This is a genomic window from Massilia brevitalea, assembly GCF_030711405.1.
Lineage (GTDB): Bacteria > Pseudomonadota > Gammaproteobacteria > Burkholderiales > Burkholderiaceae_D > Telluria > Telluria brevitalea.
In genome coordinates, this window is sequence record NZ_JAULSI010000012.1 from 1 (window position 1) to 112,018 (window position 112,018).

The 112,018-nt window shown below is 66.0% G+C and carries 105 protein-coding genes and 3 pseudogenes (1 of these 108 cut by a window edge); 51 read left to right on the plus strand and 57 right to left on the minus strand.

Features of this window, described 5'->3' with window-relative positions; all coding sequences use genetic code 11:
* Positions 1–1,367: 1,367 nt before the first annotated feature.
* Positions 1,368–2,267, plus strand: a pseudogene (locus QWL29_RS09345) (GNAT family N-acetyltransferase); the annotation flags it as partial.
* Between the two features lie 7 nt (positions 2,268–2,274).
* Here QWL29_RS09345 and QWL29_RS09350 read toward each other — a convergent pair.
* The 12 genes and pseudogenes from QWL29_RS09350 to QWL29_RS09405 form a co-directional block, all read right to left on the minus strand.
* Positions 2,275–2,868: a DUF7010 family protein gene (locus QWL29_RS09350; protein WP_305822620.1), complete on the minus strand. Its 594-nt coding sequence runs from the start codon at positions 2,866–2,868 to the stop codon at positions 2,275–2,277.
* An 86-nt stretch (positions 2,869–2,954) separates the two neighbouring features.
* Positions 2,955–3,095 (minus strand): hypothetical protein, encoded by a 141-nt coding sequence (locus tag QWL29_RS09355; protein WP_305822621.1) that lies wholly within the window; start codon positions 3,093–3,095, stop codon positions 2,955–2,957.
* Positions 3,096–3,220: 125 nt separating this feature from the next.
* Positions 3,221–4,153 (minus strand): ACP S-malonyltransferase, encoded by a 933-nt coding sequence (locus QWL29_RS09360; RefSeq protein WP_305822622.1) that lies wholly within the window; start codon positions 4,151–4,153, stop codon positions 3,221–3,223.
* Between the two features lie 2 nt (positions 4,154–4,155).
* The gene (gene mdcB / locus QWL29_RS09365) at positions 4,156–5,223 is read right to left on the minus strand and encodes a triphosphoribosyl-dephospho-CoA synthase MdcB (protein ID WP_305822623.1); all 1,068 of its coding nucleotides are present in this window, start codon (positions 5,221–5,223) and stop codon (positions 4,156–4,158) included.
* Positions 5,211–5,960 carry a malonate decarboxylase holo-[acyl-carrier-protein] synthase gene (mdcG, locus tag QWL29_RS09370; protein WP_305822624.1) on the minus strand — a complete coding sequence of 250 codons (750 nt, stop codon included), beginning with the start codon at positions 5,958–5,960 and terminating at the stop codon, positions 5,211–5,213. The genes mdcB and mdcG overlap by 13 nt, the downstream gene beginning before the upstream one ends.
* A pseudogene (locus tag QWL29_RS09375) lies at positions 5,944–6,671 on the minus strand (biotin-independent malonate decarboxylase subunit gamma). Before QWL29_RS09375 ends, mdcG begins: the two are co-directional and overlap by 17 nt.
* Positions 6,671–7,579 (minus strand): biotin-independent malonate decarboxylase subunit beta, encoded by a 909-nt coding sequence (locus tag QWL29_RS09380; protein WP_305822625.1) that lies wholly within the window; start codon positions 7,577–7,579, stop codon positions 6,671–6,673. The pseudogene QWL29_RS09375 and the gene QWL29_RS09380 overlap by 1 nt, the downstream one beginning before the upstream one ends.
* The gene (gene mdcC / locus QWL29_RS09385) at positions 7,576–7,890 is read right to left on the minus strand and encodes a malonate decarboxylase acyl carrier protein (protein WP_305822626.1); all 315 of its coding nucleotides are present in this window, start codon (positions 7,888–7,890) and stop codon (positions 7,576–7,578) included. Before mdcC ends, QWL29_RS09380 begins: the two co-directional genes overlap by 4 nt.
* A gap of 21 nt (positions 7,891–7,911) precedes the next feature.
* On the minus strand, positions 7,912–9,579 hold the full coding sequence (gene mdcA / locus QWL29_RS09390; RefSeq protein WP_305822627.1) for a malonate decarboxylase subunit alpha: 1,668 nt from the start codon (positions 9,577–9,579) through the stop codon (positions 7,912–7,914).
* 18 nt (positions 9,580–9,597) lie between these two features.
* Positions 9,598–11,033 (minus strand): annotated as a pseudogene (locus QWL29_RS09395) (SLC13 family permease).
* Between the two features lie 203 nt (positions 11,034–11,236).
* On the minus strand, positions 11,237–12,163 hold the full coding sequence (locus tag QWL29_RS09400; RefSeq protein WP_305822628.1) for a LysR substrate-binding domain-containing protein: 927 nt from the start codon (positions 12,161–12,163) through the stop codon (positions 11,237–11,239).
* 15 nt (positions 12,164–12,178) lie between these two features.
* The gene (locus QWL29_RS09405) at positions 12,179–13,072 is read right to left on the minus strand and encodes a LysR family transcriptional regulator (protein ID WP_305822629.1); all 894 of its coding nucleotides are present in this window, start codon (positions 13,070–13,072) and stop codon (positions 12,179–12,181) included.
* A gap of 290 nt (positions 13,073–13,362) precedes the next feature.
* Between QWL29_RS09405 and QWL29_RS09410 the strand changes: the two genes are divergently transcribed.
* The 10 genes from QWL29_RS09410 to QWL29_RS09455 all read left to right on the plus strand — a co-directional run bounded on the left by QWL29_RS09410 (position 13,363) and on the right by QWL29_RS09455 (position 24,480).
* Positions 13,363–15,651 carry a TonB-dependent receptor gene (locus QWL29_RS09410; protein ID WP_305822630.1) on the plus strand — a complete coding sequence of 763 codons (2,289 nt, stop codon included), beginning with the start codon at positions 13,363–13,365 and terminating at the stop codon, positions 15,649–15,651.
* 106 nt (positions 15,652–15,757) lie between these two features.
* Positions 15,758–16,642 carry an alpha/beta fold hydrolase gene (locus tag QWL29_RS09415; RefSeq protein ID WP_305822631.1) on the plus strand — a complete coding sequence of 295 codons (885 nt, stop codon included), beginning with the start codon at positions 15,758–15,760 and terminating at the stop codon, positions 16,640–16,642.
* A 35-nt stretch (positions 16,643–16,677) separates the two neighbouring features.
* Positions 16,678–17,877 carry a substrate-binding domain-containing protein gene (locus tag QWL29_RS09420; RefSeq protein ID WP_305822632.1) on the plus strand — a complete coding sequence of 400 codons (1,200 nt, stop codon included), beginning with the start codon at positions 16,678–16,680 and terminating at the stop codon, positions 17,875–17,877.
* 1 nt (position 17,878) lies between these two features.
* Positions 17,879–18,670: an ABC transporter ATP-binding protein gene (locus QWL29_RS09425; RefSeq protein WP_305822633.1), complete on the plus strand. Its 792-nt coding sequence runs from the start codon at positions 17,879–17,881 to the stop codon at positions 18,668–18,670.
* Complete coding sequence (locus QWL29_RS09430; protein WP_305822634.1) at positions 18,663–19,388, plus strand: ABC transporter ATP-binding protein; 726 nt, start codon at positions 18,663–18,665, stop codon at positions 19,386–19,388. Before QWL29_RS09425 ends, QWL29_RS09430 begins: the two co-directional genes overlap by 8 nt.
* Positions 19,389–19,397: 9 nt before the next feature.
* Complete coding sequence (locus tag QWL29_RS09435; RefSeq protein ID WP_305822635.1) at positions 19,398–20,450, plus strand: branched-chain amino acid ABC transporter permease; 1,053 nt, start codon at positions 19,398–19,400, stop codon at positions 20,448–20,450.
* A 5-nt stretch (positions 20,451–20,455) separates the two neighbouring features.
* Positions 20,456–21,529 (plus strand): branched-chain amino acid ABC transporter permease, encoded by a 1,074-nt coding sequence (locus QWL29_RS09440; protein ID WP_305822737.1) that lies wholly within the window; start codon positions 20,456–20,458, stop codon positions 21,527–21,529.
* Between the two features lie 386 nt (positions 21,530–21,915).
* Positions 21,916–22,581 carry a choice-of-anchor J family PEP-CTERM protein gene (locus QWL29_RS09445; RefSeq protein WP_305822636.1) on the plus strand — a complete coding sequence of 222 codons (666 nt, stop codon included), beginning with the start codon at positions 21,916–21,918 and terminating at the stop codon, positions 22,579–22,581.
* A 38-nt stretch (positions 22,582–22,619) separates the two neighbouring features.
* On the plus strand, positions 22,620–23,051 hold the full coding sequence (locus QWL29_RS09450; RefSeq protein WP_305822637.1) for a post-PEP-CTERM-1 domain-containing protein: 432 nt from the start codon (positions 22,620–22,622) through the stop codon (positions 23,049–23,051).
* Entirely contained in the window at positions 23,038–24,480 is a 1,443-nt protein-coding gene (locus QWL29_RS09455; RefSeq protein ID WP_305822638.1) for a PA domain-containing protein, read from the plus strand. Before QWL29_RS09450 ends, QWL29_RS09455 begins: the two co-directional genes overlap by 14 nt.
* 138 nt (positions 24,481–24,618) lie before the next feature.
* On the opposite strand, the gene ppa is transcribed toward QWL29_RS09455, so the two are convergent.
* The 5 genes from ppa to hemC all read right to left on the minus strand — a co-directional run bounded on the left by ppa (position 24,619) and on the right by hemC (position 29,626).
* Entirely contained in the window at positions 24,619–25,161 is a 543-nt protein-coding gene (ppa, locus tag QWL29_RS09460; RefSeq protein ID WP_305822639.1) for an inorganic diphosphatase, read from the minus strand.
* A 364-nt stretch (positions 25,162–25,525) separates the two neighbouring features.
* Positions 25,526–26,722 (minus strand): heme biosynthesis protein HemY, encoded by a 1,197-nt coding sequence (locus QWL29_RS09465; protein WP_305822640.1) that lies wholly within the window; start codon positions 26,720–26,722, stop codon positions 25,526–25,528.
* 3 nt (positions 26,723–26,725) lie between these two features.
* Entirely contained in the window at positions 26,726–27,886 is a 1,161-nt protein-coding gene (locus QWL29_RS09470) for a uroporphyrinogen-III C-methyltransferase (RefSeq protein WP_305822641.1), read from the minus strand.
* Complete coding sequence (locus QWL29_RS09475) at positions 27,883–28,662, minus strand: uroporphyrinogen-III synthase (RefSeq protein ID WP_305822642.1); 780 nt, start codon at positions 28,660–28,662, stop codon at positions 27,883–27,885. Before QWL29_RS09475 ends, QWL29_RS09470 begins: the two co-directional genes overlap by 4 nt.
* Complete coding sequence (gene hemC, locus QWL29_RS09480; RefSeq protein ID WP_305822738.1) at positions 28,655–29,626, minus strand: hydroxymethylbilane synthase; 972 nt, start codon at positions 29,624–29,626, stop codon at positions 28,655–28,657. The genes QWL29_RS09475 and hemC overlap by 8 nt, the downstream gene beginning before the upstream one ends.
* Positions 29,627–29,791: 165 nt before the next feature.
* Between hemC and ppc the strand changes: the two genes are divergently transcribed.
* The 3 genes from ppc (at position 29,792) to yddG (ending at position 35,340) form a co-directional block, all read left to right on the plus strand.
* Entirely contained in the window at positions 29,792–32,617 is a 2,826-nt protein-coding gene (ppc, locus tag QWL29_RS09485; RefSeq protein ID WP_305822643.1) for a phosphoenolpyruvate carboxylase, read from the plus strand.
* 228 nt (positions 32,618–32,845) lie between these two features.
* The gene (locus QWL29_RS09490; protein WP_305822644.1) at positions 32,846–34,438 is read left to right on the plus strand and encodes a TonB C-terminal domain-containing protein; all 1,593 of its coding nucleotides are present in this window, start codon (positions 32,846–32,848) and stop codon (positions 34,436–34,438) included.
* 8 nt (positions 34,439–34,446) lie between these two features.
* The gene (gene yddG, locus QWL29_RS09495; RefSeq protein ID WP_305822645.1) at positions 34,447–35,340 is read left to right on the plus strand and encodes an aromatic amino acid DMT transporter YddG; all 894 of its coding nucleotides are present in this window, start codon (positions 34,447–34,449) and stop codon (positions 35,338–35,340) included.
* Positions 35,341–35,387: 47 nt separating this feature from the next.
* Here the strand turns inward: yddG and QWL29_RS09500 are convergent, their stop codons facing one another.
* From QWL29_RS09500 to QWL29_RS09520, 5 genes are all read right to left on the minus strand, one after another.
* On the minus strand, positions 35,388–35,864 hold the full coding sequence (locus QWL29_RS09500; RefSeq protein ID WP_305822646.1) for a hypothetical protein: 477 nt from the start codon (positions 35,862–35,864) through the stop codon (positions 35,388–35,390).
* A 353-nt stretch (positions 35,865–36,217) separates the two neighbouring features.
* Positions 36,218–37,633: a c-type cytochrome gene (locus QWL29_RS09505; protein ID WP_305822647.1), complete on the minus strand. Its 1,416-nt coding sequence runs from the start codon at positions 37,631–37,633 to the stop codon at positions 36,218–36,220.
* Positions 37,634–37,648: 15 nt separating this feature from the next.
* Positions 37,649–39,424 carry a GMC family oxidoreductase gene (locus tag QWL29_RS09510; RefSeq protein WP_305822648.1) on the minus strand — a complete coding sequence of 592 codons (1,776 nt, stop codon included), beginning with the start codon at positions 39,422–39,424 and terminating at the stop codon, positions 37,649–37,651.
* Positions 39,425–39,430: 6 nt separating this feature from the next.
* Complete coding sequence (locus QWL29_RS09515) at positions 39,431–40,156, minus strand: gluconate 2-dehydrogenase subunit 3 family protein (protein WP_305822649.1); 726 nt, start codon at positions 40,154–40,156, stop codon at positions 39,431–39,433.
* A 511-nt stretch (positions 40,157–40,667) separates the two neighbouring features.
* Entirely contained in the window at positions 40,668–42,605 is a 1,938-nt protein-coding gene (locus QWL29_RS09520) for a methyl-accepting chemotaxis protein (protein WP_305822650.1), read from the minus strand.
* Positions 42,606–42,829: 224 nt separating this feature from the next.
* Between QWL29_RS09520 and QWL29_RS09525 the strand changes: the two genes are divergently transcribed.
* Both QWL29_RS09525 and QWL29_RS09530 read left to right on the plus strand, forming a co-directional pair.
* Positions 42,830–45,415 (plus strand): bifunctional diguanylate cyclase/phosphodiesterase, encoded by a 2,586-nt coding sequence (locus QWL29_RS09525; protein WP_305822651.1) that lies wholly within the window; start codon positions 42,830–42,832, stop codon positions 45,413–45,415.
* A gap of 448 nt (positions 45,416–45,863) precedes the next feature.
* Complete coding sequence (locus QWL29_RS09530; RefSeq protein WP_305822652.1) at positions 45,864–46,634, plus strand: hypothetical protein; 771 nt, start codon at positions 45,864–45,866, stop codon at positions 46,632–46,634.
* A gap of 438 nt (positions 46,635–47,072) precedes the next feature.
* On the opposite strand, the gene rpoD is transcribed toward QWL29_RS09530, so the two are convergent.
* A complete protein-coding gene (gene rpoD, locus QWL29_RS09535; RefSeq protein WP_305822653.1) occupies positions 47,073–49,871 on the minus strand; it encodes an RNA polymerase sigma factor RpoD in 2,799 nt (932 codons plus the stop codon).
* Between the two features lie 814 nt (positions 49,872–50,685).
* Here rpoD and QWL29_RS09540 point away from each other — a divergent pair.
* From QWL29_RS09540 to QWL29_RS09570, 7 genes are all read left to right on the plus strand, one after another.
* Entirely contained in the window at positions 50,686–51,063 is a 378-nt protein-coding gene (locus QWL29_RS09540; RefSeq protein WP_305822739.1) for a ProQ/FINO family protein, read from the plus strand.
* A 31-nt stretch (positions 51,064–51,094) separates the two neighbouring features.
* Positions 51,095–51,688, plus strand: a complete 594-nt coding sequence (locus QWL29_RS09545) for a 3'-5' exonuclease (protein ID WP_305822740.1) — start codon at positions 51,095–51,097, stop codon at positions 51,686–51,688.
* A 125-nt stretch (positions 51,689–51,813) separates the two neighbouring features.
* Entirely contained in the window at positions 51,814–52,221 is a 408-nt protein-coding gene (locus tag QWL29_RS09550; protein WP_305822654.1) for a glutaredoxin family protein, read from the plus strand.
* A gap of 118 nt (positions 52,222–52,339) precedes the next feature.
* Positions 52,340–52,495 carry a hypothetical protein gene (locus QWL29_RS09555; RefSeq protein WP_229434841.1) on the plus strand — a complete coding sequence of 52 codons (156 nt, stop codon included), beginning with the start codon at positions 52,340–52,342 and terminating at the stop codon, positions 52,493–52,495.
* A 98-nt stretch (positions 52,496–52,593) separates the two neighbouring features.
* On the plus strand, positions 52,594–52,749 hold the full coding sequence (locus QWL29_RS09560; protein WP_305822655.1) for a hypothetical protein: 156 nt from the start codon (positions 52,594–52,596) through the stop codon (positions 52,747–52,749).
* A 137-nt stretch (positions 52,750–52,886) separates the two neighbouring features.
* On the plus strand, positions 52,887–53,573 hold the full coding sequence (locus QWL29_RS09565; RefSeq protein WP_305822741.1) for a c-type cytochrome: 687 nt from the start codon (positions 52,887–52,889) through the stop codon (positions 53,571–53,573).
* Complete coding sequence (locus QWL29_RS09570) at positions 53,570–54,847, plus strand: c-type cytochrome (RefSeq protein ID WP_305822656.1); 1,278 nt, start codon at positions 53,570–53,572, stop codon at positions 54,845–54,847. Before QWL29_RS09565 ends, QWL29_RS09570 begins: the two co-directional genes overlap by 4 nt.
* A gap of 564 nt (positions 54,848–55,411) precedes the next feature.
* Here the strand turns inward: QWL29_RS09570 and QWL29_RS09575 are convergent.
* Positions 55,412–56,503 carry an acyltransferase family protein gene (locus tag QWL29_RS09575; protein WP_305822657.1) on the minus strand — a complete coding sequence of 364 codons (1,092 nt, stop codon included), beginning with the start codon at positions 56,501–56,503 and terminating at the stop codon, positions 55,412–55,414.
* 388 nt (positions 56,504–56,891) lie between these two features.
* Here QWL29_RS09575 and QWL29_RS09580 point away from each other — a divergent pair, with 388 nt between their 5' ends.
* Positions 56,892–57,398 carry a hypothetical protein gene (locus QWL29_RS09580; protein WP_305822658.1) on the plus strand — a complete coding sequence of 169 codons (507 nt, stop codon included), beginning with the start codon at positions 56,892–56,894 and terminating at the stop codon, positions 57,396–57,398.
* A gap of 3 nt (positions 57,399–57,401) precedes the next feature.
* Here QWL29_RS09580 and QWL29_RS09585 read toward each other — a convergent pair whose 3' ends face one another.
* The 3 genes from QWL29_RS09585 to QWL29_RS09595 form a co-directional block, all read right to left on the minus strand.
* Positions 57,402–58,523 (minus strand): type IV pilus twitching motility protein PilT, encoded by a 1,122-nt coding sequence (locus tag QWL29_RS09585; RefSeq protein ID WP_305822742.1) that lies wholly within the window; start codon positions 58,521–58,523, stop codon positions 57,402–57,404.
* Positions 58,524–58,621: 98 nt separating this feature from the next.
* Entirely contained in the window at positions 58,622–59,095 is a 474-nt protein-coding gene (locus QWL29_RS09590) for a DMT family transporter (protein WP_305822659.1), read from the minus strand.
* Between the two features lie 142 nt (positions 59,096–59,237).
* A complete protein-coding gene (locus QWL29_RS09595) occupies positions 59,238–61,646 on the minus strand; it encodes a trypsin-like serine peptidase (RefSeq protein WP_305822660.1) in 2,409 nt (802 codons plus the stop codon).
* A gap of 227 nt (positions 61,647–61,873) precedes the next feature.
* On the opposite strand from QWL29_RS09595, the gene QWL29_RS09600 reads away from it, so the two are divergent.
* Entirely contained in the window at positions 61,874–62,665 is a 792-nt protein-coding gene (locus QWL29_RS09600; protein ID WP_305822661.1) for a head GIN domain-containing protein, read from the plus strand.
* 274 nt (positions 62,666–62,939) lie between these two features.
* On the opposite strand, the gene QWL29_RS09605 is transcribed toward QWL29_RS09600, so the two are convergent.
* From QWL29_RS09605 to purU, 3 genes are read right to left on the minus strand one after another with little or no spacing between them, the layout of a single operon-like run.
* Positions 62,940–63,404, minus strand: a complete 465-nt coding sequence (locus QWL29_RS09605; protein ID WP_305822662.1) for a copper chaperone PCu(A)C — start codon at positions 63,402–63,404, stop codon at positions 62,940–62,942.
* Between the two features lie 53 nt (positions 63,405–63,457).
* A complete protein-coding gene (locus tag QWL29_RS09610; RefSeq protein ID WP_305822663.1) occupies positions 63,458–64,000 on the minus strand; it encodes a YaeQ family protein in 543 nt (180 codons plus the stop codon).
* 18 nt (positions 64,001–64,018) lie between these two features.
* On the minus strand, positions 64,019–64,888 hold the full coding sequence (gene purU, locus QWL29_RS09615; RefSeq protein WP_305822664.1) for a formyltetrahydrofolate deformylase: 870 nt from the start codon (positions 64,886–64,888) through the stop codon (positions 64,019–64,021).
* A gap of 160 nt (positions 64,889–65,048) precedes the next feature.
* Between purU and QWL29_RS09620 the strand changes: the two genes are divergently transcribed.
* From QWL29_RS09620 to QWL29_RS09635, 4 genes are all read left to right on the plus strand, one after another.
* Positions 65,049–66,074, plus strand: coding sequence for an NADP-dependent oxidoreductase (locus tag QWL29_RS09620; protein WP_305822665.1), 1,026 nt, complete (start codon positions 65,049–65,051; stop codon positions 66,072–66,074).
* 124 nt (positions 66,075–66,198) lie between these two features.
* On the plus strand, positions 66,199–66,606 hold the full coding sequence (locus QWL29_RS09625; protein WP_305822666.1) for a phasin family protein: 408 nt from the start codon (positions 66,199–66,201) through the stop codon (positions 66,604–66,606).
* Between the two features lie 43 nt (positions 66,607–66,649).
* The gene (locus QWL29_RS09630) at positions 66,650–67,201 is read left to right on the plus strand and encodes a hemerythrin domain-containing protein (protein ID WP_305822667.1); all 552 of its coding nucleotides are present in this window, start codon (positions 66,650–66,652) and stop codon (positions 67,199–67,201) included.
* 96 nt (positions 67,202–67,297) lie between these two features.
* Positions 67,298–67,660, plus strand: coding sequence for a KGG domain-containing protein (locus QWL29_RS09635; protein WP_305822668.1), 363 nt, complete (start codon positions 67,298–67,300; stop codon positions 67,658–67,660).
* A gap of 113 nt (positions 67,661–67,773) precedes the next feature.
* On the opposite strand, the gene QWL29_RS09640 is transcribed toward QWL29_RS09635, so the two are convergent.
* Positions 67,774–68,103: a four-helix bundle copper-binding protein gene (locus QWL29_RS09640; protein ID WP_305822669.1), complete on the minus strand. Its 330-nt coding sequence runs from the start codon at positions 68,101–68,103 to the stop codon at positions 67,774–67,776.
* A 132-nt stretch (positions 68,104–68,235) separates the two neighbouring features.
* Here QWL29_RS09640 and QWL29_RS09645 point away from each other — a divergent pair, with 132 nt between their 5' ends.
* Positions 68,236–68,751, plus strand: a complete 516-nt coding sequence (locus tag QWL29_RS09645) for a M48 family metallopeptidase (protein WP_305822670.1) — start codon at positions 68,236–68,238, stop codon at positions 68,749–68,751.
* Positions 68,752–68,802: 51 nt separating this feature from the next.
* Here the strand turns inward: QWL29_RS09645 and QWL29_RS09650 are convergent, their stop codons facing one another.
* Entirely contained in the window at positions 68,803–69,558 is a 756-nt protein-coding gene (locus QWL29_RS09650; RefSeq protein WP_305822671.1) for an SDR family NAD(P)-dependent oxidoreductase, read from the minus strand.
* A gap of 105 nt (positions 69,559–69,663) precedes the next feature.
* Here QWL29_RS09650 and QWL29_RS09655 point away from each other — a divergent pair, with 105 nt between their 5' ends.
* The gene (locus QWL29_RS09655; protein WP_305822672.1) at positions 69,664–70,569 is read left to right on the plus strand and encodes a LysR family transcriptional regulator; all 906 of its coding nucleotides are present in this window, start codon (positions 69,664–69,666) and stop codon (positions 70,567–70,569) included.
* Positions 70,570–70,602: 33 nt separating this feature from the next.
* On the opposite strand, the gene QWL29_RS09660 is transcribed toward QWL29_RS09655, so the two are convergent.
* Positions 70,603–71,985, minus strand: a complete 1,383-nt coding sequence (locus QWL29_RS09660) for an aminotransferase-like domain-containing protein (RefSeq protein WP_502572775.1) — start codon at positions 71,983–71,985, stop codon at positions 70,603–70,605.
* Positions 71,986–72,137: 152 nt separating this feature from the next.
* Between QWL29_RS09660 and QWL29_RS09665 the strand changes: the two genes are divergently transcribed.
* The 4 genes from QWL29_RS09665 to QWL29_RS09680 all read left to right on the plus strand — a co-directional run bounded on the left by QWL29_RS09665 (position 72,138) and on the right by QWL29_RS09680 (position 74,078).
* Entirely contained in the window at positions 72,138–72,374 is a 237-nt protein-coding gene (locus QWL29_RS09665) for a hypothetical protein (protein ID WP_305822673.1), read from the plus strand.
* Between the two features lie 238 nt (positions 72,375–72,612).
* Positions 72,613–73,101 (plus strand): Hcp family type VI secretion system effector, encoded by a 489-nt coding sequence (locus tag QWL29_RS09670; protein WP_305822674.1) that lies wholly within the window; start codon positions 72,613–72,615, stop codon positions 73,099–73,101.
* Between the two features lie 12 nt (positions 73,102–73,113).
* Positions 73,114–73,536, plus strand: a complete 423-nt coding sequence (locus tag QWL29_RS09675) for a hypothetical protein (RefSeq protein WP_305822675.1) — start codon at positions 73,114–73,116, stop codon at positions 73,534–73,536.
* Entirely contained in the window at positions 73,533–74,078 is a 546-nt protein-coding gene (locus QWL29_RS09680; RefSeq protein WP_305822676.1) for a hypothetical protein, read from the plus strand. The genes QWL29_RS09675 and QWL29_RS09680 overlap by 4 nt, the downstream gene beginning before the upstream one ends.
* A gap of 35 nt (positions 74,079–74,113) precedes the next feature.
* Here QWL29_RS09680 and QWL29_RS09685 read toward each other — a convergent pair whose 3' ends face one another.
* From QWL29_RS09685 to QWL29_RS09700, 4 genes are all read right to left on the minus strand, one after another.
* On the minus strand, positions 74,114–77,257 hold the full coding sequence (locus QWL29_RS09685) for an efflux RND transporter permease subunit (protein ID WP_305822677.1): 3,144 nt from the start codon (positions 77,255–77,257) through the stop codon (positions 74,114–74,116).
* 9 nt (positions 77,258–77,266) lie between these two features.
* Positions 77,267–78,502, minus strand: coding sequence for an efflux RND transporter periplasmic adaptor subunit (locus QWL29_RS09690; protein ID WP_305822678.1), 1,236 nt, complete (start codon positions 78,500–78,502; stop codon positions 77,267–77,269).
* Complete coding sequence (locus QWL29_RS09695) at positions 78,499–79,752, minus strand: TolC family protein (RefSeq protein ID WP_305822679.1); 1,254 nt, start codon at positions 79,750–79,752, stop codon at positions 78,499–78,501. Before QWL29_RS09695 ends, QWL29_RS09690 begins: the two co-directional genes overlap by 4 nt.
* Before the next feature lie 78 nt (positions 79,753–79,830).
* The gene (locus QWL29_RS09700; RefSeq protein WP_305822680.1) at positions 79,831–80,166 is read right to left on the minus strand and encodes a hypothetical protein; all 336 of its coding nucleotides are present in this window, start codon (positions 80,164–80,166) and stop codon (positions 79,831–79,833) included.
* A 381-nt stretch (positions 80,167–80,547) separates the two neighbouring features.
* On the opposite strand from QWL29_RS09700, the gene QWL29_RS09705 reads away from it, so the two are divergent.
* From QWL29_RS09705 to QWL29_RS09715, 3 genes are read left to right on the plus strand one after another with little or no spacing between them, the layout of a single operon-like run.
* Positions 80,548–81,816 carry a hypothetical protein gene (locus tag QWL29_RS09705; RefSeq protein WP_305822681.1) on the plus strand — a complete coding sequence of 423 codons (1,269 nt, stop codon included), beginning with the start codon at positions 80,548–80,550 and terminating at the stop codon, positions 81,814–81,816.
* A gap of 7 nt (positions 81,817–81,823) precedes the next feature.
* Entirely contained in the window at positions 81,824–82,255 is a 432-nt protein-coding gene (locus tag QWL29_RS09710; RefSeq protein WP_305822682.1) for a type 2 periplasmic-binding domain-containing protein, read from the plus strand.
* Between the two features lie 8 nt (positions 82,256–82,263).
* Positions 82,264–85,038: a bifunctional diguanylate cyclase/phosphodiesterase gene (locus QWL29_RS09715; protein WP_305822683.1), complete on the plus strand. Its 2,775-nt coding sequence runs from the start codon at positions 82,264–82,266 to the stop codon at positions 85,036–85,038.
* Between the two features lie 245 nt (positions 85,039–85,283).
* On the opposite strand, the gene QWL29_RS09720 is transcribed toward QWL29_RS09715, so the two are convergent.
* From QWL29_RS09720 to QWL29_RS09750, 7 genes are all read right to left on the minus strand, one after another.
* The gene (locus tag QWL29_RS09720) at positions 85,284–85,826 is read right to left on the minus strand and encodes an LOG family protein (RefSeq protein WP_305822684.1); all 543 of its coding nucleotides are present in this window, start codon (positions 85,824–85,826) and stop codon (positions 85,284–85,286) included.
* A 20-nt stretch (positions 85,827–85,846) separates the two neighbouring features.
* Positions 85,847–86,536, minus strand: coding sequence for a TetR/AcrR family transcriptional regulator (locus QWL29_RS09725; RefSeq protein ID WP_305822685.1), 690 nt, complete (start codon positions 86,534–86,536; stop codon positions 85,847–85,849).
* A gap of 104 nt (positions 86,537–86,640) precedes the next feature.
* Entirely contained in the window at positions 86,641–87,117 is a 477-nt protein-coding gene (locus QWL29_RS09730; protein WP_305822686.1) for a phasin family protein, read from the minus strand.
* A gap of 71 nt (positions 87,118–87,188) precedes the next feature.
* A complete protein-coding gene (locus tag QWL29_RS09735; protein WP_305822687.1) occupies positions 87,189–87,920 on the minus strand; it encodes a response regulator in 732 nt (243 codons plus the stop codon).
* A gap of 32 nt (positions 87,921–87,952) precedes the next feature.
* On the minus strand, positions 87,953–88,918 hold the full coding sequence (locus QWL29_RS09740; RefSeq protein WP_305822688.1) for an esterase/lipase family protein: 966 nt from the start codon (positions 88,916–88,918) through the stop codon (positions 87,953–87,955).
* Positions 88,919–88,937: 19 nt separating this feature from the next.
* Positions 88,938–90,572, minus strand: coding sequence for a GMC family oxidoreductase (locus QWL29_RS09745; protein WP_305822689.1), 1,635 nt, complete (start codon positions 90,570–90,572; stop codon positions 88,938–88,940).
* A 10-nt stretch (positions 90,573–90,582) separates the two neighbouring features.
* On the minus strand, positions 90,583–91,104 hold the full coding sequence (locus QWL29_RS09750; protein WP_305822690.1) for a twin-arginine translocation signal domain-containing protein: 522 nt from the start codon (positions 91,102–91,104) through the stop codon (positions 90,583–90,585).
* A gap of 304 nt (positions 91,105–91,408) precedes the next feature.
* Between QWL29_RS09750 and QWL29_RS09755 the strand changes: the two genes are divergently transcribed.
* Together QWL29_RS09755 and QWL29_RS09760 are read left to right on the plus strand one after the other, a co-directional pair.
* Entirely contained in the window at positions 91,409–91,870 is a 462-nt protein-coding gene (locus QWL29_RS09755) for a hypothetical protein (protein ID WP_305822691.1), read from the plus strand.
* A complete protein-coding gene (locus QWL29_RS09760) occupies positions 91,870–92,784 on the plus strand; it encodes a DUF2145 domain-containing protein (RefSeq protein WP_305822692.1) in 915 nt (304 codons plus the stop codon). The genes QWL29_RS09755 and QWL29_RS09760 overlap by 1 nt, the downstream gene beginning before the upstream one ends.
* A 12-nt stretch (positions 92,785–92,796) precedes the next feature.
* Here the strand turns inward: QWL29_RS09760 and QWL29_RS09765 are convergent, their stop codons facing one another.
* Entirely contained in the window at positions 92,797–93,546 is a 750-nt protein-coding gene (locus QWL29_RS09765) for an RNA methyltransferase (RefSeq protein ID WP_305822693.1), read from the minus strand.
* Between the two features lie 175 nt (positions 93,547–93,721).
* Between QWL29_RS09765 and QWL29_RS09770 the strand changes: the two genes are divergently transcribed.
* From QWL29_RS09770 to QWL29_RS09800, 7 genes are all read left to right on the plus strand, one after another.
* Complete coding sequence (locus QWL29_RS09770; protein WP_305822744.1) at positions 93,722–94,501, plus strand: inositol monophosphatase family protein; 780 nt, start codon at positions 93,722–93,724, stop codon at positions 94,499–94,501.
* 213 nt (positions 94,502–94,714) lie between these two features.
* The gene (locus tag QWL29_RS09775) at positions 94,715–96,118 is read left to right on the plus strand and encodes a DEAD/DEAH box helicase (RefSeq protein ID WP_305822694.1); all 1,404 of its coding nucleotides are present in this window, start codon (positions 94,715–94,717) and stop codon (positions 96,116–96,118) included.
* A 418-nt stretch (positions 96,119–96,536) separates the two neighbouring features.
* The gene (gene hyi, locus QWL29_RS09780) at positions 96,537–97,316 is read left to right on the plus strand and encodes a hydroxypyruvate isomerase (RefSeq protein WP_305822695.1); all 780 of its coding nucleotides are present in this window, start codon (positions 96,537–96,539) and stop codon (positions 97,314–97,316) included.
* 105 nt (positions 97,317–97,421) lie between these two features.
* Entirely contained in the window at positions 97,422–97,763 is a 342-nt protein-coding gene (locus QWL29_RS09785) for a VOC family protein (RefSeq protein ID WP_370663685.1), read from the plus strand.
* Between the two features lie 108 nt (positions 97,764–97,871).
* Complete coding sequence (locus QWL29_RS09790) at positions 97,872–98,729, plus strand: hypothetical protein (RefSeq protein ID WP_305822697.1); 858 nt, start codon at positions 97,872–97,874, stop codon at positions 98,727–98,729.
* Between the two features lie 15 nt (positions 98,730–98,744).
* Positions 98,745–99,338: a hypothetical protein gene (locus tag QWL29_RS09795; RefSeq protein ID WP_305822698.1), complete on the plus strand. Its 594-nt coding sequence runs from the start codon at positions 98,745–98,747 to the stop codon at positions 99,336–99,338.
* 202 nt (positions 99,339–99,540) lie between these two features.
* Positions 99,541–99,924: a TraR/DksA family transcriptional regulator gene (locus QWL29_RS09800; RefSeq protein WP_305822699.1), complete on the plus strand. Its 384-nt coding sequence runs from the start codon at positions 99,541–99,543 to the stop codon at positions 99,922–99,924.
* Positions 99,925–99,932: 8 nt separating this feature from the next.
* On the opposite strand, the gene phbB is transcribed toward QWL29_RS09800, so the two are convergent.
* The 5 genes from phbB to QWL29_RS09825 form a co-directional block, all read right to left on the minus strand.
* Positions 99,933–100,679: an acetoacetyl-CoA reductase gene (phbB, locus tag QWL29_RS09805; RefSeq protein ID WP_305822700.1), complete on the minus strand. Its 747-nt coding sequence runs from the start codon at positions 100,677–100,679 to the stop codon at positions 99,933–99,935.
* 179 nt (positions 100,680–100,858) lie between these two features.
* A complete protein-coding gene (locus tag QWL29_RS09810) occupies positions 100,859–101,413 on the minus strand; it encodes a glycine zipper domain-containing protein (protein WP_305822701.1) in 555 nt (184 codons plus the stop codon).
* An 84-nt stretch (positions 101,414–101,497) separates the two neighbouring features.
* A complete protein-coding gene (locus QWL29_RS09815; RefSeq protein ID WP_305822702.1) occupies positions 101,498–102,364 on the minus strand; it encodes a M90 family metallopeptidase in 867 nt (288 codons plus the stop codon).
* 55 nt (positions 102,365–102,419) lie between these two features.
* Complete coding sequence (locus tag QWL29_RS09820; protein WP_305822703.1) at positions 102,420–103,181, minus strand: glutathione peroxidase; 762 nt, start codon at positions 103,179–103,181, stop codon at positions 102,420–102,422.
* Positions 103,182–103,382: 201 nt separating this feature from the next.
* A complete protein-coding gene (locus tag QWL29_RS09825) occupies positions 103,383–103,988 on the minus strand; it encodes a winged helix-turn-helix domain-containing protein (RefSeq protein WP_305822704.1) in 606 nt (201 codons plus the stop codon).
* A 466-nt stretch (positions 103,989–104,454) separates the two neighbouring features.
* Between QWL29_RS09825 and QWL29_RS09830 the strand changes: the two genes are divergently transcribed.
* Complete coding sequence (locus tag QWL29_RS09830) at positions 104,455–105,492, plus strand: OmpA family protein (RefSeq protein ID WP_305822705.1); 1,038 nt, start codon at positions 104,455–104,457, stop codon at positions 105,490–105,492.
* A gap of 128 nt (positions 105,493–105,620) precedes the next feature.
* The gene (locus tag QWL29_RS09835; protein ID WP_305822706.1) at positions 105,621–106,535 is read left to right on the plus strand and encodes a YihY/virulence factor BrkB family protein; all 915 of its coding nucleotides are present in this window, start codon (positions 105,621–105,623) and stop codon (positions 106,533–106,535) included.
* Between the two features lie 253 nt (positions 106,536–106,788).
* On the opposite strand, the gene QWL29_RS09840 is transcribed toward QWL29_RS09835, so the two are convergent.
* The 3 genes from QWL29_RS09840 to QWL29_RS09850 all read right to left on the minus strand — a co-directional run bounded on the left by QWL29_RS09840 (position 106,789) and on the right by QWL29_RS09850 (position 109,106).
* Entirely contained in the window at positions 106,789–108,057 is a 1,269-nt protein-coding gene (locus QWL29_RS09840) for an AI-2E family transporter (protein ID WP_308635202.1), read from the minus strand.
* A 49-nt stretch (positions 108,058–108,106) separates the two neighbouring features.
* A complete protein-coding gene (locus QWL29_RS09845; protein WP_305822707.1) occupies positions 108,107–108,421 on the minus strand; it encodes a BON domain-containing protein in 315 nt (104 codons plus the stop codon).
* 85 nt (positions 108,422–108,506) lie between these two features.
* Complete coding sequence (locus QWL29_RS09850; RefSeq protein WP_305822708.1) at positions 108,507–109,106, minus strand: hypothetical protein; 600 nt, start codon at positions 109,104–109,106, stop codon at positions 108,507–108,509.
* 262 nt (positions 109,107–109,368) lie between these two features.
* Here QWL29_RS09850 and QWL29_RS09855 point away from each other — a divergent pair, with 262 nt between their 5' ends.
* Together QWL29_RS09855 and QWL29_RS09860 are read left to right on the plus strand one after the other, a co-directional pair.
* Complete coding sequence (locus QWL29_RS09855) at positions 109,369–109,833, plus strand: outer membrane lipoprotein (RefSeq protein WP_305822709.1); 465 nt, start codon at positions 109,369–109,371, stop codon at positions 109,831–109,833.
* A gap of 97 nt (positions 109,834–109,930) precedes the next feature.
* Positions 109,931–110,332, plus strand: a complete 402-nt coding sequence (locus tag QWL29_RS09860; RefSeq protein WP_305822710.1) for a hypothetical protein — start codon at positions 109,931–109,933, stop codon at positions 110,330–110,332.
* A gap of 160 nt (positions 110,333–110,492) precedes the next feature.
* Here the strand turns inward: QWL29_RS09860 and QWL29_RS09865 are convergent, their stop codons facing one another.
* The 4 genes in view from QWL29_RS09865 to QWL29_RS09880 are tightly spaced (at most 41 nt apart) and all read right to left on the minus strand, a layout consistent with a single transcriptional unit that may run on beyond the window.
* The gene (locus tag QWL29_RS09865) at positions 110,493–110,885 is read right to left on the minus strand and encodes a hypothetical protein (protein WP_305822711.1); all 393 of its coding nucleotides are present in this window, start codon (positions 110,883–110,885) and stop codon (positions 110,493–110,495) included.
* A 21-nt stretch (positions 110,886–110,906) separates the two neighbouring features.
* A complete protein-coding gene (locus tag QWL29_RS09870) occupies positions 110,907–111,293 on the minus strand; it encodes a phage holin family protein (protein WP_305822712.1) in 387 nt (128 codons plus the stop codon).
* 18 nt (positions 111,294–111,311) lie between these two features.
* Entirely contained in the window at positions 111,312–111,635 is a 324-nt protein-coding gene (locus QWL29_RS09875) for an ElaB/YgaM/YqjD family protein (protein WP_305822713.1), read from the minus strand.
* Positions 111,636–111,676: 41 nt separating this feature from the next.
* On the minus strand, positions 111,677–112,018 hold the 3' portion of the coding sequence (locus QWL29_RS09880; protein WP_305822714.1) for a ferritin-like domain-containing protein. Its footprint extends 198 nt past the window's final position; the window shows 342 of its 540 coding nt (coding positions 199–540); the start codon falls outside the window, past its right edge; the stop codon is at positions 111,677–111,679.

The window sequence follows — 112,018 nt, forward strand, 5'->3', positions numbered from 1 at the left end:
CGGCGGAAGTTAGCGGGGCTTTTTTATGTAGCGAGTCGATTTATACGCTTGAGGTGGAAATCCCAAACTCTAGGGACGATAGTCGACAAAAACGTGATAGGGAACGCAATATACATCTAGCGTCTCTCCTACCTCATCCCACGATTCGCAACGAGAAATAGAATCGCGAATTACTGTTTCTACCTCTTCTTCTGTCCAATAACAGGCGCGAGCAGCGAATCGAAAAGCCACGATATCTTCCGCCGCCTTTTCGAAGTTCAGTTCACATCTAAGGAAGCACTGATTAATTCGATTTTTCGGCCATCAAGCGCGCGTAACCTATTGATTTTTAATGGCGCGAGGATTGCACTTCAGAATTAATCAGCGTCTCCCTAACACGCGGCAAGTCTGCGAAGTTCCTCATTTTGGTCTCTCTTCAGTGGGATAATTGCAGTCTAGCAAGTGAATTTATACGCACCTTTGCCGCCCAGTACCTTTAGGTTGGAGTGGTCCATGCGCAAACCGTCCAAACGGTAATTGCTCAAGGATGTCCAAGAATAGCGATAACTCGTCAGGCTACACACAAGACCACCGGTCTCGGACAACATTGTCCACCCCTCCGGCAACTTGTTGGCGTAGTTTGATGACAAAATACCTAGACATTGATGAACTAGCGACACTCTTGGGGCAGAGCGCGCAAACCATCGCGAAAAAGTTACGCAGATTCCCGCACCAGCTTCCTCCGAAGATGCACATCCCTGGCAGCAAAATGCTCCGATGGCGAAAGCATGAGGTCGAAAACTGGTTGTTTGAAACCGGACGCAGCAAGCTCAGGACCGAGACAGACTCGCCCATTGAATGACGGCGACCGTAACCACGTCAGCCAACAGAGAAATGCTGGCTGGTAGACTCACAAATTTACGTCATGTCGAGTGTTCTTTCGAAGTGCGCCATCGAAAATTTAGGCTGAGCTAAGTACGATAGCTATAGTCAAACAATCCGTTTAGAGAAACTGCAGCTAAAAATTGCTACCACAGCAATATTCATGGACTGGTTGTGACGTGGTGATGCGAGGAAGCCACTCAACCGTCGGCTGCTGCAAGTTCTTAGGAGTGTTTGTCCCCAAATTCAAATGACCGGCAGTTCCCGCTGTGGACAGTCCTGCGGACCGTGTGAACAAGCTATTGACAACGAAAACCCGTTGCCAACAGCTTGTTCACACTCTGACCACAGCAGTCCCGTGAGCACATAGATGTAGAGCGATGAACAATTTAAAATTTTTAAGAAATTTTGCCCACATGGAGCAGGTCCATTCGTCGAAAGCTGCTTTGGGGTGAGCAGTTCGGGCTCTATTCATACAAGTTCTCTGCATTTTCAGGGATACGTCATATGTGTTCGACTGGGCCTGGGCCGATGCCTACGGGCGCCATGGCCTGGAGTACTACCCGAAGCTGCTGTGCGCCATTCCCTTCACGCCGGTGGCCGGCCCGCGCCTGCTGGCGCGCGACATTGAGGCCCGCGCCGCCCTGATCGACGTGCTGCGCGCCACCCAGCAAGCCACCGAAGTCTCGTCGACCCACATCCTGTTCCCTCCCGAGGAGCATGCGCGCCAGTTGCAGGATGCAGGTTTCCTGCTGCGCAGCGGCGTGCAGTTCCATTGGCTGAATGACGGCTACGCCGACTTCGACGCGTTCCTGGCGACGCTGGAACAAAAGAAGCGCAAGAACATCCGCGCCGAGCGGCGCAAGGTGAAGGAAGCCGGCGTGACGCTGCGTCGGGTGCGCGGGGCCGACATCACGGTCGAAGAATGGCGCTTCTTCAACCGCTGCTATCGCCATACCTATGCGGCCCACCACTCCACGCCGTATCTGAACATGGACTTCTTTCGCCGCATCGGCGCCGGCATGCCGGAGAATATCCTGCTCGTGATCGCCGAGCGCGAAGGCCGGCCAATCGCGGCCTCGCTCGTGATCCACACGGCCGACACCCTGTACGGGCGCTACTGGGGCGAGATCGAGCACGTGCCCTGCCTGCACTTCGAGGCGGCCTATTACCAGCCGCTGGAGTTCTGCATCGAGCAAGGCATCAGGGTCTTCGAAGGCGGCGCCCAGGGCGAGCACAAGATGGCGCGTGGCTTCCTGCCGACCCGCACCTTCTCGGCACACTGGCTGGCGCATCCGTCGTTCGCAGATGCGATCGAACGTTTCCTTGAGCGCGAGGCGGGCGGGATCGACGACTACATGGACGAGCTGAACGAGCGCAACCCGTTCCGCAGCGCGGCCGGCTGAAACAGCGTCAGGCCGCGGCGGGTCCCATGCCCGCTTCACGCCGCGCGCCGGCCAGCAGCACCAGGGAAAACACGATCTCGATGAGGGCCCCGGCCGCCGCGCCCAGCACGGGTGGCGCATCCAGGGCGGCCAGGCCATAGCCGGCCAGCCCGAGTACCGCGCCGATGACCCAGTACAGGCGGTTGCCATAGAGCGTGTGGAAACAGAGATAGCGCCCGCCGATCACGAGCAGCATCGCCGGGAAGAACAGCTCGATGCGCCAGAGCGCAATGCCGTAGGCGAGCGGCAGCATCGCAATCATCCAGAAGGTGGTGGCCATGGCCAGCGGCCCAAGTGGATTGCCGGGGCTGTGCCGCCCCGGGGCGCCGAGCAGGCGCGCGCACAGCACGGCGATCGGATGGATGAACATGCCGCCGACAAACAGCGCCCAGATAGCGCGCTGAGGCGACAGCCAGGCGGCGACGCAGGCGGCCACGGCCCAGACGGAACCGGACACCAGCACGCCCGGTGCCCCGCCCAGGTAACCGGCGCGCATGTCGCGCTGGGCGGCAGCCGTGGTGGCGAGATCAGGGTTACTGCCGGCAGTCTGGGCAAGCGTCATGGCGTCTCCAGTGAAGTGGAGATGATCCTGCCATGATTATGTATTTATTACAACTTCAATAAGGCGCCGTTGGGGCGAGCCGGCTGTCAGTTCCAGCCGCCGGCGTTCGAAGCGTAGTGTTCGCGGTAAGGTGCGCGCGCTGCGGCCTGCTTGTGCATGACGATTTCGGCGCGTGCATGGGCCTGGGCCAGCAGGCGGGTGGCGATGGTGTTCAACAGCGTTTTCATTTCACGGTTCCCTGGCGGCGCAACCGCAACGGGGGCGCCTGGATGACAATCCTACCGTTATACGGAGGATGAAACGGAACATCCAATTCCGATTCGCAATGTCAGGTATCCGTGGCGTGAATAGGCTATTCGCTATGTTTTTCCAGCCAGGTGCGCACGCCGTCGAGCGAGCGGAAGTCGGCCACCGAGCGGCAGGCAATGTCCGGGTGCCGTGCCCCCAGCATGCGCGCCAGCGCGGCGTCGGGGCCGAGCTCCAGCGCCACCGTCACGCCCGCTTCGGCCAGGGCGTCCATGCCCTCGCGCCAGCGGATCGGTTCGGCAAGCTGGCGCGACAGGTGCTCGATGGCCTTGTCGGCTGCGTGGATCGGTTCGGCGGCGATGCCCGAGATGACCGGCGCCTGCGGAGCGCGCCAGCCCTGCTCGCGCAGCAGCCTGGCAAATGGTGCGACGGCGTCTGCCATGAAGGGCGTGTGCGAGGCCACTTCCACCGGCAAGGCCGTGGCGCGGCCGCCCGCCGCAGCGACCGCTTGCAGCAGCGCCTCACGTGCGTCGAGCGGGCCGCCGACGACCAGGCTGTCTTCGGCGGTCTCGATGGCGGGGTGGAAGCCGTGCGCGCCGGCGATGGCTGCTGCCGCGCCGGTGGCGATGCCGGAGATTGCCACCAGCGCCTGCCTCGGCGAAGCCTGCAGGCAGCCGTCCATGAGCTCGGCGCGCTGGCGCGCCAGGCGCACGGCGTGCCCCGGCGCCAGCGCGCCGGCCACGGCGTAGCCCGTCAATTCGCCGATGCTGTAGCCGGCAACGATGGCGGGCTGGGCGACGACGCTGCCCAGCGCCGTCCAGCTGGCCAGGCTGGCGGCCACGATCAGCGGCTGCGCCATGCGGTTGGCGAACAGCAGGGCGGAGTCGGCCAGGATCGATTCAAGCGGCTGCTCCAGACCGGCGCCCGCGAGCCAGCTGTCGAGCAGTGCGGCGCTGGCCGCATCGCTGCGCGCCATGTCGAACATGGCCGTGCCTTGCGCGCCCTGGCCCGGGCACAGCAGGGCGAGGCGGCTGCGCATGCTCAGGCGCCCTCGCCGCCGGCTGCGTGTACCAGCGAGGCGCCGTGCTTCCGGTCGGCTTGGCGCACTGTGCCGGCTTCGCTCGCCATGCCAGGGGCCTGCGCTGCGCAGACGGCGTACAGCAGGCAGGCGGCGGCCAGCAAGTCGGCCGCGCCGCCCGGCGACAGGCGCGCCGCGACAAACGCGTGGTGGCAGGCCAGTGCCTGCGCTTCCCAGTCGTCGTTGGCCGTGCCGCCGCGCGCCACGAAGGCTTGCGCGTGGCGCCGCACCGTCAAGGCACCCTCTTTCCCGCCGCGGTGGTACAGGTTGGTGTCGCTGATGTGCGCCATCAGGGCAAACAAGGCATCGACCCGCGCGCGCCGCATGCCGCGCCCGGCCGCCAGCGTGTTGCGCAGCACCGGCAGGGCCAGCTCGAACACCGATGGCAGGCCAAGTGCTGCTTCCTGGCGTGCGCCGCCGACGCCATGGCGCCGCCCCGCCTGCGCGCCGTGCGAGTCCGATGCACCGGGGTCGAGGTGCGCGGCCAGAGCGCCGGCCCAGCGCATCAGCAAGGTAGCGCGGATGGCCCCGGGCCTGAGCGCCACGCCGCGCGCGCGGCAGTTGCCGATGGCGGCGCACAGCAAACCCAGGCAGAACACGGCGCCGCGGTGGGTGTTGATGCCGCCAGTGGCGCGCAGCATCCTGTTCTCGGCGTCGATGCCGAGACGCTGCAGGGTGGCAAACGGCGCGTCTTCCATGCCGGCACGGGTAATGTGGACGAAATAATGGCGCAGGGCGAACAGGCTGCGCATGAAGGTGGCGGCCGTCATGTCGTCGTGGCTGCCGTTGTCGACCAGGGAGACCAGGCCAGGCTTGGGATACAGCGTCAGTTCGGCGTACAGGCTGCGCATGGCGTGACGGGCGATGGCCTGGCAGAAGGCAGCGTGGTCAGGCTCGGTCCGCGCAGTGGCAATGCCGGGGGCTCGGGCAATGGCTTGGCCACAAGCCGGGGCCAATCCCGCGCCGGGTTTCGGATCGGTCTTCGAGCCGATCCCCCGGTCGATCTGTGCGTCCAGGCTCAGCCCAGGCATGTCGCCTCCTGGAGCGTTGCCCGCAGGGCGTCCGCCGCGACCAGCGAAACGCCTTTTATTTCCTTCACCAGCACGCGGGTTCCGGGCGCGCTTCCGAGCGCCGCAGCCCACTCTTTCCATGCCACCGCGCGAGCACCGGGAAAGAGGATCTCGCCGTCGAGCGGCAACGCGTTGGCGTAGGCGCACAGCAGCGCCAGCGCGGCATCCAGCTGTGCCCGGTCGCGCGGCTGCACGAGCAGGTCGATGTCCGATGTGTCGCGCAGGTAAGCCTGGCCGGTCAGCACCTGCAGCGCCGCCGATCCATAGACGCGCAGCGCGATGCCCTGCCCGGCCGCCTCCGCTTCCAGCGCGCCCAGCGCGCCTCGCCAGTGCGGCAGAGTATTGACAAACTGCGCGACAAACTGCACACCACACTGTATGACACACTGCGCGCCACACTGCGCCCCAAGCTGCGCAACGAGCTGCGCCAGCGGCAGCGGCGGTATGGAGCGCCGCACCCCGGACGCGGGCACACGGCAGGGAATGCGCAGCTTGCGTCCATCTGCCCGTCTCGGCGGCAGCGCCAGCCCGAGCGCGACTTCGCCGGGCGCCTGGCCCACGTCGGCCCGGCGCACGACCAGCGGCCGGTCGGCGCGCTGCCAGGCGGCGATCGCAGGAACATGGTCCGCGGCAGCAGCGGCAAGCACCGCGCGCCAGCCCTCCACGCTCAGCCAGGCCAGGTCATGCCGGGCGAACATCGCCGCCCGTCCGCACCGCCTGCGCCACTGCCTGCGCCATGTGCCTGCCGCCGCGTTCCTGGCCGAGCAGCATGCGCCTGTCAACCGCGTCGACGGTTTCCAACGCCTCTACCAGCGCCGCCGCCAGTTCGTATTCCCACAGCGCCTGCAGTCCGCCCATGCGCAGGTAATTCTCGGCGCCGGGCGCGAACACGGATTCTCCCTGGCCAGTTCGGTCAGGCGTTCTTCCGGCACCTTGGTGATGCGCGCCATCGCCGGCAAGCCCATCACGCGGATGGTCGCCTGCGGCAGTGCGAAGCAGGCGTCGGCGATCAGGCCGCTGGTGATGAAACCGCCCGACAGCGCCTGGTCGTACACCAGCCCCAGCACCTTGTGCCCCTGGCGCCGCGCGAAGTCGATGCACTTGCCGAGGTGGGCCATGTAGCTGTTGATGCCCAACATTTCGTCGCGGTGGCGCAGGCGCTGGCCCTGGGTGTCGACCAGGATCAGGATGGGCCGGCCCGGATGCTCGCGCACGGTGCGCAGCACGGCCTGGGCCTGTGCCAGCGCGATCTCGATGCCGATCGGCGCGTGGTCGGTGGTGCCGATCACGGCCACGGTCTGCGCATCGGGGCCTGCACCGGCCCGGCCGCTGCCGGACAGGAAGTTGCCGTTCTCGACGATGTCGTGACCGTCCGGGAACAGGCCGTTTGCGAGGGTCTGCCAATCCATCAGTTCTCTCCTGTGCCAGGGCCGGCGCGGTACTGCGCCGCCATTGCGAGAAATGCGTCGGCCTCGAGCATGGGCACGGCGCCCGGTTCGGGCACGCCGAGCCGGCGCCACACCTCCAGCGGATCGGCCGCGTCGCCGAAGTCGCGGATGCGGCGCTCCAGCATGGTTTGCTCGGCCTGCAGGCCGTCCAGCGTGAGTGCCACCGCGGCTGCGCGGGCGGCGCCAATCGCCTCGATCGCCGCGGCGCGGAAGGCATCGGTATCGTCGGCCACCAGCACCTGGCAATCGCCCAGCAGATAGCGGTGCTTGCCGCCGGTGGTGCGCCAGACCAGCGCCCGGTCCTTCGAATCGAATTCTTCCACGCCGTTCGCGGTTTCGATGACTTCCGGTCCCGACATCGCCAGCCTGCCCTCTTCCGACATGATCACCGTGTTCGCGCAGCGCGCCGCGATGCCCATGCCGCCGAAGCAGCCATTCGCGCCGCCCACCGCCACGATCACCGGGATGCCGGCCGCGCGCGCATCGAGGATGGCGCGCATGACTTCCGACACCGCGATCAGCCCGGCATTCGCCTCGTGCAGGCGCACGCCGCCGGATTCGAGCAGCAGCAGCACGGCATAGGCACCTTCGTCCACTGCGCGCCGCAGCATGCCGACCAGCTTGGCGCCATGGACTTCGCCCACCGCGCCGCCCATGAAGCCGCCCTCCTGCGCCGCGCCGAACACCACCTGGCCATCGAGCAGGCCGCGCCCGACCACCACACCGTCGTCGAACGACACCGGGGCATCGAGCTGGGCCAGGTGCGGGCTGACGACGCGCGCGCCGGGCGCCAGGAATTCCTCGAACGAGCCAGCGTCGAAGATGTGGGGAATGCGCTGGCGCGCGCTGAGTTCGAGATAGCTGCTCACGGCGGGCCTCCCGTCACCGATTCCACGGCCTGGTCCAGGCGCAGGCTGACCACGGCCGGGGTGGCGCCCATGTCGTTGATGCAGATGCGCGTGTCCATCAGCTGCCAGCGCGCGTGGAAATCGCGCATCACGGCTTCCCAGGTGGCGCCGAAGCCATTCGCTGCGGTGCGCACCTCGATCTCGCAGCCACCGTTCAGTGCCGCCGGCTCGATCAGCACCTCGAGGTTGCCGGAGCTGACCACGCCCACCAGTTGCGGCGCGCCGGGCAGCGGCCGGCTGCCGGCGTCGAAACGAAAATGTAGCGTTTCCATCGTCTCCCTTGTCCTTTCGGCTTACCAGTTCCGGAAGCGCTTCGGCGGCTCGTACAGGCCGCCGGATGCGCGCACCAGGCCCTTCATGTTCTTTTCGGCCAGCAGGTCGCGCGTGGCCAGGCGCTTGTCGACGCCCAGGTCTTCGGGGCGCTGGACGATGCCGCGGTCGCGCAGGTTTTCCACCATGCGCTTGTCGCGCGCCATGCCCACCGGCGTATAGCCGGCCACGCCGCGGATCGCCTGCTCGCGCTCTTCCTCGGTGCGGCACAGCAGCAGGTTGGCGATGCCCTCCTCGGTCAGGATGTGGGTCACATCCTCGCCGTAGATCATCACCGGCGGTATCGCCATGTTGGCCTGCTCGGCCAGTTGCCAGGCGTCGAGCCGTTCGACGAACGCCGGCGCCATGTGCTCGCGGAAGGTTTCGACCATCTGCACTACCAGCTTCTGCCCGCGCGGCACCAGGTTGCGGCCTTCGCGCGCCTGGCGCCCCGCCTTCAGCCAGGCCGGGCTGGTGTGACGCCGCCCGCGCGCATCCGACCCCATGTTCGGTGCGCCGCCGAAGCCGGAAATGCGCCCCAGCGTCGCTGTCGAGGAATTGCCCTGCAAATCGATCTGCAGCGTCGAGCCGATGAACATGTCGCAGGCATAGTGCCCGGCCGCCTGCGAGAAGGCGCGGTTGCTGCGCATCGAACCGTCCGGCCCGGTAAAGAAGACATCGGGCCGCGCGCGGATGTAGTTTTCCATGCCGAGTTCCGAGCCGAAGGAATGCACCGATTCGACAAAGCCGGCCTCGATGGCCGGGATCAGGGCCGGGTGCGGATTCAGGGCCCAGTGGCGCGCGATCTTGCCCTTCAAACCAAGGCTGGCCGCATAGGTCGGCAGGATCAGTTCGATGGCGGCGGTGTCGAAGCCGATGCCGTGGTTCAGGCGCTCGACCTGGTATTCCGCGTAGATGCCCTTGATCGCCATCATCGCCATCAGCACCTGGATTTCGGAGATCTGGGCCGGGTCGCGCGTGAACAGCGGCTCGATGTAGTAAGGCTGGGGCGACTGCACCACGAATTCCACCCAGCCGGCCGGGATGTCGACGCGCGGCAGCTTGTCGACGATCTGGTTGACCTGGGCGATGACGATACCGCTTTTGAAGGCCGTGGCTTCGACGATGGCCGGCGTGTCCTCGGTGTTCGGTCCGGTGTAGAGGTTGCCTTCGTGGTCGGCCATCTCGGCCGCCACCAGGGCCACGCGCGGCGTCAGGTCGACGAAGTAGCGCCCGAACAGTTCGAGGTAGGTGTGGATGGCGCCGATATTCAGCTGGCCCGCTGCCGCGAGCTTGGCCAGGCGCCCGGCCTGCGGCCCGGAAAAGGAAAAGTCCAGGCGCGAGGCAATGCCCTTTTCGAACACGTCGAGGTGCTCGGGCAGCGACAGCACCGAGAGCAGCATGTGCAGGTCGTGAATGCGCGCCGGGTCGAGCTTGGCGAGCGCCTTGCCGAGGAAATCGGCCTGCTTCTGGTTGTTCCCTTCCAGGCAGACCCGGTCGCCCGGCTCCAGCACCGCGTGCAGCAGGTCGGCGATGCGTTCGGCTGGCACGCGCTTGCCTTGCAGCGCGGCGCCCAGGGCCTCGCCTGCCCGCGCCAATCGGGCGCTGCGATTGGCCTGCTGGCGGTTCCAGCGGTTTTCCACGTCAGCCATCTTCATCCTTTCGAATCGTTACAGCACCACGAACAGCAACCACACCACGGCGGCGCCACCAGCGTCACGATGCCGCCGTAGATCATCAGCTGGCGCAGGAAGACGTCGCGGTCGATGCCCTGGGCATTCGCCAGCACCAGCGCGCCGTTGGTCGAGAACGGGCTGACGTCGACGATGGTCGAGGCCACCGCCATGGCCGCGATGAAGCCGATCGGGTCGACCCCGGTGCCGGCCTGCAGGAAGGGCACGGCCAACGGAATCAGCGAGCCCAGCACGGCAGTGGACGAGGCAAACGCCTAGACGATGGCGCCGACAAAGCACAGCAGCAGCGCCACTACCAGCGGCGAGGTCAGGCTGGCCACGCTGTCGCCGACAAAGGTGATCGTGCCCATCTTCTGCATCACGCCGACATAGGTGCTGACGCCGACGATCAGCATCACTTCCGGCCAAGACACCTGGCCGATGGCGCGCTTTTGCACCTGCGGCGCCATCATCGACAGCAGCAGGCCGATGGTAATGGCCACGAAGCCGATGTCGAGTTCGTAGGCCAGGGTCAGCACGGCCAGCGCGACCAGGCCGACGACTGTCGCCAGCTGCTGCACCGTCACCGGCACGTCTTCGGTCAGCACCGAGGTCCTGACCGCCCCCGCTCCTGCGCCCGCAGCCGGGCCAGGATTCACGGCATTCACCGAATCCGGCGAGCGGTTGCGCATCAGGCGTTCCTCGCTGAGGGCTTCGCCTTCGGCTTCGTCGAAGATCTGCGGCCCCTGCGCCGCCACCGCTACCGGCGTGCCATAGCCCGGAACCTGGATGCCCAGCGCGGCGTTACCGCCGCCGGCCGGAGCCTGGCGCATCAGGCGCAGGCCGCCGAACACGAAGAACAGGATCAGCGCCACGCCGAAGTTGACCCCGAGGCTAACAAAAGCCGTGGTCAGCTCGGAGATCGGCAATCCCGCCTTCTGCACGATCTTGTTGGTGATGCCGCCATAGATGCTGATCGGCGAAAAGCCGCCGCCCTGGGCGCCGTGGATCACCATCAGGCCCATCATCAGCGGGTTGATGCCGTACTTGGCCGCGAAGCCGAGCGCGATCGGGGCGATGATCGCCACCGCCGCCGGACTGACCGCGCCGACCGCCGTCAGGACCGCCGCGATCGCGAACATTACCCAGGGAATGGCGGCGATGCGTCCGCCCACCGCGCGCACAGCAAGGCGCACCAGCCAGTCGATGGTGCCGTTGTTCTGGGCCTGGGCGAACAGGAAGGTGATGCCGACCAGCGTGAGAAAGAGTTCGGCCGGGAAGCCGGCCATGATGGCCTTGGTCCCCATGCCGGCCACCAGGGTGCCGATCAGGAAGGCGCCGACAAAGGCGATGACGCCCATGTTGATCGGCAGGATGGTGGCGATCACGAACATGAGCGCCAGCGCGTAGATCGAAAGCATGTGAGAAGACACCGCCATCTCCCTCATGTGTCGCGCCGACTGCGCGGCGCTTTGGTCCAACGTCTCCATTGCATTGCCCGTACGGGAAGCGCCCGCGGAAGGCATGCTCTTTTGTCAGCAGTGACGGTAACGCCGAATGCGGCCGCGATCAATTCCGGACAGCGACGGACGTTTACTGTTGGCGTAAGTCTTGGAGCGGCGTCAGGTGGCGAAGTTCAGCCGGCCGGTGCACCGGGTTTGTGCTTGAGCATGCGGCAGACGGCTGCCAGCGCCAGCAGGTTGGGATCGCGCTCGCACACCCGCAAAAAACAGAGCCCGATGGTCTGGCGCACCGGGTAGTCGCGCGTCAGCGGGATCAATTGCACCTTGTCGCCGAACACGCCGCGCATGCGCCCCGGCAGCAGCGTGCAGCCGATGCCAGCGCTGACCAGGTTCATCAGCGAAAAAATGTCGGCCACGCGCATCGTCACGATCGGTTCGAAGCCGGCGATGCGGAAGGCTTCCTGGAAGCCCTGGTAGGTCACGAAGCCCTCGCTCAGGCTGACGAATTTTTCGCGCGCGCAGGTGCGCAGGTCGACCTCGCCCAGCCCGGCATAGCGCGAATTGGCCGGCGCGGCAAAGAAGACGTCGTCCTCGAACAGCGGAATCGATTCGACGTCCGGGTCGGGTGGGGGCACGGCGATCAGGGCGGCGTCGATGGCGTTTTGCCTGAGCTTGTGCAGCAGGTCGGCGTTCGAACCGAGCACCAGTTCGGTCGACAGTTCGGGTTTGCGCAGCTTGATGCCGACGATCACCTCGGGCACGGCACTGGTGGTGAGCGAGTACAGCGAACCGATTTTCAGGCTGTCGGCCGAGTAGCCGGCGGCGCGGCGGGTGGCGGCGATGCCTTCGGCCATCAGGGCCACGACTTCGCGGCTGGCCTCGGCCAGCACCTGGGCCGCCGCGGTCGGCGCCAAATTACGCCCCTTCAGCTCGAACAATTGGCAGCCGGTGCCCTCTTCCAGCGAATGCAGGGCGCGGTGCACGCTGACCGCGCTGATGTCGAGCTTGCCTGCGGCGGCGCTCAGGTTGCCGCCATCCATGTAGGCCAGCAGGATCTCGAGCTTGCGGAAAGTGATCTCGTCGCTGACCTGGCTGCGCATGGCGGCTCCCGCAGCCTACACGAACAGCGAAGGCTGGCTGTCGGCATAGTCGCGCAGCAGGTTCCACACGACTTTTACGCGCCGCAGCCGGTACAGATCGGTCGGCGCGGCCAGCCAGAACGAACGCTCGGCGTGGAAGCCCGGCAGCACCTGCACCAGCTTGCCGTCGTCGGGCACGGCATACGGCGGCGCCATCATCAGGCCCATGCCCAGCGACGCCGCCTCGATCTGGGCCGTCATGCCCGAGCAGCACAGGCGCCGCCGCGGCGTGAAGCCGAGCTCGCCCATATAGGACAGCTCGCGGCTGGCCAGGCGGTCCTGCACGTAGTCGACAAAGTAATGCTGGGCCAGGTCGGACTGGTGCCGGATCGGCGGATGCTTGTCGAGGTAACCTGGCGAGGCGTACAGGTAGAAGCGGAACGAGGCCAGGCGCGTGACCATGTAGCGCCCGGTAGTGGGCGGGTCGAGCATGACGCCGAGGTCGGCCTCGCGGTTGGCGAGGTTGGCAAAGCTGGGCAGCGCCAATAAATCGATCGACAGGTCCGGGTTGGCGTCGAGCAGGTCCGCCAGCAGCGGCGCCACCACCTTCACGCCGAAGACTTCCGGCACGCCCAGGCGCACCACGCCGTGGGCCGCCACTTCGGCCCCGCCGAGCTGCTCGGCCGCCGCCAGCGCCGCACCTTCCATTGCCTCGGCATGGGGCAGCAGCGCATGGCCCATCTCGGTCAGTTCGTAGCCTTCGCGCGAGCGGTCGAACAAGGTCGAACCGAGTTCCTTTTCCAGGCGGTCGATGCGGCGCGCCACCGTGGTGTGCTCGACGTCCAGCCGGCGCGAGGCGCCCGACAGGGTGCCGGCGCGCGCCAGCTCGAGGAAGAATCGGAGGTCGGTCCACTCAGGCAGGCTGTTCATCGGCGCACTTGTTTAATGTCAAGACGACCTATTGTGCACCAGTGCACATTCCTCCTGCAATCAATTCCCTCCATCCTCTGCAAGCGCACAGAAAATGTGCGCTTGCAGCATTTTCCCTCGCTGCCATGCAGGCTGGGTCTGCACCGGGCCGGTGCAAGGCCATGTGCAAATTCGCACACAGGGTGGGCGGATTGTTATCTTTTCAGCCAGTCCGGACCGAGGCACACTGCTAACCGTGCGTAAAACGACGAGCCGAGCGTGCGCCGCCATTCCAAAATCAGGAGACAACGATGCGTCTGACAAACAGAAAAAAGAAGCTGCTCCACCGTTCCGCCGCCGCCCTGCTGGCCCTGTCCAGCGGCGTGCTGGGCTCTGCCCACGCCCAGCAGTCCTCGGGCGCGCCCGCGCCTGACGGCGACGCCGCTTCCGACATCCAGAAGGTGGTCGTCACCGCACGCCGCCGCGAAGAATCGCTGCAGGACGTGCCGGTCTCGGTCACGGCGTTTTCCGCCGATCAACTGTCCAAGCAGGGCGTGCCCGACGTGACCGCCCTGGCCCTGGCGCTGCCGAACACCACGCTGAAGGCCTCGCGCGCCACCAATTCCACCCTCACCGCCTTCATCCGCGGCGTCGGCCAGGCCGACCCGCTGGCCGGCTTCGAGTCCGGCGTCGGCATCTATATCGACGACATCTATCTCGCCCGCCCGCAGGCCGCCGTGGCCGACATCTACGACGTCGAGCGCATCGAGGTGCTGCGCGGCCCGCAAGGCACGCTGTACGGCCGCAACACCATCGGCGGCGCGGTCAAGTACGTAACCCGCAAACTCGGTTCGAAGCCCGACGTGCGCCTGCGCGCCACCGCCGGCAACTACGGCCAACTCGACGGCGTGGCCACCGCCAGCACCCCGATCAGCGACACCGTCCGCATCGGCGGCACGGTCGCGCGCTTCAAGCGCGACGGCTTCGGCACCAACCTCTACACCGGCGCCGAGAACTACGACAAGGACGTCACCGCCCTGCGCCTGTCGGCCGAGTTCACGCCCACGCCCGAACTCTTCATCCGCATCGCCGGCGACGGCACGAAGGACGACTCGAATCCGAAGAACGGCCACCGCCTGACGGTCGGCCGCACCAGCGGCGCGCCGATCCTGTCGAACGAATTCGACACCCGCGCCAACCTGACCCAGGCCCTCGGCCACGACCAGGAAGTCAAGTCGCACGGCGTTTCGGCGCTGGTGGAATACCGTTTTAACGACCAGTTCAGCGCCAAGTCGATCACGGCCAGCCGCAAAGACAAGTCGTACGCGCCGATCGACTTCGACGCCCTGCCCGTGGTCGACATGGAAGTGCCGGCCCTATACACCAACAAGCAGTTCAGCCAGGAATTCCAGCTCACCTATACCGGCGCGCAAATCCAGGGCGTCGCCGGCCTGTACTACATCGACGCCAACGCCTACAACAAGTTCGACACGGTGCTGGCCGGCCTCGCGCCGACCTCGACCTTCACCAGCGGCGACATCGACACGAAGGCCTGGGCCGCCTACTTCGACGGCAGCTACAACTTCACCGACGCCTTCAGCCTGTCGCTGGGCGGGCGCTACACGGTCGACGAGCGCACCGCCTCGATCTACCGCCAGATTTATTTCGGTCTGGCCGGCACCCCGGAGATGGGTAACCCGGGCGCCATCCTGTTCCGCACCGATACCGACTTCCGCAACGGCACGCTCAAGCGCAAGGACAAGAAGTTCACCCCGCGCGTGGCCCTGGGCTACAAGGTCAACGCCGACCACAACGTCTACGCCTCGTATTCCGAAGGCTTCAAGGGCGGCGGCTTCGACCCGCGCCTGAACATGGTCGGCACCCGCCTGACCGAAGCCCAGGCCCGCGCCGGCTACGAGCCCGAAACCATCGAGACGGTCGAACTGGGCCTGAAGTCGGCCTTCAACGGCGGCCGCATCACCACCAACGCCGCCGTGTTCTACAGCGACTACAAGGATGTGCAGATCCCGGGTTCGGTGGCGATCGACACCAACGGCGACGGCCGCGACGACAGTTTCGCCGGCGTGACCACCAACGCAGGCAAGGCCAAAATCAAGGGCGTCGAACTGGAAGCCATCGCCAACATCACGCGCGATTTCACGATTGCCGGCATGTACAGCTACATCGACGCCGACTACAAGGAATATTTTGTTGCCGGCGTGAACGTGGCCGACCAGCGCGTGTTCCAGAACACGCCGAAGAACTCGGCCAACCTGCGCGCCAACTACGACATCGCCCTGCCCCTCATGGGCCACAACGGCAAGATTTCGCTGATCGGCAGCGTGTCGTACAAGGGCGCCACCAACCAGTTCGAGACCGTGTCGCTGCTGGATCAGGACTCGTATAAATTGTGGGATGCGAGCATCGTCTGGACCCGCGCCGACGGCAAGATCCGCGCCGGCATCCATGGCAAGAACCTGAACGACGAGCGCTACAAGACCGCCGGCTACCTGTTCCCGACCCTCGGCAACGAGGGCACGCTGACGGCCTTCTACGGCAACCCGCGCACGGTCTCGGCCACCGTCGAGTACCGCTTCTGATTGCGGCGTTGCACCTGGGCATCCGGGCGCAGCCCGTCCGGATGCCCGCGCGCTTCGTCCTCTCTTTTCTCTCTCCATATTCAAAGAACCAACAGGATTTGCCAGCGTGCCGAACTTCACACCTATCCGTTTTCACAGCAGCGACGGGCTGGCGCTGTATGCACGCGACTACGCCGCCCAGGCCGGGGCCGACGCTGCGCCGGCGCGCCTGCCCGTGATCTGCATCCACGGCCTGACGCGCAATTCGGCCGACTTCGACGAACTGGCTCCGGAAATCGCGCACATGGGCCGGCGCGTGCTCGCGCTCGACGTGCGCGGGCGCGGTCACTCGGCCTACGATCCCGACCCGGCCAACTACAACCCGGTGGTGTATGCCGGCGACGTCGTCAAGCTGATGCACGACCTCGGCATCGCGCGCGCCGTGTTCGTCGGCACCTCGATGGGCGGCCTGATCACCATGACGCTCGCCATGCGCCATCTCGAAATGATCGCCGGCGCCGTGCTGAACGACGTCGGCCCGGTGCTGTCCACCAAAGGCCTGGCGCGCATCGCCGGTTATGCGGGGCGCTGCAACGTGCTCTCGACCTGGGACGACGCCGCCGGCTACCTGAAGGACATCAACGCCTGCGCCTTCCCCGACAACTCCGATGCGGAATGGGGCAAGTGGGCCCAGCGCGCGTTTGCCGCCAACGACTCCGGCGCGCTGGCCTTGCGTTACGACCCCAGTATTGCGCTGTCCTTGCAAACGGGTAAACTCAAGCCGACCTCGCTGGCGGCGCGCATGGCCTTCCGCCGCCTGGCGCACCGCCGTCCGACCCTGCTGGTACGCGGCGCCCTGTCCGACCTGGTCGAACCCGACCAGGTCGCGTGGATGCGGCGCGCCGCGCCCACCATGGCCTACGCCGAAGTGCCGAACGTCGGCCATGCGCCAATGCTCACCGAACCGGCGGCGCTGGACGCGATCCGCGGGTTCCTGGCCCAGCTTCCATAAAACACAGAATCAAAATCAGATCGACAGGAGACAACATGAAGCACCTGATCAAACCCCTTGCAATGTCCATCGTGGCCGCCTTTGCCGTCAGTGCCGTGCCTGGCGCGCTGGCCGCCGGCCCCGACCTGAAGATCGCCCTCATCGCCGGCAAGACCGGCGCCCTCGAGGCCTATGCCAAGGAAACCGAGACCGGCTTCATGATGGGCCTGGAATACCTCACCGGCGGCAAGATGGAAATCAACGGCCGCAAGCTGAAGGTCATCGTCAAGGACGACCAGAGCAAGCCCGACCTCGGCCGCACCCTGCTGGCCGAAGCCTATGGCGACGACAAGGCCGACATCGCGGTCGGCACCACCTCGTCGGGTTCGGCGCTGGCGATGCTGCCGGTGGCCAAGGAATACAAGAAGGTGCTGATCATCGAGCCGGCCGTGGCCGACGCGATTACCGGCGACAAGTGGAACAAGTACATCTTCCGCACCGCGCGCAGCTCGATGCAGGATGCGATGGCGGCGGCCAGCACCCTCAAGCAAGGCAGCGTCGGCTTCCTGACCCAGGACTATGCCTTCGGGCGCGACGCCATCAAGGCCGGCAAGGAAGCCTTGACGGCCACCGGCAGCAAGGCCAAGGTGGTGCACGAGGAATACGCGCCAATGACCACCACCGATTTCACCGCCTCGACCCAGCGCCTGTTCGACGCCCTGAAGGACAAGCCGCAGCCGCGCGTGCTGCAGATCGTCTGGGCCGGCCCGAACCCGATGAACAAGCTGGCCGACATGAAGCCCGAGCGCTACGGCATCCACCTGGCCCCGGGCGGCAACATCCTGCCGGTGATGAAGACCTGGAAGAACTATGCCGGCACCGAAGGCACCATCTATTACTACTACGCCTTCCCGAAGAACAAGATGAACGACTGGCTGGTGGCCGAGCACCAGAAGCGCTTCAAGGCCCCGCCCGACATGTTCACGGCCGGCGGTTTTGCGGCGGCCAGCGCGGTGTTCACGGCACTATCGAAAGTCCCGAGCGGGAACAGCGAGCAGCTGGTGGCGGCGATGGAAGGCATGTCCTTCGATACCCCGAAAGGCAAGATGAGCTTCCGCAAGGAAGATCACCAGGCGCTGCAATCGATGTACCACTTCCGCATCAAGAAGAACCAGGCCAACGAATGGGACTTGCTGGAACTGGTGCGCGAGATCCCGGTCGCCGAGATGCCGCTGCCGGTGAAGAACAAGCGCTGACATGGCGTCCACCGACCAAGCCCCTTCGCTGGCTACGCGCGACCTGACGATCCGCTTTGGCGGCCACGTCGCGGTGGACGCGGTGACGGCGGACTTTTATCCCGGCACGCTGACCGTGATCGTCGGCCCCAATGGCGCCGGCAAGACCACGTATTTCAACCTGGTCTCGGGCCAGTTGCCGGCTACCTCGGGCAGCGTGCTGCTGGACGGCCACGATGTGACGAAAGCCGGCGCCGCACGACGCACGCGCCTGGGCATCGGGCGCGCCTTCCAGCTAACGAATTTGTTCCCGAACCTGACGGCGATGGAAAACGTGCGCCTGGCGGTGCAGAGCCGCGCCGGCCTGGGCATGAATATGTTCTCGGTTTGGTTCGGCCACAAGGAACTGATCGAGCGTGCCGAGCATTACCTGGAACGCGTGGCCATGTCGGCTAAGCGCGAGGCGCGCGTCGGCTCGCTCTCGCACGGCGACCAGCGCAAGCTGGAAGTGGCGATCCTGCTGGCGCTGGAACCGCGCATCCTGATGTTCGACGAGCCGACCGCCGGCATGAGCGTGGACGAGGTGCCGGTGGTGCTGGAACTGATCCAGTCGGTCAAGCGCGATACCAGTAAAACCGTGCTGCTGGTCGAGCACAAGATGGACGTGGTGCGCCAGCTGGCCGACCGCATCATCGTGCTGCACAACGGCGCCCTGGTCGCGGACGGCAACCCGCATGAAGTGATGCAATCGAAGATCGTACAGGAAGCCTATCTTGGAACACCCGACACCGAACCCGCCGCCGCCCATGGCTGAACCACTGCTCACGCTTGCCGGTGTCCACACCCACATCGGCCAGTACCACATCCTGCAAGGCGTGGACCTGACCGTGCCACGCGGCGGCCTGTCGGTGCTGCTGGGCCGTAACGGCGCCGGCAAGACCACGACCCTGCGCACCATCATGGGCCTGTGGAAGGCTAGCGCCGGCAGCATCCATTTCGACGGCCAGGACATCACGAAACTGGCCACGCCCGACATCGCCCGCCTCGGCATTGCCTACGTCCCGGAAAGCATGGCCGTGTTCTCCGACCTCACCGTGCGCGAGAACCTGCACCTGGCCGCGCGCAGCGGACCGATGGACACGGCGCGCCTGGAGTGGATCTTCGGCTTCTTCCCGGCCCTGAAAAAATTCTGGAACTACCCGGCCGGGAATCTCTCGGGCGGCCAGAAGCAGATGGTGGCGATTGCCCGCGCGATCGTCGAGCCGAGGAAGCTGCTGCTGGTGGACGAGCCGACCAAGGGCCTGGCTCCGGCCATCGTGCAAAGCCTGATCGCCGCCTTCCGCGAACTCAAGGAGCACGACACCACGATCCTGCTGGTCGAACAGAACTTCAACTTCGTGCGCTCGCTGGGCGACACCGTGAGCGTGATGGACGACGGCCGCGTGGCCCACGCCGGCACGATGGCGGCGCTGGCGAACGACGACGCGCTGCAACAGCGCCTGCTCGGCCTGTCGCTGGCCGCACACCAATAGGAACCCTATATGAGCGCTACACTTCCCCGCGCTGCATCGCCGGCCACGCCACAGCCGGCGCAAGCGCCAGACGCGCCCTTGCCGAGCGCCGCGCGCGACATCGCGCCGGTGCTGCTGGTGCCCGTGCTGGCCTTGCTGATGCTGCCGCTGGTCGGCAGCTTTCCCACCTGGGTCACGCTGACCGTCGCCGGCCTCGCCATGGGCATGATGATCTTCATCATGGCCAGCGGCCTGACCCTCGTGTTCGGCCTGATGAACGTGCTGAACTTCGGCCATGGCGCCTTTGTCTCCGTGGGTGCGTTTGCCGCCACCCTCGTGCTGCTGCCGATGCGCGGCTGGCTCGAGATGGATTCATTGCTGATTAACCTTGGCGTGCTGGCCCTGGCGGTGACGGTGGCGATGCTGGTCACGGCCCTGCTCGGCTGGGCCTTCGAGCGCGTGATCATCATGCCGGTCTATGGCCAGCACCTGAAGCAGATCCTGATCACCATGGGCGGCATGATCGTCGCCGAACAATTGATTAATGTGATCTGGGGCGCCGAGACCATCCCGCTGCCGCTGCCGACCAGCCTGCGCGGCGCCATCTTCCTCGGCGACGCCGCCATCGAAAAATACCGGCTGGTGGCAGTGATCGTCGGATTGATCGTGTTTGCCGGCATGTTCCTGACCCTGAACCGCACCAAGATCGGCCTGCTGATCCGGGCCGGCGTCGAGAACGGCGAAATGGTCGAGAGCCTGGGCTACCGCATCCGCCGCCTGTTCGTCGGCGTCTTCGCAGCCGGTTCCGCGCTGGCCGGCCTGGGCGGCGTGATGTGGGGCCTGTACAAGGAAACCCTGTCGGCAGCGATGGGCGGCGAAATCATGATCATGATCTTCATCGTCATCATCATTGGCGGCCTGGGGTCGGTGGGGGGCTGCTTCATCGGCGCGCTGCTGATGGCGCTGGTGGCCAATTATGCCGGCTTCCTGGCGCCGAAGATCGCACTGGTCTCGAACATCATCCTGATGATCGCGATCCTGCTGTGGCGCCCGGCAGGGCTGTATTCGAAGATGCGGAGCTGAGCATGATGAACCGACTTCTCTCCGGCGACCTGCCGCGCAGCCGCATCCTGTCCGCCGTGCTGATCCTGATCCTGCTCGGGCTGGCGTTCGCGCCCTTCCTCACGAGCGGCGCGCGGCCGCTGAACATGGCGGCCACCATCTGCGTGTATATCGTGCTGGTGGCATCCTACGACCTGCTGCTGGGTTACACGGGCATCGTCTCGTTTGCGCACACCATGTTCTACGGTATCGGCGCGTATGGCATCGGGCTCGGCCTGGCCTCCGTCGACGAGCCGACCTGGGGCGTAGCCCTGAAGGGCCTGGGACTGGCGCTGCTGCTGGCCCTGGTGCTGGCCTTTATCGTCGGCCTGTTCGCGCTGCGCGTGCGGGCGATTTTCTACGCCATGATCACGCTGGCGGTGGCCTCTTCGTTTGCGGTGCTGGCTTCGCAGTTGTCGGAATTTACCGGCGGCGAGGACGGCAAGACCTTCAGCGTGCCGGAAGTGCTGACGCCCGGCTTCACGCTGGTGGAAAACGAAGTGTTCGGGCGCGCCATCGACGGCAAGCTGCTGACCTACTACCTGGTGTTCTTCGGCTGCCTGCTGCTGTTCCTTTTCCTGCTACGCCTGGTGAATTCACCGTTCGGGCGGGTGCTGCAGGCGATCCGCGAAAACGAGTTCCGCGCCGAGGCGCTGGGCTACCGCACTGTTGTCTACCGCATCTGGGCCAACTGCCTGGCGGCGCTGGTGGCGGCGCTGGCCGGTGCGCTGATGGCGCTGTGGCTGCGCTATGTCGGACCCAAGACTTCGCTCGGCTTCGAGGTGATGACCGATATCCTGCTGATCGTGGTGATCGGCGGGATGGGCACCATGTATGGCGCAGTGGTGGGGGCGGCGCTGTTCATCCTGGCGCAGAACTATTTGAAGGAGGCGATGGCGCACGGGTCGAGCGCGCTGGAAGGCGTGCCGCTGCTGGCGGCGGCCCTGCATCCGGACCGCTGGATGCTGTGGCTGGGCGTGCTGTTCGTGCTGTCGATCTACTTCTTCCCGGTGGGGATCGTGGGCAAGCTGCGGCTGCGCAGCTATTTCGCGAAACGCTGACGGATTCTTTTGCCGCGAACATTCGCGTCCTCGCTCGCCACTTCCCGCTGCTTATCTCCTGTTGTAGAGTGGGCATTCGTAGTGCTGGCATTTAGCCAGCCCTACTGCCCACGCGGTCTCACTTTCTGAAAACCGCAGCGTTTCAATAACGCCGATCGATGCAAACCGTGGTGGTGTGCATCGGCACCATACCGCGTGGGCACAAGTGCCTTGCGCGGCCCGGCCCACCCTACCGCCCCTCCCCCCAAACCGCCGAGTTACAGCACACCTTCAACAAAGATCAAGGTTCGCTCTTGTTCAGCTCATATGATGAACTGAACCATGGCCTCGTGTCAGCCAGGCGCGAGTTCGATGCCATCCTTCTGGCTTCGCATGAAAGCTCATCCATGAACACACTCAAGTCGTACGCAGCGGCCGGCGCGCTTGCGCTGGCGGCGCTCGCGCCCCGGGCCGCCAGTGCTGCGGGCGTGGAAATCCTCGACGAAGGCTTCGACAACGTTGCCTCCCTTCCCGGCTGGACCCTGGTCAATAACAGCGTGCCGCCCGGCACCAACTGGTTTCAGGGCAATACCGGCATCTTCGGCTCCCAGTCCGGCGCACCGGACGCCTATGCCGCCGCCAACTACCTCGGCGCCGCCAACGGCCAGGGCGTGGTCGACAACTGGCTGATCACGCCGCTCCTTACCCTCAGCGGCCTGACCAGCTTCTCCTTCTATACCGCGCACGAGGCCACGCCAGGCTTCTCCGACTTCCTCGAAGTGCGCTGGGCGGCCGGCAGCGGCGGCGGCACCACCGCCTTCAACACCCTGCTCGCCACCTTCGGCGGTGTTGGGTCGCCCTACCCGACGGACTGGACCGCCTGGAGCAGCAACCTCAACCTCCAGGGCGAAGGCCGGTTCGCGTTCCGCTACGTGGGGTCCGCCGATAGCCTGAACTATGTGGGTCTCGATACGGTCCGAGTAGTCACGGCGGTGCCGGAACCTTCGCTGTACGCAATGCTGGCCTTTGGCCTTGGCGCCCTGACATTCATGCGCCGCAGGCAGGCCAACTGAAGCAAACCGAGCAATTCAACGCGTTCCGGAGACCCACCATGTCATCCAAAAAAATGTTAGCGGCGCTACCCCTGGCCGCCATCTGCCTCATGCCGCATCACGCCTCCGCCCAGGACCAGCAAGGCATGGTCGTCGTCCGCGACGCCCGGACCGGCCAGCTGCGCGCCCCCACCGCGGCCGAAAGCCGCGCCCTCGCACCCAAGTCGACCGCCGCGATGGCGGCGCCGGCGCGCCCGAACATGGTCACCCATCCGGGCGGCGCGCGCCAGGTACGCCTGGGTGAGCGCGGCCTCGTGTACGCGGTGGTCACGCGCGACGGCGACGGCAAGCTGAGCGACCAGTGCATCCATGACGAGCAGGCGGCCGAACACGCCGTGCACGACCATGCGGCGCACAGCCGGCAAGCCGGGCAAGCCGGGCAAGCCACGCAGGCACACGATGACAAGGAGGGTCGCCATGAAGTCCGCTAGTTCCATGCAGCGCCCGGTTGCCGCGCTTGCCTCCGCTCTTGCCGTCGCCGTTGCTGCATTCGCCGCGCCTGCGCAGGCAGCCACCATCACCATCGTCAACCAGAACGCCGCCGGCATCGGCTTCAACGACCCGACGCCCGCCACCCCGGTCGGCGGCAACCCCGGCACCACGCTCGGCCAGCAGCGCCTGTATGCCTTCCAGTACGCCGCCAACATCTGGGGCGCCACGCTCAGCAGCGCCGTGCCGGTCCGCATCGGCGCCTCCTTCGTGCCGCTGTCGTGCACCGCCAACAGCGCCGTGCTCGGCTCGGCCGGCGCCAACGAGATCTGGTCCGACTTCACGAATGCGCCGCGCCAGAACACCTGGTATCCGAGCGCGCTGGCCAGCAAGCTGGCCGGGGTCGACGTCGCCACGCCGGGCGAGCCGCACATCATCGCGCGCTTCAATTCACGCCTTGGCCTGTTCGCCGACTGCCTGCCCGGTTCCGGCTTCTACCTCGGCACCGACAACAACGCGGCCGGCCAGATCGACCTGGTTACCGTGCTGCTGCACGAAATGGCGCACGGCCTCGGCTTCCAGACCTTCACCGACGACGAAACCGGCGCCGAAATCCAGGACATCCCCTCGATCTGGGACCACTACCTGGTCGACAACCGCACCGAGCGCCTGTGGGTCGACATGACCCCGGCCGAGCGTGTGGCCTCGGCCATCAGCGGCGACGGCCTGTCGTGGAACGGCCCCATCGTCAGCGCGGCCGTGCCACAGGTGCTCGATCCGAAGTCGCGCCTCACGGTAGCCGGCAGCGCCGCCGGGAGCGCGGCCGGCAACTACGAGGTGGGCGACGCCTCCTTTGGCCCGCCGCTGGGCGCCACGGCCGTCACCGGGCAGCTGATGCCGGTGGTCGAGCAGCCCGACGGCGCCGGCCTGGCCTGCGCCGCGCTGAACGAGGTGAATGCGCTGGCGGTGCGCGGCAATGTCGCCCTGGTCTCGCGCGGCAGCTGCGACTTCGTCGCCAAGGCGCGCAACGTCCAGGCCGCCGGTGCAATCGGCATGGTCGTGGCCGACAACGCGCCGGGCCCAGCGGTGGGCATGAGCGGCGACGACCCGAGCATCACGATCCCGGCCGTGCGCGTCACCCAGGACGCCGGCAACACGTTGCGCGCCGCCCTGCAGTCGCGTTCGCGCACGCGCTCCGGCGTGACGGCCAGCCTCGGCATCGACCCGAACCGCCTGGCCGGCACCGATGCCCAGCGCCGCATCCTGATGTACACGCCGACCACCAACGCGCCGGGCTCGTCGACCTCGCACTACACGACCGACGCCAAGCCGAACCAGCTGATGGAGCCGTCGATCAACTCGGACCTGTCGCATACGGTGACGCCGCCGCGCGACCTGACGTATCCGCTGCTGCAGGACATTGGTTGGTAAGAAAGGTCCGCTGAGCACGCCGGCTGGGCAAGCCGGCGGAACCATCCCGGCGCGGCCAGCGCCGGGGAAAGAAAAAGGCCAGCTACCCTTGGGTGCCGGCCTTGTTTTTCGCAGGCGCCTGAGGGGCGCGTGCGGACATTATTGCTGTTGCTGCTTGGCGTTGTAGGCGTTCACGCCATTGACGATCTCGGCCTTCGCTTCTTCCGGACCAGCCCAGCCTTCGATCTTGACCCACTTGCCTTTTTCGAGGTCCTTGTAGTGCTCGAAGAAGTGCTGGATCTGCTGCAGGCGCAGGTCTTGCAGGTCTTCCGGCTTTTGCCAGTGGCTGTAGATCGGCAGGATCTTGTCGACTGGAACAGCCAAAACCTTGGCGTCGCCGCCGCCTTCGTCGGTCATCTTCAGCACGCCGATTGCGCGGCAACGCACGACCACGCCAGGGAACAGCGGGAACGGTGTGATCACCAGCACGTCGCATGGGTCGCCGTCGTCCGACAGGGTTTGCGGCACATAGCCGTAGTTGCACGGGTAGTGCATCGCGGTGCCCATGAAGCGGTCGACGAAGATCGCGCCGGTGTCCTTGTCCACTTCGTACTTGATCGGATCGGCGTTCATCGGGATTTCGATGATGACGTTGAAATCGTTCGGCACATCGCGGCCGGCTGGGACGTTGTTGAGACTCATGAAGTGTTCCTTGGTTGCTGAAGATTCAATAAAGGGAAGCATTATATCGAATAGGCATGGGCTTGTGCGGTGCAGCGGGGTGCCGTGCGGCATTGGGGGGTGGAAGCCGGTGGGCGGGGGCCTGTGCCGTTCGTGGAGTGTTTGATCCGCGTGGGCACGAGTGCCCACCCTACAGGTGAGGTTCCGGGCCACAAAACGGAGCACTGACGCTGCGGTTTATTTTTCGAGGCACGCAGTGCCGAACCCGCGGCCTGATCCGTAGGGTGGGCACTCGTGCCCACGCGGATTCAAAGTACCGATAAGGGTGCAGGCAACAGCCCCATTAACGCCGGCTAATCGCTGTAACGGTCAGCCCTACCCGCCATCACAAAATATTTGCCAACGCACTATGCCGATAGTGCCCCGCCGCCTTCGCATCCTGCCCCAGCGCCTCGTGCAGCTGCGCCAGCTTCAGGTGCACGTCGCGCACCATGGCCGAATCCGTTGCATCCGACAACGCCTGTTCCAGGTAGCGCTGCGCCTTGCCCCACAGCTTCTGGCGCAGGCACAGCGAGCCCAGCGCGAACGCCAGTTCGGCATCGTTCGGCCGCTCGCGCAGCCAGCCTTCGCAGTTCTCGATCTGCGCCAGCAAGGTAGCCGATCCCGCCGGCCCGGCAGCATCGCGGTAAGCCCGCACCACGCGCTCGTCCCAGCCTGCGCGCAATGCTTCCTCGGCGATCACGCGCGCCTCGTCGTGCAGCCCGCTGGCGTTAAAAGCGGTGGCGGCGCGTGCCGCGATATACGGCTGGGTGCGGTCCGCTGCCGGTACTTCGGCCCACACGCGGCGGATCGCTTCCGGATCGTGGCCCTCTTCCGACAGCAGCGCTTCATAGGCCAGCTCGCGCAGGCGCGCCGCGAGGGCCGGATGCAGCGCCTTGCGTTTATCCAGGATGCGCACCAGGCGCAGCACTTCCGGCCAGTTGCGCGCCTGCTGGTGCGCCTTCATCGACCATTGCAGCGCGTGGATGTGGCGCTGGCCGCTGGCGTTCAGTTCGTCGGCCGCCTGCAGCGCCGCTTCCGGCTGGTGGTCGTCGACCAGCAGTTCGATGACGGTCATCAGGCGCGCCGTCTTCATGCTGTTGTCGCTGGCAATGCCGGCCAGCCAGGCGTCGCGCCGCGCCGGCTCGCGCATGCGGTGCGCGGCGCGGGCGCCGATCAGGGCCGCCAGGCCGGCGTTCTCGGGCAGTTCGGCGGCGCGCATGGCGGCCTTTTCGGCGTGGCCGAAGCGCCCTTCCAGCAAGGCCTTGAGGGCGTCGCGCAAGCCCTTGTTGCCTTCGCGCTCGCGCTTGCGCAGGCGGTAGGCCGCCACGCGCTGCGGCATGCGCAGCGTCGAGCGCACCGCGCGCACCAGGCCGTACACCATCAGGAACAGCAGCGCCAGCAGCACCACGAACAGGTTCAGCGACATGTCGATCCGGTGCGGCGGGTAGAACAGCACCACGTTGCCCGGATTGAAGCGCGCCGTCACGGCGATGCCGATGGCGGCGGCCATCAGGGCGACTAACCAGAGAAGTAAACGCATGGATTAAGGCTTCGTCTTGTAGTTGCGCACGGCGTTCAGGCTGTCGGCCAGCGTCGGCATCTCGATCGACAGGTTGTTCGCCTGCACCTGGCGCAGCGCCGTCTGCGCCTGCTGGGTGGTGCGCGCCCGCGTGTCGAAGTATTTGTCCAGGGTCTGGCGCGCGGCGGTCAGGTCGTCGCCGAAGGTGCCTTCGTCGCGCGAGAGCAGCGCCATGCGCGCGTTCAGCAGGCGCAGCTTCAGGTTCTCGCGCACGAAATAACGCTGGTCGGGCGACAGCATCAGCGCGTCCGGCGTGTTCACGCTGCGCACGCGGATCAGCTGGCGGATGTCGTCCCACATCTCCTCGGTCCAGTTGCGCCAGGTCTGCACCATGCGCTCGCCCACGCCCAGCGGCGCCGGCGCAGCCGCTCCGGCTGGGCCGGCCGCCGCGGCAGTCTTTCCCTGCACGCGTGCTTCGCGCACCGGCGCGGCCGGCAGCAGCGGCTTCTCGTCGGACACCAGCGGCAGCGTGTCGACCTGGGCGATCACGCTGTCCAGGCGCACGGCCACGCCGGCCAGGTCCACCGCCGGCAGGGCCTTGAGTTTTTCCATGTCGCTGGCGATCGCGCGGCGCACGGTGATGAACTGCGGCTTGTCGGAACGCGACAGCGAGCGGTCGGCGTTCTGCAGTGCGATCAGCGCGCCCTGCACGTTGCCGGCCAGTTGCAGCTGCTGGCTGGCGGTCGACAGCACCTGCTCGACTTCCGACAGCGCCCATTCGTCGCGGCTTTTCGACAGGTCCGAATACAGCTGCTCCAGCGCCAGTTGCTGGCTCTGGTTCTCCAGCTGGCGGCTTTCCAGCACCCCGACTTTCAGCTGCAGCGCCTTCGACTGCTCGGCGACGTCGCGCGCCAGCGAAGCGGTCTCGGCATTGATCTCGTTGCCCTTTTGCAGGCTGAGCGCCATGTCCTTGCGCAGCGTGTTGATGCGGCTGTGGCTCGACCAGGTCTGGGCCGCCAGCAGCACCGCCAGCGCGATCACGGCCAGCGGCAGCGGACGCATCAGGGTGTCGGCCAGGCCGGGGCCGCGTACCGGCGCGCGCGCATAGGATTCGGGAGCCGGCGCCGGGGGCGTGGCAAGGGGCTGCGTCGGCGGCAGCTCTGGGTGATTCGGCAATTCGTTCATGTTTTAGATTGTAACGCGGCAAGCAGGCGCTCGTCGCCCGAGCCGGTGAGCGTGACACGCGCGATTCCCAGCGCCGCGGCCGTTTGCGCGATGCGCGCATGGGGAACGATCACATGTTGCTGTTGCATTTTTGCCACTAATGGTGGATCGGCCAGCTCCAGCAGGCCGAAAAGACCGCGCAGCGCTTCGGAACTGGTAAGTATCCAGTCGTTCGATTCGGCCAGCAATGCGCGCAAGGTCGCGGCCAGTTCCGGCGTCAACACAGGCACGCTGCGGCGGTAGGCCGGCACCACGCTAACCTCGGCGCCGGCGGCGCGAAAGCCATCGGCCATCAGTTCGCGCCCGGACTCGCCGCGCACGATCAGCACCTGCTTGCCGCGCAATGCAGCCAGGTCGAGCGATTCCAGCAGGTTCTCGGAATCGCTGCGCGTCGGATCCTGGGGCCCGAGGATGGTGGCGTTGGCCTCGGTGAGGCCATGGCGCGCCAGTGCGGCGCGGCTGCCCTCGCCCAGCACGGCCAGCGCCACCTGGCGCGGCCAGGCATCCAGCCGATGCGGCACATGCGCTAGCGCGGCGTCGATCGCATTCGGCGACACGAAGGCAACCAGGGCAAAGCTGTCCAGCTCGCCCAGGGCCGCCCGCAGCGCCGACGGGTCGGCCAGCGGCGCGATGTCCAGCAGCGGCAACAGCACCGGCGTGCGTCCCAGCGCGGTTACAGCGTGCGCCAGGCCATCGGCCTGGGCGCGCGGGCGCGTGATGACAACCTTGTCAGGCATCGGCAGCGGCGTCCTGCTTGACCGCATCGACGATCGCTTGCGCGTCCTGCTGCGCCAGCAGCGCCGACACGCGCTCGCCCAGCAGCTCGGGCTGGTTGGCGGCGCCGGTCAGTTCGGCAAACGCACTGCGCGTGCCGTCGGGCGTGGCGACCATCGCGCGCAGGTGCATGTTGGCGCCGTCGACGGTGGCGTGCGCGGCCAGCGGAATCTGGCAGCTGCCGCCGAAAATCTTCGACACCTTGCGCTCGGCCATCACGGCGTGGGCGGTATCGAGGTGGTTCAGCGGCGCCAGCAGCGCGTGCAGATCGACGGCATCCGTGCGCGCGCCGCTGGCGATCTCGATTGCCATCGCGCCCTGGCCAGCGGCCGGCAGGCTCATTTCCGGTTCCAGCACGCTGCGGATACGCTGCGGCAGGCCGAGGCGGATCAGGCCGGCGGCGGCCAGGATGATGGCGGCGTACTCGCCACGGTCGAGCTTGCCCAGGCGGGTGTCGAGGTTGCCGCGCAGCGGCAGGATGGTCAGCTGCGGATAGCGCGCGGCGATCAGGGCCTGGCGGCGCAGGCTGCTGGTGCCGACCACGGCGCCGGGCGGCAGCTCGTCCAGGCTGGCGTAGTCGTTCGAGACAAAGGCGTCGCGCGGGTCTTCGCGTTCGAGCACGGCGGCCAGTTCGAAACCTTCCGGCAGGTCCATCGGCACGTCTTTCAGCGAGTGCACGGCCAAATCGGCGCGGCCCTCGGCCATCGCCACTTCGAGTTCCTTCACGAACAGGCCCTTGCCGCCCACCTTCGAGAGCGTGCGGTCGAGGATCTGGTCGCCACGCGTCGTCATCCCGAGGATGCTAATTTGGCAATCTGGATATAATGCGGCGAGACGGTCGCGCACGTGCTCCGCCTGCCACATGGCGAGGCGGCTCTCGCGCGATGCGATAATCAGTTGCGATGGCACTTCCACCTGCTGCGTCATGTCGGATGCTTTCACACAAATTCTTTCACTGTCGTTGCTTACCAGCCGATGCCAGTAAAGGCCCTTGCAAAGGACCATAAATTTTAGCATGGGGCTTCGTTATCAATCGTGGCTGACCGCCATGTACAACCCGGCGTTTTCAACTCAAGAAGATTAGTGGTCGATATGGACAAACAAGTTGTACCTGACACCCCCGCCGGCGCCGACAAGGACGCCCCGCTGAAAGAAGACATCCGCCTGCTCGGCCGCCTGCTCGGCGACGTGCTGCGCGACCAGGAGGGCGACGCCGTCTTCGATGTCGTCGAGACCATCCGCCAGACCGCCGTGCGCTTCCGGCGCGACGCCGATCCCGAGGCCGGCCAGGAACTCACAAGCTTGCTGCACAAGCTGACGCGCAACCAGACCATCTCGGTGGTGCGCGCCTTTTCCTACTTTTCGCACCTGGCGAATATCGCCGAGGACCAGCACCACAACCGCCGCCGCCGCAAGCATTTGCTGAACGGTTCGCCGCCGCGCGAAGGCAGCGTCGGTTACGCGCTCGGCAAACTGCGCGCCGCCGGCGTGGCCCAGGACACGGTGGAGCAGTTCTTCAAGGGCGCCCTGATCTCGCCGGTGCTCACCGCCCACCCGACCGAGGTGCAGCGCAAAAGCATCCTCGACGCCGAGCACGACATCGCGCGCCTGCTGGCCGAACGCGACCTGCCGCTCACGCCCAAGGAACAGGTGCGCAATTTGCAGCTGATGCACGCGCGTATCGCCACCCTGTGGCAAACGCGCATGCTGCGCTACACCAAGCTGACCGTGGCCGATGAAATCGAGAACGCGCTCTCCTACTACCGCATCACCTTCCTGCGCGAGCTCCCCAGCCTGTACGACGACATCGAATTCGAGATCGGCACCCAGTACCACGGCGAACCGGCGCAACTGGGCGACGCCGCCTATGTGCAGATGGGCAGCTGGATCGGCGGCGACCGCGACGGCAATCCGAACGTGAACGCCGGCACCATGCGCCACGCCGTGATGCGCCATGCCACCACCATCCTCGACTGGTACCTGGACGAAGTGCACGCGCTCGGCGCCGAACTGTCGACCTCCACCCTGATGGTCGACATCACGCCGGCCATGCAGTCGCTGGCCGAGCGCTCGACCGACCAGTCGCCGCACCGCGAGGACGAACCCTACCGCCGCGCCCTGATCGGCATGTACGCGCGCCTGGCCGCCAGCGCGCGCGAACTCGGCGCCACCAACATCCTGCGCAAGGAAGTCGGCCATGCCGAGCCCTATGCGGACGCCAACGAATTCGCCGCCGACCTGCAGATCATCGCCGACTCGCTGACCGCGAATCACGGCGCCATGCTGATCATGCCGCGCCTCGCGGGCCTGATGCGCGCGGCGCGCATCTTCGGCTTCCATCTCGCCTCGCTCGACATGCGCCAGACCTCGGATGTACACGAGCGCGTGCTGGCCGAGCTGTTCGAAAAAGGCGGCGTCGAAGCCGACTACGCGGCGCTGTCGGAAGACGGCAAGGTGGAGCTGCTGCTGGCGGAACTGGCGCAACCGCGCCTGCTCTATACGCCGTACGAGACCTATTCCGACGAAACCGAATCGGAACTGGCCATCGTGCGCGCCGCGCGCGAGATCCGCGAGCGCTACGGCAAGCGCGCGATCCGCAACTACATCATCTCGCACACCGAGGCGGTGTCGGATTTGCTGGAAGTGCTTCTGCTGCAAAAGGAAGGCGGCCTGCTGCACGTTGCGCAGGGCAAGTCGGACGTGATGGTGATCCCGCTGTTCGAAACCATCCCCGATTTGCAGCGCGCGGGCGCCATCATGGAAGAATGGATGGCCTTGTCCCCGGTGGCGCGCGTGATCGAGCACCAGGGCCGGCTGCAGGAAGTCATGCTCGGCTACTCGGACTCGAACAAGGACGGCGGTTTCCTGACCTCGAACTGGGAGCTGTACCAGGCCGAACTCAAATTGGTGGAAGTCTTCGAACGCGCCAAGGTGAAGCTGCGCCTGTTCCACGGCCGCGGCGGCACCGTCGGCCGTGGCGGCGGCCCGAGCTACCAGGCGATCCTGGCGCAGCCGCCGGGCACCGTGAACGGCCAGATCCGCCTGACCGAACAGGGCGAGATCATCGCCTCGAAGTTCTCGAACCCCGAGATCGGCCGGCGCAACCTGGAGCTGCTGGTGGCGGCCACGCTGGAGGCCAGCCTGACCCCGCACTCGACCGAGGGCGCCAAGGCCGAGCGCCTGGCGCGCTTCGAGGGCGTGATGGCGGAGCTGTCCGAGCGTGCCTACAAGGCCTATCGCAACCTGGTCTACGAGACGCCGGGCTTCACCGACTACTTCTTTGCCGCCACGCCAATCGCCGAGATCGCGGAGCTGAACCTCGGTTCGCGCCCGGCCTCGCGCAAGTCGACGCGCCGCATAGAAGACCTGCGCGCCATTCCCTGGGGCTTCTCCTGGGGCCAGTGCCGCCTGCTGCTGCCGGGCTGGTACGGCTTCGGGTCGGCGGTGGCGGGCTGGCTGCAGGATGGCCCGCAGGAAGAACGCCTGGCCACGCTGCAGGAGATGTTCAAGGAGTGGCCGTTCTTCGCCACGCTGCTGTCGAACATGGACATGGTGCTGGCCAAGACCGATCTTGCCATTGCCTCGCGCTACGCCGAGCTGGTGCCGGATGCGGCGCTGCGCGAACGCATCTTCAAGCGCATCGCGGCGGAACACGGCGAAACCATCCGCCGCCTGGAAGCGGTTACCGGCGCCGATGAACGCCTGGCCGGCAACCCGCTGCTGGCACGTTCGATCCAGAACCGCTTCGCCTACCTCGACCCGCTGAACCACTTGCAGGTCGAGCTGATCCACCGCCACCGCGCGATGTCGCGCAAGGCCGGTGAAGGCGGCGAAGGCGGCGAAATGGACCCGCGCGTGCACCGGGGGATTCACCTGTCGATCAATGGTGTCGCCGCCGGCTTGCGCAATACCGGTTAAGTCTTTCGTAGCGTGGACGGCTGTGATTCAGTCCCCCGGACTGAATCACTCCACGCGTCGATCGCCGCACGATGATCGGTCGCATTCGCAGCGCTTGCTGCGAAACTGCTAATATCGCCCAGTTTCAATCAACGACCTCCGCATTTGAGAACTGCCGTCTTCACTCCTCCCGGCCCCAGGCGCCTGCACATCGCGATCGCACTCTCCGTGCTCGCGCACGCGCTGCTATTGAGCCTTACGCTGGGTGGTGAAGCCTTCGGCCTCCCCGGCCTGCACTTCCCCTGGGAAGAGCGCCGCTTTGCCGCAAACGATCTACGCATTTCGCTGGCGCCGGCCCAGCCGCAGCCGGCCGCGCCAGCAGCCGCACCCGAAACGACGCAGCCCGCGCCATCACCGGCCAACACGGCGACAACGGTGATCGCCGCAAAGCGCAGCGACAGGAACAAACCCACAGCGATGACGCTTCCCGCGCCAGCCGCGCAGCAAGCAGCGCCAGCCGCCGCACCACCGCTCCCTGCCCCGGCTCCACGTCCCGCGCCACCCGCGCCGCCGGTCGAACGGCCTGCAGTAACGTTACCGAGCATCGCTGAAACGCAAACCCGGGCCGCAGAAGAAGAACAACGCCGCCAGGACGCCGTCCAGACCGAACAAACCGCCGCGCGCGAGGCTGCCCAGCGGGAAGCGGAACGCATCGCACTCGTCCAGAACGAAACCCGCCAGCGCGAAGCCGTGCTGCAGGAGCAGGCGCGCGCCGAGCAGGCAGCGCAAGCCGAGACCGCACGGCGGGAAGCCGAACGCCAGGAAGCCGAGCGCCAAGAACTGGCGCACCAGGACGCACAGCGCCGCGCAGCCGAAGAACAAAAGCAGGCGCAGGAACAGGCGCGCCTTGCCGAGCAAGCCCGCCAGGACGCCGAACGCATGGAGGCCGCACGCCGCGAAGCCGAACGCGAGGAAGGCGCCAGGCTGGCGCAGCGCGAAACGGAGCGGCAGGAAGCGGCAAGACAAGAAGCCGCACGGTTGGAACAAGCACGCCTGGCACAGCGCGAAGCGGAAAAGCAGGAAACTGCACGCCGCGAAGCCGCTCAGCGCGAAGCCGCGCGTCAGGAAGCCATCGCACGCGAAGCCGCACGCCAGGAAGCGGCCCGCCAGGAACAGGCACGCCTGGCGCAGCTTGAAGCAGGCCGCCAGGAGGCCGCCCGCCGCGAAGCTGCCCAGCGCGAAGCCACCCGTCAGCAAGCGGCGCAGCAGGAACTGGCGCGCCTGGAGGCTGCACGCCAGGAAGCCGGAAGGCAGGAGCAGGCCCGCCAGGACGCGCTCAGGCAAGCCGAGGAAAAGCTGGCCCAGGCCCAGCGCGAGAAAGCCGTCCAGGAAGCGCAGCGCGAAGAACGCCTGCGCGCCATTGGCCGCCAGCTGAACGACGAAGCCGCGAAGCGCGACGCCGCCGCCAAGCTCCCGCCCACCACCAGCGGCCTGCGCCGCGGCTGGCTGTTCGGCCGCAGCGACCCGAATCGAGACATGGTCCAGTACGCGCGCGCCATGAGCCAGAAGATCGAAATGAACCAGCCTTTCGACACCGTGCGCGAGCTGGTGAAACAGCCGCACACGCAGCCAGTCGTCACGGTAGCCGTGCGTGCCGACGGCTCGGTGGAAAAGATCACCTTCGTGGTATCGAGCGGTAACCGCGCCCTGGATGCGGCCATCGAGCAGGTCGTCTCCAGCCAGGCGCCCTATGGCACATTCCCGCCCAACCTGGCGCGCCAATTCGACGTGATCGAGATTCGGCGCACCTGGATCTTCGACATGGCGATCCGCCTGGAATAGACGCACCCATGCCAAGCACGAACAAGGCCACCCTGATCGGCCTGATCGCCGTTTTATTGTGGAGCGCCATCGTGGGACTGATCCGCAGCGTCAGCGTCCATCTCGGCCCCACCGGCGGCGCGGCGATGATGTACAGCGTGGCTTCGGTATTCCTGCTGCTGTCGGTGGGCTGGGTGCGGCTGGGCGAATTCCCGCGCCGCTACCTGGCCTGGGGCAGCATCCTGTTCGTCAGCTATGAAGTGTGCCTGGCGCTATCGATCGGTCATGCGAACAGCGCGCGCCAGGCCATCGAAGTCGGCATGGTCAACTATCTGTGGCCGGCCTTGACCGTCCTTGCTGCGATCCTGTTCAACCGCCAGCGCGCCAACTGGCTGATCGTGCCGGGCTTCGCGCTGTCTGTCCTCGGCATCTGCTGGGTGCTGGGCGGCGAACAGGGTGTTGACGTCGCCGGCATGCTGGCCAACGTGCGCGACAACCCGCTCAGCTACGGCCTGGCCCTCGGCGGCGCGCTGATCTGGGCCGCCTACTGCACGGTCACGGCGCGCATGGCCGGCGGCAAGAACGGCGTGACCCTGTTCTTCATCCTGGTGTCGCTCACGCTGTGGACCAAGTATCTGCTGGAAGGCGGCGGCCCCATGGACTTCAGCGTAGAAGCCATCGTGTACCTGTTGCTGGCGGCCGGCGCCATGGGCTTTGGCTACGGCGCCTGGAACGTGGGCATCCTGCACGGCAACGTGACCGTGCTGGCCGGCGCTTCCTATTTCATCCCGGTGCTCTCGGCGGCGCTGTCGACGCTGCTGCTGCGCGCGCCCTTGCCGCTGTCGTTCTGGCAGGGTGCGGCCATGGTCTGCGCCGGGGCAATCCTCTGCTGGCTGGCCACGCGCGCGCAGGCTGCCGGATGAGCGTCGCCGACTCCCTTACTGCACCAGGCGTGAGGGAGCGACAGAACTTATTCCTGGGGCTTGTTGCGCGTCGACAGCGCCACGATCGCGGTGCCGGCGGCGACCACCAGCGCGTCTTCGATCAGTCCGCTACGGGTCTGGCCCATGCGCGCCATGGCCTGCTTGCGGCAGGCCAGCGTTGCGTAGGCGAGCGGCACGGCGGTCGCGACGGCCACTGCGGCGCCGGCCTTTTCGCGGCCCTTCGGCGCCAGCGCGGCCCCGGCAATCGCGGCGCTCATCACGCGCGCCATCAGCCCCAGCGCGACGGTGCGGTCCGGCGCCGACTTCATCTTGTCGCCGAACAGCTCGCCCACGCCCATGGCCAGCGCGCCGTACTTAAAGACCGGCCGGTTCAGGAGAAAGATGTCGCCGGGCGTATCGCGGCCCGCCAGGCGTGCCGTTGCAATGGTGGCCATCGGCGTCATCGAGCGCGCACTGGCAACGGCGCCGATCAAAATGGATGAAAGCAGGCTGCGGATTTCCATCTCTGTACTCCTGTGTTGAATGAATCGTGATTGAACGGCGGGCACACGGTAAACGCTGATCGAGCGCCCATCGTCGTGCAAATAGGTTGCCTACGATTCTACGCAACAGTTAGCGAGCTCAGCGTTCGGTACTTAACGGTAACGAACAGCGAGGGTCAGGTCTGACATTCGGACACAGCCTCTGCTTTGATCGTCAAGATATCCAATGAAATCTGGCCACGAAGACCTGCGACAGGGCCATACAGCCGAGCTCGTGTCCGAATGTCAGACCTGACCCTGGCTGTTCCAGGCGAAAAAAATGCCGCCGGGCTTGCACCCAGGCGGCATTTTTGTATCGCATCAGCGACGAAGGCTTAGTGCACCTTCTGCTCCGCGCCCGTGATCTTGCGCATTTCTTCCAGCGAGGTCACGTTACCGGCTTTCAGCTCCTGCTCGTCGATACTGCCACGCACCATCTTGACGTCCGAAGCGGCGGCGGCTGCGGCATTGTTGCCCCAGCTCTGGCGGACAAACGTCACCAGCTGCGCCGTCTCGTCGTCCGACAGGCGCCATGCGAAGCCCGGCATGCCGAGGTCCGATGGTGCGGTCTTGGTCGATGGCAGGCGGCTGCCGGCCAGGACCACGCGGATCAGCGACGTCGGGTCGTCCGACAGCACGGTCGGGTTGCCCGGCAGGGCCGGGAACACGATGCGGTTCGACTTGCCGTCGGTACGATGGCAGGCCGCGCAGTTGTCCAGGTACAGCTGGGCGCCGCGGTTCTTCTCCACGCCGGCGAACAGTTCCTTCGCCGTGGTGTCGCTGGCCGCATAGGTCGACTTGGTCTTGCCCGTTGCCGGCAGCGTCTTCAGGTAAGCCGCCATCGCGTTCAGGTCGGCATCCGTCATGTGCTGGGTGCTGTGCGAGACCACGTCGTTCATCGGACCGCCCACCACAGCCGTGTGGCTGTTGCGTGCGCTCTTCAGGGTGTCGACGATGTCCTTCTGGCTCCAGTCGCCCATGCCGCCGACCTTGTCGCCGCGCAGGTTGACTGCCAGCCAGCCGTCGATCAGCGGGCCGCCCGACAGGTATTCCGGACCGGATTCGTCCAGCGCCAGTTCGCTCATGGTCGACGAGCGCGGGGTGTGGCAGCTGCCGCAGTGGCCCAGGCTCTGCACCAGGTAGGCGCCGCGCGCGATATTCGCGTCGGCGTACTTGCCGGCGTCGACCGGCGCCACGGCTGGCGCGAACTGCTTGCGCCAGATCGACAGCGGCCAGCGGATGGACAGCGGCCAGGCGATGTCGCTGCTGCGGTTTTCCGCTTCCACCGGCGCCACGCCCTTCATGAAGTAGACGTACAGGGCGCGCAGGTCCTGGTCGCTCATCTTCGCGTACGACGGGTAAGGCATCGACGGGTACAGCGTGCCGCCGCCAGGCGTGATGCCGTGGCGGACCGCGCGGTCGAAGTCGTTCAGCGTGTAATTGCCGATACCGGTCTTCTGGTCGGGCGTGATGTTGGTGCTGTACATGGTGCCGATCGGCGACTCGATGCCGCGCCCGCCGGCGAACTGCTTGCCGTTGCCGGTGGTGTGGCAGGCGATACAGTCCGACGCCACGGCCACGTAGCGGCCCGCTTCGATCAGCTGCTTTTCTTCGGCGCTGCCGGCTGCCACTTGCGTGCCGGGTCCGATGTCACGGGTGCTGGTCGGCACCAGTGCGTAAGCCAGTGCGCCGACAAACACCAGGGCGCCTGCGCCGACGACGCCGGCGAGGATTTTTTTCTTGGAACTCATGCTCATCCTTGCGTCTTATGCCTGCACCAGCGGGCCCGGGTTTTTTAAGTACAGCTCGCGTACCGCCTTGGCGCACCAGTAGGTCAGCGCGCCGACCATGCCGGTCGGGTTGTAGCCGTTGTTTTGCGGGAAGGCGTTGGCGCCCGGTGCAAACACGTTGGCCACATCCCACGACTGCAGGTACTTGTTCAGGGCCGAGGTCTTCGGGTTCGTGCCCATGATCGCGCCGCCGCAGGTGTGGGTCGACTGGTACTGGGTGATGTTGTAGTGCGAGCCGTCTTTCTTGGCGTCGCCCTTCATCGCCTTCGGCCCCAGCACCTTGCACATGTCGGTGGCCTTTTCGACCAGGTACTGCGAGGCCTTGATCTCGTTGTCGTGCCAGTCGAAGGTCATGCGCAGCAGCGGACGGCCGAAGGCGTCCTTATACGTAGGGTCCAGGCTCAGGTAAGCGTCGTCGTACGACATGCAAGAACCCTGCACTTCGTAGTAGAACGAATGGCGGAAGGCTTCCTTCACGCCCTTCTTCCAGTCGCTGCCCCAGGCCGGCACGCCCGGCGGGGTGGCGATGCCGCGCACGGGACCCGCGCCCGGCTGGCGCGCCCAGATGATGCCGCCGCCGATGTAGCCGGTCTTCGACGAATCGTTGCGGTTGCCGTTCAAGTCGTCGAAGGTGGTGCCGGCGCCGCCGATACCGATGAACTGGTTGGCCTGCACGGTCTCGTCGAAGAACAGCGAAACGCGGTTCAGGTTCTGGTACGAGTAGTTGTTGCCGACGTTACCGGTTTTCGACACCGGGTCGTACGGGGTACCGATGCCCGACACCAGCATCATGTGCACGTTGAACAGCGAGAACGCGCACAGCAGGACCAGGTCGGCCGGCTGTTCGGTTTCGCGGCCTTCGGCGTCGAGGTAGGACACGCCGGTCGCCATCTTCTTGTCGGCGGTCAGGTTCACCTTCAGCACCTGGGCGTGGGTGCGCAGGGTGAAGTTCTCGCGGGTGCGCAGCACCGGCAGGATCGAAATGTTCGGGCTGGCCTTGGAGTAGTTCAGGCAGCCGTAGTCCGAGCAGAAGCCGCAGGCGTTGCATGGGCCCATCTGGCAGCCGTACGGGTTGATGTACGGAGCCGAGGCGTTCGAGGCCGGGATCGGGAACGGGTTGTAGCCCATTTCGCGCGCAGCCTTGTAGAACCATTCGGCGCCGAGGTAGCTCGGGTTCGGACCGAGCGGATAGTCGCGCTTGCGCGAACCTTCGAACGGATTGCCGCCTTCGACCTTCTGGCCGTTGATGACGCCGCCCTTGCCCGAGGTGCCGCACACGTACTCGAAGTGGTCGAAGTGCGGTTCCAGGTCTTCATACGTGACCGGGAAATCCTGCACCGTCATGTTGGCCGGGATGAAGCTCTTGCCGAAGCGCTGTTCCAGGTTCGAACGCACGGTGAAGTCTTCCGGCAGGGCGCGGAAGTGGGCGCCCGACCAGTGGCTGCCGGCGCCGCCGACGCCGGTGCCCGGCTTGAACGAACCCATCTGGCGGTACGGCACGGCGGTGTCGTTGATGCCGTGGCGGATGGTCACGGTTTCCTGGTTCAGCGATTGCAGGTACTTGCGGTGCACCGAGCCTTCGAGTTCGTCCACCACGCGCGGGTAGGAGAAATCGGTCTGGGTATCACGGTCCGGGCCGCGCTCGAGCGCGACCACGTTCAGGCCGGCGTCGGTGAGTTCCTTGGCCATGATGGCGCCGGTCCAGCCCATGCCGACGATGACGACGTCTACTTTGTTTTTTACGATTGCCATGCTGTTTTATCCTCTGCGTCCTGCCAGGTCCACCGGTCCGATCGGATACGGTTTGTCGCGCACCTCGACCCAGTCGAGGTAGTCGGCGCGCATGCCCGGGTAGCCGATCATTTTCCAGGCGCCCATGTTCTTGTTGCCGCCGTGGCGCGGGTCGGCGAAGTAGCCGTTGCGGGTTTCGTTCAGCAAATTGCTGAAGAAGAGCTTGGCCGAGATGTTTTCCAGCTTGATCTTGCCGGCTTCCGCGTCCTTGAGCAGGGCTTCCTGCTTGGCCACGCCGAGGTCGGCAAAGCGCTTGCCCGAGAAGTTGGCGGTGCAGTGCGCGTCCATCGCCTTGATGCCGACGCGCAGGATGTCGCGCAGCGGCAGCTTGCCCTGGTAGCCGAATTCCGGCGCGGCTTCCAGGAACGGACCCTGCATGTACCACACGCCGCCGTTGGCGTACGGGGTCTGCATGTGGCGGTCGAGGAATTCCAGCACGCCGGACTCGACGGCGCCCGGGCCATGCTCGTCGTGCGGGATCAGGCGGTCGACGGCGGCTCCGAGGAAACGCCATTCGTCGGCACTGAAGAAGGTCGGCTTGTAGTCGTCCGGCTTGCCTTCGGCGGTGGTCGTGGTGCTGGCGGTGGCGCCGGTGACGCCCTGGATGGCGCCGGCAACGCCGACGCCCATCGGCACGAATACCAGACTCTTGATCAGGCTCCGGCGGGAGGGGGATTTGGTTTCGTCAGACATAACAGTTCTCGGTAATGACGTCACGCCCGGACGGACGCGCGTGGGGAACTTTCAAAAAGGGGGCGATGCTACACGGAAATAGATGCGCACGGGAGGGAGAAACACGACAGATACAAAACTGCCGTGTAACAGTTGCAGGGGTGCGACGGATTACGGGAAATCCACAATAGGCAGGACCATCGTGCGCGGCCCCGATGCACATTTCCCCATAACAGCGGGCTTTTGTGCAGGTAAATACTGCATGAGAATAGCCTTCGCGCATCGGTGCATCATAGACAGATGCAGCGAAACGGCGCGCACGCGAGCTGCGTGAATTGTTAAATCGCGGCAGTGTCTGGTTGGATGCGGACAGGAATGTCCGGAAAGGCTGAGATGCCGGTGTGCGGGGTTAAACCAGGGAGATGGTGCGCTTGCGCCGCTGGCTGGTGGGTTCGAGAACCCACCCTACGATATCGCGGTAGGGTGGGCTCTTGAGCCCACGCGGTCGTGCTCCTGTACACCGCAACGCCGATCACCGGCCGAGCAGCATGCGCACCGGCGCCACCGCCACCGCCACCGCCACCGCCCCACCCTCTTCTTCCAGCTTGAACACACTCACCACCTGCGCCAGCCTGCCCGCCTGCTCTTCCAGCGCACCGGCTGCCGCCGCCGCCTCCTCGACCAGCGCCGCATTCTGCTGGGTCACGTCGTCCATCGCCGCGATCGACACGTTGACCTGGCCGATGCCCTGGCTCTGCTCGCTGCTGGCGGCGTCGATCTCGCTCATCAGGTCGGCCACGCGCTGCACCGCGTCGACGATGCCGGTCATGGTGGCGCCGGCCGTGTCGACCAGGCGCGCGCCCGCCTCCACCTGCTCGACCGAGGCGCCGATCAGGTCCTTGATTTCCCTGGCCGCCGCTGCCGAGCGCTGGGCCAGGTTGCGCACCTCGGACGCCACGACGGCAAAGCCGCGCCCCTGCTCGCCGGCGCGCGCCGCTTCGACGGCGGCGTTCAGCGCCAGGATGTTGGTCTGGAAGGCGATGCCGTCGATCACGCCGATGATGTCGGCGATCTTGCGCGAACTGCCGGTGATCGCGCCCATGGTCGCCACCACCTGGTCCACCACCTGCCCGCCCTGGCGCGCCTGGCCGCTGGCCGACATCACCAGCTGGTTGGCCTGGCGCGCGTTGTCGGCGTTCTGGCGGACGGTCGAGGTCAATTCTTCCATCGCGGCGGCCGTCTCTTCCAGGCTCGACGCCTGGGCGTCGGTGCGGCTCGACAGATTCATGTTGCCGGCCGCGATTTCGGCCGAGGCGCCGGCAATCGCGTGGGTGCTGTCGCGCACCTCGCTCATAGTGCGGTTCAGCGACGACACGAAGCGGTTGAAGGCATCGGCCAGCTTGCCGACTTCGTCCTCGCTCTCGACCGGCATGCGGCGCGTCAGATCTCCCTTGCCGTCGGCGATCTCGCCCAGCATGGCGGCGGCGCGCGAGACCGGCGCGGCGATCGCGCGGCTGATCAGGAAGATCAGCACCAGGCCGATGCCGCCGCCGATCACGCCGGCCGCCAGGCTGGCCAGCAGGGTCGATCGGGTCAGCTCGCCCAGCACTTCGCTTTCCGGCACTTCGGCGATGACGTACAGGCCCAGCTCCGGAATGTACGACGAGGCGACGATCATCTCGCCCTGCGCCGAGGCGTGGGACGCATGGGCGAACTTCGCCTTGCCGAGCAGGCCAGTTACCAGCGCCGGGCCGAAGCCGGGCAAGTCCTTCATGCTGTGCGCACCGTCGGCCAGGGTGGCGTCGCGGTGCAGCAGGATGGTGCCGTCCTCGCGCACCAGGTACACGTAACCAGAAGCGCCGACCTTATACGCGCGCACCGATTCGCCGAGCGCGTTGATCGACAAGCCCAGGCCGGCCACCGCCAGCTTGCCGTCGCCGGCATCGGCGCGGGTATTGATGAAGAGCTTGAGTTCGCCGGTCTTCGGATCGGCATTCATGTTCAGCTCGTGGGGCTGGCCGCTGGCGAGGAACCTGGTCATCCAGGCGTCGCGCGGATTGTCCTTTTCCAGCATGTAGCTCAGGCCGGTTTCGTCCATGAACTTCAGGGTCGAGGGTGAGGCCCAGAACACGGTGGCGGCCTTGCTGTCGGCTTTCAGGCGGCCGGCGTAGGCGCGCCAGGCGTCGAGGCCCGCCTCGTCCAGGCCGGCGCGTTCCCACGCGTGCACATAGGTGTTGCCGGCGATGCCGAGCGACGCGGTCATGGGGCCGGTGATCTGGCGCAAGACGTCGTTGCGGATCTCGCCGACCACGGCCGGCAGCTCTTGGGTGACCACGCGCGCGCGCATGCCGCGGCCGGTCATGTTGACGCTCAGGGCGGCGGAAATCACGATGAAGAGCAGCAGGCAGGCGGCCATGCCGAGCATGAGCTTGGTCTTGATCGACGGGCGGCGAAGGAGTCGGGAAAACATGGGAGACGGGCCTGGAATAGGGAAAAGGGAAAATTGCTCAGTTGCATGGTCTCCGGGGCGAAACTGAGCCGTCAATCTTATTCATTCAGGGTATTTGCAGGGTAATAATGAAACGTTGTTCAGGCGCTGCAACAGTGCATCTTGATCAACGTCAGCATCCGTCACTGTTGAGCTAATTGCACCAAGACAATTCTGAGCGTGGTGTTCATACTTCCCGGTTCCGCTTGCCCATCAGCCATCCCGAGGTGACCGTGCGCTCCCTGTCGAAACGACCAGCCAACAAGCTTGCCGCGCGCCTGCGCCAACGCCTGGACAATGCGCAGCGCCTGGACAGCGCCACGCGCGCCGACCTGGCCACGCTGCGCGACGCCCACACCCGCCTGCAGGCGCGCTTCGACCTGCTGCGCGAATCGACCAGCGACGGCCTGTGGGACGTGGAACTGGGCGAACGCAAGCTGATGGACCCGGCCAACGAATTCCTCTGGTCCGAGCAGGTGCGGCGCATGGTCGGCTACGGCGACGCCAGCGAGCTGCCGAACGGGCTGTCCAGCCTCCTGAAACTGCTGCACCCCGACGACGTACTCCCTACCGTCACCGCCTTTACTGCCCACATCCACGACCGCAGCGGCCAGACGCCCTACGACGTCACCTACCGCCTGCGCTGCAAGAGCGGCGAATACCGCTGGTTCCGCGCCCTCAGCCACGCCCAGCGCAACGCGGCCGGCCATGCGATCCGGGTCGCCGGCGCCCTCACCGACATCACCGACCGGCGCACGATGGGGGCCCTGAAGCGCTACGCCGAAGCCATCGTCGCCAGCCTGCCGACCGGGCTGATGGTGCTCGACGGCGAGCTCTACATCCAAAGCATGAACCGCGCCTTCTGCGACATCGTGGGCCTGGCCGACGAGGCGCAGATGCGCGGCCAGGACTTCGGCGCGGTGATCCCGAAGTCGTCGATCCGCGAGCTGGCCGCGTCCCTGCTGGCCGCAGGCGAAACGCGCCACGGCATCGGGGTCGACCTCGGCGACAAGCACCTGCGGGTGGCGATGGCGGCGATCGTGCTGGCCGAAGGCGAGCGGCGCCTGCTGGTGATGGCCGAAGACGTCACCGAAGAGCAGCGCCTGCGCAACGAGGCGCGCCAGAATGCCGCGCGCTACCGCGACCAGGCTTCGCTGCTGGACAAGGCGCGCGACGCCATCATCGTGCGCGGCATCGACGGCCGCATCCAGTTCTGGAACAAGGGCGCCCAGCGCCTGTACGGCTGGAGCAGCGACGAGGTGCTGGGCCAGCGCATCGACCACTGGCTGTACCGCGACGGCCCGGCAGCATCGGGCGCGGTGGTGAAGATCACCCTCGAGGCCGGCGAGTGGAGCGGCGAAATCGCCCAGCGCCGCAAGGACGGCGCCCTGCTCACCGTCGACGGCTACTGGACCCTCGTGCGCGACGAGGACGAACGCCCGCAGGCCTTCTTGGTCATCAATACCGACATCACCCAGCGCAAGGCCAGCGACGAAAAGATACGCAACCTGGCCCTGTACGACGCCCTCACCGGCCTGGCCAACCGCAGCCTGCTGACCGAGCGCATGACGGGCGCACTCGAACGCGCGGGCCATACCGACGATCCCCTGGCGGTGCTGTTCCTCGACCTGAACCGCTTCAAGGAGATCAACGACACGCAAGGCCACGGCGTCGGCGACCAGGTGCTGGTGAAGGTGGCGCGCCGCTTCCAGGCCGCGCTGCGCGAAGAAGAGGTGCTGGCGCGCCTGGCCGGCGACGAATTCGTGGTGGTGGCCGAGCGCGCCGACGCCGCCGTGGCCGCCCGCATCGCCGGGCGCCTGGTCGACGCCATGCAGGACCCGGTGGCCACCCACGGCCAGACCTTCCCGGTCGGTCTCTCGATCGGGATCGCCACCTTCCCGCGCGATGGGCTGTGCATGGACGACCTCCTGAAACGCGCCGACATCGCCATGTACCGCGCCAAGGCGGCCGGCGGCGGCTTCATGTTCTACCAGCCCGAAATGAGCGTGGGCCTGCTGGAGCGCATCGAGCTGGCCAAGGATCTGTCCGGCGCGCTGGCCGCCAATGCGCTGTCGCTCCATTATCAGCCGCAGGTCGATTTGGCGAGCGGCCGCGCCATCGGCGCCGAAGCCCTGCTGCGCTGGCACGATCCGCGGCGCGGCTGGGTCAGTCCCGGCGTCTTCATCCCGATTGCCGAGAGCCGCGGCATGATCTGCGCGCTGGGCCGCTGGGTGCTGGGCGAAGCCTGCCGCCAGATGCGCGCCTGGGTCGACGCCGGCCTGCGCTTCCCGGGCCGGCTGTGGATCAACCTCGCGGCCCAGCAACTGGAAGAAGCGGATCTCGTGGCCAGCATCCGCGGCATCACCCATGCTGCCGGCATCGCCCCCGCCTGCCTGGCGCTGGAACTGACCGAGAGCGGACTGATGGCCGACGTGGAAGGCTCGATCCGCACCATGGCGACCCTGCGCGAGGACGGGTTCGCGATTGCCATCGACGACTTCGGCACTGGTTATTCGTCGCTGGCCTACCTGAAGCGGCTGCCGGCGGACAAGCTGAAGATCGACATGTCCTTCGTGCGCGACATGCTGACCGACCGCCACGACTACACCATCGTCACCACCATCATCGGCATGGCGCGCAACCTGGGGCTGGACGTGATTGCCGAAGGCGTGGAAGAAGGCGCGCAGGCGCAGGCCTTGCGCTCGCTCGGCTGCGGCGAGGCGCAGGGGTATTACTTCGGGCGGCCGGTGCCGGCCGAGGTGTTTGCCGAAAAGTGGCTGAGCGCGGCGTGATCATCGCCGCCTCCATCAATGGCAGCCTATGGCCGTGACTCTCTTGCGAGTCCAATCGACGGCCTGGGGCTTCAACCGTACGGTGGGCACTCCGTGCCCACGCGGTTACGTGCGTATCCTTTCGCCTGCGGCCGTGGCGTGTCGCCCGCAAACCCAAATCCTGGCCACGTCCATCTCAAGCTGTACGAGTAATACCTGACGAGCTGCAACTACAGACGCTACGTACCGAGCGTGCACGGAGTGACAAGCGCGTCCAGTCCGCTCTGCGGGTGGCGCCCTAGCACCGGTCTGCGATGTAACTTCTGCCTCCGCCGTCATCCTTGCACGCTTGTTCGAAATAATTGGTGAGTTTTTAGTTATTGGCAACAATATATACTCGGCTTCGCAAGGCTTGAGTACAGCGTGCAGAGATCGTCACGCCAAGTACAGCGATTGCACGATGTGCTGATTGGCTACAGCCGCTTATTCCCTGGGCAGGACTGACTGCGCCGAGTTTCCAAACCATTTTCCAGCAAAGGATTCTGTGGGCACTTTACGAGTTCTCTTCGGCGGAGGTATCGCTCTCGCAGTCATCGTTAATGTCATTGCCGGATTAGCCGGCCCCAGCGCGTCTTCATTTGCAGTGAAGCCCTCTTCTATTGATAACGCTTCGATTGCAACCGAGACCAACTCGAGTTCGATCGATAACAACCTGACCTCGACCATTGCCGTGCAGATGAAATCGCACATGGACGACAAGGAAAGGGCTCGTGTCTTGGCAGCTGCAACCAAAGGTCTAAAGCGCAAGCGCGATGAGATGGAAAAGGTCACGTTCTATACACCAGCCGGCGGTGACACGCTCAAGACACAGGTAGGCGCCTACCTAGGCCTCAGCGACGGCGGCTCGCCATATCTCCGCATGAAAAACGTCTACTACGGAGAACGGTGGATTTTCTTCCAGAGCGTAAAGGTCTTGGCAGACGACGAGATTGTGCTTGAAAAAGTTGTCTCTCGCCGAGACATTACCCGCGACAACGCGGCAGGGTCTGTGTGGGAAATTGCTGACTATACACCCAACGCGAGCGAAGTTCTCGCGCTGGAGAAAATCAGCCGCGCCAAGAATGCGACGATCCGATTTTCCGGCCGTGACCGGATTTTCGATCACAATATCTCGAAAGCCGAACGAACGGCATTGCAATCCGTCTTGCAAGCGCATGCGAAGTTGAAGGCGAGCTTTTAACGGCCCCGAAAGCGCTAGCGCAAGAGGCCAACCTTCAATAAAAAAATGCCGCCCGGTTGAAACCTGGCGGTATTTTCATGAAGCCAGCAACGGCTTATTTCTCGTGCATTAACCGTATGGAGGGCCGGGCCGCGCTAGGCACCTCGACCCCACGCGCTTACGTGCATATCCTTTTGCACGCGGCGGCAGCGCATCGCCCGCCACCCCAAAACCCGGCCACGTCCATCGCTTGCTGTGCGAGCGACACCTCCCTGTCCGTGACTACGGACCCGTGCGTACCGCGTGGGCACGGAGTGCCCACCCTACGTTACGGCCGCAGGCCGCTGTTGATGTTGGCCGCAGGCCAATCATCATAAAACCCCAGGCCAACGCGCCGCCGGTCAACAAAAAATGCCGCCCGGTCGAAACGGGGCGGCATTTCACTAAACCGAAATCGGCTTATTTCTCGTGCAGGAACGTCTTCAGCTTGTCCGAACGCGAAGGCTGGCGCAGCTTGCTCATGGCCTTGGCTTCGATCTGGCGAATCCGCTCGCGGGTCACGTCGAACTGCTTGCCGACTTCTTCCAGCGTGTGGTCGTTCGACATCTCGACGCCATAGCGCATGCGCAGGACCTTGGCTTCGCGCGGGGTCAGCGAGTCCAGCACTTCCTTGATCACGTTGCGCATCGACGCGTGCAGTGCGGCGTCCAGCGGGGCCAGGGTGGTGTTGTCCTCGATGAAGTCGCCCAGCTGCGAATCGCCGTCCTCGCCCATCGGGGTTTCCATCGAAATTGGTTCCTTGGCGATCTTCATGATCTCGCGGACCTTGTTCTCCGGCATTTCCATCTTCTCGGCCAGGGTGGCCAGGTCCGGCTCGCTGCCGGTTTCCTGCATGATCTGGCGCGAGATGCGGTTCATCTTGTTGATGGTCTCGATCATGTGCACCGGCACGCGGATGGTACGGGCCATGTCGGCGATCGAACGCGTGATCGCCTGGCGAATCCACCAGGTCGCATAGGTCGAGAATTTATAACCGCGACGGTACTCGAACTTGTCCACCGCCTTCAGCAGGCCGATGTTGCCTTCCTGGATCAGGTCGAGGAACTGCAGGCCGCGGTTAATATATTTTTTAGCAATGGAAATCACCAGACGCAAATTCGCTACGGTCATTTCGCGCTTCGCGGTACGCGCACGCTTTTCGCCGGCAGCCATCTGCTTGTTGATCTTGCGCAGGTCGGCCAGCGGCAGCGCCACGCGTGCCTGCAGGTCGATCATGCGCTGCTGCAGTTCCTTGATCGCAGGCAGATTACGGCTCAGCACGGCGCTGTACGGGTAGGCGCAGTCGACTTCGCGGTTACCCCACTCCAGGTCGGTTTCGTTGCCCGGGAAGACCTTGATGAAGTGGGCGCGCGGCATGCCGCAGCGGTTCACGCAGATGTCCAGCACGGCGCGCTCGATGGCACGCACTTCGTCCATCTGGCCGCGCAGCGAATCGCACAGCTTTTCCACGACTTTCGCCGTGAAGCGGATGCCCAGCAGCTCGTTCGAGATGATGTCCTGCGCCTTCACATACGCAGCCGAACCGTAGCCGGCGCTCTTGAAAGCGTGGCCCATGCGGTCGAACTGCTCTTCGATCAGCCTGAACTTTTCCAGCGCGCTCTTCTTCAGCTGCGCCAGCTGCTCGGCCGAGTAGCCGGCCGCGCCGCCGGCCGCGCCGGATTCGCCCTCTTCTTCTTCCTCTTCCTCTTCTTCCTCATCGTCGTCCGAGGCGGCGGCAGGCGGCGGGGTCGTCGCGGCGGCGTTTTCGTTCAGGTCGACGAAGCCGTCCACGACTTCATCGATCTTCATTTCGTCACTGGCGATCTTGTGCGACAGCGTGATGATTTCCGAAATCGTGATCGGGCAGGCGGAGATGGCTTGCACCATGTCCTTCAGGCCGCCTTCGATACGCTTGGCGATCTCGATCTCGCCTTCGCGCGTCAGCAGCGACACCGCGCCCATTTCACGCATGTACATGCGGACCGGGTCGGTGGTGCGGCCGAAGTCGGAGTCGACGGTCGACAGTGCGGTCGCTGCGGCAGCTTCCACTTCGTCTTCGCTGGTCGGCGTCACGGCGTTGTCCGACAGCAGCATCATTTCCGCTTCCGGGGCGCGCTCGTAGACGGCGATGCCCATGTCGTTGAAGGTCGCGATGATGCCTTCGATCGCTTCCGGATCGATGATGTTTTCCGGCAGGTGGTCGTTGATCTCCGCATGGGTCAGGTAGCCGCGCTCCTTGCCCATGTTGATCAGGTTGCGCAGCTGCTGGCGGCGCTTTTCCAGTTCCTCGCCCGAGAAACCTTCTTCGCTCAGCACGGCGACGCCCTTGGCCTTGCGCTCGCGCGCCTTCGACACGGCCTTCAGTTCGGCGCGCTCGACGGCGTTCAGCGCCGCGACTTCGTCGTTCTCCGGCATGAATTCGCTAGGCTTGCGGCCACGGCGGCCCGGCACCTTGACCTGCGGCAGCAGATAACCGGTGGTGTCGATGGCAGCCAGGGTAGCGGCGTCGGTGGTCTTGCTGACGCTGCTGCCGCCGGCGGTGGCGATCACGGTCGGCGCCGCCGCTTCGATGCGGCGCGCGGTGCGGGTGCGCACCACTTTCGGCGCAGCTTCGGCAGCAGCGGCAGTGGCAGAGGTCGATGCGGGGACGGCAACGGCGGCGACGGCAGGCGCCGGCTCGTCGGCGGCTTTCAGTGCGGCCAGCTTCGAGGTGCGCTTGCGCACGATGACCGGGGCGACCGCCGGGGTGGTCGGCACGGTGTAGCCGAGGTCGGCCTCGGGGGCGTCGGCATCGGCAGGCGCAGCGGCGGCAGCCACTGCAGGAGCAGCGGCCACGGGAGCGGCAGCCGGCTCGGCCTGCTGCACGGGCGGCGCGGCTTCGGCGGCAACCGGGGCAAGGTCGGCGGCAACCGGTGCAGCTTCCACGGCCGGTGCGGTGTCGGCCAGCGCAACCGGCGCAAGTTCGACCGGCGCTTCAGCAACTGGCGCTTCAGCAACAGGCGTTTCAGCAACAGGCGCTTCAGCGGCAGCGTCCACCGCCTCGGCCTGCGCCTTCAGCGAGGCCAGGCGCGAACGGGTCTTCACCACCGTTACCTTGGCCGCCGCTTCCGTTTCGAGGAAGTAGGAGGTCGCGGTCTTGGGCACGGCCAGCTGGGCCGTGGTGGTTTTTGCCGGTGCCTTTTTCGCTGTCAGGGTCAGGGTCTTGGCGGTGTTCTTCATAAAAAAACTCTCCTGTCGCGGCGGGTGGATGCCTGCGAGGTCAATAATTCACCATGGCCTGCTGAGGCCGGGGGAAGGGAAATCGGGAATGGCCCTAGCTAAGGGCGCACTGGCCGCAAATCAAGCCCGCCTTTTCCTGCGGCAGCATGCGGCAGGGCCGGATGTGCGGTTGGCAGGGAGTCGAAAGGCTGTGATCAAGATTGCGCTGTGCATGTCGGAACGAAAAAAAGCCCGTCGGATGAAACGGGCTTGTATCTAGACTCGGTTAGGAAGAATAGAAGGGATAGTCGGCATTATGCCTTAAAGCAAGAATTGGTGACAATTGAAATATCCCATAATGGATATAAACAAACCACATAATATTGCCAGACTGTTAGCAAACCACTCTTCCGTCCGTCTGCGCCGGCGCAAGCCGTGCGCAAGGCAAGAGGCGGATCATACACGATTTCGCGGCACGCGGCGCGAGCCTGGCCGGTTTCATCCGGCGAAGCGCATCCCGCAAATGCCACACGATTGCCGCACTAGTGCGAGCCCGCATGCTATCCTTCGCTTTCCTGCTATTACCATGAAGTCAATGAACACCATTAGTCCTGCCGCCGAATCCGACGACGTCACCACCAGCACTCCCGCCGAGAACACCAGCACGGAAGCGACCACGCCGAGCCCCGCATCGGACAGCGCGCCGGATACCGCGCCGGCTACCGCATCGGATGCCGCGCCGGCTACCCCGGCGGAGAACGCGCCCGACGTCGCGGCCCCTGCGGCCAGCGCTGCGGCTGCTGCGCCAACGGCGCCAGCCCCGTCGGCCCGTACCCTGCTCAAGCAATTGCAGCAGCAATTCCCTGCCTTCCGCGACTGCCTGCCGCTGGCCATCGGCATCGACAAGCAGCTGCTGGCGCGCATGCCTGGCCTGGACCGCAAGACCATGCGGGCCGCCCTCGGCATCCATACCGGCTCGATGCGCTACCTGCGCGCAATGGAAAAGGCCACCGTGCGCTACGACCTCGACGGCACTGCCGGCGCGGAAGTGACCGACACCCACCGCAGCCACGCCAAGGAGCAGCTGCAGCAGCGCTTCAAGAAGGAAGCCGAGCGCAAGAAGGCTGAAAAAGCCGCCGCTGCCGAAGCCGAAGCGGCGCGCCTGCGCCAGGAAAAGCTGCAGCAGCTGGCCTCCAAGTTCTCGCGCGGCTGAGCGGTCGTTGAGCACGAACCTGGGTACCGGCATGCCGGCCGGAGAGGCCCTGCCTCCCTACGCCGGCATCGCCCTGGCCAATGTGCGGCTCGTGAAAACGCCCGAAGACGCCGCAGCCGCCCTGGCGGCGCTGACGGCGGCCGACGTGGTCGGCTTCGACACCGAGTCCAAGCCGACCTTCGCCAAGGGCGAGGAATCGACCGGCCCGCACCTGGTGCAGCTTGCCACCGACGACACCGCCTACCTGCTGCAGGTAGGCGCGGCGCCGCTGCGCCCGGAACTCCACGCCCTGCTGCGCACCGTGCTCGAGTCGCCGGCCATCCTGAAGGTCGGCTTCGGCCTGGGCGACGACTTGCGCCGCCTGCGCAGCAAGCTCGGCATCGACACGCAGAACGTGATCGACCTCTCGACCGCGCTGCGCCGCCGCGGCGAACGCAACACCCTGGGCGCAAAAACCGCCGTGGCGCGTTTCTTTGCCCAGTCGCTGACGAAATCGAAGCGCATCACCACCACCAACTGGGCGCTGCCGCGCCTGTCCGAGAAGCAGATCCTGTACGCGGCCGACGACGCCCATGTCGCCCTGCGCATCTACCGCCACTGGCGCGCACAGCCGCCCGCCACTTGATGCCCGCAACAACCTGGCAGAAAACCTATCATTGTTGACTGCTCCGGTTTAACAATTGGCGCGGTAGTATTCCTGTGGCAACAACGCCTGCATAACAAGTGACCACGTCACCACGGGAGAGCGCATTGAAACACCTGAAGACCATCTTTTCCTACCTCCTCATCATTGGCGCCGGCATCGCCATCGGCACCATTGCGCCGCGTGTGCCGCAATGGCTCAAGGGTGACTACACTGAAGGCAACTACGCCGCCTACTTCCCGAACCCCAGCACCAAGGTCGTGATGTACGGCACCTCCACCTGTCCCTATTGCGCCAAGGCGCGCGAGTACCTGGACCAACGCGGCATCGCCTATGCCGACTACGACGTGCAGAAGTCGCCCGCCGCCAAGGAAGCTTTCAGCAAGCTCGACGGCAAAGGCGTGCCGCTGATCCTGATCGGCAACCGCCGGATCGACGGCTTCAACGCCCCCGTCTACGACGACGCGCTGAAGAACGCCGGCATCGCGCCGCGCACGGTGGCGCAGTCGCAATAGTCTCTGGCCTGACGCGCGGCCCGGACGCGCGTAGCTCCCCCCTTTTTTCGCAACGCGATGCCGCGTGAACAGACGGCGCGGCATCGTTCTCCCATCAGGTCTGTACCAGGAGACACACATGAAACGCAAAGTCGCATTGTTCCTGTTCGCCCTCAGCTTCGGCCTGTCGGCTGCCCACGCCGCCAACCCGGCGCATTGCAACAAGCTGTACCAGCTCTGCACCGACGACCCGGACCTTTGCTACGAGCAGCTGCTCGCCTGCCTGGCGCGCTGACCGGCTGCTGATCTTTATTTTTTTCGCAATATTGATGCCACGCAAACAGACGGCGCGGTATAATTCTGTTATCCGTCTGTCCCACCGGAGAGATGCACATGAAACGCAAGTTCGCATGGTTTTTGTTTGCCCTCAGCCTTGGCACCACGGCGGCGCATGCCGCTAACCCGGACCTGTGCTGGAAGTTCTACCGGGTCTGCGACCCCTTCGTATCGGATTGCTGGGCAGAATACGAGGCTTGCCTGGCAAGCTGACACGCCGCCCGTTTCGACGTGACACCCGGCCGGCGCGCAGCCGGCCTCGCAACGACAGGAAAACCGATTTGACGACCAGCCGGCTCTGCTTTTCACTGTTTGGTGCAGCCGCAGCGCGCAGCCTGGCAGGTGCCGTGCTGGCCTTCTTGTCCTTCGGCGTCGCCGCCCAGCCGCAAGCGCAGGCAGCGCGCACCATCCCCGACACCCTCGAGCAGCGCATTGCCGCCTGCATTGCCTGCCACGCGCCGAAAGACACAGCCGGCACGCGCGCCGGCGGCGTCTACTTCCCGCGCATCGCCGGCAAGCCCGCCGGCTATCTCTACAACCAGCTGGCGAACTTCCGCGAAGGGCGGCGCCAGTATCCGCTGATGACCTGGATGGTGAACCACCTGTCCGATCCCTACCTGCACGAGATCGCCGACCACTTCGCGCACCAGCATCCGGCGGTGCCGGCCCCGCCGCCGGCGCGCGAACCTGCCGCCGTGCTGGCGCGCGGCGAGCAGCTGGTGCGGCGCGGCGACCCGGCACTGAAGCTGCCGGCCTGCGTGGCCTGCCACGGCGCGCGCCTGGGCGGCGTGGCGCCCGGCATCCCCGGCCTGCTGAATTTGCCGCGCGATTACATGAACGCCCAGCTCGGCGCCTGGCGCAACGGTGTGCGCCGCGCGCATGCGCCCGACTGCATGGCGACGATTGCGGCGCGCCTGAACCCGGGTGACGTGGCCGCCATCTCGGCCTGGCTGGCCGGCCAGCCGACGCCGCCCGACCTGCGTCCGCTGGAACGGCCCGAGCACCCGCTCCCGATGGCCTGCGGCAGCGCGCCATGAGCCGGCGCGCCCGCCTCCTCGCCGGCGCCGTGCTGGGCGCGCTGGCCGCATTGGCCATCGCCGTCGCCCTCGCCTGGCCGCGCGAACAGTTCGTGCCGGCCGCCTCGCCCGAGGCCTGGGGCCCCACCTCGGCCAACATCGCGCGCGGCGCCTATCTGGCCCGTGCCGGCGACTGCATGGCCTGCCACAGCGCACGCGGCGGCGCCCCGTATGCCGGCGGACGCGCCATGGAAACGCCCTTCGGCACCCTGTTTACGCCGAACATCACCCCGGACCGCGCCACCGGCATCGGCAAGTGGAGCGCCGACGATTTCTGGAACGCCCTCCACAACGGCAAGTCGCGCGACGGCCGCCTGCTGTATCCGGCCTTCCCCTACACCAGCTACACCAAGGTCTCGCGCGCCGATTCCGACGCGCTGTTCGCCTGGCTGCGCAGCCTGCCGCCGCGCCCGGCGCAGAACCGTGCGCACGCCCTGCGCTTTCCCTACGACAGCCAGTTCGCCCTGGCCGGCTGGCGCCTGCTGTATTTCAAGCCGGGCGTGTTCGAAGAGGATGCGAAACGCGGCGCGCAGTGGAACCGCGGCGCCTACCTGGTCGAGGGCCTCGGCCATTGCAGCGCCTGCCACAGCACGCGTAACCGCTTCGGCGCCTCGGACGATGGCCTGGGAGGCGGCCTGATTCCGACGATCGGCTGGTATGCGCCTTCGCTCACGTCCGACGGCGAAGCGGGCCTGGGCAAGTGGAAGGAAGAGCACATCGTGCAGCTGCTGCGTACCGGCGTGGCGCCCGGGGCCAGCGTCACCGGGCCGATGGCCGAGGTCGTGGCGCAGAGCCTGCAGCACATGAACGAAGCCGACGTGCGGGCGATGGCGGTGTACCTGAAATCGCTGCCGGGCGGATCGTCCCCGGCGCGCGAGCCGGCGCCGCGCGCGCCGGAACAAGTGCTGGAAGAAGGCAGCCGCCTGTACCGCCAGCATTGCGCGGCCTGCCACGGCGAGCGCGGCGAAGGCCTCGGGCCCTACCCTGCGCTGGCGGGCAACCGGGCGCTGAGCCTGGCGGAGCCGGTGAACGCGATCCGCGTGGTGCTGAACGGCGGCTTTGCGCCGGCGACCGCGGGCAATCCGCGCCCGTACGGCATGCCGCCCTTCAGTCACGTGCTGGACGATGCCCAGGTGGCGACGCTGGTCACTTACCTGCGCGCCAGCTGGGGCAATGCGGCGGCGCCGGTGTCGAGCGCGCAGGTGAACCGGTATCGGGCGGTGCCGCTCGATTAGCCATGTCGATCAACGTGAACATTCAATACCGATGAAACCTGGCCTGGTAGCGACCGTTGCTGTCGCCTTGCTGTCTTGCTCCGGCTTTGCCGATGCCCGGGCGGGCGATGATATCTGTACGCATCTCGCGCATTTTGCGGAGGCGGTTCCTCCAGTAGAGACACACACCGTTCTCCTGCAGGGGGGATGGGGTGCCCTGCCTGGTCCGCTGATGAGGCACGAATGCATCCATTCCGGCAGCGCGCCTGGCAAAGTATTCTGTGATTATCTTTTGCCGAACAGCTCCTGGGAAACTGGTGTGCGCAATGCACGGCGCGCAGCCCGATGCCTGGCGCCGGCGGCCCGTGACGACATGCTGCGTCAACTCTCCGAGGAAAGAAACGTCACCTAGGTGAAGGCTGCGCTGATTCCGGACGCCGTAGCGTCGCCGGAGATGACGTTAAGGTTCGCTCCGGGGGCGTTGGGCGAGGTCCCGGTCCTGACGGTATCCGTCGTCCAGCCGACCTTGTCCGGACACTGACCGCCAGCGCCAGGGTTCTGCCCTGCACCAATGGTGGCACCTGTTCATGCTTTGCTCGATGATCGCTGCCGCAGTATCCAGTCGACCGGCTGACGGAACCTGGCCTTCCGGCGCTCGGTCAACTGCGCCAGGGCGATCGTTACAAACCCGACAGCAAGCGTCATGCCAATCACGTCGTACGCATTCTTGCTCTCGTGTGGATACACCTGCAGCCAGGTCAGCACCACAAGCATATGCGAAAGATATAGCGTGAATGTGTATGAAGCGACGCTGCGAATTGGACCGGCATACCGACGCAATCCGCCCAGTCCTGCAAAGCGTGCGCAAAGAAAATTCACCACCACCAGAACGCACACGAGGTAATCCGCCAGGAACCGTTCTGCACTGGCCAGCGGTAACGAGGCCAAAGGCCACAGCGATGCTGCAATGCTCCTTAATGATGTTTCCATCCCGGCCAGGTTGTACATGATTAAAGCCGAAAGCGACAGCACGAAACCCAGGCGCGCCGTTGACCGAGCCAGTGTCAATTTGGCCTGCAAATGGTATAGCGCCACGCCGCTGAGCCATACCGGCAACAGCAGCCATAATTTAAACCCCATCACCGCCAGCACCGCGGCAATCGCAATCGATTTGCGCCAACCGTTCAGGTAATACGCCACGCCAAACAAAACGTAGTACCAGACTTCGTAGCACAGCGACCAGAACGGCGCCAGCAGAGGCGGAACCTCGGATAAATTCCAGCTTTGACCAAGAAACAGCAGGTGAAGGGGAATGTAGATGTAAGGCTTCGCCAACTGGTACGCCCCTCCTTTGCCAAGCACCCCGGCGAGCACCCAGGAAAGCAGCAGGGTTGGCAGCACAACCGAGTAGATACGTCCGCATCTGGCAGCAATATATTCACGTGCCGAGGTTTTCTTGCTGTCGGTGACGTAGGCAATCACGAAGCCGGAAAGTACGAAGAAAACGACAACAGCTTCCCTGCCCATATTTGGGATGAAAGAAGCGAGGTTTCCCTCGACGATGTCGTATTGCAGATAATGGGCAAGCACCACCATTACAGCTGCAACAAAACGGGTCAGGTCTAGATAAATCGAAAATGTTTGGTCAAGAGGAGATATTTTATCGGTCGCACGCATAAGTCACCATTGCTAATTCAGTAATGATAGCCATCATGAATACGCGATGCAATAAATGTGTCATCTTGGAACTTATTTTGTCAATTTGCCCATTTAGCGAGAATTGCGGCTGAGCTACCCGTTTTTTCGCTCGGTGTGAGGCAATTGCAGTGGTGGCTCATCTTGAATAAATCAGTTTTTAAATCTAGCGGACGCAATTCATCATGCCGTTGCATGGCACTTCGTTCGATATCGAACCGATGCACCTGACTGGGCAGAGTAAGGTATGAACTCGACAACAGGCGGCGCCGTGTGCGTTTATATGAAATCAGGCAGATATGTCAGGACGATGGCAACCGCGGATCCTTATCCGTTTCCCATTACCTCTACACTTTCAAGCGGAGTAGTCATGCAACGATATAAAGCAGCAATAGTAGGCGGCCTGATTGCAGGCGTGGTCACGACGGCGGTCATGGTGGCCGGCCGCAAGAGCGGCGTGCTGCACAAGACGCTGGACCGCGATGCGGTCGACTGGATCGACGACCTGACCGGGTCGCGCGCGATGATCGGCGACAGCGGCACCAGCGTGGTCGAATTCGCGAATCACCTCGGCGCCTCGGCGGCCTTTGCGGCGGCCCTGCCCAAGCTGCGCGAACTGCTGCCGTCGCTGTCGCCGGTGGCGCTGGGCACGCTCTACGGCACCGCCCTGTACGCGGTGAACATCGGCTGCATCGCGCCCGTGCTCGGGATTACCGAAGGCGAAGCGAAAGCCGGCCCGCGCAAGGCAACCGAGCGCTGGGCTGTGCACGTGATCCAGGCCGTGGTCTCGGCCGTGCTGGCCGAGCGCCTGGCCTCCGGCACCGGTAGCTATACCGACTCCGGCTCCGACTTCGACTTCGACCTCGGCCTGAGTTAAGGCTCAGACCAGTTCGGCGAACCCGACGCGGTCGGTCGTGGCGTTGCGCGCATCCTCGACGCTGACCTTGTGCCCGGCCAGCAGACGCTCGAGCGAGGCGTTCATCGTGTGCGTGCCGGGATCGCGGCCGCTGTTCATGTGGGCACGCAGCGCCCCCAGGTCGCCGGCCTCGATCAGGCGCGCCACCGCTGGCGTATTGCCCAGGCATTCGCTGGCCAGGTAGTAGCGGTTGGCGTCGAGCGAAGGCAGCAGCGCCTGGCACAGCACGCCGCGCAGCGCGTGCGCCAGCGCCTGCGCTTGCGAGTCGGCGCTGCCGAGCAGGCGCAGCATCTTCTGCAAACCCATCTCGGTCGAGCGCGCGTGCAGCGAAGCCAGCACCAGCGGGCCGGATTCGGCCAGGGCCAGGGCTTCCTGGGCGGTCTGGGCGTCGCGGATTTCTCCGATCACGATCACGTCCGGGCGCTCGCGCAGGGCGTCCAGCGCGCCCAGGTAATAGCTCTCGACGTCGCCATCCTTGCCTACTTCGCGCTGGGTGATGATGCATTTGCGCTGCGGGATCAGGGTTTCGACCGGGTCTTCGATGGTGATGATGTGGCCCGAGCGGCGCTTGTTGATCTCGTCGATCATCGAGGCGATCGTGGTCGACTTGCCCTGGCAGGTGTCGCCGATGATCAGCACCAGGCCGCTGGTGAGCTGCGCGAATTCCTGGGCATCGCGCGGCAGGCCGAGCTCGGCCAACGGCAGCGGTTCCTTCGGGAAGCGGCGGATCACGCAGCCCCAGCGCTTCTTGCCCTGGAAACTGAAGCAATTGGCACGGATGCGCGCCGTGTGCAGGTCGATCGAGCGGTCGAAGGCGCGGTCGGCGATGCGCTCGGCCCAGTTCGGCTCGATGACATCGAAGAATTCTTCCAGTTCTTCGCGCGTTATCGGCGAATCCGTGACCGCCACCAGGCCCTTCGGCTGGCGCAGCATGAGCGGGCTGTTCTGGTGGATGATGATGTCCGAGAACACCAGGCGGGAATTCAGCAGGTGCAGGATCTGCTCGACCAGCGTCCCGAAGACCGGGTGGTCTTCGTTCTCGATGTAGGTCAGCGTGGGGATTTGCGAGGACTGGTGATGTTCCATCTGGCGTGGCTCTTTGGTCAATCGAAGTGTCGTTCCGACAAGTTCGACCATTATAAAACTATGCCTCTTAGAAAATACATCTGCTGACTAGAAATTATTTAGCGTTCCAATGCCGCCACAATCCGGTCGCCGAACAGGGTCAGCGCCACACCGGCCACCACCACCAGCGCGCCGGCCAGGCGGATGTTCGATACCTTGCGCACGGCCATGTTGACCAGGCCGAAGTTGTCGATCGCCATCGACATCATCAACTGGCCGGCGATCACCAGCACCACCAGGTTCAGTAAACCGATACGTGGCGCCAGGAACACGGTGCCGAAGACAAAGGCCGCGCCGAGCAGGCCGCCGCTCATTTTCCACAGCGGCTGGTGCACCAGGGCGCCCAGGGCCTCGCCCACGCCGCCGCGGGCAAAGGCGGCAATGCCGAGCACCACGGTGCCGACCGTGAACGAGATCCAGGCCGCAACCACCGAGTTGGCATGCAGGGCATGGGCCAGCTGGCTGTTGACGGCTGCCTGCACCGAAATAAAGAGCCCGACACAAAATGCCAGGAGAAACAGGACCGCATTCATCTTCCACTTCCTTTCCGGCCGGGCCGGAGTCAAAAGGGCGAGATTGTAGTGGATGTGGCGGTCCTGCGTGTACATTCCGGCAGGCATGTGTGCTGCACGGATCAGTGTGGCGCCGATGTAGAGGTGCTGGAGCGACAGGCGCCTAGCCCCGCGCGCGCCGCAGCGCCGCGTCGATGCGCGCGTTGAATGCCGCTTCCTGTCCCGGGTGCGCGTCCGGCGCCGCGCCGGCGCCCCGTGCGGACAGGCGCAGCAGCAACGGGCGGTGCTCGCCGAAACGGCTCAGGTAGTCGGCCTGGCTTTTTTCCCTGGAGACGCGGAACACATCCTGCGGCCCGTACAGGCGCGACAGGTTCGGCGACAGGAAGACCTGGCCGACGCCGGATCCCGGGCATTTCAGGTAGCTCAGGGCCGCACCGGCCTCGTCCTGTGCCGACGCCGGCGTGTAGCCCTTGCCGGCCCATGCCGCCAGGCTGGCATTCGTGCTTTCGGCATCGAAGCCGCCGCCCAGCAGCCAGTCGTGGCTGGCGCCGTGGTGTTCGATCATTTCCTGTATCGCGCGCGAGAGGATGTACGCAGCCGTGTTGCGGCGGCCCCTGTCGGCTGCGGCTGCACCCAGGTCGAACGGCACCAGGTTGAAGGCCAGGCCGCCACGCCCGCGCACCTGGAACAGCGCCGGCTGGCGCAAGAAGATGTCGCCCGCCCCCGGCGCCGGCTGCGTTTCGCCGGCGAAGTCTTCGCCGCGCAGCCTGAACAGCGCACCGACATCCTCCGGCCATGGCTGCGGCCTGCACTCCACGGTTTCCGGATTCCACATCACGGCGCCGCTCTGCTGCGCTTGCGGCGCTCCATCCGGCAGGGGCAGGGATTGCAGCTGCAAGCCGAACTTGCTCTCGATCGCCTGCACCAGCGCTGTCGTGGCGGCAGGGGAGGTTCCGCCGAGCGCCCAGAGGTCGAGGCCCAGGTCGACGACCCTGGCGGCGGCGTCGCCCGCCAGCTCCGTGTAGCGGCCGGCAAACGGGGCGATGTTCCAGAAGCCGACGTCGAGGTCCTGGTCGGTCGCCCCATAAAGCTCGGCCACCCGCGCGGCGCCGGCCTGGACGGCGCCGACCTGGCGTCCGGCGGCGCCGAAGAAGCCGGTCAGGGTATCCGATCCATAGATTTCGCCGAGCACCATGTCGATCATGGCGCTGGCCTCCCCGGCGCGGCGCGACTCGAGGTCGAGCGCGATGGCGGCGAGCTTGATGCCTTCGTTGACGTATTCAGGCGCCACCCCTTCCGGCGTGCGCAGGCGCTCGCTGTCGCGGCGCGAAGCATGGTGCAGGGCGATCAGCCGGCCGCTGCGGTCCAGCACCGGCGCACCCGACGAGCCGGGCTCGGTATCGGTGGTGTAGTGGATCAGGGGGCCGTCGGGATGGGCCGAGACCACGTCGGTGTCGTCGAGCGACACGCGCTTGGGCTTGCCGTTCGGGTGATGGATGATGAAGGCTTTCTCGCCGCTTTCGATGGCAAAGGCCGCGCGCTCCATGCTCAGGGGCGTGGCGCCTGTCGCCGCGGCGTCGTCGATCCAGACGAAGGTATAGTCCAGCCCATTGTCGGTCGGGCTGGTGACGAACAGCTGTTCGGGACGCAGCAGGTAGCTGCGCCCGGGCGCCGGCACCGTGTTGCGCCCGCTCGCGAGCTCCTGGGCGCTCACCTCGAAGTCGAACGCCACCTCGGCCACGGCCGCGACGTCCGGCGAATTCAGGACATGGTGATTGGTCAGCAGGATATTCGGCGCCACCAGCGAGCACGTGCCGCTCCACGCATTGCTGTAGCTGCCATTGTAGGCCATGCCCCGGGTGCGAACGATGCCGACCGCCCGTCGGCGCCCGGCCAGCAGCTCGAGAAAGGCCGCATCGAGCGATTCGTCGCGGCCGATGGCGACTTCCACGCTCACTTCCTTGTCTGGATCGGGCAGCAGGCGCTGCTTGCGCCAGCCGCGCAGCATCTCGCCCAGCTTGCCGATGCCGGCCGCACCCTCCGCTGTGGGTGCGCCTGGATTGCCGAGGAAGCCGATCGCTTCGGACAGCTCGCCCTTGCCGTCTCCGGCGGCCGCAGCCGTTGCTGCCGCGGGCTGCCCGCGCGGACTCGCGCCGGCGTCGCCCGGCTGGCTGGCCGCGCCGCCATTCCCAGGCATGCGTTCCGAAGCGGGGCGCGGGCTGGCAGGTGCGGTCGATTCCGCGCGCAGGCCGGGAATGGCGCTGCGGCCGTCGGCCATGAGCCAGCCGACCACGGCATCGGCCAGGGCGGCGGCGAGCTTGTCCTTGTAGGCCTCGGGACTCATGGGCGCCCCCGCGGCCGCCGTACCCGCGCCGTCGATGCTTTCCCTGGCCATGGCCGCACGCACCCGGCGCGCCAGGTCGAGGGTGGCATCGTTGTCGAACGGGATACCCGGCCCCATGGCACTGGCCGGGCCGGACACGCCCGCCGCGCCGCTACCGTCAGTGCCGCCGCTATTGCCACTATTGCCGCCATGGCCGCCATGTCCGGGATCGCTCGCTATGTTCGCCATGCTGTCCTCCGCCTGTTCGTCTCGTTCGGATGGTTCGGATGGTTCGGATCGTTCGGTGTTTGTTTTCATTAGACCTCGGCGCAACGCAGAGTTCCATCGGCGGCAGCACCGGCCACGCCCGTCCGGCCGCATCCTGGCCGCGCGTCGCTGCAGTTCGTCGCACAACGCGCGCGCACCTGGCGGCCCTGCGCTAGAGTCTCAGCATCGACAGCCATGAGGAGCACACCATGATCAAGCCCGCCGCGCCATCCTTCGTCCGCCGCGCCCTGCTCGGCGCCTGCCTCGCCGCCAGTCTCGCCGCTGGCTTCTGCGGCGCCGGCCACGTAGCGGCCGCCTCCTGGTCCTGGGGCGGCGAACAGGTCCAGGGCAGCGGACGCATCGTCAAGCAGAACCGCCAGGTGAGCGGCTTCAGCGGCCTGTCGCTGGGCACGCCGGGGCGGGTCGAACTGCGCATCGGGAACAGCGACAGCGTGACCGTCGAAGCCGACGACAACGTGCTGCCGCTGATCGAGACCGTGGTCGAGGATGGCGTGCTGAAGATCCGTCCTGCGCGCCGCAACCTCGCCCTGAAGTCCGCTTCGATCCGCGTAGTGGTGCAGGCGCGTTCCATCGAGCGCCTGTCGCTGGGCGGCTCGGGCAGCATCCACGCCGACCCGCTGCGCGCGCGCGGGCTCGACATCGATGTAGGCGGCTCGGGTTCGATCCGGCTGAAAGGCGTCGACGCCGGGACGCTGTCGGTGTCGCTGGCCGGCAGCGGCGACGTCGAGGCCGCGGGCGGCAGCGTGGAGAAGCTGTCGGTGTCGATCAAGGGCTCGGGCGACGTCGACCTGGGGCGGGTGCAGGCCGGCGGCGCCAGCGTGTCGGTGGCGGGGTCGGGCGACGCCGTGGTGTGGCCGCGCAACCGGCTCGGCGTGTCGATCGCGGGGTCGGGGGATGTGAAGTATTACGGCGATCCGCAGGTGAGCAAGTCGGTTGCGGGGTCGGGGGAAGTCAAGCGGGTGGGTGCATCGCCGCGGTGATCGGAGTCGAAACCGCAACCGTACGGTGGGCACTCCGTGCCCACGCGGTTACGTGCCAGTCCGGAGTTCGTGGCCGGGAATACTCGCTCCGCAGCGCTGAGCGTGGATGCGGAGCCAACGTGATGCTGTGGGATGCGCCGCCGATGCTCATCGCTTACGGCCAGATAGAAGCCAACATGACGCGCCATTCCGCGTGGGCACGGAGTGCCCACCGTACCGTCGATGCCGCCGCAGGGGCGTAAGCCGCTAGCAGGCCGATAGCATCAATCCCGTCTCAATGCCCGTGATGCCCCTGCATCGCCGGCGCCACATACGTCAGCGGCTTGACCTGCGCCTGCACCGTCACGCTGGTCTGCTTCCTGGCCGCGTCCTGCACGGTCAGGATCACCGGCACGGTCTCGCCTTCCTTCAGCTGGCGCTTCAGCTCGAAGAACATCAGGTGATAGCCACCCGAGGCCAGGTGCACCGGCTTCCCGGCCGGCAGGTCGATCCCGTCCACCGCGCGCATGCGCATGGTGTTGTTTTCCATCGCCATTTCGTGGATCTCGGCGCGGCCGGCGACCGGCGTGCTCACACCCACCAGGCGCGCGTTCGTCGCCGACTGCAGGTGCATGAAGGCGCCCGCGCTTTTCGCGGTCGGCACGGTGGCGCGCACCCAGGGGTCGGTGACGGTCACTTGGGCCAGCGCGCTCGTTGCGAACAGGCCGGCGGCCAGGGAAGCAATCAGGTGTCGGTTCATGGGCAGCTTAACGATATGGACAATCGCGAAATGGATGATCGGACGATTATAGATCAGGCCCCGCCCTTGAGCGTCTCGCGCTCGACCAGCACGGTGTCGACGCTGTCGGTCAGCCAGATCTGGCCATCCTGGATCGTGCACTGCAGCTGCATCGCGCGCTTGGCCAGTCTTTCCAGGCCGGCGCTGGCCTCGGCCGGGATGTTGATGACGGTGAGGTTGCGCGCACGGTCGACCTTGTTGGCAATGCCCTTCCACCAGATGCTGCTGGTGGCGCTGTAGCTGTACACGAACACGTGCTCGGCGCGGCCGCAGGCCTTGAGCAGGCGCTTGTCGTCGGGCTGGCCGATTTCGATCCAGGTGTCGATGGCGCCGGTCAGGTCCTTCTGCCACAAGTCAGGCTCGTCGGTGTCGAACAGGCCCTTGGTGAAGGTCAGCGACTCGCTCGCGTGCAGCGCGAACGCCAGCACGCGGATCATCAAGCGTTCGTCGGTTTCCGACGGGTGGCGGGCGATGGTCAGCCCATGCTCCGCATAATAGTTGCGGTCCATGTCCGCGATTGACAGGTCAGCCTTGTAGATCGTTGCTTTCAGCGCCATTGATGCTCTTGTTTCTCTTTATTTGAAGACGACCGTTCGATCGCCGTTTTGTAATACCCGATGTTCCACGAACCACTTTACCGCCCGCGCCAGCACCACGCATTCGACGTCGCGGCCGATCGCCGTCAATTCCTCGACCGTCATCGCATGGTCCACGCGCTCGACGTCCTGCTCGATGATCGGGCCTTCGTCCAAATCGCCGGTGACGAAGTGGGCGGTGGCGCCGATCAGCTTCACGCCGCGGCGGTGCGCCTGCGCATACGGCCGCGCGCCCTTGAAGCTCGGCAGGAAGGAGTGGTGAATATTGATCGCCCTGCCCCTCAATGCCTCGCACAAGCCCGGCGACAGAATCTGCATGTAGCGCGCCAATACCACCAGGTCGATCCTGTGCATGTCGAGCAGCTCGATCACGCGTGCTTCCTGGGCCAGCTTGGCGTCTTCCGACGCCCCCGTTGCCAGCGGCAAGTGGTGAAACGGGATATTGTAACTTGCCGCGAGCTGGTAGAAGTCCATGTGGTTCGAGACGATGGCCGAAATTTCCACCGGCAGCAGGCCGCTCTTGTAGCGGAACAGCAAATCGTTCAGGCAGTGGCCGATCTTCGAGACCATGATCAGCACGCGCGGCTTGGCATGCGCATCGTAGAGCTGGCCGCGCATGCCGGCTTGCTCGCACAAGGCGGCAAAGGCGCCGCGCAGGTCGGCCTCGCCCACCGCCGGGTCCTCGGCCGCGAAGTGCATGCGCATGAAGAACAGGTGCGACTCTGGATCGCCGAACTGGGCCGAGTCGATGATGTTGCAGCCGTGCTCGGCAAGGAAGCCTGCCACGCGCAGCACGATGCCGCGCTGGTCGTTGCAGGACAGGGTCAGGATGTATTCCGGATGCGTCATGGTGGGCGGCTCGCAGGTAGGGACTGGGTTCGGGACAAGGGTCGTTCGATTGTCGCATGGGCTTGCAAAAATGGCCACGCGAGAAAACGCACGACCGTCCGTTTATTCGGTATAGTATTTCGAGCACGTCGGACAACCCAACCTGAACGGAGACAACCACATGACCCAAGCTGCAAACGATCAGTTCCTTCTCGCCGCCCGCCCGGTCGGCGTGCCGAAGGATAGCGACTGGATGCGCGCCGCACCGCCCCTGCCCGAGCTGGCCGATGGCGAAGTCCGCATCAAGCTCCTGTACCTGTCGCTCGACCCGGCCATGCGCGGCTGGATGAACGAGGGCAAATCCTACGTGCGTCCGGTGAATATCGGCGAAGTCATGCGCGCCGGCGGCATCGGCATCGTCGAGGAATCGAAGTCTTCCAAGTTCAGCAGCGGCGACACCGTGATGGGCGTGATGGGCGTGCAGCGCTACTGGACTGGTTCGGCCGACGACAAGGGCGCCATGCTGGCGAAAGTCGACCCGCGCATGGCGCCGCTGCCGACCTGGCTGAACGCGCTCGGCATGCCGGGCATGACGGCCTACTTCGGCCTGCTCGACGTCGGCCAGCCGAAGCCGGGAGAGACCGTGGTGGTATCGGGCGCGGCCGGCGCGGTCGGCATGACGGTGGGCCAGGTGGCGCGCCAGATGGGCTGCCGCGTGGTGGGCATCGCCGGTGGCGAAGACAAATGCCGCTTCGTCGTCGAGGAACTCGGTTTCGACGCCTGCATCGACTACAAGGCCGGTCCCGTGCACGCCGGGCTGAAGGAACACTGCCCGCAAGGCGTGGACGTCTACTTCGACAACGTCGGCGGCGACATCCTGGACGCGGTGCTCACCCGCATCAACATGAAGGCGCGCATCGTCATCTGCGGCGCCATCTCGCAGTACAACGCCACCGGCGCCGTGAAGGGCCCGGCCAACTACCTGTCGCTGCTGGTCAACCGTGCGCGCATGGAAGGCGTGCTGGTCACCGACTACGCGGCGCGCTATCCGGAAGGCGTGGCCACCATCGCGCGCTGGATGCAGGAAGGCAGCTTCAAGACGCGCGAGCACGTCGTCGACGGCTTTGAGAACTTCCCGTCGGCCCTGCTGATGCTGTTCGAGGGCAAGAACCTCGGCAAGCTGGTGCTCAAAGTTGCCGACGCCTGAGCGCCATCGCTTCAAGCACGCGCCTTGATCTATCCAGAGGCGCGTGCAATCTCCTTGAACTTGTGCGGCCTGGGAGCGTCTACTTCGACGCCCTTTCCACTCCACCGCTCACTTCGAGGACAGCATGCCAACCTTCCCCACCGATAATCCCGCCCTGCGCGCGCAACTCGACACGCAGGTCGACCTCTTCACCCAGATGACGCGCCACGCGGTCGACGCCGCCGGCCAGATCGGCGAGCTGAACCTGCGCATGATGCGCCAGATGTTCGACGACCATATCCGCTTCGGACGCGCCCTGGCCGCCTGCAAGGACCCGTTCCAGATGGGCGCCGTTGCCATGCGCGAAACGCAGCCGACGGTCGAGCACCTGCGCTCCTGGCAGGGCGAACTCATGAAAGTGCTGGGCGCCGGCACGGCAAACCTGGCGCGCGACGCCAACAACGGCAGCTGGCAAGCCGCGCGCGGCGCCGAGAGCTACATGCAGAGCGGCGCTGCACCCGATGGCAAGGCCGCGCACGCGCCGCTCCGCTGACGTCGCTGCCGCCCCCTTCCACTGCTACCGAACGGAGGCTCCCATGGCACCATCCGGCAAACGCCAGGACCGGCCGGCAGACGCGCTCGCGCTGCTGCGCCACGAACACGACAGGATCCGCCAGCTGTTCGCGCAATTCGAGCGCCTGCGCGACATCGAGGACGAAGACGAGCGCAAGGCCGAACTGGTCGACGAGATCTGCTACGAACTGGCCCTGCACGCCATCGTCGAGGACGAACTGTTCTACCCACTATTGCGCGCAGCCGCCGAGGACGACGAGATGATGGACGAGGCCGAGGTCGAGCACGCCGGCGTGCGCGAACTGGTCAGCCAGCTGGAAGTCATGTACCCCGGCGACGACCACTTCGAGGCCACGGTCGCGGTGCTGGCCGAGGAAGTCGAGCACCACGTGGCGATTGAAGAGACCGACATGTTCGACACCGCGCGCAGCTCGGGCATCGACCTGGCCGCGCTGGGGCGCAAGATGCAGGCGCGCCGGCGCGAGCTCGACGAAGACCTGAACGAAGCCCCGGACGTCATCGACGCGATGGAACCGCACGCCGGCATGCGCCTGCCGCCGCGCGTACCGGACTGATGGAACTAACGGGACCGTGGTGTCTCTAACCGCACGAGCGCAGCAATGCAGCGCTTAGTACCTTCCATCCACGTGCAGGGCAACCAGGAGAGCGACATGGCGACGAGTAAGGAGAGCGGCAAGAGCGCGGGCAGCTCCGGCGGCAGCGCCCAGAAGAGCGGCAGCGGCAGCGGCAGCGGAAGCGGGCCGGCCAAGCGCGGCTTCGCGGCAATGGACCAGAACCAGCAGCGCGAAATCGCCAGCAAGGGTGGCCAGGCCGCCCACCAGAAGGGCACGGCGCACGAGTTCGATTCCGAAGAAGCGCGCCGCGCGGGGCAGAAAGGCGGTGAGGCAGTCAGCCGCAACCGTGCACACATGGCCGACATCGGCCGCAAGGGCGGCGAAAGCCGGCAGTCCGCCAACCGCGCCGCCAGCGCGGCCAAGGCAGCCGGCAATCGCCAGGGGGGCAAGGAGGAATAAGGGGGACGGATCCTGTCTGCCCGCTTGAGGGACCGCGCGGTCTCGCCGCTTTGGCGAGCCGCGCGACAGGCTTTTCGTGCGGCCAGGTTTGTATTGCAACCGCTACGACGGTATCAGGCGGCCATCTTCTCGCATTCGTCCGCACAGCGCCGACACGCTGCCGCGCACTGCTGGCAATGATCCATCTCGTGCTGCGCGCATTCGTCGCCGCAGTTCCGGCACACCTCGGCGCACAGGCGGCAGAACGCCGCCGCATGCTCGCTGCCGCGCGCCATCAGGCTCGCCGCCAGCCGGCACACCTGGGCGCAGTCCATGTCGGTGGCAATGCACCTGGCCATCATCTTGACGTCTTCTTCCTGCAGGCACGAGGCCGCGCAATGGTCGCAGGCGTTGGCGCAGGCGTTGCAGGCGTCGATGCAGCTTTGAAAATCCAGTGTGTCCATTTTGCTCTCCTGATGCCGGGTAACGGCCAGTCAGGATAAGACCCGCTCCCGCCCGACGGCGCACGCGAGCCGCAGCTGACAGCCATATCCCGCCCAGCAAGCGGCTCCCAGCTGTGCTACATTTCCGCGCTTATGCCAGAACTCAAGTACCTCACCGCCTATCCCGACGGGTTGCGCCAGCAAGCCGCCGGCCTGCTCGGCGAAAACCGCCTCGGCCCCCTGCTCCGCTCACGCTACCCGCGCGCCCACGGCCTGCGCACCGACCGCGCGCTCTATGACTACGTGCAGGAGCTGAAGATTGAGTACCTGCGCAACGCCCAGCCGGTGTCGAAGGTCGCCTACGACAGCAAGATTCACGTGGTCCAGCATGCGCTCGGCCTGCACACGCAGATTTCGCGCGTCCAGGGCAGCAAGCTGAAAGCCAAGCACGAGATCCGCATCGCCAGCGTTTTTCGCGATGCGCCGCTGGAATTCCTGCGCATGATCGCCGTGCACGAACTGGCCCACCTCAAGGAAAAGGACCACGACAAGGCCTTCTATAAACTGTGCTGCTGGATGGAGCCGCAATACCACCAGTTCGAGCTCGACCTGCGCCTCTACCTGACGCACATGGAACACACCGGCGAGCGGCTCTGGGCTGACGATTAAACAACGGGGGTCAAGTCTGCCATCCAGACACGAGCTCTGCTGTAGAGCGCGTTACAGCAGCATCCCGCCCGACACCTCGATGCGCTGGCCGGTCATCCAGCCATTTCCTTCCGCCAGCAGGGCCGCGACGGCGCCGCCGATGTCGTCCGGCTGGCCGACCCGGCCCAGCGCCGTCATGCCCGCCACCATGCGGTTCAGTTCAGGATTGTCGCGCACCGCGCCGCCGCCGAAGTCGGTCTCGATGGCGCCCGGCGCCAGCGTGTTCACCGTGATGCCGCGCCCGGCAAACTCGCGCGCCTGGTAGCGCGTCAGTACCTCGACCGCGCCCTTCGCTGCCGCATACACGCCATAGCCCGGCAGGCTGAAGCGCGTCAGCCCGCTCGATACGTTCAGGATGCGTCCGCCATCCTTCATCAACGGCAGGAGAAGCGGCGTCAGGAACACGACCGACTTCATGTGCATGGCGACGATGCTGTCGAACTGCGCCTCGGTGACTTCCAGCAGCGACGCGTGCACGCCGGCGCCGGCGCTGTTCACGAGGATATCGAGACGCTCCTGGCCCCAATCGGCCAGCGTGGCGCGCACCTGGCCGGCAAAAGTGGCGAAGCTGGCGCTGTCGCCGGTGTCGAGCTGCAACGCGCAAGCACGCCGGCCCAGGGCCTCGATGCGGGCGACGACGTCCTGCGCCGCGGCCACGTTGCTCTGGTACGTGAAGAGAATATCGACGCCAGCCTGCGCCAGGTGCAGCGCCATGCTGCGTCCGAGGCCACGGCTGCCGCCGGTGATGAGTGCGATACGTTGGGTCATGCTGGGCTCCTTCGTTGAATGAGCCGCCAGTATATTTTTGCATCCCAAATGGATAAACTGCCGAAATCCGCAAGGATTCTGCAAAATTCACGCACAATCCGAGGCATGAACAAACTCGACCCCATCCGCATTTTCCTGAAGGTCGCCGAGCTGGAAAGCTTCAGCGGCGCGGCCCAGCAGCTCGGCTTGCCGAACACGACCGTGTCCGCCAACGTGCGCGAGCTGGAAGAAGACTTCGGCGTGCGCCTGCTGCAGCGAACCACGCGCCGGGTGAAGCTGACCCAGGAAGGCGCCGCCTTCTACGCGCGCAGCCGCGACCTGCTCGACGAGTTCGACGAACTCGGCGCCATGTTCGACGGCGATGCCGACGGCCTGGCGGGACGCCTGCGCGTCGACCTCACCGTGGGCATCGCCGCCAAGATCGTGCTGCCGCGCCTGAAAGAATTCATGGCGCGCCACCCGCGCCTGGAGATCAACCTCAGCACCACCGACCGCCGCGTGGATGTGGTGCGCGAAGGTTTCGATTGCGTGCTGCGCTCCGGCCCGCTGGCCGACTCCAGCCTGGTCGCGCGCCCGCTGGGCAGCTACCGCATGGTCAACTGCGCCAGCCCAGGCTACCTCGCGGAATTCGGCACGCCGCGCACGCTGGCCGACCTCGCCCAACACCGCATCGTCCACTACGACGCGCTGCTGGGCGGCAGCGCCCCGGTATGGGAATGGTTCGACGGCGAGCGCACGCAGGTGGCGCCGGTCGGCGGCATGCTCACCGTGAACGGCACCGCCTGCTACGAAGCCGCCTGCCGCGCCGGCCTCGGCATGATCCAGGTGCCGGACGTGGGCATCCGCGCCTACCTCGACAGCGGCGAACTGGTCGAGGTATTGCCGGACTTCCGGCCCGAGCCGATGCCGGTCGCCTTTGTGTATCCGTCGCGCCGCTACGTGCCGGCGCGCACCCTCGCCTTCATGGAATGGGTGCAGGCGCTGCTGGCGCCGTATCTCGACCCGCACTAGCACTGTCGAACGAAGCGCAGTGCTCCTGGAAAGTCACACCACGGCAGGGCTGAACGGCTCGGGCCGCCGCGCAAGCAGGTGAGACAGCCGCTGCAGGCTCGCCTGCAAGCGCTCGCGGTCCTTGATGCTCCCTAACGAGATCCGGATTGCATTCACGGAGTCGCCTCCTGTTGCAAACGCCTCCGCCGGCGTGACGGCAATGCCCTCGCTGCCGGCTGCACGCGCAAGCTGCGCCGAGCTCCAGTAGGCCGGCAACGCGAGCCATATATGCAGGCCGTCGCCCGCTCCGCTGTAGCGCCCCGCCAGGACATCGCGCGCCATTCGGTGGCGCAGGCGCGCCTCGCTGCGTACGCCTTCCAGCAAGCTGCCAGCCGAACCGTCGCGTATCCACTGCGTGGCCAGTGCCGCCGTCAGCGGAGCCGCCATCAGCGCGAATGACCTGAGCGCGGCCAGGAAACGTTCGCGCTCGACCGGGTCGCGTACCAGCACGAAGGCGACCCGCAAGCCGGGCGTCAGGCATTTCGACAGGGTGGAGATATAGACCACCTGCTCCGGCGCGAACGCGGCAATCGGCGGCGGCGGCGCATCGGCAAGCAGCCAGTAGGGATCGTCCTCGACAATCCGTACCTGGCAGCGCCTGGCGATACTGGCAAGCTCCCTGCGCCGGCGTTCCGGCATGGTGATCGCGGTTGGATTCTGCAGTGTTGGATTCAGGTAGACCAGCCGCGGCTGGTGCTGGCGGCAGGCTTCCTCAAGCATCGCGGGCAGCATGCCGTGCCGGTCCGCTTCCACCGCAACGATGCGCCGGCCGAACTGGGTCGCGGCCGCACGCAGGCCGGGATAACTCATCGGTTCAGCCAGGATGACATCGCCAGGCTCGGTCAGCGCCAGGATCAATGCGGCGATGGCTGCTTGCGCACCCGGACAGACCAGCACCTGCCCGGCATCGACCTGTCCGAACATCGGCGCCAGCCAGGTGGCGCCCGCCTTGCGCTCGGCATCGCTTCCTCCGCCCAGGTGGTAAGTCATCAGCGATGCGTTGTCCGCCCGCATCAGGACCTGGGACAAGCCTTGCTTCAACAGGTCGTCGAAGTCCACGCCATCCGGAGGCGGTGGCGTGTTCATGCTCAGGTCGAGGATCGCGGTCAATTCGACTTTCGGCGCCGCCACATAGGTGCCGCGCGCGCCGCGGCCCTCCAGCAGGTTGCGGCGCCTGGCTTCATCGTAGGCGCGCGTGACGGTCGTCAGGTCGACCTGCAGCTGTGCTGCCAACTGGCGCTGCGGCGGCAGACGGTCGCCCGGCTTCAGCGACCCGCCCGCCACCGCCGCCTGCAAGGCATCGGCAATCTGCAGGAAACGTGGCCCGGCACGCATCGCCAAGCGCGGCAGCCAGCTTGGCAGGTGTTCATCTTGTATGGTTTTCAACTGGGACAATTTGTCTCGATGTATGGAGATTGCTTTTGCGTAGTATGTCCCGAAATAGGTAGCAGCACCATCGTCCCATGGCAGTCGCGATGGTGCTGCTCACGATAGATAGCGTCAAAAAATAGCCTGGAAATAAACACATCATGGAATGGTTCCCGATTCTCGCCTTTGCATTCAAGTTTCTCGTGTTAGGCACGGGCATGTTCTTTGCCATCAAATGGCATTACGACCAGGGGAAAAAGGGCAAGCTGACGGAGCGGCGCGCGGTGCTGCGCACGGCCGTCAAGGTGACGGTCATCTTTGTGATATTGGCCCTGATCCTGGTGTTCGGCACTTACTTCCTTGCCACGAAGCTCGGTATGGACTTGAATTTGTCATAACGGCAGAGAACAGCCAGCGGACGGATCCAACGAGCACAGCGATGGTCAGGTCTGACATTCGTATCTGCAACTCCAGCATTCTCGCCACGCACAAACCCCAAAATTCTTTATGGGAATTTCAGGCTGTGGAAACGTCTTCCTTTGATTCCCCTCTCTTGAGTAGTTGACCACTCCTAACTTCGAAATGCCGCCAGGGAGCCAGAATCAGCCAGTTAACCAACTTACAACGGAGAACGGCATGATTGACGCATACCTGAAGATCGAAGGCATCAACGGGGAGTCGGAAGACGACCGCCACAAGAACTGGATCGAAGTAAGCAATGTCTTGTATGCGATCCACCAGCCACGAGCGGAGACGGTTTCAACCGCTGGCGGCTTAACCAGTGGTAGAGCCGAGCTTCACCCGATCACCTTTCAGAAGCTGGCGGACATCGCCTCGCCTGTCCTGCTGCAAACCTGTGCGGCCGGGAAAACGATTGCAAAGGCCACCTTTGAATTCATGCGGGCCGACAGCGACGGCAAACCGATCCCGTACTTCAAGATCGAGCTAGAAAACCTGATGATTGCAAACATCTGCCCCGACAGCGGTAACGGTGGCGTCATTCAAGAGCGGGTCCAGCTGACTTACGCGAAAATCAAGTGGAACTACACACGCCAGAGCATCCGGGGCGGTACACAGGGCAGCACCATGGGCGGCTGGGATTGCAGCGCCAACAAGGTCTGCTGACAGGGGCCGATGATGTCTGCACCCTACGAAGGCGATGAAATGATTCTCTGCCCGCTCGACTACACCGACTTCAAGCACACTTGTGCTGTCATTGTGTCGGGCGATGGCCCCAACTTCTGCGGCCATGCCTTGCTTCATGTTGGCGACGCATGGTACTTCCACGTCGCGGGACGTAACAGCCTGCCCAAATTCATGCACGAGAGCGGCTACCAGCGTTATTTGAAAGAGACTGGCAAGCGCGAAATTCGACGCTGGATTGTCAAGCTGTCCAATCCTCGCGGCGCGCATGAAAAGCTCCATGACCTGATGGAGAAACAATGGCTATGGTTAGTCTTGCCGAACAACTGCACTTCGTTTGTAGAGGAAGTTGTGCAGGCAGGCGGTAGCAAGGCAGGCATGTATTTCAACTGTCCTTCAGCAGAGCCTTTCGCATGAAAGCACTCATCTCGCTTGGTGTCGCCTTCTTCGTGACCGTGCTTAACTTATTAATAGGGCACCAACTGACCCCTGCCTTGAACCTGGACACGGCGACCGGCATTCTCTTCATGACATTCATTAGCACGGCAGTCATCACCTACCTGGTCCTGAAGTACCGGCAAGGCCATACGGCGATCGTTCGACGCATTCCCATCGCACTTGGGGTCGGGCTGGTCGAATTCGCGTTTCTGTACGTGACCTGCATTGTTCCCGGTTCTCGGGAGTTTGAAAGGGACGCAGCCATCGATATGGGTGTTTCTGCATTGCTCGCGTCGGCAGTCACGTTCTCGCTTCTCTTTTTGCCTAAATCCCTCTCGGGCGAATGGCGTCGAGGGATCATATCGCTGAGCGTTGCTTTCTTTGCGACCGTGGTGGTTGCGCTATCCGTCTTCGATAACGCAATGGCCTACGGAACATGGATGAGCATATCTGGCGGAGTGTTCATCGGTTCGGTGGCTGTCACATCGCTGTTGTTACGGCTATGGAGCAGAAACCGCTAGCACCGGCGCTCCTCTCGCCGGTGCACAGTTTCACATTACCTCAGGTTCACGCTCCGGCGCCCACCTTTGACGCCATGCACCCAGGTGTACAAAGCCGGCAAGATCAGCAAGGTCAAGGCCGTCGACGACAGGATCCCGCCAATCACCACGGTCGCCAGCGGCCGCTGCACCTCGGCCCCGGTACTGGTCGCCAGCGCCATCGGCAGGAAGCCGAGCGAAGCCACCAGCGCCGTCATCAACACCGCCCGCAGCCGCACCTCGGCCCCTTCGCGCATCGCCAGTTCCGGCGCATGCCCCTGCTCGCGCAAGGAACGTACGAACGAGATCATCACCAGCCCGTTCAGCACCGCCACGCCCGACAGCGCAATGAAGCCAACCGCCGCCGAGATCGACAGCGGCAGCCCGCGCAGCCACAGCGCCAGCACGCCCCCGGTCATCGCGAACGGAATCCCACTGAACACCAGCAGCCCATCCTTCACGCTGTTGAACATCAGGTACAGGAGCGCAAACACCAGCGCCAGCGCCGCCGGAATCACCAGGCCCAGGCGCTTGCTGGCCGCCTGCAGATTCTCGAACTGCCCGCCCAGGCTGAGCCAGGTTCCGGCCGGCAGCTTCACCTTGGCCAGGGCCGCATCCAGCTCGCCCACGAATGACCCGAGGTCGCGCTCGCGCACGTTGGCCGTCACCACGATGCGGCGCTTGCCGTTCTCGCGGCTGATCCCGTTCGCTTCCGGCACAAAGGCCAGCGTGCCGATCTCGGACAGGGGAATGCTGGCCGCGTGCCCGTTCACGGGCGGCAGCGCGATCGGCAGCTGGCGCAGGCTGTCGATGTCGTTGCGCGGCCCTTCCGGCAGGCGCACGGTGATGGCGAAGCGGCGGTCGCCCTCGAACACCATGCCGACGTCGCGCCCGCCGACCAGGGTGCCGAACACGTCCTGCACGTCGGCCACGTTCAGGCCGTAGCGCGCGGCCTTGATGCGGTCCACGGTGAGCGCCAGCGCCGGCAGGCCCTCGGTCTGCTCGACCTTCACCTCGGCCGCGCCGCGCACGCCGCCGAGCACGCGCGCCACTTGCCGGGCCGTGGCTTCCATCGCCTCGGTGTCGTCGCCGAATACCTTCACGGCCACGTCGCTGCGCACGCCGGAGATCAGCTCGTTGAAGCGCAGCTGGATCGGCTGCGAGAACTCGTAGCTGTTGCCGGGGATGCGGTTCGCGGCCTCGGTGATCGCCTCCACCAGCTGCGCGTGGGTCTTGCGCGGCTTCGGCCATTGTGCGCGCGGGCGCAGCATGATGTAGCTGTCGGCCGCGTTCGGCGGCATCGGGTCGGTCGCGACTTCCGACGTGCCGATGCGCGCAAAGACCCGCTCGATCTCGGGGAATTCCTTCAGCAGCGCGCTTTCCAGTTGCTGCTGCATCGCCACCGATTGCGACAGGCTGGTGCCGGGAATGCGCATGGTCAGCACGGCGAGGTCGCCTTCATCGAGATTCGGCGCGAACTCGGTGCCCAGGCGCGTGGCCAGCACGCCGGACAGCAGCACGCTGAGCAGGGCAAAGCTCAGGGCCACCGGCCGGTTGCGCAGTACCCAGTCGAGCATGCGCCGGTAGGCGCCGCGCGCACGGTCCATGACGCGGTTCTCGTGCTCGGGCACCGCCTTGTTGACGAACAGGGCGACCGCCGCCGGCACGAAGGTCACCGACAGGATCATCGCCGCCACCAGGGCCATGACGACGGTGATCGCCATCGGATGGAACATGCGCCCCTCGATGCCGGACAGCGCGAAGATCGGCAGGTACACGGTCATGATGATCAGCTGCCCGAACAGCAGCGGGCGGCGTGCCTCGGCAGCGGCCGCCGCCACTTCGGCAAAGCGTTCCTCGCGCGTGAGCAGGCCGCCCTTTGCCGCCTGCGCCAGCCCGAGCCGGCGGATGCAGTTCTCGACGATCACCACGGCGCCGTCAATAATGATGCCGAAGTCGAGCGCGCCCAGGCTCATCAGGTTGGCGCTGACCTGCGTCTGCACCATGCCCGTAAACACCATCAGCATGGTCAGCGGGATCACCAGCGCCGTGATCAGCGCCGCGCGCAGGTTGCCGAGGAAGAGGAAGAGGATCGCCACCACCAGCAGCGCACCTTCGACCAGGTTGTTGCGCACGGTGGCGATCGCCTTGTTCACCAGCACCGAGCGGTCGTACACGGGCAAGGCCTGCACGCCGGCCGGCAGCGAGCGGTTCACCAGCGCCAGCTTGTTGCGCGCGGCTTCGGCCACGGCGCGGCTGTTCTCGCCGATCAGCATGAACACGGCGCCGAGCACCACTTCGCGCCCGTTCTCGGTGGCAGCGCCGGTACGCAGCTCGCGTCCGTACTGCACCTCGGCGACGTCGTCGACGTGGATCGGCGCACCCTCGACCACGTCGAGCACGATGTTGCGGATCTCGTCGAGCGACTTCACCTGCCCCGGCGTGCGCACCACGAACTGCTCGCCGCCGCGCTCGATGTAGCCGGCGCCGGCGCTCGCGTTGTTGCGGTCGATGGCGTTCACCAGGGTGGCCAGCGACAGGCCGTGCGCAGCCAGGCGCTCCATGTTCGGCGCCACCTGGTATTCCTTCAGGTAGCCGCCGATGGTGTTCACTTCGGTCACGCCCGCCACGCCGCGCAGCTGGGGCGCGACGATCCAGTCCTGGAGCTCGCGCAGGTCCTGCGGCGTGTACGGCGTGCCGTCGGGCTTGCGCGCGCCCTCCTTTGCTTCCACGGTCCAGTAGAAGATTTCGCCGAGGCCGGTGGCGGTCGGCCCCATGCCGGGCTCCAGGCCTGGCGGCAGCGCGGCCTTGGCGCCTTGCAGGCGCTCGTTCACCAGCTGGCGCGCAAAATAGATGTCGGTGCCATCCTCGAACACCACGGTCACCTGCGACAGGCCGTACTTCGACAGCGAGCGGGTCTGCTCGAGGCCGGGCAGCCCGTTCATCACGGTCTCGATCGGGAAGGTGATGCGCTGCTCGACTTCCAGCGGCGAGTAGCCGGGCGCGCCGGTGTTGATCTGGACCTGGACGTTGGTGATGTCCGGAACCGCGTCGATCGGCAGGCGGCCATAGTTGTAGGCGCCCAGGCCAGCCAGGCACAGGGCGGCGAAGACGATCAGCCAGCGCCGCGCGATGGCAAATGCAATGAGTTGCTGGAACATGGCTACCCTTCAGTGATCGTGCTCGGCTTCGCCCTTGCCGAGATCGGCCTTGAGCACGAAACTGCCGGCGCTGGCATACGGTGTGCCGGCGTCCAGCCCCTTGACGATCTCGGTGCGCTTGCCGTCGGAACGGCCCACGCTCACGTCCTGGGCGCGAAAGCCCGCGCCGGTCTTCACGAAGACCACAGTGCGCTCGTGCACGGTCTGCACCGCGTCGGCAGCCACCGTCACCGCCACATTGCCCGGCTGGCCCATCAGGTCGACGTCGGCCAGCATGCCGGGGCGCAGGCGCCCGTCGCGGTTCGGCAGGATCACGCGGGCTGTGGCCATGCGCGTGGCTTCGCCCAGTACCGGGCCGACAAACGAGACCGTGCCCTCCAGCTCGCGCGGCTGGGCGGCGATGCTCACTTTCGCCGGCATGCCCGCGCTCACCTGGGCCAGGTTCACGCCCGGCACCGCCGCTTCCACCCACACCTGCGACAAGTCGGCCACGGTCAGCAGCAGCCGCGTTTCATCGACCGACTGGCCGGCGACGACCGGGCGCTCGACCACCACGCCGTCGTACGGTGCGCGCAGGGTCACGGTGCTGGAAACGCTTTCAGGCGCACGTTCCTTCCCGGCCCCGATGCCGAGCGCGTCGAGACGGCTGCGGGCGGCGGCGGCAGCGATGCGCGCTTCCTGCAGCGCGGCCTGGGCGGCGTCGAGGTCCTGGCGCGCCGAGATGCCCTGCTCCCACAGCGTCTGCTCGCGTGCCTGCACCGTCTGCGCCAGCGCCAGGCGTGCGCGGGCGGCCGCGGCATCGGCGCGCCAGCCGGCCACCGCCGGGCTGTTCACCGTCAGCAGCGCCTGCCCCATTTTCACATAGGCGCCGTTCGATACCAGCACCGACTGCACGATGCCGGCGGCAGGTGCCGCCAGCGCCACGCTTCGTTCGGCGTTGGCTTTCACTTGCGCCGGCAGGTGCAGGCGTTCCTGGATCAGGGCGGGCTTGGCGTTGTCGATGGCGATGCCGGCGGTCTTGATCTGCGCCTCGCTCATGGCGATGGCGCGCTCGTCCTCGTCGGCATGGGCCGGCGCGGCGCCTGATTCTGCCTCATGGCGGTCGTCGTGGCCGTGCGAATCGGCGTGGCCGGCATGCTCGCCGCCCTGTTGGGCAGTGCCGGGCTGGCGCCACAGCATCAGTGCGGCAAGGAGGGCGGCGGCCGCGCACATCAGCACGATCGTGATGGTCTGTTTCCGGTTCATGGTTGTTCTCGTCCTTCTTGTTCGATGGCGGCGCCGGCGAGGCGTGCGATGTCGGCCCAGGCGCGCCAGGCTTCCTGGGTGGCGGCCCACTGGCGCGCCTGCACCCGGGCCCAGGTGCGCTGGGCGTCCAGCACGTCGAGGAAGGCGAACTTGCCGTGCTCGAAGCCGGTGAGGGTTAATTCATAGGCCGAGCGCGCGCTCGGGATCACCTCGGCGCGCAGCAAATCCGCGTCAAGGCGCGCCTGCTCGTAGCGCGTGTAGGCAGTGCCGAGTTCGGACGCAGTCTCGGTTTCGGCGGCGGCCAGCTCGTCGCGCGCCTTGTCGCTGCGGCGCAGCGCGGCAAGCAGCTTGCCTTCGTTGCGGTTGAACAGCGGCAGCGGCAGCGAGACGCCGACCACGGCCTGGCGCCGGCCGACGTCGTCGATCTTCTGGCTGCCGACGGTCAGCGTCAGGTCGGGCAGGCGCGCAGCGCGTTCGACTCGCGTCTGCGCTTCCTGCGCCGCCAGCTGGCCGCGCGCGCGCCGCACCGGCAGCGACTGCGCGGCCTCGGCCAGCAGCGCCGGCAGCGGCTTCAGGGCGGGCAGCGGCGCGTCCTCGCCGGGCGCCAGCAGCAGCGTGTCGGCCGGCCGTCCGACCAGGGCGCCGAGGCGGGTGCGTGCAAGCGCCAGGTCGGCGGCGGCGGCGTTCAGTTCGGTGCGCGCCTCGGCCGCGGCCAGGCGCGCGCGGGTCTCGTCGATCGGCGAGACCTTGCCCGCCGCTACCTGGCGCGCGGCGACATCGATGCTCTTGCCGGCCAGGGCGGACAATGCCTGGGCCAGCGCCTGGCGTTCCTGGGCCGTACGCACGGCGTACCAGGCGGCGATGGCTTCGGCGCGCACTTCCTGGCGCAGCGCGGCCAGTTCATCCCTGGCCTGCGCCGCCGTGCTGTCGGCAAGGGCCACGCGGGCGCGCCGCTTGCCGCCCAGTTCGATCGGCTGGCTGATCTGGACGGTGGTGGTGCGGGTGCCGGCCTGCTCGCCTTCGCGCAGGTATTCGAGGATCGGGTTCGGGTAGTGGCCGGCTTGAACGGCCTCGGCGGCAGTGGCCGCCGCTTCGTGGCCGGCGGCGCGCAGGCGCGGGCCGTCGAGGGCGAGACGGATCGCGCCGGGCAGGGCTATGGGTTCGGGCTGCAGGGGCGCGGCGGCTGCACAGCCGAACGCCCAGGCCGCCACGATCCCGGCGGCGCAATGCCGCAAGGGGTGGGTTGTCATGCTTGGCTCCTGATGAAAAGGGAAATCAGGCGCGCAGGCGGGCGGGAGCCGGGTGGCTCCTGTCGAGAATCCTGCGCGCTAGTCAGCGCGCGCAGGCCACTTGGGACGTTCGGGACGGGCCGCCGGAGGCGAACTCAGGAAGGGAGACACGCCGGCAACCGGCGTCGATTCGTGGCGCTGGCCTGGCACGGCCGTGTCGCCCGGGGGAAGGTAGATGATGTGTCCGAGCATGCAGGCCGGGCAATGCGGGTCGGCCAGGGGCGACACGCCGTCGTCGGCCACGAAGGCCGGCGCCAAGGTGGAGGCGCCCGGTTGCCCCTCGGCCACGTGGTGGGTGACGCCGTTTGGCGTCGTCACGCAGCACTGGTCCGCCATGGCCAGGGCGACCTGGAGCGGATAGATTACCAGCAGCATGATGAGGACCCAGCGGCGCATCGGAATAGGAATGAGAGTCGTGAAAGCGCGAGGCCGTTCCTGCCATGATACTTGGTATTACCGCCAGTGGCGAATCGCTCAGGCATTCGGCGATCCGGACAGCGCTGTCCGGCGAACCTGGCTCGTTTCGCATACGACAACAGACTGCGCGGGCGGCGATACCTGTTCAACAACACACGTTGCCGCATAACAACGGCAGAGTCCGGCAAGAGCGTTTCCGCACGTAAATTTATCGACTTTTGGGGAGGCCTTCGCTAAAGTCGTTTCGTGTGCGCCATGCACCGCGCCGGTCCGCCACCGACCGCGCCGCCCCTACCCTCCAGCGCCTGCGCTGCCAGGATCCCTGACGACAACGACATCATGCACCCCAACCCATTTCCTGGCAAGGTAATGCCTTGCGCCGTGCGCGCCAGCCTGCTGGCTTTCCTGATGACCGGCGCCGCCCATGCGGCCGAGGCCGGCGCCGCCGTTGCGCCGAGCTGGAAGCTGTCCGGCTTCGGCACGCTCGGCGTGGCCCATTCGAGCGAGCACGAGGCCGACTTCAGTTCCTCGGCGCTGAAGGGCGATGGCGCCGGCCGCAGCCACGACTGGAGCCCGCAGGTCGACAGCAAGCTGGGCGCCCAGCTGGACGTGCAGGTGGCGCCGCGCTGGTCGGCGGTGCTGCAGGTGGTATCCGAGCAGCGCCTCGACTACAGCTACCGGCCGCGTGTGGAATGGGCCAACGTGAAGTACCAGGCCACGCCGGAACTGGCGCTGCGCGTCGGCCGCATCGCGCTGCCGATGTTCGTGGCGGCCGACTACCGCAAGGTCGGCTATGCCTATCCCTGGGTGCGCACGCCGGTCGAGCTGTACGGCGCGGTGCCGCTCTCCAGCAGCGACGGCGCCGACCTTACCTGGCGCTGGAACGGCGAAACCCTGCGCGGCACCACCCAGGCCTACATCGGCCGCACCGACATGGCGCTGTACCAGGGCGCGCGCCTGCGCGGCACCGGCATCGCCGGTTTGTCGCAAACGCTCGAGCACGGCGACCTGAGCCTGCGCGCCTCGGTCCTCACCACGCGCCTGACAGTGTCGCTGTACCCGGAACTGTTCGCAGGCCTGCGCGCCTTCGGCGGCCAGGGCCTTGAGGTCGCCGACGCCATCGCCACCGAACGCAAGCGCGCCAACGCCTTCAGCATCGGCATGAACTACGATCCGGGCCAGTGGTTCGTGCTGGCCGAAGCGGGCCACTACCGGGTCGATTCCTTCCTCGGCGCCACGCATTCGTTCTACGCCAGCAGCGGCTACCGCCATGGCGCGTTCACGCCCTATCTCGGCTACGCGCGCATCGCCGGCAAGAAGCCGCCTGGCCCGCATGCGCTGGCGACCGACGGCCTGCCGCCGCCGCACGCCGCCGCCGCGGCAGAACTGAACCTGGTGCTCGACAAGCTGCTGCGCACCATCGCCTCGCAGTCGACCGTGACTGCCGGCCTGCGCTGGGACGCCGCGCCGAACGTCGCGTTCAAGCTGCAGTACGACCGCGTGACCCCGCGCGCCGGCTCGCGCGGCACCATGATGAACCTGGGTCCGGGCTTCCGCTCCGGCCAGACGGCGCACGTGAGCAGCGCCGCGCTCGATTTCGTATTCTGAGGCGGCCATGACGACTTTTGCAGCCAGGCTGCTCGGCGCCGCCGCCCTCGTGCTCACCTGCAGCGCCGCCCTTGGCGGCGACCTGGTGGTGATCGTTTCCGCGCGCAGCAGCGTGGAGGCGCTGCGCGCCGACCAGGCAGCCGCGATCTTCCTCGGCCAGAGCGCGCGCTTTCCCGGCGGCGCCGTGGCCACCGCGCTCGACCAGCCGATCGGCTCGAACGAACGCGACCAGTTCTACCTGCGCGTGACCGGCAAGACCCCGGCCCTGCTCAAGGCCCACTGGTCGAAGCTGGTGTTCACCGGACGCGGCCAGCCCCCGCGCGAACTGGCCGACAGCGCCGCCGTGCGCCGCGCCGTGGCCGAGGACCCCGGCCTGGTCGGCTACATCGAGCGCGAAGCGCTCGACCCCAGTGTGCGCCAGGTCCTGCTGGTGCGTTGAAAGAATCCATGCCTACCATCCAAGCAAAGGCGGGCCGCCTGGCACGCCGTACCAGTCTCACCAGTTGGCTCGGCAAGGGCCTCGAAACCCATATCGCCCTGCCGGTCTTCGCGCTGCTGCTGGTGGCCGCCATGTGGCTGCTGGCCCTGCGCCTGGTCGATTCCGAGCACGATGCCGCCGCCGTGGCCGCGCGCACCGCTACCCAGGAACGCCTCGATACCTACGAAGCGCAGATGGCGCGCAGCCTGAACGGCATCGACCAGACCCTGAAGGTGCTGAAGTACGCGGTCGAGACCAAGGGCACGCAGGGCGCGATTCCCGCGCTGCGCGAACAGGGCCTGCTGCCGCCCGGCCTGGTGTTCGTGGTGGCCGTGACCGACCGCGGCGGCCGCATCGTGGCCAGCAATCCCGACGAAGGTTCGCTCGACGTCTCGAATGCCGCCTACTTCCTTTATCACCGCGACAACGACGAGGGCGAGCCTTTCGTCAGCGCCACGGTGGCCGATGCCGCCAAGGCCGAGCCGCACCTGCACTTCACGCGCCGCATCAACGACGCCAGCGGGCGCTTTGCCGGGATTGCCATCGTCGAGGTCGATCCAGCCTATTTCACCAGCGCCTATGAACCTGCGCGCGACGGCCGGCACGGCATGCTGGGCCTGGCCGGGCTCGATGGCGTGATGCGCGCGCTGCGCATTGGCGACAACATCAGCTGGGGCCAGCGCATCGAACTGGGCCACAGCGCGCCGGGTGCGATCACCCTCGGCCACGGCCTGCCCGACCGCGTGGCGCGCTACACCGGCATCCAGCGCCTGCACGGCTTCCCGCTGGCGATCGTGGTCGGCCTGGCCGAGGACGAGCAGTTCGCGCCGTATGCGGCGGCGCGCCGCACCTGGCTGCTGGCCGCGGCCGGCGCCAGCGCCCTGCTGCTGCTGGTGGTGGCGACGATTTCGCTGTGGTCCTGGCAGCTGGCCAAGGCGCGCCGCCGCGCGCACCGCGCCCAGGAAACCTATGCCGCCGCTTCCGAAGGCAGCCTGGACGCCTTTTGCGTGTTCCGTACCGTGCGCGACGCGCGCGGCCTGGTGCACGATTTCGAAATCGAAGCGACCAACTCGGCCGCCGAGAAGGTGTTTGGCCTCACCAGCGAGCAGTTGCGTGGGCGCTGCCTGTGCGAACTCCTGCCGCATTACCGCGACAACGGCATCTTCGACGACTTCGTGCTGGTGGCCAGCAGCGGCCAGGCGCGCGAAGGCGAATGGCTGGCCACCGCGCGCGGCGCCAAGGGACGCTGGCTGCAGCGCCAGGTGGTGCCGGTGGAAGACGGCGTGGTGGCGATCGTGCGCGACATCACCGAGCGCAAGCTGGCCGAGGAGCGCATCTTCCACATGGCGCACCACGACGAACTGACCGGTCTGCCGAACCGCAACCTGATGCACGACCGCATCGACCAGGCAATCCGCAACGCGGCGCGCGCCGGCAACGGCGTGGCCCTGGCCTTTGTCGACCTGGACGGCTTCAAGCTGGTCAACGATGGCCTCGGCCACAAGGCCGGCGACGAGCTGCTGAAGGTGGTCAGCAAGCGCATGGGCGCCTGCCTGCGCCGCAACGACACGCTGGCGCGCTTCGGCGGCGACGAATTCGTGATCCTGCTGCCGGACCAGGCCCAGGACCCGCTGGCGCTCACGCCGCTGCTGGAAAAGATCCGCGTGGCCGTGACCGAGCCGGTGCAGGTGGGCGGCCAGGCGGTGCAGGTAAGCTGCAGCATGGGCGTGGTGATGTACCCGCGCGACGGCGCCGACGCCAGCGCCCTCTTGATGAACGCCGACGCCGCGATGTACCGCGCCAAGGACCTGGGCTCGAACAACTTCCAGTTCTATGCGCGCGAGATGAACGCCAGCGTCGAGGAAAAGCTGATGCTGCTCGACGGTTTGCGCCATGCGGTGCAGGAGACGGTCGATGGCGACGGTGCAGGTGGTGGCACAGGCGGCAACCGCTTCCACCTGCTGTACCAGCCGAAGGTCGACCTGAAGAGCGGGCGCATCTTCGGCGTCGAGGCGCTGATCCGCTGGCACCATCCGGAACACGGCGTGGTGTCGCCGCAGCGCTTCATCGGCCTGGCCGAGGAAAGCGGCCTGATCGTGCAGATCGGCGAATGGGTGGTGCGCACCGCCTGCCGCCAGGCCCAGACCTGGCGCGCCTGCGGCCTGCCGCCGATCACCGTGTCGGTGAACGTGTCGGCGCGCCAGTTCGAGGAATCGCGCCTGGTCGAGCGCGTGGCGATGGCGCTGCAGGATTCCGGCCTGCCGCCGGAACTGCTGGAGCTCGAAGTCACCGAGAGCCTGATCATGCGCGATTTGCAAAAGGCGGTCGACAAGATGCGCGAGCTGAAGGCCATGGGCGTGTCGCTGTCGGTGGACGACTTCGGCACCGGGTATTCGAGTCTGTCGGCGCTGAAGAGCTTCCCGATCAGCCGGCTGAAGATCGACAAGAGCTTTGTCAGCGAGCTGGCCGAGAACCCGGACGACCAGGCGATTGCGATGGCGGTGATCTCGCTGGGGCACAAGCTGAACTTGAAGGTAATTGCCGAGGGCGTTGAGACCGAGCAGCAGTGCGCCTTCCTGCGCGAGAACGAGTGCGACGAGATGCAGGGCTACTTGTTCAGCAAGCCGGTGACGGCGGGCGAGATCGAGGATATGGTGGAGCAGTACGTGGCGCAGCCGGGGTCGTGTGCGCGGTTGCGGCTGGTGGATTCTCGCGTACAGGAACCGCTGGCGCTGGCCAGCTGATTCCTCCGGCCGGAATCGAACCGGCACCCGTACGGTGGGCACCCGGTGCCCACGCGGTACGCACGTATCCGTTCTACGTTAGCCGCGCCGCAGATTCCCGTGGCGCGTACAGCATGGTGCCAGATGCACGACGGTTTTCGTCCGAGGCGGACGTTTCGAGCGACGCCTCGCCGCACGCGTCCGTGTGATGAGCACGTAACCGCGTGGGCACGGGGTGCCTAGCGCGGCCCGGCCCACCCTACGTTTCAGGCCGCGTCCAAAAGCTTGCGCACCAGAGTCTCGGCATCCACATCCACATTCATCAACGCCGCGTGCGCCGGCCGCACGAAACCTTCTTCCTGCTGGTGCCGCGCGAACGCGACCAAGCCGTCATAAAAGCCTTCGGTATTCAATAACCCGATCGGCTTGGCATGAATCCCCAGCTGCGCCCAGGTCACCATCTCGAACAGTTCTTCCAGCGTACCGAATCCGCCCGGCATGGCAATGAAGCCCTCCGACAAATCCGCCATCATCGCCTTGCGTTCGTGCATGTCCTTTACCACAAACAAGCGCGTCAGCCCCGCATGCCCCACCTCGCGCTCGACCAGCGCGCGCGGGATCACGCCGGTGACTTCGCCGCCAAGGCGCAGGACTTCGTCGGCGATCACGCCCATCAGGCCGACCTTGCCGCCGCCGTAGACCAGGGCAATGTTGTGGTCGACCAGCGCGCGCGCCAATTGGCGCGCGGCGTCGGCGTAGAGGGGCTTGGCGCCGTTCGAGGCGCCGCAGTAGACGGCTATGGATTTCATGTCGGTTCCGGAAAAGTGGATCAGGCGCCTGCGTCGCGGGCTTCTTCGGGGAGCTTCTTCAGGTACTCCTCCGAGAGTTTTTCGAACAGCAGCCGCGTATCGCCGCGCAAATACGGCCCGAGCATCGACAGCACCTGGTAGCAGCCGCGCGCCAGGGCGTCGGCAATCGCCTGCTGCTCGCTGTACTTGCGCGGGTTGCGCACGTATTCGTAGGACAGCCAGTAGGTCGCGACGACCACCATGTTGGTGGCCATGGCGCTGATCTGCTGATCGCCGGCGTCGAGCGAATTTTCGCTGCGCAGGTCTTCGCACAGCTGGCGCGCGACCTTGATCTTGTGGGCCAGGATGGCCTTGAAGTGCAGTTCCAGCTTGCGGTTGCGCGACAGCAGGTCGTTCAGGTCGCGGTAGAAGAAGCGGTAGCGCCAGATCAGCTCGAACATCAGGTGCAGGTAGAGCCACACGTCTTCCATGTTCGAGCGGCGCCCCGCCGGCACCGTGAGGATGCGCTCGATCTCGGCTTCGAACTGCACGAAGATCGAGTTGACGATGTCGTCTTTGTTGCGGAAGTGGTAGTACAGGTTGCCGGGCGAGATGTTCATCTCCTCGGCAATGACGGTCGTCGTGATGTTCGGCTCGCCGAACTCGTTGAACAGCCTGAGCGAGAGCTCGAGGATGCGTTCACGGGTGCGGCGTGGTGCTTTCTGTAGCATGGAAGGCGGCGGTATTTGTGTCAGCCGCAAGCATAACATCGAACGACCGTGCGGCGTTACTGCCAAATGCGATGATCCGGTCGCTATCGGCGCCGTCCGTGCGCTTAACTGACGGCTTTTTTCGCAGCCGGCTTCTTCGCCGCAGGCTTGGCAGCGGCCGCTTTCGTCCTGGCGGCGGGCGCCTTGCGGTTGGCCGCGCCGATCTCGGCCAGCATGCGCTCGAGTTCGTCGATGCGGTGGTTCAGCGCTTCGATCTCGCTGCGCGCCGGCACGTCGATGGCGGCCAGGGCGCGCGCCACGCGTTCCTCGAACACCTGCTCCAGCTTGCCCCAGGTGCCGGATGCGCGGCGGCTGGAACGCTCGGCCTTGCGCGCCACGGTGTCGGTCGCATCCTCGACCTTGCGCGCACGCTTCTGCAGTTCGGTGCCGTCGCGCACCAGGCGCGTGAACGCGCGGCCGCCTTCCTGCTGGGCCTTGGCAAAGGCGCCCAGGCCGGCCTGCCAGATCTGCTGCGCCGAGCTGCGCACCGCGCGCGCCAGCGCTTCTTCTTCCTGCTCCAGGTCCTCGATTTTCTTGCTCATCGCATCCTCTTCCGTGTGGCCTCCATTGTAGGAGCGCACGCTAGAAGGCGGGTTCTAAACGCGCGGCCGTTTTACGCCCCTTCCCTGCGCCGCAGTTGCAGCGCCAGCGCGTCGCGCAGGGCCGCCATCAGGGTCGCGCCCATCCAGGGCTTGGCATAGTAGCGGTCGGCCGCGCCGCTGGCCAGGGCGGCGGCGATCTCACCCTCGTCCTCGCTCTGGCCCGAGAGCAGGATGCGCACCGTCGGCGGGTACAGCTGCTGCGCCTCGGCCAGCAGTTCGGCGCCGCTCATGCCGGGCATGAAATGGTCGCTGACGATCACCGCCGCCGGCTCGCGCCTGAGCATGGCCAGCGCCTGCGCGCCCGAGGACGCCGTACGCACGCACCAGCCCTGGTCCTCGACCATGTCGGCCAGCACCTCGAGCATGAAGGGGTCGTCGTCGACCAGCAGCAGGGTTTGCGCAAGTGCGGGCCCCAGCGTGCTGGTGCCCGCGGGCAGGAAGGCTTCGACCTCGTCGGCGAAGCTGTCCGCTTCCACGGGCAGCGGGATGTAGCCGTCGAAGCCGGCCTCCAGCAACCCGTCGCGCAGGGCCGCATCGCCGGGCGCCGCCAGCGCCAGCAGCACGCCCTCCGTGCGGCCGGGCAGGCCAAAGGCCGCGGCGTGATGCGCCTGGCACAGCAGCAGGTCGGGCGCCTGCGGGTCGTGGGCGCCGGTATTGACGATGTGGCCGCGCTCGCGCAGCAGGCGCGCCATGCCGGCGAAGCTGGCGGGATCGTCGTCGAGGATGTGGATGCGGGCCGCCACGATGGTTCCGGAAGTCGATGAGACGGACTGTATCACGCCCGCAGCGAACCCTCGGTTTCCAGGGCCGCCAGTTCGGCCATGACGGTGTCGAGGATGCGCGGGTTGCGCCCCAGCGCCACGTGGCCGACGCCGCCGAAAGCGAGGTTGCGCGCCCCCGGCAGCCGGCTCGATGTCTGCGGCGAGATGATGTTGTCGTGGTGCGAGAAGATCGAGGTGAACAGGGCCCGGCGCGCCGCATCTTCGCCGGCGTCGAGCCGGCGCAGCCAGTCGCAGGGAATGCCGCCCTTGCGCCGCATCTGCGCCGCGTTCACGCCCAGGCCGAAGTTGGCCAGGCCGGTGCCGAAGTGCGGCGTGCCGAGCGTGATCACGCGCACGATGCGCCTGCAGCCATGTTCATTGCCCTGCTCTGCACCGTATCTGCGCAGCCAGGCGCGCGCCACCAGTCCACCCATGCTGTGGGCGACGATGGCGATGCGGGCGGCGCCGGTCTGCGCGCGCAGGTGCTCGACGGCGCGTTCGACCTGGTCCACGTAGTGCTCGATGTCGCCGGCCACCGGCGCCAGGTCCACCGCCGCATGGCTGATGCGCGCGCGCGCCAAACGCGGCAGCAGGTGGGCCCAGTAGCCGCTGTTGCAGCCGTAGCCGTGCACCAGCAGCACCGGCAGCGCCGCCGAATCAACGAACACGCTCAGCCCTTCGCGCGCCCAGGGCATGGTCCAGGAGGTGTAGAACATGCTGGCGCAGAATTCCTCGGCCAGCAGGCGCAGGCGCGCCAGCGGGCCGAGGCGGAATGCGGGCGGCGTCGGGCTGGCGAAGAAGGCGGCCAGCACGAAGTTGTTCATGTTGATCGCGAGGCGCACCAGGGCCACGCAGCCGCATCCGAATGCGGCAGCCAGCGCGGGCCCGAACCCGAGCCAGCGCACGGCGGCCAGCGCGATCCCGAGCGCGGCGAGAAGCTGCACCAGCAGCACCAGTTGCAGCAGGCGGCGCGCCGTCATCGCTTCATCGCCTTATGCATCAAGCCGCCTCCGGGCGCGGCGCGGGCTGGCCGGTCAGCTCCTGCGCCAGGCCGCTGGCCAGGCGCGCCGTCACGCCATAGATCGACAGCTGGGGATTGGCGCCGATCGAGGTCGGGAACAGCGAGCCGTCGTGCACCGACAGGTTGGCCAGGCCGCGGTAGCGTCCATCGGGCGCCACCACGCCGCGGCGCTCGTCGCCGGCCATGGTGCAGCCGCCCATCACGTGGGCCGAGGCCACGCGCGTCATGTGCAGGGCCTGCGGCAGGGCCGCGATTTCGCGCCTGGCCTCGCTCCAGCTGGCGTAGGCGCGCGCGGTCTCGTGGGCCGGACGCACGGTGCTGGCGCCGGCGGCGAACTGGATCTCGGCCATGCTGAGGAGAGCACGGCGCGCGCCGTCCCAGAGCAAGTCGTTCAGGGGGTAGTCGAGGACGGCGGCGCCATCCTTCAGTTGCACGCTGCCGCCGGGCGAGTCGTCGTGGAAGCCGTCGCGCAGCAGCGCCAGCATGCCCTGGATGTGCGGGAACTGGCGCATCATGGCGGCGTGGTCCTGGCCGAAACCGTTCATCGTGGTTGACAGCAGCACCGGGTGCAGCGGCGGCGCTTCCAGCTTGTAGCCGAGCGGGCCGTCGATGGGCGCGGTGTGCAGGAAGTGGTCGGAATACACGGTCTGCGGCGCGCCGGCATAGGCATCCACGCGCTGCGGGAAGATGCCGGCCGAGATCAGCGTCGGGTGCAGGAAGGTGCGCTTGCCGAGCAGCCCATGCGGGTCCGGCGCGTTCGAGCGCAGCAGCAGCGCCGGCGAATTGATGGCGCCGCCGGCCACCACGTAGTGCTTGGCGCGCAGGCGCAGCTGGCGGCCGGTCGGCGCCACGCCGTCAGGCTGCAGGGCGGTGCACAGCAGCGACTGCACGCGCTCGCCCTCGATCTCGAAGCGCTCGGCGCGAACGCGCGTGACGAGCTGCGCGCCATGGTCCAGGGCCGAAGGGATGGTCGTGACCAGCATCGACTGCTTGGCGTTGGTCGGGCAGCCCATGCCGCAGTAGCCGAGGTTCCAGCAGCCGTTCACGTTACGCCGGATCAGGCCCGATGAGATACCGAGTCTGGCGGCGCCGCGCCCGAGCAGGGCATTGTTCTCGTTCGGCGCGGCCTGCCAGTCGCCGATGTGCAGGCGCGCTTCCATCATCGCGAACCAGGGCGCCATGGCCTGCTCGCCGAAGCCGTCGAGGCCGAAGCGGCTGCGCCAGTAGTCGAGCGTGGACGGCGGCGTGCGGAAGCTCGAGGTCCAGTTCACGACCGTCGAGCCGCCGACGGTGCGGCCCTGCAGGATCTTGATGCCCTTGTCGAGCGTCTGGCGCGCAGCCGATTCCTGGTACAGCGCGGGATAGGCGTCGGCTTCGCGCATCTTGAAGTCTTTCGACGAGCGCAGCGCGCCCTCTTCCACCACCAGCACCTGCAGGCCGGCCAGCGCCAGGATCTCGGCCGTCACGCCGCCGCCGGCGCCGCTGCCGACGATCACGACGTCGGCTTCCAGCGTGCGGTCGGCTTCCAGCGTGGCGCCGTCGACGATGCGCCAGCCGCGGGCGATGCCCTGGCGGATCGGATCGGGAATGAAATCGTTCCGTGCTTCGCTCATCGGCAACTCCTCACGACAGTTCTTTCAGCGGGCCGGGATAGCCGATCGCGCTCCAGCTGGCCGGCTGGGCATACCAGGCGCCGAGCGAGAGGTCGTGCAGCGCGCCGTAGGCCGTGCGCAGCAGGGCGAAGCGGTGCAGGCGCCAGTCCTGGAGGAAGGCCGCGACCTCGGTGTCGGATGCCTGCGCCCAGCCGCCGGCAATACCGGTCAGCAGGCGTCGCGCCGGCGCCAGCGCGAGCAGGCCGAACAGGTCCTGGACTTCCTTCTGCACGGACAGGGGCAGATTCGAAACCGCGGTATGGACGCCGTCAAGCGTGGCGGCGATGGCGGCCTGGCGCTCGGCGGCGCCGGCCGGCAAGGCGCCAGCCAGGATCGCAGGCACGATGGCGCCGAGCGCGGCGCGTGCTTCGCCGTCGAGCACGAAACGTTGCGGGTTGGGGGCCTGCGTGGCGCGGTAGATGCCGCCGCCGGCGGCCAGGACCAGCGCACCCAGCACGCCCGCCTTCAGGAAGGATCTGCGGCTTGTCTCCATCTGTCATCCTTGTTGTTATGTTCCCAGTGTACGCCAAACGCAGGGCCGCAAATCGCACGCGAACTAGAGGGAATCGTCGAAAAGATGGCATGCATGACAAGCGTGCACAGGACGTTTGCATGGGAAGCCGCCGGTGCAAATATTGTCTGCAACGATGCGCCGTTGGCCGCACGCTGCTCGGCGCAGCCGTTGCTTTCACGCCGGCTCCCGGGTAGCGCCGATCGCCCTGCGCAAGCATGACTTCTCAGCAGCGCCCGGGGCTTGTACCATAAGCCTATTCAACCCAGCTCACGAAAGCACATCCATGACCGTTTCCGCACTCCTGCGCGCCGTCTGCGCAGCCACCCTGGCCGCCGCCTGCGCCCTGCCCGCCCATGCCGACAGCGCCTCGTCGGTCGCATCGAGCGCCGGCTCGGCTTCGTCGGGCAGCATTTCCGACTCGATCGGCGCCTCCAGCGACAGCTCGGGCGGCGACCGCCGCGTTGCCGCCGGCGACTACCGCGTCATCGACATCGCCCAGGCCCCGGCCAAGCCCGGCACCACGCGCATGACCCTGCGCGCCGCCGCCGGCCCGGCGCGCGAGTTCTACCTCGACGTACCGGACCGCGCCCTGGCCGCACGCAGCGTCGCCAAAGGCGAAGTGGTGCGGGTGAACGAACGCGTCTACGGCTACGAGTTCGCGCATGCCGACGACCAGCAGCCCTTCTTCCTGGCGCTGCAGGACGAGTGGTACCGCGAACTTGGCTCGAAGCAGGTCGCGATCTGATGCCACGCCTGGCGCGCCTGGCACGCCGCGCCACTGCGGCAGCGCTGCTGTGCGCGGGCGGCGCGGCCCAGGCCGGCCTGCCGACCTTCTGCGAGCGCCCGCGCGAGATCACGGCGCGCGAGCAGGACCGCGTGCTGCGCTTTGCCGGCGCGGTGAAGGCGGAACTGGAACGCTCGGGCCAGCGCGTGGCGCTGATCGCGCGCGCCGGCGTCGACCTCGAGCGCTTCGGGCTGCTGTACTCGCATGCGGGCGTGGCCTTGAAGGACAATCCCGGCAGCCCCTGGGGCGTGCGCCAGCTGTACTATGCCTGCGAAGAGTCGCGTCCGCGCCTGTTCGACCAGGGTATCTCCGGCTTCGCGCTGGGGGCCGATGCGCCGGGCCATGGGCACGTGTCGCTGCTGTTCCTGCCCGACGAGCGCAGCGCCCTGCTGGAACAGGCGGCGCTCGACAAGCCGCTGGCGCTGTCGCTGCTGGCCGGGCAGTACAGCGCGAATGCGTATGCCTTCGGCACGCGCTACCAGAACTGCAATCAATGGGTGGCCGAACTGCTGGCCAGTGCCTGGGGCCGGCTGGAAGGCGGCGAACACGCGCGCAAACAGTCCCAGGACTGGCTGCGCGCCCAGGGCTATGCCGCCGGGCCGGTGCGCATTCCCTCGCACCTGATGATGTTTGCCGGCCAGTTTGTGCCGCTGGTGCACGTCGACGACCACCCGGTCGAGGACATCCACGCGCTGGCCCTGCAGGTGAGCATACCGGAGGCGATCGAGCGCTTCGTGCGGCAGCAGGTGCCGCAGGCGCGCCACGTCGAACTCTGCCACGATACGCAACGAATCGTCGTGCGCCGCGACGGTCCGCCGATTGGCGCGGAGTGCCGTGCGATGGCGGGCGACGATGTGATCAGCCTTGGAAGCTGACCAGAAGGGCTGCTAGCGCTTGAGGATCTGGCGCGCGATTCCGCGCAGGATATTCACTTCCTCGGTTTCCAGGCCGGTGCGCGAGAACAGCCGCTTCAGGCGCGGCATCAGCTTGCCGGGATTGTCCGCCTTCAGGAAACCGATCGACACCAGCGCTTCTTCCAGGTGCGCATACATGCCCTCGACCTGGTCCAGGCTGGCGGCCTCGCCATGGTAGCCGACCGCCGTGGCCGGCAGCGCGTCCCCGACAGCGCCCATCCGGCATTCGTAAGCCAGCACCTGGGCCGCCTGCGACAGATTCAGCGACGAGTACGCGGGATTCGCCGGGATATTGATCAGGACGTTGCAGCCCTCGACGATCCCGTTCGGCAAGCCGACCCGCTCGTTGCCGAAGATGAGCGCCGGACGCAAGTCCTGCTGCCCGGCGATGTGCCCGGCAAAGCTGCGCGGCGACCACACCGGCGGCGAGAATTCGCGCAGCCGCGCCGACACTGCCGCGGCGAAATTGCAGCCCTCGAGCGCCTCGCCGATGCTGCCGACGATGCGTGCATTCGTCAATACGTCAATTGCGCCGCTGGCAAAGGCCACCGCTTCCGGATCGGCAAGGGGGTCGGCGCAGCGCGGCGCCACCAGCACCAGTTCGGTGAAACCCATGGTCTTCATGGCGCGCGCCACCGAGCCGACATTCCCGGCGCGGCTGGTTTCGACGAGCACGAAGCGCAGGCGAGTGAAAAGAGACGTGTCGGATTCGTTCGGGTTCATTTAAAATAGCGCCATCGCGCGGCGACGAACAATGGATTTTTCGGCATCAAGGGCCGGGATTTTAACGGGTTCGGCGCCGCTTTGCTCTTTAATTCACTCTATTCCGACGGTTCACGGCGCCAGACTGCGCGGTGGGCGTCAGCATTTTTTTACGGAAAAAGCTTTCATGCACCCAATGCTCAACACGGCCATCAAGGCCGCTCGCCGCGCTGCCACTGTCATTAACCGCGCGTCTTTCGACCTGGACCGCGTTACCGTCTCGGAAAAACAACACAACGATTTCGTCACCGACGTCGACCAGGCTTCCGAGCAAGCCATCGTCGAAACCCTGCTGAAAGCCTACCCTGACCACGCCATCCTGGCCGAAGAGTCGGGCGCTTCGCGCAATTTGAACGACGAAAGCGAATACGTCTGGATCATCGATCCGCTCGACGGCACCACCAACTTCCTGCACGGCTACCCTAACTATTGCATCTCGATCGCGCTGCAGCAGCGCGGCGTGATCACGCAAGCCGTGGTCTACGACCCGGTGCGCAACGATTTGTTCACCGCCACCAAGGGCGCGGGCGCCTACCTGAACGACAAGCGCATCCGCGTCAAGAACAACGACCGCATCGTCAAGTCGCTGCTGGCTGCCGGCCATGGCCCTGATCCACGCGCGCTGGCCGAATACCTGCGCATGTACGAAGTCGTCGCCTCGCGCTGCCACGGCGTGCGCAGCGCCGGTTCGGCCGCACTGGAACTGGCCAACGTGGCCGCCGGCCGCGTCGACGGTTACTTCGAAAAGGGCCTGAAGATCTGGGACATCGCGGCGGGTTCGCTTCTGGTGACCGAAGCGGGTGGCATCGTCGGCGAGTTCAACGGCGAATCGCAGTACCTGAACAAAGGCGACATCATCGCCGCCGGCCCGAAAGTGTTCGCGCAGATGGTGCCTTTGATGGTCCCGTTCGCATAATCGCAGAATCGCGTAAAATAGCTGGATTCCAGGCCGCCGCGCAAGGTCGCACCCGGCCTGATCCAGCACAGCATTTCCACACTGCAACAAATTCACTATAATCGGTTCGGGAGCGGACAGCGTATACGACGCTGCGCCAGCATTGCCCTGAACTGCCCTTCCGATCCTGGCGCCGCTTGCGCCGGCGGCGGAATCAACTTCACCAGAGAATCTATGTCATTTGCTACCCTCGGCTTGTCCGACGCTATTGTTCGCGCAGTTACTGAGCAAGGCTATACCACGCCGACCCCGATCCAGGCCCAGGCCATCCCTGCCGTACTCGGCGGCGGCGATTTGCTGGCCGGCGCCCAGACCGGCACCGGCAAGACCGCCGGCTTCACCCTGCCGCTGCTGCAGCGCCTGTCGACCGACGCTGTCGGCGCAGCCATCAAGAGCAAGAGCGCCCCGCGTGCGATCCGCGCCCTGATCCTGGCCCCGACCCGCGAACTGGCGGCCCAGGTCGAGGAAAGCGTGCGCCTGTACGGCAAGTACACCAACCTGAACTCGGCCGTGATCTTCGGCGGCGTCGGCATCAACCCGCAGATCAAGCTGCTCAAGCAAGGCGTCGACGTGCTCGTCGCTACGCCGGGCCGCCTGCTGGACCACGTCGGCCAGCGCACCGTCGATCTGTCGAAGGTCGAGATCCTGATTCTGGACGAAGCCGACCGCATGCTCGACATGGGCTTCATCCACGACATCAAGAAAGTGCTGGCCGTGCTGCCGGCCAAGCGCCAGAACCTGCTGTTCTCGGCCACTTTCTCGGACGAGATCAAGGCCCTGGCCGACAAGCTGCTGAACAACCCGGCCTCGATTGAAGTCGCGCGCCGCAACTCGACCGTGGAAGTGATCGCCCAGAAGATCCACCCGGTCGACCGCGACAAGAAGCACCCGATGCTGGCGCACCTGATCAAGGAAAACGACTGGCACCAGGTGCTGGTGTTCACCCGCACCAAGCACGGCGCGAACAAGCTGGTCGAGCAGCTGGGCAAGGATGGCATCGGCGCCATGGCGATCCATGGCAACAAGAGCCAGACCGCGCGCACCAAGGCCCTGTCCGAATTCAAGGACGGCAGCCTGCAAGTGCTGGTGGCGACCGACATCGCCGCACGCGGCATCGACATCGACCAGCTGCCGCACGTCGTGAACTACGACCTGCCGAACGTGCCGGAAGACTATGTTCACCGTATCGGCCGTACCGGCCGCGCCGGCGCCACCGGCGAAGCCGTGTCGCTGGTCTGCGTCGACGAGCACCAGATGCTGAAAGACATCGAAAAGCTGATCAAGCAGACCCTGCCGCGTCACGTGATCCCGGGCTTCGAGCCGGACATGAACGCCAAGGCTCAGCCGATCCAGCTGCGCAGCGGCGCGCCGGGCCATGCGAACCGTGGCGGCCGTCCAGGCGGCGGCCGTAGCGGCGGCCAGGGCCAGGGACGTAGCGCCGGTGCGGGCGCCGGCAACGGCGGCCGTGCTGCAGGCGGCGGCAATGGCGGCGCACGTCCGGCAGCTGCCGGCAACGGCGGCGGCAACCGCGGCGCACGCAGCGGTGCAGCGCCACGCCAGGGCGGCCGCGACCGTTAAGCTGATCTCGCTTTCGCTGAAAAGGACAGGACCGGGATGCCGGCCTGTCCTTTTTTGTTGGCGTGACGATGGTTGGCGCTGACCGTGGATGCGGGCAGCGACCGTACGGTGGGCCGGGCCGCGAAAGGCACCCCGTGCCCACGCGGAGGGTGATGCCGCGTTACCGTCCGAGCGCGGCGATAATGAATGCGGACCAATACAAGCGCTCGCGGCATGCCCGGGGCCGCGCCGGCGGCATGCAGCTTCTTCGGCGTTAAATGCGTGGTCACCATGCCAGCTTCCGCGTGGGCACGGGGCGCCCACCGTACAGTCGCGGCTGCCGCCATGACAACTCCATACCACGCCACACGATTGCCCACCCCAGCACGTTTTCACCCCGGATGCTACGATAGCGGGCTGTCAACATTCGAGACCCGCCATGCCGAAATTTGCCGCCAACCTGAGCACGCTGTTCCCCGAGCTCAGCTTCCTCGACCGCTTCGCCGCGGCGCGGACGGCCGGGTTCGATGCGGTCGAATTCCTGTTCCCGTATGCCTGCGAGCCGGAATGGATCACGGGCCGCCTGGCCCGCTACGACCTGCAACTTGTCCTGCACAACTTCCCGCCGGGCGACTGGGCTGCCGGCGACCGCGGCCTGGCCTGCGATCCGCGCCGCATCGGCGAATTCCAGGACAGCGTCGAGCTCGCCCTCGATTACGCTGACGAACTCGGCGTCAAGCAGTTGCACTGCATGGCAGGCAAGATCCCGCCGAATGTGCCCGAGGAGCGCGCCCACGCGACCTACGTCGCCAACCTGCAGTTCGCCGCAGGCAAGCTGAAGGAAAAGGGGATCGCCCTGCTGATCGAGCCGATCAACGACCGCGATATGCCCGGCTATTTCCTCACCGGCTCGCGCCAGGCCGCCGCCATTATCGAGGAATGCGGCGCCGGCAACCTGTTCCTGCAATTCGACATCTACCACATGCAGCGCATGGAAGGCGACCTGGCCAACAGCCTGCGCACCCTGCTGCCGCTGATCCGCCACATCCAGCTGGCCGATGTGCCGGGCCGTCACGAACCGGGCAGCGGCGAGATCAACTACCGCTACCTGTTCCGCCTGTTGGACGAGCTTGGCTACGGCGGCTGGATCGGCTGCGAATACAACCCACAAGGCGACACCGCGCAAGGCCTGGGCTGGCGCACGGAACTGGCGGGCTGACGCGCTGTCTGAAAGAATGTAGCGCTGGACAAGCCCCACAGCTTGGTGCACGATTGTTTGCAAATCAACTAGAAAGATTGCCATGATCCAGGGCCGGGCACCGTCATTTACCCCGTTACGCAATTGACCGAGGCCACCGAGTGGTACCGCCGCGTGCTCGACAAGGCGCCCTACTTCGAGCAGCCCTTCTATGTCGGCTTTGAGGTCGGCGGCTTCGAGCTGGGCCTGGTGCCGGATGGCGTGCCCGGCAGCGCCGGCGCCACCGCCTACTGGGGCACCCCGGATGCCAGGGCCGAGGTAGCGCGCCTGGAAGGGCTCGGCGCCACGGTCGAGTCGCCAGTCGAAGACGTGGGCGACGGCATCCGGGTTGCCACCATCCGCGATCCGTACGGCAATTTATTCGGCATTATCGAGAATCCGCACTTCGACCTGGCCAAGGTGGCGTAAGCCCGGTGATAGTCGACGAATGAGTTGACTAACTGCAACGCCGCCCCGCGCGCCGTTTGCCAGAATGGGTACTTTCCTGCCGGCATTTTCGCCGCTTGAAAGGACCCGATGAACATCTTCCGCTTCGTCGCCACCGCCCTGCTCGGCACCAGCCTGCTGCTGGGCGGTTGCGCGACTTCCAACGGTCCCGTCAGCCTGACCGAGGTGCGCGAATTCGCCGATGCCTCGGCGCGCCTGGGCGGCTATGCCGAGCTTTCGCGCCGCTACCGCGACACCTACGAACGCGAACAGCCCTACCTGCCCGCCGCCGCCGACAAGCTGGCGCGCGAGAACGATGCCAAGCGCCGCGCCGTGTACGACGACTTCGTCAGCGTGCAAAAGGCGGTGGTGCTCTATATGCAAACGCTGAGCCTGCTGGCCGGCGACACCCGCTACGACCTGTCGGAACGCATCGACGACCTCGGCAACGGGCTGAAGGCGAATACCGAATCCGGCCTGGCGCAGCGCCACATCGCCGCCTACACCGGCCTGACCCGCCTGCTGACGCGGGTGATCGCTTCGGGCTACCAGAACCGCAGCGTGGAAACCATGGTGCGCGACGGCGATGCCGACGTGCAGGTGCTGCTGGAGGCGATGATCTCGCTCACCCGCCTGTACTACAAGACCAACGAAAATGAAAAGAAGACCATCCTCGGCATCTTCGACGTCGAGCTGCCGTTCAACAACAAGACCGGCGACCGCATGCTGGTCACCCTGGCCAAGGTGCATTACCTGAACAAGGCCAGCGAGTACAAGCTGATCGACCGCCGCTACGACCTGGCGCTGCAGGGCCTGACGAAAGTCGCGCTCGGCCACCAGAAGCTGCGCGAGAACCTGCACAAGCTGTCCGAGGCGGATGTGCGCCGCATGCTGGGCAATTACGCGCGGGACTTGCGGACCATCCGCGAAGGCCTGTCCGGCGACTGATCCAAAGGAGACGCAATGGAAAACGACAACGAGGCAGCCGCCGGCGCGGCCAGGAACGGCGGCCCAGCGCAAGAAGTGGCCAACGATGGCACGGCGGTCCCGGCCATGGCGGCCGCGGCGGCGCCGGCCGCAGCGGCGGGCGACCAGGGCAGCGGCCTGGCCAGCGTCCAGCAGATCGTCGAGTTGGCGGATCAATTGTCCGCCTGCGCAGACCAGCTGCACGACCGCATCATGCGCGACATCCGCGCCTACCAGGGCCGCACGGTCCCCGATGCGCTCCAGGCCGCCGCCCGCGCCCTGCTCGAGGACGAAGTGATATTGCGCCAGCGCGCCAACGGCCTGTACGCCGACGCCGCCACCTACATCGTGAAGTCGCTCGGCAAATCGCAGCGCGGCGTGATCGCCCTGACCACCGAAGCGGCGGAAAAGATCCGCAAGATCACCCTGATCGGCGACATCACCGGCCTGGTCGGCGGCCTGCTGCAGCTGGCGGGCGCGGCGGCCACCGGACAGGCCGCCTCCATCGTCGGGGCGCTCGACAAGATTCGCGCGCACATGGCCGCGATCGAGGCCAACAAGGCGCCGGCGCCGCCTGCCAAGCCGGCCTGAGGCGCTCCAGCCACCCGACCTACATCAACTGCCCGGGCCACCCGGGCCGCCACAACGGGCGCACGCGTGCACCCATGTTCTTCCCTCCCGCATCGCGCTACACTGTCCCCACACCGTTACCGGGGAGTGCGCAATGGACCGCTTTCCTTTGCTTCAGGCTAGCATGCGGCCTGCGCAACGCCTTGCCGCGCGGCGGTCCTGAATGCGCGTCCCTGCCATGGCCGCCCTCGACCAAGGCCAGCTGGCGCAGTTGCGCGCCGCCCTCGAGGCCCGCCTGGCCGCGCTCAGCGGCCTGAACGAGCTTGCAGAACCCCATCCCGAGGGTGGGCGCGACCTGCCCGTGTCCGAAATCGAAACCTCGCCCGCCGACAAGGCCACCGTGCGCCTGCTGAACGATCTGGCGCTTGAAGCGGCCGGGCACCATGCCGCCCAGATGCAGGTACTGCGCCATGCTTTGGCGAAATTCGAGGACGGCAGCTATGGCTTGTGCGAGGAATGCGGCAACGACATCGGTTACTCGCGCCTGCAGGCCCGCCCCGAAGCGCGCCTGTGCATTGCCTGCCAGACGCGCTTCGAGAAACGCTAGGCGCTGCGTCAGCGCATGTGCTGGCCGCCGTTGATGGCGATGTCGGCGCCGGTCACGAAACCGGCCGCGTCCGACGCCAGGTAAGCAACCAGGGCCGCCACCTCGTCCGGCTCGCCGAGGCGGCCCACCGGAATCTGCGGCAGGATTTTGGTCTGCATGATCTCGGCAGGCACCGCGCTCACCATCTTCGTGCGCAGGTAGCCCGGCGACACCGTGTTGACGGTCACGCCGTAGCGCGCCATTTCCAGCGCCAGCGCCTTGGTGAAGCCATGCATGCCGGCCTTGGCCGCGGCGTAGTTCGCCTGGCCGAAGGCGCCGGCGTTCGCGTTCACCGAGGAAATGTTGACGATCCGGCCCCAGCGCCCAGTGACCATGGGCTCGATTACCGCCTTGCTCATGTTGAATACGCTGTCGAGGTTGGTGGACAGCACGGCGCGCCAGTCGTCCATCGTCATCTTGCGCAGGCTGCGGTCGCGCGTGATGCCGGCGTTGTTCACCAGGACGTCGATGCGGCCGAACGTATCGAGCAGGCGCGCCACGGTGGCGGCGCAGGCGTCGTGGTCGGTTACGTCGAGTTTATAAGCGGTAAAGCGGTAATCCTCGTCGCGCTGGGCGGCGAGCCAGCCCTCGGGCGCAGGATTGCCCGGCGAATAGGTGAGTGCAACCGCACAGCCCGCGTCGTGCAGGCGGCGGCACAGTGCCGTGCCGAGGCCGCCCATGCCCCCGGTTACCAGTGCTACGCGTTTCTCTTCCATCTCGTTTCCCCTTGTCGACGGCCAGGCGGCCGGAACGGACAAGTCTAGGAGCGCGGCTCCCGTGAACATTGAGATGGATCAAATGCATATACTGCACGGCTCGCTTGCGCTAGGCCTGAAAACAGGTTCGCGGAATATCAGGAGGCCCGGCGGACGCTCACCCGATGCTCAGTGCACACTCAGTGAACAATATCCGGCGGCTGCGATGGATCGAAATCGGCCCAGTCTCCGTCCACGATGTTCCCGCGCGCACGTTCGACCTGCACCGCACCCAGCCGGCGCAAGACCTCGATGGCGCGGCCCTCGTCGCCGGCATCGTCGAAGGCAACGGCCACCAGCATGCCCGCCTTGCGCTGCTCGATCGGGGCCCGTCCGCCCTCTTCGCGCTCGCCGGCTTCCTTCATCTTGGAAAAGCTGAACAGCGAGCCGACGTGGGCGCCGACCAGGCCGCCGACGATCGGGCCGGCCGGACCGGTGAGCGGCACCGTGGCCGTGCCGATGGCAGCACCGATGGCGCCACCGGTGGCCGCGCCCTGCACCACGCCAACCGGGGTTTCCTTGGCGCCCGGCGAATGGAGGTTGTCGCCGCCGATCGGGGTCATGTCGTGCTGGCCGGCCTGGCTCAGGTAAAAGGCGCTGATGCGTTCCTGGCTGAAACCGGCCTCGGCCAGGGCACGGCGCGCGACGTCGACCTCGTCCTGGAGTTCGAAGTGTCCTGCAATGATGGTAGACATGGCATTCTCCTGCGTCTGTAATGACAACAGGATGCTCCTGCTGGGCTGCACAATCTGTACGCAAACGCACGCAGTTTGGCCCGCCTACTGCCACTGCCCATACGCCATGCCGTAGTCCGGCACCGGCGCCGGCGGTGCGCTCCAGGCGCGCGGATCGACCCGGTAGTACTTCAGGAATTCCTCGAACAGGGCGCCGTGGCGTTCGGCCAGCCGGTGCGGCTGTTCAAAAAAGGCCTCGGTGGCCACCGCGAAGAATTCGGCCGGATTGGTGGCGCCGTAATGGTCGAGCACGCCCTGCTGGCCGAACCAGGCGTCGTGGCGCAGCGCCGCGAAGTCGCGCGACAGCACTTCCGACCAGCTGCGATAGCGCTCGGCGCTGCCCAGGTAGGGCGCGCCGTTGGTGCTGCCGGATTCGCTGTCGAGCTGGTGGGCGAACTCGTGCAGGACGACGTTGTGCGACGGCGGCTCTTCGTTGTCGCTGCGGCGCACGTGATCCCAGGACAGGATCACGCGCCCGTCGCCCCAGGATTCGCCCAGCAGGTCCTGGCGCTCCTCGCTGACGACTCCGGCTTCGTCGACCTGGCGCCGCGGCACCAGGAAGGCGCCCGGATAGACCAGCACCGAATGCAGGGTCGGGTAGACCAGATCGCCCTTGGTGCCGAGCAGCAGCAGGCAGGCCTGGCCGGAGATGGTCACCCGCATCTCGTCGGTGACCTCGAGGCCGGCGCAGCCGACGAAGGTTTTTTCGTGCAGGAAGCGGCGCACCAGGCGCTCGAGGCGGGTGCGCTGGGCGGCATCCATGCCGCTGTACTGCGCGACATTGCGCGCCAGCGTGTCGAGTGCGTTCGGCGGCAAGGGCCGGGCCAGCGCGCGCTGCAGGCGCCAGCGCGGGATGCCCCAGGCCAGCAGGCCCGCGGCCACGAGTGCGGAAACGGTCAGCAAGGCTTCCATCAGCGCATCCTGTCAAATGGGCCGTGGAACAAGTTACCCGATAAGGCGGGGCGTCTCACGCCGCCGCCGTGCGCTGCGTCAGATGGGCGTCCAGCTCGTCGGCGCCGCCGATCAGGCGCCCGCCGATGAAGACCTGGGGCCAGGTGATGTTTCCGCTCACGGCGCGCAGCACACTGATATTGATCTTCTGGCTCTGCGAAATATCCGTAAACCGCAAACGGTGGTGCGCCAGCGCCGCCTTGGCGCGTGCGCAGAACGGGCAACCGGGGCGCGAGAACATGACGATCGGTTCCGGCGCCACGGCCTGCGGGTTGATGTGCCTGAGCATGGTGTCGGCATCGGACACGGCAAAGGGATCGTCATCGTCATCGCCCTCTTCCTCGATGAACATCTTCTCGATCACGCCATCGCGCACCAGCATCGAATAGCGCCACGAGCGCTGGCCGAAGCCGAGATCGCGCTTGTCGACCAGCATGCCCATGGCGCGCGTGAAGTCGCCATTGCCGTCGGGGATGAAGGTGATCGCGTCGGCGTCCTGGCCGTGCCGCCATTCGTTCATCACGAAGGCATCGTTGACCGAGATGCAGACGATCTCGTCGACACCGTTATCGTGCAGCACGGCGGCCAGCTCGTTGTAGCGCGGCAGGTGGGTCGAGGAACAGGTCGGCGTGTAGGCGCCGGGCAGCGCAAAGACGACGACGGTCTTGCCCTTGAACAGCTCGTCGCTGCCCAGGTCTTGCCAGACATCGTTCGGGCGGATCTTGAACGTGACCTTCGGTACTGGTTTGCCTTCCAGCGATTCGGCACTCGGCAGCATGGGATTTCCTTTCTGTTATCAGGATATCCGCCGCAGGTGGGGCTTGTTGGCAGGTTTTCAACCGGCCGGCACGGACGGGTGATCGGATGTAAACGGCAAACGCCGCACTGGGCGGCGTTTACTTGACGACAGCGATCGTCGATTCAGGAAGGGCGCCTCGGGTCTCCACCGCTGCGCACTTCCGGCAGGCGCCGGAGCGCGTTACTTGCCAACCTGGCCAGGGGCCGGGCCGAACAGGGCGGCGACCAGCGGATCGCGCGCAACCGGGCTGCGGTTCACGCGGATCGCGTAGTGGGTGTCGTCGGCCAGGATGTGGAAGTGGCGGCCGCTGCCGGCCATGCTCTGCTCGCGCAGGCCTGGACGCTCCTTGCGTGGGGCGACGCCTTCGCGCTTCGGCTGGCAGATGGCGGCCAGGAAGGCCTTCACGCGTTCCTGGTCCGGGCAGATCTGGTACACGGCCTTGCCCAGGTAGGTAGCGGTGCCTTCGATGTAGCGGGCCAGTTCGATGACGCCGGCTTCGCGCAGGTCGCGGATGTACTTGCGGGCGCCCGACGGCGAGAATTTCAGGAACCATGCGATCTCGTCGGCGAGCATCTCATGGGTCGACAGTTCGTTGATGAGCTTTTGCATGTTCTCGATCCGGCGCTGGGTAGCCGAGGTAGACCGCACACGCTCGATCGGCGCCAACGAAATCGGGGCGCGTTCGGTCGGTTGGGGCGGCACGCGTTCGATCAGCGCTGAGTTGCTGGAAGTGTGCACTGCGCCGTGTTCGCCTTGCACCGCGTTATGATGGGTCGTTGCATGCATGTTGGTGTACTCCGTTGAGATAGAGAGAGACTGTGTGGTCCGGGTCGCTGTGTGTCTGTATGACACCCTGACAACACCTTGGGTTCCGCTTAACTGGCCACAAGATTGCCTGCGTCAGACTGTCCGGTCTGTGCGCCAGCCCACATTGGTAAAATTCCATGAAGAATTTCGGCAAGCATAGAACTTATCAAAAATCAAATGAACTCAAGAAAAACGGCACTTGTTGTACAATTACAACGGACGATGACAAAATTAGAAAGTTTCCTCCAATTAAGTTAAATCCGGCTTCCCTCTATATAGAGCAAATGTGAAATCAAGCTGTCAACGTTGCGGTTTTGTCACTCAGCAGTATCCATAGGTGCGCTAGCGCACGGACCCTTCGGAACTCGTCCTCGTATTCTTCACTCCAACATCACTGTCAAGGCACGCGATGTCACCCTACCTTTTCAACTTATGGGAGTTTCCTGTGAATAATTCGAAGAAGATCGCCCTGGCCGTCGCCATGCTCTGCGCCGCCGGCACCGCGCTGGCTCAAGAAGCGTCTGAGATCATCAACCCGTCCTGGTACATCCAGCCTAGCGTTGTCGGCATGAAGCCTGACAGCAACTTCGGCGTGGATGACAAGGACTGGGGCGGCGGCCTGAAGTTCGGTAAGGCCGTGCACCCGTACTGGGATATCCAGATCGGTGCCACCCAGGTCCGTACCGAAGACGGCGCTGCGCGCTATCGCCAGACCCTGGTCGGCGTCGATGCGCTGCTGATGCTGTCGCGTAAACAGTTCCGCCCATTCATCCTGTTCGGCGTTGGCGCCGAGCGCGACAAGGTTGAAAACGCACAGCGTTTCGTCAGCAAGAACTCGCCATATGCAACCGCCGGTATCGGCTTCCAGGCAAGCCTGAGCCCACAGTGGTCGCTGCAGGCCGACATCCGTTCGGTGCGCGGCTTCCTGCGTGACGACGAACGCTACGGCTTCGAACAAAGCAACAACAAGTACGTCACCGTCGGCCTGAACTACGCGTTCAACCCGCCGCCAGCACCACCGGCACCAGCTCCGGCACCAGTCGTCGAAGCCCCGGCTCCGGCACCGGCGCCGGTCGCTCCGCCGCCACCACCGCCAGCACGCTTCGAGAAGGTCACGATGTCGGCTACCGAACTGTTCCAGTTCGACAAGGCTGAACTGCGCATGCCGCAGACCCGCCTGGACGAGATCGCCATGGCCCTGCAAGCCGACACCAGCATCACCAACGTCGACATCACCGGCTACACCGACCGCCTGGGTTCGGACAGCTACAACCAGAAACTGTCGGAGCGCCGCGCCAACGCCGTGCGTGACTACCTGGTCAGCAAGGGCATCGACGGTGGCCGCCTGAACGCCGTCGGCAAAGGCGAAGCGAATCCTGTCGTCGAGTGCAACGACAAGAAACGTGCAGACCTGATCAAGTGCCTGGAACCAAACCGTCGCGTCGAAGTCGAGCAGATCACGATCGAAAAACGCGTGCAGTAATTCCGGTCTACCGGCAGGGGCAATGAAATCGACATTGCCCCTTGATCTCCGGGCGTCCCAGGACGTCCGGCCAAAGGGGCCTCGGGCCCCTTTTCTTTTTCCTCTTTTTCTTTTTCTGGAGATCCGGTATGGCCGTTAAAAATTGGTTCCCATATTCACGCCAGATCATCCACGTGATGAAGTGCGCCGTCAGCGAATGGCTGGACCACCGCGCCGCCAGCAAGGGCGCCGCACTGGCTTACTACACCCTGTTCTCGCTGGCGCCGATCCTGGTGCTGGTGATCGCGATCGCCGGCTTCTTCTACGGCGCCGAAGCGGCGCGCGGGCAGTTATTCAATGAATTGCGCGGCCTGGTCGGGGCGCAAGGCGCCGACACCATCCAGGCCATCCTGGCCGGCGCACAGAACAAGGACAGCGGCCTGATGGCCACCATCATCGCCACCGTGCTGCTGCTGGTCGGCGCCACCTCCGTCTTCGCCGAGCTGAAGGACAGCCTGGACGAGATCTGGGACGTGCCGCCGCCGAAAGACGCCAGCTGGTGGGACACGGTGCGCACGCGCCTGCTGTCGTTCGGCCTGATCCTGGTGCTGGGCTTCCTGCTGATGGTGTCGCTGGTGGTGAGCGCGGCGATGGCCGTGGTCGAAAACTATTTCGGCGGCATGTACAAGGAAGCGTCGATCATCATCGGCTGGATTTCGTCCTGCATCAGCTTCCTCGTCATCGCCGTCCTGTTCGGCACCATCTACAAGCTGCTGCCGCGCATCCACCTGTCCTGGCACGATGTCACCATCGGCGCACTCGGCACCGCCGCCCTGTTCACCCTCGGGAAATTCGGCATCGGCCTGTACATCGGCAACAGCGGCGCCGCCAGCAGCTTCGGCGCGGCCGGCTCGCTGATCGCCCTGCTGCTGTGGGTGTATTACTCGGCGCAGATCTTCTTCCTCGGCGCCGAGTTCGCGCGCCAGTATGCGCTGCAACTGGGCAGCTTGCGGCACAAGCCGAAGGAAGAGACCGGGGCCAAGAACATCAAGCGCATGAGCTGAAGCCTGGCTTACGTGTAACAGCCGCGATACGTCGCGGCTGTTTTGTTTTGTGGGCCGTTGGCCCGTGCCAACCAACAATGTCAGGCTGCTCGAACGGTCGGTGACAAGCTGTAGGGTGGGCACTTGTGCCCACGCGGTAGAACAGCAGGTGGTCGTGCTGCTTCGCGAAGCCATAGGGGATGCGAGGGCACGACCGCGTGGGCACAAGTGCCCACCCTACCCGGCGCATAACCGGTGGGTTAGAGAACCCACCCTACTCGCCGAGCAGCTCCGCCAGGGCTTCCATGCCTTCGACGCGCTCGGCGACGACCTTCAGCACCACCACCACCGGCACGCCGAGCAGCAGGCCCCACATGCCCCACAGCCAGCCCCAGAACAGCAGGCTGACGAACACGGCGGCCGGATTCATCTTGGCGATCTTGCCGGTCATCCAGGTGGTGACGACCATGCCGACCAGGGTGGCGATGCCCATCGAGGCGCCGGCCACCAGGATCACCATGCGCAGCGACTCGAACTGCATGAAGGCGACCAGGCCGGTGGCCGAGGTGATCAGCAAGGGGCCGAAGTACGGCATGATGTGGGCCACGCCGGCGAAGATGGCCCAGGCGCCGGCGTTTTCCAGGCCGATGGCGCGCAGCGCCACCCACATCAGCAGGGCCAGCAGGATGTTCGTGACCAGCAGCATGAACATGTAGTTCTGGATCGAGGTGTTGATGTCGTCCAGGATGTGTACGGTCACCTTTTTGCGCGTGAGCGAGGGCCCGGTCAGCTTGACCAGCTTGCGCTTGAAGGTGTCGCCGGCCAGCAGCAGGAAAAACACCAGGAACACGACCATGGTCGCCTGGGTGACGAACGACGCCAGGCCGACCGAGCCGGCCAGCAGCCAGTCGGTGATGCGGAAACCCGATGAATGCTGGGCCGCCAGCGTGGGGCGGCGCTGGATCAGGCGCGGGTTGGCGCCGACATTCGCGGTGGCCTGCTCGATCTCGGCGGCGGCCTTTTGCACGCGCTGGATGGTCGAGCCCTCGCCGCCGGTGGCGCTGGAGACCAGCTTGGTCACCTTGTGGGTCAGCGTCGGCAGTTCGTCGAGGATGTTGAAGAATTCGTCCTGCAGCCGGTACATGGTCGCGCCCATGCCGCCCAGCAGCACGGCGGTGACGATGGTGGCGCCGATCAGGCGCGGAATGCGCAGGCGCTCGAGCCAGCGTACGACCGGACTCAGGGTGTAGGCGATGAAGATGCCGAGCAGCAGCGGCACGAAGAATTTTTGCGCCCATTGCAGCGCGAAGACAAAGGCGACAGTGGCCAGGATGCCCAGCGACAGCCCTCTGGCGTTCACATGGACGGGAAGACGCAGGCCGCCCGCATGCAGGGCCAGGTCGTCGGGATGGTGCGGATCGCCGGATAAAGAAGGCTCGGGCAAGTCCGGCTTCGCGGCGGCTGCCGCAAATGCCGGACTTCCCTCGGGGGCGGCGGTGTGGTTTGGCTCGGCTTCTGCCGAGCCCGGTCTGGCGAGTTGCATGTGTTTGCCGAATGTTAGTCGCCGGACCGCGCCGCCCCGGCTGCGTGGATTACTTCACGCGGATATCGTTCTTGACCGAAGTCACACCCTTGACGCCGCGGGCGATCGCGACGGCCTTCTGTGCATCGCCGGCATCGGACACGAAGCCCGACAGCTGGACGTCGCCCTTGAAGGTTTCGACGTTGATCTCGGTTGCCTTGACGTTCGAGTCGGCGGCGAAGGCAGCCTTCACCTTGGCGGTGATGACGCTGTCGTCGACGTATTCGCCGGCGCTTTCCTTTTGCGGGCCGGAAGCGCAACCGACCATGGTGAAGGCGAGCGCGCCGGTGAAGACAGCGGTGGCAAGGCGTTGGGTGATTTTCATGATGTATCCCTTTCTTTCGTTGGTCAAAAAAATATTCACTGCGTCGTATGTTTACTGCTTGCTCACTGCGAGCGGGGCCGGTACGTTACTTGCCGTACGCGGTTTTTGCGGCCTGGACACATTGGTCCTTTGCCGCGCCGGCAAACGCATCGCACTTCTGCAGTGCGACCCGGTATTCAGCCGTCAGTTTGTCTTCGCGCGCATTGCTGCGTGCTTCGATCATCTTGCGGTCCGCCGTGGCATCGGCCTGGGCGGCGACCAGGGTCGCCTTGGCCTGCTTGATGCACACGTCGCGGTCGTTGCCCGCCAGCGCCCCGCAGCGCGCCTTGTCGCGCGCATGGTTGGCGTCGGCGATGCGCATGCGGGCCTGGGTATAGGCCTTCAGGGTGTTCTTGTAGGCGGCGCCGGCTTCTTCCTCGGTGCGCACGCGCTCGGCCTTGGCTTCGGCCTCGCACACATCGTGCGGGTTGCCGCTCAGGCTGTCACAGCGCGTCCGCGCCGCCTTGTAGCTGGCGGCCGCCGTGTCGCGCGCCCGCTCATACGCGGTCTTGGCGTCGGGCACCGGTGCACCCGTGGCTGCGGCCGTCGCGGCCGGCATGGCCGGCGTCGTGACCGCCTGGGCCCGCGCATGGCCGACCCACAACAGGGCAGCTCCGACGATCAACAGCGCATGCGTATTTTTCATTCTTGTCGTCATGTGTTTGGTACTCCTGCTCCGTACTCTCGATGTTCCCTGCTGTTTTGTTTTGTGCTCTCTTTTTTCGCTCTGTGTATCAACACAGTAATGACGTTTTACGCCGATCGCACACCGTCTTCTGTACGCTGTCGAACACAACAGCGCGATACTGCTCAGCATTAGTAACTCGGCAACAATGCGTGCGTCATCGCACAGACCCCTCGCGCGCGGCTGTCTATTCTGGCCGTACATCATTTGCCAGGAGAACAATATGAAAGCTACCCGCACCCTTGCCGCTGCGGTTGTCGCAGTCAGCGCCATCCTCGCCGGTTGCGCCAGCAACGGCCCTTCGTACGGTAACAATGGCTACAACAGCGGCTACAACAACACCGCTTCGATGGGCTACGGCACCATTGAATCGATCCAGGTGACCCAGGCCGAGAACCGCACCAGCGGCGGCGGCGCCGTCGCCGGCGCGCTGATCGGCGCCCTGGCGGGCAACCAGGTCGGCAGCGGCAGCGGCCGTACGGCGGCCACGGTGGCCGGCGGCGTGGCCGGCGCAGCCATCGGCAACAATGTCGAGCGCAACCGGAATGCCGGCAATGGCCAGGAGATGTATCAGGTGAACGTGCGCATGGACAACGGCGAATACCGCACCGTGGTCCAGGACAGCGCCTATGACCTGCGCGTGGGCAACCGCGTGCGCCTGGTCGACGGCCGCGTCTACCGTTACTGACACCAGGCTCGGGGCCGCTCCCGCCGCCCTGCCCCCTCATTTCTCGAAGCGCCCACGGGCCGGCCTGCGCCGGCCCGTCTTCTTTGTGGAGGTCATCATGAACGTTCGAACGATCGCTGGACGCGCCGTGCTCGGCGCCTTGCTCGCCGCCGCCGCTCCCCTCGCCCTGGCCCAGGCCAGCACCGACGCCAACGTGCCGCCGGCCGCGGCCAGCAAGCAGGCGCGCGAAATCGCGCAGGGCGATCCGGTGCGCTGGTACAAGGAAGACACGACGCGCCAGGAACGCATGCGCACGCGCACGAAGGAAATCGGCGCCGCGCTGGATGAGGCGAAGAATGCCTGCAAGGCCGGGCCGGCGGCGGAACGCGCAGCCTGCCTGAAGACTGCCCAGGCAACGTGGGAAAGCGAGATGAAGGCGGTACGCGCCGAGGCGCCGGTACAGGCTGGCGCGGCCAGCACGGGTTCCGGCAGCGCCGGCAACACGGCGGTAGGGCGCTGAGGCCGCTTACAGGCCGTCGGCAAAAAAAGACGGCGCCCAATCAAGGATTGCGACGCCGCTCAAGCCCCACCATATTCTTTCGTCGACGCCGCGAGGATCCGGTCGCAGGAGCGCACACTCACTGCGCGCCCCTGGCAAGCCGCAAGCAACGCGGCCGTGCTCAGGCTACTTCGCGTGCTGCCCGGCGCTTCTGCATGAACCAGCCCGCTACGCCCAGCAGGACCGCACCGGCCAGTGCCTGCTTGCCCATGCGCCGCTGGCGCACGAAGTTGAAGGCAGCCAGGCCATACGGCATCAGGACGGAGATGCTGGTGCCCGTGGGTTTCAGCAGAGCATCAGCCCTGGCCCGCAGCGCCCATGTCGCGTGGTCGAATGCAGAATGTAACATGACTTCGGGCCGCGCGCCGTGTTTCACTTGTGCGCGTGCGTAGGCCACTCCGGCACGGTAGAACTCGCCTTCGCGCAGCAGCTCGGCCTTGCGGGTGGCCGGATCGCGGCGGTGCTTGTGACCGGACAGGCCGGTCGGTTCGTCATTATGATGATGCTTGTCCATGTTCCCTCCCCTGGTAGACGCTTACAGCAATGCGTCGCGGTCGTTGCGCAGTTCGTTCATCGTTTCCGGGAAGGCAAGCTTGCCCTGCTTGAGCATCGCCATACCCTTCATCACGAGTGCAGCCGTGATGGCCAGGAAGACGAGGAACAGCACCAGCAGGATCTTCCAGCCCATGGCGTCCCAGGCCAGCGCCACGATTGTCGCGGTGCCGTAGGCCAGTGCGAACCACACGGCGAGAACGGCGCCGGCGAAGATCGCCAGCAGTTCGATCGCGTGGTTGCGCACCTCCGACAACTCGAGTGCCGCTAATTCGACGCGGGACACGATGAGGCCGAACAGGTTCTTCGCCAGGCCGGAGATGCCGCCCATAAGTCCGGGACCATGTACAACGGTGTCGGTCTTTTCCATGGCGCTCTCCGACGTATATTATTTACGACCCAGGACGATGCCGACCAGCAGGCCGACGCTGGCGGCGGCAACGACGGTGCGCCATGGGTTGTCTTTAACGTAGACATCGGCCGTGTGCGCCAGTTCCTTGCTCTTGACGACAGCTTGACCCTGGTACTGGCTGGCCTTGCCCATGGCGCGGTCCAGCAGTTCCATGCCGCGCGAACGCAGCTCGTCGGCCTTGTCGCCGGTCAGCGAAGCGGCTGCGCTCAGCAGCGACTGGGCATCCTTGACCAGGACTTTCATGTCGGCGTTTGCGTCTTTCAGGCCGTTGTCGATCGAGCGGGCGGTGGTGTCTTGCATGATGTACTCCTGTTGTGGGTTATGGGGTTGGATAAAACGTGTTACGGCACGAGGAAGTCGCGCATGTCGTCGGCATGCTCTTCCTCGACGGCGAGGATTTCGGTGAGCATCTGGCGCGTGGTCGGGTCCTTGTCGCCGATCGCCACGATCATCTGGCGGTAGGACTCGATGGCCACGCGCTCGGCGATCAGGTCGGCGCGCACCATGGCCTGCGTATCGTCGGAATCGTCGTACTCGGCATGCGACCGCGCGGTCAGCGTGGCCGGGTTGAAGTTCGGCGACCCGTTCAGTTGCACGATGCGCTCGGCGATGCGGTCGGCGTGGTCCTGCTCCTGCTGCGCATGCTCCAGGAACTCGGCCTTCAGGGCGCCGTTATTCGGCCC

What these genes read in the sequence shown, in the direction of transcription:
- QWL29_RS09825 (WP_305822704.1), bottom strand. Translation starts at nt 103,988, where the DNA reads ATGCATGCAACGACCCATCATAACGCGGTGCAAGGCGAACACGGCGCA.
- QWL29_RS09765 (WP_305822693.1), bottom strand. Translation starts at nt 93,546, where the DNA reads ATGAACCCGAACGAATCCGACACGTCTCTTTTCACTCGCCTGCGCTTC.
- QWL29_RS09665 (WP_305822673.1), top strand. Translation starts at nt 72,138, where the DNA reads ATGGAATGGTTCCCGATTCTCGCCTTTGCATTCAAGTTTCTCGTGTTA.
- yddG (WP_305822645.1), top strand. Translation starts at nt 34,447, where the DNA reads ATGCCAAGCACGAACAAGGCCACCCTGATCGGCCTGATCGCCGTTTTA.
- QWL29_RS09450 (WP_305822637.1), top strand. Translation starts at nt 22,620, where the DNA reads ATGTCATCCAAAAAAATGTTAGCGGCGCTACCCCTGGCCGCCATCTGC.
- mdcC (WP_305822626.1), bottom strand. Translation starts at nt 7,890, where the DNA reads ATGGAAACGCTACATTTTCGTTTCGACGCCGGCAGCCGGCCGCTGCCC.
- QWL29_RS09815 (WP_305822702.1), bottom strand. Translation starts at nt 102,364, where the DNA reads ATGGAAGCCTTGCTGACCGTTTCCGCACTCGTGGCCGCGGGCCTGCTG.
- QWL29_RS09420 (WP_305822632.1), top strand. Translation starts at nt 16,678, where the DNA reads ATGAAGCACCTGATCAAACCCCTTGCAATGTCCATCGTGGCCGCCTTT.
- QWL29_RS09425 (WP_305822633.1), top strand. Translation starts at nt 17,879, where the DNA reads ATGGCGTCCACCGACCAAGCCCCTTCGCTGGCTACGCGCGACCTGACG.
- hemC (WP_305822738.1), bottom strand. Translation starts at nt 29,626, where the DNA reads ATGACGCAGCAGGTGGAAGTGCCATCGCAACTGATTATCGCATCGCGC.
- QWL29_RS09410 (WP_305822630.1), top strand. Translation starts at nt 13,363, where the DNA reads ATGCGTCTGACAAACAGAAAAAAGAAGCTGCTCCACCGTTCCGCCGCC.
- QWL29_RS09570 (WP_305822656.1), top strand. Translation starts at nt 53,570, where the DNA reads ATGAGCCGGCGCGCCCGCCTCCTCGCCGGCGCCGTGCTGGGCGCGCTG.
- mdcB (WP_305822623.1), bottom strand. Translation starts at nt 5,223, where the DNA reads ATGCCTGGGCTGAGCCTGGACGCACAGATCGACCGGGGGATCGGCTCG.
- QWL29_RS09795 (WP_305822698.1), top strand. Translation starts at nt 98,745, where the DNA reads ATGGAAAACGACAACGAGGCAGCCGCCGGCGCGGCCAGGAACGGCGGC.
- QWL29_RS09680 (WP_305822676.1), top strand. Translation starts at nt 73,533, where the DNA reads ATGAAAGCACTCATCTCGCTTGGTGTCGCCTTCTTCGTGACCGTGCTT.
- QWL29_RS09360 (WP_305822622.1), bottom strand. Translation starts at nt 4,153, where the DNA reads ATGCGCAGCCGCCTCGCCCTGCTGTGCCCGGGCCAGGGCGCGCAAGGC.
- QWL29_RS09470 (WP_305822641.1), bottom strand. Translation starts at nt 27,886, where the DNA reads ATGAACGAATTGCCGAATCACCCAGAGCTGCCGCCGACGCAGCCCCTT.
- QWL29_RS09520 (WP_305822650.1), bottom strand. Translation starts at nt 42,605, where the DNA reads ATGTTTTCCCGACTCCTTCGCCGCCCGTCGATCAAGACCAAGCTCATG.
- QWL29_RS09655 (WP_305822672.1), top strand. Translation starts at nt 69,664, where the DNA reads ATGAACAAACTCGACCCCATCCGCATTTTCCTGAAGGTCGCCGAGCTG.
- QWL29_RS09810 (WP_305822701.1), bottom strand. Translation starts at nt 101,413, where the DNA reads ATGTCTACCATCATTGCAGGACACTTCGAACTCCAGGACGAGGTCGAC.
- QWL29_RS09835 (WP_305822706.1), top strand. Translation starts at nt 105,621, where the DNA reads ATGGCCGTTAAAAATTGGTTCCCATATTCACGCCAGATCATCCACGTG.
- QWL29_RS09515 (WP_305822649.1), bottom strand. Translation starts at nt 40,156, where the DNA reads ATGTCTGACGAAACCAAATCCCCCTCCCGCCGGAGCCTGATCAAGAGT.
- QWL29_RS09405 (WP_305822629.1), bottom strand. Translation starts at nt 13,072, where the DNA reads ATGAACAGCCTGCCTGAGTGGACCGACCTCCGATTCTTCCTCGAGCTG.
- QWL29_RS09670 (WP_305822674.1), top strand. Translation starts at nt 72,613, where the DNA reads ATGATTGACGCATACCTGAAGATCGAAGGCATCAACGGGGAGTCGGAA.
- QWL29_RS09350 (WP_305822620.1), bottom strand. Translation starts at nt 2,868, where the DNA reads ATGACGCTTGCCCAGACTGCCGGCAGTAACCCTGATCTCGCCACCACG.
- QWL29_RS09440 (WP_305822737.1), top strand. Translation starts at nt 20,456, where the DNA reads ATGAACCGACTTCTCTCCGGCGACCTGCCGCGCAGCCGCATCCTGTCC.
- QWL29_RS09850 (WP_305822708.1), bottom strand. Translation starts at nt 109,106, where the DNA reads ATGAAAAATACGCATGCGCTGTTGATCGTCGGAGCTGCCCTGTTGTGG.
- QWL29_RS09590 (WP_305822659.1), bottom strand. Translation starts at nt 59,095, where the DNA reads ATGAATGCGGTCCTGTTTCTCCTGGCATTTTGTGTCGGGCTCTTTATT.
- hyi (WP_305822695.1), top strand. Translation starts at nt 96,537, where the DNA reads ATGCCGAAATTTGCCGCCAACCTGAGCACGCTGTTCCCCGAGCTCAGC.
- QWL29_RS09675 (WP_305822675.1), top strand. Translation starts at nt 73,114, where the DNA reads ATGTCTGCACCCTACGAAGGCGATGAAATGATTCTCTGCCCGCTCGAC.
- phbB (WP_305822700.1), bottom strand. Translation starts at nt 100,679, where the DNA reads ATGGAAGAGAAACGCGTAGCACTGGTAACCGGGGGCATGGGCGGCCTC.
- QWL29_RS09620 (WP_305822665.1), top strand. Translation starts at nt 65,049, where the DNA reads ATGACCCAAGCTGCAAACGATCAGTTCCTTCTCGCCGCCCGCCCGGTC.
- QWL29_RS09640 (WP_305822669.1), bottom strand. Translation starts at nt 68,103, where the DNA reads ATGGACACACTGGATTTTCAAAGCTGCATCGACGCCTGCAACGCCTGC.
- QWL29_RS09820 (WP_305822703.1), bottom strand. Translation starts at nt 103,181, where the DNA reads ATGCTGCCGAGTGCCGAATCGCTGGAAGGCAAACCAGTACCGAAGGTC.
- QWL29_RS09870 (WP_305822712.1), bottom strand. Translation starts at nt 111,293, where the DNA reads ATGGAAAAGACCGACACCGTTGTACATGGTCCCGGACTTATGGGCGGC.
- QWL29_RS09695 (WP_305822679.1), bottom strand. Translation starts at nt 79,752, where the DNA reads ATGACAACCCACCCCTTGCGGCATTGCGCCGCCGGGATCGTGGCGGCC.
- QWL29_RS09750 (WP_305822690.1), bottom strand. Translation starts at nt 91,104, where the DNA reads ATGGAGACAAGCCGCAGATCCTTCCTGAAGGCGGGCGTGCTGGGTGCG.
- mdcA (WP_305822627.1), bottom strand. Translation starts at nt 9,579, where the DNA reads ATGGCTGACGTGGAAAACCGCTGGAACCGCCAGCAGGCCAATCGCAGC.
- purU (WP_305822664.1), bottom strand. Translation starts at nt 64,888, where the DNA reads ATGACGCATCCGGAATACATCCTGACCCTGTCCTGCAACGACCAGCGC.
- QWL29_RS09625 (WP_305822666.1), top strand. Translation starts at nt 66,199, where the DNA reads ATGCCAACCTTCCCCACCGATAATCCCGCCCTGCGCGCGCAACTCGAC.
- QWL29_RS09845 (WP_305822707.1), bottom strand. Translation starts at nt 108,421, where the DNA reads ATGAAAATCACCCAACGCCTTGCCACCGCTGTCTTCACCGGCGCGCTC.
- QWL29_RS09720 (WP_305822684.1), bottom strand. Translation starts at nt 85,826, where the DNA reads ATGAAATCCATAGCCGTCTACTGCGGCGCCTCGAACGGCGCCAAGCCC.
- QWL29_RS09685 (WP_305822677.1), bottom strand. Translation starts at nt 77,257, where the DNA reads ATGTTCCAGCAACTCATTGCATTTGCCATCGCGCGGCGCTGGCTGATC.
- QWL29_RS09595 (WP_305822660.1), bottom strand. Translation starts at nt 61,646, where the DNA reads ATGGCGAACATAGCGAGCGATCCCGGACATGGCGGCCATGGCGGCAAT.
- ppa (WP_305822639.1), bottom strand. Translation starts at nt 25,161, where the DNA reads ATGAGTCTCAACAACGTCCCAGCCGGCCGCGATGTGCCGAACGATTTC.
- QWL29_RS09705 (WP_305822681.1), top strand. Translation starts at nt 80,548, where the DNA reads ATGCACCCCAACCCATTTCCTGGCAAGGTAATGCCTTGCGCCGTGCGC.
- QWL29_RS09725 (WP_305822685.1), bottom strand. Translation starts at nt 86,536, where the DNA reads ATGCTACAGAAAGCACCACGCCGCACCCGTGAACGCATCCTCGAGCTC.
- QWL29_RS09510 (WP_305822648.1), bottom strand. Translation starts at nt 39,424, where the DNA reads ATGGCAATCGTAAAAAACAAAGTAGACGTCGTCATCGTCGGCATGGGC.
- QWL29_RS09580 (WP_305822658.1), top strand. Translation starts at nt 56,892, where the DNA reads ATGCAACGATATAAAGCAGCAATAGTAGGCGGCCTGATTGCAGGCGTG.
- QWL29_RS09355 (WP_305822621.1), bottom strand. Translation starts at nt 3,095, where the DNA reads ATGAAAACGCTGTTGAACACCATCGCCACCCGCCTGCTGGCCCAGGCC.
- QWL29_RS09475 (WP_305822642.1), bottom strand. Translation starts at nt 28,662, where the DNA reads ATGCCTGACAAGGTTGTCATCACGCGCCCGCGCGCCCAGGCCGATGGC.
- QWL29_RS09605 (WP_305822662.1), bottom strand. Translation starts at nt 63,404, where the DNA reads ATGAACCGACACCTGATTGCTTCCCTGGCCGCCGGCCTGTTCGCAACG.
- QWL29_RS09560 (WP_305822655.1), top strand. Translation starts at nt 52,594, where the DNA reads ATGAAACGCAAGTTCGCATGGTTTTTGTTTGCCCTCAGCCTTGGCACC.
- QWL29_RS09690 (WP_305822678.1), bottom strand. Translation starts at nt 78,502, where the DNA reads ATGAACCGGAAACAGACCATCACGATCGTGCTGATGTGCGCGGCCGCC.
- QWL29_RS09555 (WP_229434841.1), top strand. Translation starts at nt 52,340, where the DNA reads ATGAAACGCAAAGTCGCATTGTTCCTGTTCGCCCTCAGCTTCGGCCTG.
- QWL29_RS09740 (WP_305822688.1), bottom strand. Translation starts at nt 88,918, where the DNA reads ATGACGGCGCGCCGCCTGCTGCAACTGGTGCTGCTGGTGCAGCTTCTC.
- QWL29_RS09455 (WP_305822638.1), top strand. Translation starts at nt 23,038, where the DNA reads ATGAAGTCCGCTAGTTCCATGCAGCGCCCGGTTGCCGCGCTTGCCTCC.
- QWL29_RS09860 (WP_305822710.1), top strand. Translation starts at nt 109,931, where the DNA reads ATGAACGTTCGAACGATCGCTGGACGCGCCGTGCTCGGCGCCTTGCTC.
- QWL29_RS09635 (WP_305822668.1), top strand. Translation starts at nt 67,298, where the DNA reads ATGGCGACGAGTAAGGAGAGCGGCAAGAGCGCGGGCAGCTCCGGCGGC.
- QWL29_RS09465 (WP_305822640.1), bottom strand. Translation starts at nt 26,722, where the DNA reads ATGCGTTTACTTCTCTGGTTAGTCGCCCTGATGGCCGCCGCCATCGGC.
- QWL29_RS09575 (WP_305822657.1), bottom strand. Translation starts at nt 56,503, where the DNA reads ATGCGTGCGACCGATAAAATATCTCCTCTTGACCAAACATTTTCGATT.
- QWL29_RS09745 (WP_305822689.1), bottom strand. Translation starts at nt 90,572, where the DNA reads ATGAGCGAAGCACGGAACGATTTCATTCCCGATCCGATCCGCCAGGGC.
- QWL29_RS09755 (WP_305822691.1), top strand. Translation starts at nt 91,409, where the DNA reads ATGACCGTTTCCGCACTCCTGCGCGCCGTCTGCGCAGCCACCCTGGCC.
- QWL29_RS09855 (WP_305822709.1), top strand. Translation starts at nt 109,369, where the DNA reads ATGAAAGCTACCCGCACCCTTGCCGCTGCGGTTGTCGCAGTCAGCGCC.
- QWL29_RS09500 (WP_305822646.1), bottom strand. Translation starts at nt 35,864, where the DNA reads ATGGAAATCCGCAGCCTGCTTTCATCCATTTTGATCGGCGCCGTTGCC.
- QWL29_RS09700 (WP_305822680.1), bottom strand. Translation starts at nt 80,166, where the DNA reads ATGCTGCTGGTAATCTATCCGCTCCAGGTCGCCCTGGCCATGGCGGAC.
- QWL29_RS09610 (WP_305822663.1), bottom strand. Translation starts at nt 64,000, where the DNA reads ATGGCGCTGAAAGCAACGATCTACAAGGCTGACCTGTCAATCGCGGAC.
- QWL29_RS09715 (WP_305822683.1), top strand. Translation starts at nt 82,264, where the DNA reads ATGCCTACCATCCAAGCAAAGGCGGGCCGCCTGGCACGCCGTACCAGT.
- rpoD (WP_305822653.1), bottom strand. Translation starts at nt 49,871, where the DNA reads ATGAAGAACACCGCCAAGACCCTGACCCTGACAGCGAAAAAGGCACCG.
- ppc (WP_305822643.1), top strand. Translation starts at nt 29,792, where the DNA reads ATGGACAAACAAGTTGTACCTGACACCCCCGCCGGCGCCGACAAGGAC.
- QWL29_RS09840 (WP_308635202.1), bottom strand. Translation starts at nt 108,057, where the DNA reads ATGCAACTCGCCAGACCGGGCTCGGCAGAAGCCGAGCCAAACCACACC.
- QWL29_RS09630 (WP_305822667.1), top strand. Translation starts at nt 66,650, where the DNA reads ATGGCACCATCCGGCAAACGCCAGGACCGGCCGGCAGACGCGCTCGCG.
- mdcG (WP_305822624.1), bottom strand. Translation starts at nt 5,960, where the DNA reads ATGTTCGCCCGGCATGACCTGGCCTGGCTGAGCGTGGAGGGCTGGCGC.
- QWL29_RS09505 (WP_305822647.1), bottom strand. Translation starts at nt 37,633, where the DNA reads ATGAGTTCCAAGAAAAAAATCCTCGCCGGCGTCGTCGGCGCAGGCGCC.
- QWL29_RS09650 (WP_305822671.1), bottom strand. Translation starts at nt 69,558, where the DNA reads ATGACCCAACGTATCGCACTCATCACCGGCGGCAGCCGTGGCCTCGGA.
- QWL29_RS09790 (WP_305822697.1), top strand. Translation starts at nt 97,872, where the DNA reads ATGAACATCTTCCGCTTCGTCGCCACCGCCCTGCTCGGCACCAGCCTG.
- QWL29_RS09800 (WP_305822699.1), top strand. Translation starts at nt 99,541, where the DNA reads ATGCGCGTCCCTGCCATGGCCGCCCTCGACCAAGGCCAGCTGGCGCAG.
- QWL29_RS09400 (WP_305822628.1), bottom strand. Translation starts at nt 12,163, where the DNA reads ATGCGCAGCCAGGTCAGCGACGAGATCACTTTCCGCAAGCTCGAGATC.
- QWL29_RS09545 (WP_305822740.1), top strand. Translation starts at nt 51,095, where the DNA reads ATGCCGGCCGGAGAGGCCCTGCCTCCCTACGCCGGCATCGCCCTGGCC.
- QWL29_RS09865 (WP_305822711.1), bottom strand. Translation starts at nt 110,885, where the DNA reads ATGGACAAGCATCATCATAATGACGAACCGACCGGCCTGTCCGGTCAC.
- QWL29_RS09770 (WP_305822744.1), top strand. Translation starts at nt 93,722, where the DNA reads ATGCTCAACACGGCCATCAAGGCCGCTCGCCGCGCTGCCACTGTCATT.
- QWL29_RS09710 (WP_305822682.1), top strand. Translation starts at nt 81,824, where the DNA reads ATGACGACTTTTGCAGCCAGGCTGCTCGGCGCCGCCGCCCTCGTGCTC.
- QWL29_RS09600 (WP_305822661.1), top strand. Translation starts at nt 61,874, where the DNA reads ATGATCAAGCCCGCCGCGCCATCCTTCGTCCGCCGCGCCCTGCTCGGC.
- QWL29_RS09645 (WP_305822670.1), top strand. Translation starts at nt 68,236, where the DNA reads ATGCCAGAACTCAAGTACCTCACCGCCTATCCCGACGGGTTGCGCCAG.
- QWL29_RS09775 (WP_305822694.1), top strand. Translation starts at nt 94,715, where the DNA reads ATGTCATTTGCTACCCTCGGCTTGTCCGACGCTATTGTTCGCGCAGTT.
- QWL29_RS09585 (WP_305822742.1), bottom strand. Translation starts at nt 58,523, where the DNA reads ATGGAACATCACCAGTCCTCGCAAATCCCCACGCTGACCTACATCGAG.
- QWL29_RS09435 (WP_305822635.1), top strand. Translation starts at nt 19,398, where the DNA reads ATGAGCGCTACACTTCCCCGCGCTGCATCGCCGGCCACGCCACAGCCG.
- QWL29_RS09445 (WP_305822636.1), top strand. Translation starts at nt 21,916, where the DNA reads ATGAACACACTCAAGTCGTACGCAGCGGCCGGCGCGCTTGCGCTGGCG.
- QWL29_RS09730 (WP_305822686.1), bottom strand. Translation starts at nt 87,117, where the DNA reads ATGAGCAAGAAAATCGAGGACCTGGAGCAGGAAGAAGAAGCGCTGGCG.
- QWL29_RS09430 (WP_305822634.1), top strand. Translation starts at nt 18,663, where the DNA reads ATGGCTGAACCACTGCTCACGCTTGCCGGTGTCCACACCCACATCGGC.
- QWL29_RS09875 (WP_305822713.1), bottom strand. Translation starts at nt 111,635, where the DNA reads ATGCAAGACACCACCGCCCGCTCGATCGACAACGGCCTGAAAGACGCA.
- QWL29_RS09760 (WP_305822692.1), top strand. Translation starts at nt 91,870, where the DNA reads ATGCCACGCCTGGCGCGCCTGGCACGCCGCGCCACTGCGGCAGCGCTG.